This window comes from Corynebacterium sp. MSK008, from assembly GCF_030232585.1.
Taxonomy (GTDB): Bacteria; Actinomycetota; Actinomycetes; order Mycobacteriales; family Mycobacteriaceae; genus Corynebacterium.
In genome coordinates, this window is record NZ_JASPJX010000008.1 from 1 (window position 1) to 115,343 (window position 115,343).

98 protein-coding genes, 1 tRNA gene, 5 pseudogenes and 1 riboswitch (1 of these 105 running past the window's edge) are annotated in these 115,343 nt (G+C 64.8%); of the genes and pseudogenes, 58 read left to right on the forward strand and 46 right to left on the reverse strand.

Annotation, left to right across the window (positions count from 1 at the left end):
- Positions 1-333 precede the first annotated feature (333 nt).
- From QP996_RS07675 to QP996_RS07720, 10 genes are all read left to right on the forward strand, one after another.
- Positions 334-2,040 carry an ABC transporter ATP-binding protein gene (locus QP996_RS07675; RefSeq protein WP_284872050.1) on the forward strand — a complete coding sequence of 569 codons (1,707 nt, stop codon included), beginning with the start codon at positions 334-336 and terminating at the stop codon, positions 2,038-2,040.
- Entirely contained in the window at positions 2,037-3,989 is a 1,953-nt protein-coding gene (locus QP996_RS07680; RefSeq protein WP_284872051.1) for an ABC transporter ATP-binding protein, read from the forward strand. Before QP996_RS07675 ends, QP996_RS07680 begins: the two co-directional genes overlap by 4 nt.
- Before the next feature lie 112 nt (positions 3,990-4,101).
- Positions 4,102-5,385 carry a Na/Pi symporter gene (locus tag QP996_RS07685; RefSeq protein WP_284872052.1) on the forward strand — a complete coding sequence of 428 codons (1,284 nt, stop codon included), beginning with the start codon at positions 4,102-4,104 and terminating at the stop codon, positions 5,383-5,385.
- Between the two features lie 13 nt (positions 5,386-5,398).
- A complete protein-coding gene (locus QP996_RS07690) occupies positions 5,399-5,770 on the forward strand; it encodes a hypothetical protein (protein WP_284872053.1) in 372 nt (123 codons plus the stop codon).
- Positions 5,763-6,686, forward strand: coding sequence for a substrate-binding domain-containing protein (locus QP996_RS07695; protein WP_284872055.1), 924 nt, complete (start codon positions 5,763-5,765; stop codon positions 6,684-6,686). The genes QP996_RS07690 and QP996_RS07695 overlap by 8 nt, the downstream gene beginning before the upstream one ends.
- A gap of 14 nt (positions 6,687-6,700) precedes the next feature.
- On the forward strand, positions 6,701-6,934 hold the full coding sequence (locus QP996_RS07700) for a hypothetical protein (protein WP_284872057.1): 234 nt from the start codon (positions 6,701-6,703) through the stop codon (positions 6,932-6,934).
- 71 nt (positions 6,935-7,005) lie between these two features.
- The gene (locus tag QP996_RS07705) at positions 7,006-7,617 is read left to right on the forward strand and encodes a DUF1707 SHOCT-like domain-containing protein (RefSeq protein ID WP_284872058.1); all 612 of its coding nucleotides are present in this window, start codon (positions 7,006-7,008) and stop codon (positions 7,615-7,617) included.
- A gap of 21 nt (positions 7,618-7,638) precedes the next feature.
- A complete protein-coding gene (locus QP996_RS07710; RefSeq protein ID WP_284872059.1) occupies positions 7,639-8,880 on the forward strand; it encodes a pyridoxal phosphate-dependent aminotransferase in 1,242 nt (413 codons plus the stop codon).
- A 38-nt stretch (positions 8,881-8,918) separates the two neighbouring features.
- Entirely contained in the window at positions 8,919-9,146 is a 228-nt protein-coding gene (locus tag QP996_RS07715; protein ID WP_269511494.1) for a hypothetical protein, read from the forward strand.
- Between the two features lie 19 nt (positions 9,147-9,165).
- Positions 9,166-9,723 carry a PIN domain-containing protein gene (locus QP996_RS07720; RefSeq protein ID WP_269511498.1) on the forward strand — a complete coding sequence of 186 codons (558 nt, stop codon included), beginning with the start codon at positions 9,166-9,168 and terminating at the stop codon, positions 9,721-9,723.
- 3 nt (positions 9,724-9,726) lie between these two features.
- On the opposite strand, the gene QP996_RS07725 is transcribed toward QP996_RS07720, so the two are convergent.
- The 3 genes from QP996_RS07725 to QP996_RS07735 all read right to left on the reverse strand — a co-directional run bounded on the left by QP996_RS07725 (position 9,727) and on the right by QP996_RS07735 (position 14,602).
- Positions 9,727-11,256, reverse strand: a complete 1,530-nt coding sequence (locus QP996_RS07725; RefSeq protein WP_269511501.1) for an ABC-F family ATP-binding cassette domain-containing protein — start codon at positions 11,254-11,256, stop codon at positions 9,727-9,729.
- 398 nt (positions 11,257-11,654) lie between these two features.
- Positions 11,655-13,193 (reverse strand): FMN-binding glutamate synthase family protein, encoded by a 1,539-nt coding sequence (locus QP996_RS07730; protein ID WP_284872061.1) that lies wholly within the window; start codon positions 13,191-13,193, stop codon positions 11,655-11,657.
- A gap of 80 nt (positions 13,194-13,273) precedes the next feature.
- Positions 13,274-14,602 (reverse strand): UDP-glucose dehydrogenase family protein, encoded by a 1,329-nt coding sequence (locus QP996_RS07735; protein WP_284872062.1) that lies wholly within the window; start codon positions 14,600-14,602, stop codon positions 13,274-13,276.
- 190 nt (positions 14,603-14,792) lie between these two features.
- Here QP996_RS07735 and QP996_RS07740 point away from each other — a divergent pair, with 190 nt between their 5' ends.
- Positions 14,793-16,004 (forward strand): Fic family protein, encoded by a 1,212-nt coding sequence (locus tag QP996_RS07740; RefSeq protein ID WP_284872063.1) that lies wholly within the window; start codon positions 14,793-14,795, stop codon positions 16,002-16,004.
- 38 nt (positions 16,005-16,042) lie between these two features.
- Here the strand turns inward: QP996_RS07740 and dcd are convergent, their stop codons facing one another.
- Positions 16,043-16,606, reverse strand: coding sequence for a dCTP deaminase (dcd, locus tag QP996_RS07745; RefSeq protein WP_284872064.1), 564 nt, complete (start codon positions 16,604-16,606; stop codon positions 16,043-16,045).
- A 61-nt stretch (positions 16,607-16,667) separates the two neighbouring features.
- Between dcd and QP996_RS07750 the strand changes: the two genes are divergently transcribed.
- Positions 16,668-16,738: transfer RNA gene (locus QP996_RS07750), tRNA-Gly, on the forward strand.
- A 23-nt stretch (positions 16,739-16,761) separates the two neighbouring features.
- On the opposite strand, the gene QP996_RS07755 is transcribed toward QP996_RS07750, so the two are convergent.
- A complete protein-coding gene (locus tag QP996_RS07755) occupies positions 16,762-17,382 on the reverse strand; it encodes a hypothetical protein (RefSeq protein ID WP_284872065.1) in 621 nt (206 codons plus the stop codon).
- On the reverse strand, positions 17,367-17,945 hold the full coding sequence (locus QP996_RS07760) for a hypothetical protein (protein ID WP_284872066.1): 579 nt from the start codon (positions 17,943-17,945) through the stop codon (positions 17,367-17,369). Before QP996_RS07760 ends, QP996_RS07755 begins: the two co-directional genes overlap by 16 nt.
- A 16-nt stretch (positions 17,946-17,961) precedes the next feature.
- A riboswitch (SAM riboswitch) is annotated at positions 17,962-18,096 on the reverse strand.
- 79 nt (positions 18,097-18,175) lie between these two features.
- Between QP996_RS07760 and QP996_RS07765 the strand changes: the two genes are divergently transcribed.
- Together QP996_RS07765 and QP996_RS07770 are read left to right on the forward strand one after the other, a co-directional pair.
- Positions 18,176-18,997 carry an esterase/lipase family protein gene (locus tag QP996_RS07765; protein WP_284872067.1) on the forward strand — a complete coding sequence of 274 codons (822 nt, stop codon included), beginning with the start codon at positions 18,176-18,178 and terminating at the stop codon, positions 18,995-18,997.
- Positions 18,998-19,146: 149 nt separating this feature from the next.
- Entirely contained in the window at positions 19,147-20,670 is a 1,524-nt protein-coding gene (locus QP996_RS07770) for an HNH endonuclease signature motif containing protein (RefSeq protein WP_284872068.1), read from the forward strand.
- 65 nt (positions 20,671-20,735) lie between these two features.
- Here QP996_RS07770 and QP996_RS07775 read toward each other — a convergent pair whose 3' ends face one another.
- Together QP996_RS07775 and QP996_RS07780 are read right to left on the reverse strand one after the other, a co-directional pair.
- Positions 20,736-22,391 (reverse strand): VanW family protein, encoded by a 1,656-nt coding sequence (locus QP996_RS07775; RefSeq protein ID WP_284872170.1) that lies wholly within the window; start codon positions 22,389-22,391, stop codon positions 20,736-20,738.
- A 118-nt stretch (positions 22,392-22,509) separates the two neighbouring features.
- Positions 22,510-23,718 (reverse strand): glycoside hydrolase family 3 N-terminal domain-containing protein, encoded by a 1,209-nt coding sequence (locus tag QP996_RS07780; protein ID WP_284872069.1) that lies wholly within the window; start codon positions 23,716-23,718, stop codon positions 22,510-22,512.
- A 68-nt stretch (positions 23,719-23,786) separates the two neighbouring features.
- On the opposite strand from QP996_RS07780, the gene QP996_RS07785 reads away from it, so the two are divergent.
- Entirely contained in the window at positions 23,787-23,996 is a 210-nt protein-coding gene (locus QP996_RS07785; protein ID WP_070472021.1) for a DUF2613 domain-containing protein, read from the forward strand.
- A gap of 15 nt (positions 23,997-24,011) precedes the next feature.
- Positions 24,012-26,909 carry an alpha-(1->3)-arabinofuranosyltransferase domain-containing protein gene (locus QP996_RS07790; protein WP_284872171.1) on the forward strand — a complete coding sequence of 966 codons (2,898 nt, stop codon included), beginning with the start codon at positions 24,012-24,014 and terminating at the stop codon, positions 26,907-26,909.
- On the opposite strand, the gene QP996_RS07795 is transcribed toward QP996_RS07790, so the two are convergent.
- Positions 26,816-27,868: an acyltransferase family protein gene (locus QP996_RS07795; protein WP_284872071.1), complete on the reverse strand. Its 1,053-nt coding sequence runs from the start codon at positions 27,866-27,868 to the stop codon at positions 26,816-26,818. The genes QP996_RS07790 and QP996_RS07795 overlap by 94 nt on opposite strands.
- Before the next feature lie 37 nt (positions 27,869-27,905).
- Between QP996_RS07795 and QP996_RS07800 the strand changes: the two genes are divergently transcribed.
- The 4 genes from QP996_RS07800 to QP996_RS07815 all read left to right on the forward strand — a co-directional run bounded on the left by QP996_RS07800 (position 27,906) and on the right by QP996_RS07815 (position 31,153).
- Positions 27,906-28,559: a porin PorA family protein gene (locus tag QP996_RS07800; RefSeq protein WP_284872072.1), complete on the forward strand. Its 654-nt coding sequence runs from the start codon at positions 27,906-27,908 to the stop codon at positions 28,557-28,559.
- Positions 28,543-29,946 (forward strand): MmpA family trehalose lipid delivery protein, encoded by a 1,404-nt coding sequence (locus QP996_RS07805; RefSeq protein WP_284872073.1) that lies wholly within the window; start codon positions 28,543-28,545, stop codon positions 29,944-29,946. The genes QP996_RS07800 and QP996_RS07805 overlap by 17 nt, the downstream gene beginning before the upstream one ends.
- Positions 29,947-30,128: 182 nt before the next feature.
- Positions 30,129-30,365, forward strand: a complete 237-nt coding sequence (locus QP996_RS07810; protein WP_284872075.1) for a three-helix bundle dimerization domain-containing protein — start codon at positions 30,129-30,131, stop codon at positions 30,363-30,365.
- Positions 30,366-30,700: 335 nt separating this feature from the next.
- Positions 30,701-31,153: a DIP1984 family protein gene (locus QP996_RS07815; protein WP_284872077.1), complete on the forward strand. Its 453-nt coding sequence runs from the start codon at positions 30,701-30,703 to the stop codon at positions 31,151-31,153.
- On the opposite strand, the gene QP996_RS07820 is transcribed toward QP996_RS07815, so the two are convergent.
- From QP996_RS07820 to QP996_RS07830, 3 genes are read right to left on the reverse strand one after another with little or no spacing between them, the layout of a single operon-like run.
- Positions 31,145-32,203 carry a glycosyltransferase family 4 protein gene (locus QP996_RS07820; protein WP_284872078.1) on the reverse strand — a complete coding sequence of 353 codons (1,059 nt, stop codon included), beginning with the start codon at positions 32,201-32,203 and terminating at the stop codon, positions 31,145-31,147. The genes QP996_RS07815 and QP996_RS07820 overlap by 9 nt on opposite strands.
- On the reverse strand, positions 32,200-32,583 hold the full coding sequence (locus QP996_RS07825) for a type II toxin-antitoxin system VapC family toxin (RefSeq protein WP_284872080.1): 384 nt from the start codon (positions 32,581-32,583) through the stop codon (positions 32,200-32,202). Before QP996_RS07825 ends, QP996_RS07820 begins: the two co-directional genes overlap by 4 nt.
- Position 32,584: 1 nt before the next feature.
- A complete protein-coding gene (locus QP996_RS07830; protein WP_284872081.1) occupies positions 32,585-32,875 on the reverse strand; it encodes a type II toxin-antitoxin system Phd/YefM family antitoxin in 291 nt (96 codons plus the stop codon).
- Between the two features lie 35 nt (positions 32,876-32,910).
- Here QP996_RS07830 and QP996_RS07835 point away from each other — a divergent pair, with 35 nt between their 5' ends.
- The 4 genes from QP996_RS07835 to QP996_RS07850 all read left to right on the forward strand — a co-directional run bounded on the left by QP996_RS07835 (position 32,911) and on the right by QP996_RS07850 (position 37,152).
- Positions 32,911-33,660 (forward strand): class I SAM-dependent methyltransferase, encoded by a 750-nt coding sequence (locus QP996_RS07835; RefSeq protein WP_284872082.1) that lies wholly within the window; start codon positions 32,911-32,913, stop codon positions 33,658-33,660.
- A gap of 157 nt (positions 33,661-33,817) precedes the next feature.
- Positions 33,818-34,777, forward strand: a complete 960-nt coding sequence (locus tag QP996_RS07840) for a trypsin-like serine peptidase (protein WP_284872083.1) — start codon at positions 33,818-33,820, stop codon at positions 34,775-34,777.
- Between the two features lie 655 nt (positions 34,778-35,432).
- Complete coding sequence (locus QP996_RS07845; protein ID WP_284872085.1) at positions 35,433-36,356, forward strand: sensor histidine kinase; 924 nt, start codon at positions 35,433-35,435, stop codon at positions 36,354-36,356.
- 169 nt (positions 36,357-36,525) lie between these two features.
- The gene (locus QP996_RS07850) at positions 36,526-37,152 is read left to right on the forward strand and encodes a response regulator (protein ID WP_284872086.1); all 627 of its coding nucleotides are present in this window, start codon (positions 36,526-36,528) and stop codon (positions 37,150-37,152) included.
- A gap of 117 nt (positions 37,153-37,269) precedes the next feature.
- Here QP996_RS07850 and QP996_RS07855 read toward each other — a convergent pair whose 3' ends face one another.
- Entirely contained in the window at positions 37,270-39,096 is a 1,827-nt protein-coding gene (locus tag QP996_RS07855) for a phosphoenolpyruvate carboxykinase (GTP) (RefSeq protein WP_284872088.1), read from the reverse strand.
- A 272-nt stretch (positions 39,097-39,368) separates the two neighbouring features.
- Here QP996_RS07855 and trmB point away from each other — a divergent pair, with 272 nt between their 5' ends.
- From trmB to QP996_RS07890, 7 genes are read left to right on the forward strand one after another with little or no spacing between them, the layout of a single operon-like run.
- The gene (gene trmB / locus QP996_RS07860) at positions 39,369-40,139 is read left to right on the forward strand and encodes a tRNA (guanosine(46)-N7)-methyltransferase TrmB (protein WP_284872089.1); all 771 of its coding nucleotides are present in this window, start codon (positions 39,369-39,371) and stop codon (positions 40,137-40,139) included.
- Positions 40,136-40,813 carry an NYN domain-containing protein gene (locus QP996_RS07865; protein WP_502870165.1) on the forward strand — a complete coding sequence of 226 codons (678 nt, stop codon included), beginning with the start codon at positions 40,136-40,138 and terminating at the stop codon, positions 40,811-40,813. Before trmB ends, QP996_RS07865 begins: the two co-directional genes overlap by 4 nt.
- Before the next feature lie 10 nt (positions 40,814-40,823).
- The gene (locus QP996_RS07870) at positions 40,824-43,148 is read left to right on the forward strand and encodes an MMPL family transporter (protein ID WP_284872091.1); all 2,325 of its coding nucleotides are present in this window, start codon (positions 40,824-40,826) and stop codon (positions 43,146-43,148) included.
- Positions 43,138-44,133 carry a lysylphosphatidylglycerol synthase transmembrane domain-containing protein gene (locus QP996_RS07875; protein ID WP_284872092.1) on the forward strand — a complete coding sequence of 332 codons (996 nt, stop codon included), beginning with the start codon at positions 43,138-43,140 and terminating at the stop codon, positions 44,131-44,133. The genes QP996_RS07870 and QP996_RS07875 overlap by 11 nt, the downstream gene beginning before the upstream one ends.
- A 58-nt stretch (positions 44,134-44,191) precedes the next feature.
- The gene (locus QP996_RS07880) at positions 44,192-45,643 is read left to right on the forward strand and encodes an FAD-binding oxidoreductase (RefSeq protein WP_284872094.1); all 1,452 of its coding nucleotides are present in this window, start codon (positions 44,192-44,194) and stop codon (positions 45,641-45,643) included.
- 16 nt (positions 45,644-45,659) lie between these two features.
- Positions 45,660-46,946: an SAM-dependent methyltransferase gene (locus tag QP996_RS07885; RefSeq protein WP_284872173.1), complete on the forward strand. Its 1,287-nt coding sequence runs from the start codon at positions 45,660-45,662 to the stop codon at positions 46,944-46,946.
- 10 nt (positions 46,947-46,956) lie between these two features.
- Positions 46,957-47,307 (forward strand): DUF3054 domain-containing protein, encoded by a 351-nt coding sequence (locus QP996_RS07890; RefSeq protein WP_284872096.1) that lies wholly within the window; start codon positions 46,957-46,959, stop codon positions 47,305-47,307.
- 169 nt (positions 47,308-47,476) lie between these two features.
- Here the strand turns inward: QP996_RS07890 and QP996_RS07895 are convergent, their stop codons facing one another.
- From QP996_RS07895 to QP996_RS07950, 12 genes are all read right to left on the reverse strand, one after another.
- The gene (locus tag QP996_RS07895) at positions 47,477-49,018 is read right to left on the reverse strand and encodes an acyl-CoA carboxylase subunit beta (protein WP_284872097.1); all 1,542 of its coding nucleotides are present in this window, start codon (positions 49,016-49,018) and stop codon (positions 47,477-47,479) included.
- The gene (gene pks13 / locus QP996_RS07900) at positions 49,015-53,724 is read right to left on the reverse strand and encodes a polyketide synthase Pks13 (protein ID WP_284872099.1); all 4,710 of its coding nucleotides are present in this window, start codon (positions 53,722-53,724) and stop codon (positions 49,015-49,017) included. Before pks13 ends, QP996_RS07895 begins: the two co-directional genes overlap by 4 nt.
- Before the next feature lie 35 nt (positions 53,725-53,759).
- Positions 53,760-55,577, reverse strand: coding sequence for a FadD32-like long-chain-fatty-acid--AMP ligase (locus tag QP996_RS07905; protein WP_284872100.1), 1,818 nt, complete (start codon positions 55,575-55,577; stop codon positions 53,760-53,762).
- Positions 55,578-55,613: 36 nt separating this feature from the next.
- Positions 55,614-56,570: a cutinase family protein gene (locus tag QP996_RS07910; protein ID WP_284872102.1), complete on the reverse strand. Its 957-nt coding sequence runs from the start codon at positions 56,568-56,570 to the stop codon at positions 55,614-55,616.
- Positions 56,571-56,594: 24 nt separating this feature from the next.
- Complete coding sequence (locus tag QP996_RS07915) at positions 56,595-57,083, reverse strand: DUF732 domain-containing protein (protein WP_284872103.1); 489 nt, start codon at positions 57,081-57,083, stop codon at positions 56,595-56,597.
- Positions 57,083-59,026, reverse strand: a complete 1,944-nt coding sequence (locus QP996_RS07920; RefSeq protein ID WP_284872104.1) for an alpha/beta hydrolase-fold protein — start codon at positions 59,024-59,026, stop codon at positions 57,083-57,085. Before QP996_RS07920 ends, QP996_RS07915 begins: the two co-directional genes overlap by 1 nt.
- Before the next feature lie 259 nt (positions 59,027-59,285).
- Positions 59,286-60,299 carry an alpha/beta hydrolase gene (locus tag QP996_RS07925; RefSeq protein WP_284872106.1) on the reverse strand — a complete coding sequence of 338 codons (1,014 nt, stop codon included), beginning with the start codon at positions 60,297-60,299 and terminating at the stop codon, positions 59,286-59,288.
- A 66-nt stretch (positions 60,300-60,365) separates the two neighbouring features.
- Entirely contained in the window at positions 60,366-62,177 is a 1,812-nt protein-coding gene (locus QP996_RS07930) for an arabinofuranosyltransferase AftB family protein (protein WP_284872107.1), read from the reverse strand.
- Between the two features lie 25 nt (positions 62,178-62,202).
- Positions 62,203-63,198, reverse strand: a complete 996-nt coding sequence (locus QP996_RS07935; RefSeq protein WP_284872108.1) for a decaprenyl-phosphate phosphoribosyltransferase — start codon at positions 63,196-63,198, stop codon at positions 62,203-62,205.
- Positions 63,198-63,698 (reverse strand): phosphatase PAP2 family protein, encoded by a 501-nt coding sequence (locus QP996_RS07940; RefSeq protein ID WP_284872110.1) that lies wholly within the window; start codon positions 63,696-63,698, stop codon positions 63,198-63,200. Before QP996_RS07940 ends, QP996_RS07935 begins: the two co-directional genes overlap by 1 nt.
- A complete protein-coding gene (locus tag QP996_RS07945) occupies positions 63,688-65,637 on the reverse strand; it encodes a glycosyltransferase (RefSeq protein ID WP_284872112.1) in 1,950 nt (649 codons plus the stop codon). Before QP996_RS07945 ends, QP996_RS07940 begins: the two co-directional genes overlap by 11 nt.
- Before the next feature lie 88 nt (positions 65,638-65,725).
- Entirely contained in the window at positions 65,726-66,298 is a 573-nt protein-coding gene (locus QP996_RS07950; protein ID WP_284872114.1) for a TetR/AcrR family transcriptional regulator, read from the reverse strand.
- A 99-nt stretch (positions 66,299-66,397) separates the two neighbouring features.
- Here QP996_RS07950 and QP996_RS07955 point away from each other — a divergent pair, with 99 nt between their 5' ends.
- The 3 genes from QP996_RS07955 (at position 66,398) to QP996_RS07965 (ending at position 69,113) form a co-directional block, all read left to right on the forward strand.
- Positions 66,398-67,060, forward strand: a complete 663-nt coding sequence (locus QP996_RS07955; protein WP_284872116.1) for a GAP family protein — start codon at positions 66,398-66,400, stop codon at positions 67,058-67,060.
- Positions 67,061-67,184: 124 nt separating this feature from the next.
- Positions 67,185-68,723: a SulP family inorganic anion transporter gene (locus tag QP996_RS07960; RefSeq protein ID WP_284872117.1), complete on the forward strand. Its 1,539-nt coding sequence runs from the start codon at positions 67,185-67,187 to the stop codon at positions 68,721-68,723.
- A 27-nt stretch (positions 68,724-68,750) separates the two neighbouring features.
- Positions 68,751-69,113, forward strand: coding sequence for a hypothetical protein (locus QP996_RS07965; RefSeq protein WP_284872119.1), 363 nt, complete (start codon positions 68,751-68,753; stop codon positions 69,111-69,113).
- Between the two features lie 63 nt (positions 69,114-69,176).
- Here QP996_RS07965 and QP996_RS07970 read toward each other — a convergent pair whose 3' ends face one another.
- The 5 genes from QP996_RS07970 to glf form a co-directional block, all read right to left on the reverse strand.
- Entirely contained in the window at positions 69,177-70,397 is a 1,221-nt protein-coding gene (locus QP996_RS07970) for an ATP-binding protein (RefSeq protein ID WP_284872120.1), read from the reverse strand.
- Positions 70,398-70,551: 154 nt separating this feature from the next.
- Positions 70,552-72,141: a cation:proton antiporter gene (locus QP996_RS07975; RefSeq protein WP_284872121.1), complete on the reverse strand. Its 1,590-nt coding sequence runs from the start codon at positions 72,139-72,141 to the stop codon at positions 70,552-70,554.
- A gap of 230 nt (positions 72,142-72,371) precedes the next feature.
- Positions 72,372-74,084, reverse strand: coding sequence for an RNA-binding domain-containing protein (locus QP996_RS07980; RefSeq protein ID WP_284872122.1), 1,713 nt, complete (start codon positions 74,082-74,084; stop codon positions 72,372-72,374).
- Positions 74,085-74,361: 277 nt separating this feature from the next.
- Positions 74,362-74,613: a hypothetical protein gene (locus QP996_RS07985; RefSeq protein ID WP_284872123.1), complete on the reverse strand. Its 252-nt coding sequence runs from the start codon at positions 74,611-74,613 to the stop codon at positions 74,362-74,364.
- 10 nt (positions 74,614-74,623) lie between these two features.
- The gene (glf, locus tag QP996_RS07990) at positions 74,624-75,814 is read right to left on the reverse strand and encodes a UDP-galactopyranose mutase (protein ID WP_284872124.1); all 1,191 of its coding nucleotides are present in this window, start codon (positions 75,812-75,814) and stop codon (positions 74,624-74,626) included.
- Between the two features lie 159 nt (positions 75,815-75,973).
- Here glf and QP996_RS07995 point away from each other — a divergent pair, with 159 nt between their 5' ends.
- A complete protein-coding gene (locus QP996_RS07995) occupies positions 75,974-77,902 on the forward strand; it encodes an N-acetylmuramoyl-L-alanine amidase (RefSeq protein WP_284872125.1) in 1,929 nt (642 codons plus the stop codon).
- On the opposite strand, the pseudogene glpK reads toward QP996_RS07995, so the two are convergent.
- Positions 77,899-79,360 (reverse strand): annotated as a pseudogene (glpK, locus tag QP996_RS08000) (glycerol kinase GlpK). The gene QP996_RS07995 and the pseudogene glpK sit on opposite strands and share 4 nt — an antisense overlap.
- Before the next feature lie 813 nt (positions 79,361-80,173).
- Here glpK and QP996_RS08005 point away from each other — a divergent pair.
- Complete coding sequence (locus QP996_RS08005; protein WP_284872127.1) at positions 80,174-80,536, forward strand: hypothetical protein; 363 nt, start codon at positions 80,174-80,176, stop codon at positions 80,534-80,536.
- Here the strand turns inward: QP996_RS08005 and QP996_RS08010 are convergent.
- Genes QP996_RS08010 through serS form a run of 3 tightly spaced genes read right to left on the reverse strand, consistent with a single transcriptional unit; the run spans position 80,533 to position 83,465 of the window.
- Complete coding sequence (locus QP996_RS08010) at positions 80,533-81,372, reverse strand: HAD family hydrolase (protein ID WP_284872129.1); 840 nt, start codon at positions 81,370-81,372, stop codon at positions 80,533-80,535. The genes QP996_RS08005 and QP996_RS08010 overlap by 4 nt on opposite strands.
- Before the next feature lie 6 nt (positions 81,373-81,378).
- Positions 81,379-82,212, reverse strand: a complete 834-nt coding sequence (locus tag QP996_RS08015; RefSeq protein WP_284872130.1) for a lysophospholipid acyltransferase family protein — start codon at positions 82,210-82,212, stop codon at positions 81,379-81,381.
- On the reverse strand, positions 82,212-83,465 hold the full coding sequence (gene serS / locus QP996_RS08020; RefSeq protein WP_284872131.1) for a serine--tRNA ligase: 1,254 nt from the start codon (positions 83,463-83,465) through the stop codon (positions 82,212-82,214). Before serS ends, QP996_RS08015 begins: the two co-directional genes overlap by 1 nt.
- Positions 83,466-83,545: 80 nt before the next feature.
- Here serS and QP996_RS08025 point away from each other — a divergent pair, with 80 nt between their 5' ends.
- The 3 genes from QP996_RS08025 to QP996_RS08035 are packed head-to-tail and all read left to right on the forward strand — an operon-like array spanning position 83,546 to position 85,717.
- A complete protein-coding gene (locus QP996_RS08025; protein ID WP_284872133.1) occupies positions 83,546-84,274 on the forward strand; it encodes a GntR family transcriptional regulator in 729 nt (242 codons plus the stop codon).
- A 9-nt stretch (positions 84,275-84,283) separates the two neighbouring features.
- Positions 84,284-85,366 carry a septum formation family protein gene (locus QP996_RS08030; RefSeq protein ID WP_284872135.1) on the forward strand — a complete coding sequence of 361 codons (1,083 nt, stop codon included), beginning with the start codon at positions 84,284-84,286 and terminating at the stop codon, positions 85,364-85,366.
- Positions 85,367-85,369: 3 nt separating this feature from the next.
- Positions 85,370-85,717: a metallopeptidase family protein gene (locus tag QP996_RS08035; protein WP_284872136.1), complete on the forward strand. Its 348-nt coding sequence runs from the start codon at positions 85,370-85,372 to the stop codon at positions 85,715-85,717.
- A 15-nt stretch (positions 85,718-85,732) separates the two neighbouring features.
- On the opposite strand, the gene pheA is transcribed toward QP996_RS08035, so the two are convergent.
- Both pheA and QP996_RS08045 read right to left on the reverse strand, forming a co-directional pair.
- A complete protein-coding gene (pheA, locus tag QP996_RS08040) occupies positions 85,733-86,581 on the reverse strand; it encodes a prephenate dehydratase (protein ID WP_284872137.1) in 849 nt (282 codons plus the stop codon).
- Positions 86,582-86,602: 21 nt separating this feature from the next.
- A complete protein-coding gene (locus QP996_RS08045; RefSeq protein WP_284872138.1) occupies positions 86,603-87,517 on the reverse strand; it encodes a DUF2891 family protein in 915 nt (304 codons plus the stop codon).
- A 17-nt stretch (positions 87,518-87,534) separates the two neighbouring features.
- Between QP996_RS08045 and QP996_RS08050 the strand changes: the two genes are divergently transcribed.
- Together QP996_RS08050 and QP996_RS08055 are read left to right on the forward strand one after the other, a co-directional pair.
- A complete protein-coding gene (locus QP996_RS08050) occupies positions 87,535-88,233 on the forward strand; it encodes a CPBP family intramembrane glutamic endopeptidase (RefSeq protein ID WP_284872140.1) in 699 nt (232 codons plus the stop codon).
- A gap of 31 nt (positions 88,234-88,264) precedes the next feature.
- Entirely contained in the window at positions 88,265-89,554 is a 1,290-nt protein-coding gene (locus QP996_RS08055) for an LCP family protein (protein WP_284872141.1), read from the forward strand.
- Between the two features lie 157 nt (positions 89,555-89,711).
- Here the strand turns inward: QP996_RS08055 and QP996_RS08060 are convergent, their stop codons facing one another.
- Together QP996_RS08060 and QP996_RS08065 are read right to left on the reverse strand one after the other, a co-directional pair.
- Positions 89,712-91,184 (reverse strand): multicopper oxidase family protein, encoded by a 1,473-nt coding sequence (locus QP996_RS08060; protein WP_284872142.1) that lies wholly within the window; start codon positions 91,182-91,184, stop codon positions 89,712-89,714.
- 71 nt (positions 91,185-91,255) lie between these two features.
- Entirely contained in the window at positions 91,256-91,831 is a 576-nt protein-coding gene (locus QP996_RS08065; RefSeq protein ID WP_284872144.1) for a CueP family metal-binding protein, read from the reverse strand.
- A gap of 403 nt (positions 91,832-92,234) precedes the next feature.
- Here QP996_RS08065 and copR point away from each other — a divergent pair, with 403 nt between their 5' ends.
- From copR to QP996_RS08095, 6 genes and pseudogenes are all read left to right on the forward strand, one after another.
- Positions 92,235-92,957: a two-component system response regulator CopR gene (gene copR, locus QP996_RS08070; RefSeq protein ID WP_284872145.1), complete on the forward strand. Its 723-nt coding sequence runs from the start codon at positions 92,235-92,237 to the stop codon at positions 92,955-92,957.
- Positions 92,954-94,081 carry a two-component system sensor histidine kinase CopS gene (gene copS / locus QP996_RS08075; RefSeq protein ID WP_284872146.1) on the forward strand — a complete coding sequence of 376 codons (1,128 nt, stop codon included), beginning with the start codon at positions 92,954-92,956 and terminating at the stop codon, positions 94,079-94,081. The genes copR and copS overlap by 4 nt, the downstream gene beginning before the upstream one ends.
- A gap of 110 nt (positions 94,082-94,191) precedes the next feature.
- Positions 94,192-94,518 carry a heavy-metal-associated domain-containing protein gene (locus QP996_RS08080; protein ID WP_284872147.1) on the forward strand — a complete coding sequence of 109 codons (327 nt, stop codon included), beginning with the start codon at positions 94,192-94,194 and terminating at the stop codon, positions 94,516-94,518.
- Between the two features lie 38 nt (positions 94,519-94,556).
- A pseudogene (locus QP996_RS08085) lies at positions 94,557-95,333 on the forward strand (HAD-IC family P-type ATPase); the annotation flags it as partial.
- A gap of 52 nt (positions 95,334-95,385) precedes the next feature.
- Positions 95,386-96,048, forward strand: coding sequence for a DUF305 domain-containing protein (locus QP996_RS08090; RefSeq protein ID WP_284872148.1), 663 nt, complete (start codon positions 95,386-95,388; stop codon positions 96,046-96,048).
- Between the two features lie 87 nt (positions 96,049-96,135).
- A complete protein-coding gene (locus tag QP996_RS08095) occupies positions 96,136-97,188 on the forward strand; it encodes a type II glyceraldehyde-3-phosphate dehydrogenase (RefSeq protein WP_284872149.1) in 1,053 nt (350 codons plus the stop codon).
- 110 nt (positions 97,189-97,298) lie between these two features.
- Here the strand turns inward: QP996_RS08095 and QP996_RS08100 are convergent.
- The 3 genes and pseudogenes from QP996_RS08100 to QP996_RS08110 form a co-directional block, all read right to left on the reverse strand.
- Positions 97,299-98,172: pseudogene (locus QP996_RS08100) on the reverse strand (fructose bisphosphate aldolase).
- Positions 98,173-98,423: 251 nt separating this feature from the next.
- On the reverse strand, positions 98,424-99,149 hold the full coding sequence (locus tag QP996_RS08105) for a glycosyl hydrolase family 65 domain-containing protein (RefSeq protein ID WP_284872151.1): 726 nt from the start codon (positions 99,147-99,149) through the stop codon (positions 98,424-98,426).
- Positions 99,150-99,214: 65 nt separating this feature from the next.
- Complete coding sequence (locus tag QP996_RS08110) at positions 99,215-99,460, reverse strand: hypothetical protein (protein ID WP_284872174.1); 246 nt, start codon at positions 99,458-99,460, stop codon at positions 99,215-99,217.
- On the opposite strand from QP996_RS08110, the gene QP996_RS08115 reads away from it, so the two are divergent.
- The 3 genes and pseudogenes from QP996_RS08115 to QP996_RS08125 form a co-directional block, all read left to right on the forward strand.
- Complete coding sequence (locus QP996_RS08115; protein WP_253704894.1) at positions 99,347-99,628, forward strand: cupin domain-containing protein; 282 nt, start codon at positions 99,347-99,349, stop codon at positions 99,626-99,628. The genes QP996_RS08110 and QP996_RS08115 overlap by 114 nt on opposite strands.
- A gap of 271 nt (positions 99,629-99,899) precedes the next feature.
- Positions 99,900-100,223, forward strand: coding sequence for a ferredoxin (gene fdxA / locus QP996_RS08120; protein WP_085957615.1), 324 nt, complete (start codon positions 99,900-99,902; stop codon positions 100,221-100,223).
- A gap of 120 nt (positions 100,224-100,343) precedes the next feature.
- Positions 100,344-100,553 (forward strand): annotated as a pseudogene (locus QP996_RS08125) (aa3-type cytochrome oxidase subunit I); the annotation flags it as partial.
- Between the two features lie 615 nt (positions 100,554-101,168).
- Here QP996_RS08125 and QP996_RS08130 read toward each other — a convergent pair.
- From QP996_RS08130 to QP996_RS08140, 3 genes are all read right to left on the reverse strand, one after another.
- Positions 101,169-101,510: a metal-sensitive transcriptional regulator gene (locus tag QP996_RS08130; protein ID WP_269511641.1), complete on the reverse strand. Its 342-nt coding sequence runs from the start codon at positions 101,508-101,510 to the stop codon at positions 101,169-101,171.
- Between the two features lie 290 nt (positions 101,511-101,800).
- Positions 101,801-104,137, reverse strand: coding sequence for a heavy metal translocating P-type ATPase (locus QP996_RS08135; protein WP_284872153.1), 2,337 nt, complete (start codon positions 104,135-104,137; stop codon positions 101,801-101,803).
- Positions 104,138-104,307: 170 nt separating this feature from the next.
- Positions 104,308-104,517 carry a heavy-metal-associated domain-containing protein gene (locus QP996_RS08140; RefSeq protein ID WP_284872155.1) on the reverse strand — a complete coding sequence of 70 codons (210 nt, stop codon included), beginning with the start codon at positions 104,515-104,517 and terminating at the stop codon, positions 104,308-104,310.
- A gap of 284 nt (positions 104,518-104,801) precedes the next feature.
- On the opposite strand from QP996_RS08140, the gene QP996_RS08145 reads away from it, so the two are divergent.
- Positions 104,802-105,128, forward strand: coding sequence for a heavy-metal-associated domain-containing protein (locus QP996_RS08145; RefSeq protein ID WP_284872156.1), 327 nt, complete (start codon positions 104,802-104,804; stop codon positions 105,126-105,128).
- A gap of 70 nt (positions 105,129-105,198) precedes the next feature.
- Positions 105,199-105,621, forward strand: a pseudogene (locus QP996_RS08150) (heavy metal translocating P-type ATPase); the annotation flags it as partial.
- A gap of 91 nt (positions 105,622-105,712) precedes the next feature.
- On the opposite strand, the gene QP996_RS08155 reads toward QP996_RS08150, so the two are convergent.
- A complete protein-coding gene (locus QP996_RS08155) occupies positions 105,713-107,266 on the reverse strand; it encodes an alanine/glycine:cation symporter family protein (protein ID WP_284872158.1) in 1,554 nt (517 codons plus the stop codon).
- 192 nt (positions 107,267-107,458) lie between these two features.
- On the opposite strand from QP996_RS08155, the gene QP996_RS08160 reads away from it, so the two are divergent.
- Positions 107,459-108,958, forward strand: coding sequence for a YjiH family protein (locus QP996_RS08160; protein WP_284872160.1), 1,500 nt, complete (start codon positions 107,459-107,461; stop codon positions 108,956-108,958).
- A gap of 11 nt (positions 108,959-108,969) precedes the next feature.
- Here QP996_RS08160 and hutG read toward each other — a convergent pair whose 3' ends face one another.
- Positions 108,970-109,920 carry a formimidoylglutamase gene (gene hutG, locus QP996_RS08165; protein WP_284872162.1) on the reverse strand — a complete coding sequence of 317 codons (951 nt, stop codon included), beginning with the start codon at positions 109,918-109,920 and terminating at the stop codon, positions 108,970-108,972.
- A gap of 37 nt (positions 109,921-109,957) precedes the next feature.
- Between hutG and QP996_RS08170 the strand changes: the two genes are divergently transcribed.
- The 5 genes from QP996_RS08170 to QP996_RS08190 form a co-directional block, all read left to right on the forward strand.
- On the forward strand, positions 109,958-110,692 hold the full coding sequence (locus QP996_RS08170) for an IclR family transcriptional regulator (protein ID WP_284872164.1): 735 nt from the start codon (positions 109,958-109,960) through the stop codon (positions 110,690-110,692).
- 32 nt (positions 110,693-110,724) lie between these two features.
- Positions 110,725-112,266, forward strand: coding sequence for a histidine ammonia-lyase (hutH, locus tag QP996_RS08175; RefSeq protein ID WP_284872166.1), 1,542 nt, complete (start codon positions 110,725-110,727; stop codon positions 112,264-112,266).
- A 423-nt stretch (positions 112,267-112,689) separates the two neighbouring features.
- The gene (locus QP996_RS08180) at positions 112,690-113,856 is read left to right on the forward strand and encodes an acyl-CoA dehydrogenase family protein (protein ID WP_284872167.1); all 1,167 of its coding nucleotides are present in this window, start codon (positions 112,690-112,692) and stop codon (positions 113,854-113,856) included.
- A 20-nt stretch (positions 113,857-113,876) separates the two neighbouring features.
- Positions 113,877-115,007 carry a CaiB/BaiF CoA transferase family protein gene (locus QP996_RS08185; RefSeq protein ID WP_284872168.1) on the forward strand — a complete coding sequence of 377 codons (1,131 nt, stop codon included), beginning with the start codon at positions 113,877-113,879 and terminating at the stop codon, positions 115,005-115,007.
- Between the two features lie 21 nt (positions 115,008-115,028).
- A protein-coding gene (locus QP996_RS08190; RefSeq protein WP_284872169.1) for a YjiH family protein crosses the window boundary here: on the forward strand, positions 115,029-115,343 show its beginning. Its footprint extends 1,086 nt past the window's final position; the window shows 315 of its 1,401 coding nt (coding positions 1-315); the start codon lies at positions 115,029-115,031; its stop codon lies beyond the right edge, outside the window.

The following is a 115,343-nucleotide window of genomic DNA, read 5'->3' on the forward strand; positions in this document are numbered from 1 at the left end:
TGATGTCCAATAAGTGACCAGACTCCACGTCCAAAAACTCACCAGACTCCATGTCCAAAAAGTGTCAAGACATGACACTGCTAGTTGTTCGACCTGGCGAACTAGCAGATCACGCGTCCAAATTTGCGTTCCCACAGGTGATGTTGGAAACAGTTTCCAATACCGTTCTGGTCTGCTAGTTCGCGTGCGGCTTCGCGGCGGCCGAACTAGCAGATCCGAGATTTAATGGTGCCCAGGCACAGATAGCGCAAATATAGGACACCACGAGCGCACCGGCTCGCGGCCCAATCCCACCGGTCTAGGATTGCCCCGGACAAAAAGAGAGGGGCACTCATGGATCTCATCCGCCTCACCGCACGCTTCGGCAGGCGGTACAGCGGCAAGATCGCGCTGGTCATCGCGCTGCAGCTGGTCACCACCCTGGCCACGCTGTACCTGCCGGACCTGAACGCGGACATCATCAACAACGGCGTCGCCCAGGCGGACGTGCCGTACATCTGGCGCACCGGCCGCACCATGCTGGTGGTGGCGCTGGTGCAGATCGCGGCGGCGATCGCGGCGGTGTGGTTCGCCTCCCAGGTGGCCATGAACATCGGCCGCGACATCAGGGCAGCCGTGTACAACCGGGTGTCCGATTTCGATAGCGAGGAGATGGCGCACTTCGGCGCCGCCACGCTGGTCACGCGCGGCACGAACGACGTCCAGCAGGTGCAGATGACGTTCCTGTTGTTCATGAACTTCATGGTCGCAGCACCCATTATGGCCATCGGCGGCATCATCATGGCGCTGCGCCAGGACGCGGGCATGTCGTGGCTCGTGGTCACGGCGGTGCTCGTCCTGGCCGTCGTGGTGGGGATCACCGCCGCGATCCTGATGCCGCTGTTCAAGCGCATGCAGAAGAAGCTGGACGCGATCAACGGCCTGTTGCGCGAGCAGATCGCGGGCATCCGCGTGGTGCGCGCGTTCGGCCGCGAGGACTACGAGGCCGAGCGTTTCACCGAAGCGAACCACGACATCACCAGGCTGAGCCTGAACATCGGCCGGGTGTTCGTGACCATGTTCCCGGTGATCATGCTCATTCTGAACCTGGCCACGGCCGCGGTGCTGTGGTTCGGCGGGCACCGCGTGGACGAGGGCCTGGTGGAGGTCGGCTCGCTCACCGCGTTCATGCAATACCTGATGCAGATTCTCATGGCGGTGATGATGGGCGTGTTCATGCTGATGATACTGCCGCGCGCCATTGTCTGCGCGGATCGCATCGAGGAGGTGCTCGGGCATGAGGTGAAGGCGTCGGTGGCCGAAGGGGCGTCGATAGGCGAAGGCTCCGTGCGCTTCGAGGACGTCTCCTACACCTACCCGGGCGCGGAGAAGCCGGTGCTTGAGGGCATTTCGTTCGAGGCCCGCCCGGGGACCAAGACGGCGATCATCGGCTCGACGGGCAGCGGCAAGACCACACTCGCGGGGCTGCTGCCCCGGCTGTACTCGCCGACTTCGGGGCGCGTGCTTATCGACGGCCATCCGGTCACCCACATCCCGCGCCAAGACCTGGTCAAGGCCGTCGCGATGGTGCCGCAGAAGCCGTGGCTGTTCTCCGGCACCGTGGCGTCGAACCTGCGCATGGGCAACCCCGATGCCACAGACGAGCAGCTGTGGGCGGCGCTGCGCGTCGCGCAAGCCGGGTTCGTGGACGATCTGGACATGCCGATTGCCCAGGGCGGCACCAACGTCTCCGGCGGGCAGCGCCAGCGCCTGTGCATCGCGCGGATGTTCGTGGCGGATCCGAAGGTGTACGTCTTCGACGACTCGTTCAGCGCGCTGGACGCGACCACCGAGGCGAACCTGAACGCGGCGATGCGCGAGATCGTGCAGGACCGCACCGTGATCGTGGTAGCGCAGAAGGTGTCCTCGATCAGACACGCGGACCAAATTCTGGTGATGGAGGCTGGGCGCATCGTCGCGCGCGGCACGCACGACGAGCTGCTGGAGACCAGCGAGACGTACCGGGAGATCGCGGCGAGCCAGGCGGAGGTGGACGCATGAGCAACCAGCACGGATCCGAGCTGACAGACGACCAGCTCGCCGAGTACGAAGAGAAGATGGCCGGCGACGACTACTCCAACAAGGCGCCGCGCAAGGCCAAGCAGTTCTGGCCGTCCGCGAAGCGCCTGCTGGGGTTGCTCGCCCCGTACAAGCTGGCGCTGACGGCGGTGTTTGCCATGAATGCCGTGTCCGTGGTGCTGGCCGTGTACGCCCCGCGCGTGATGGGCCGGGCCATGGACGTGATCTTCTCCGGCGTGATGTCCAAGCACATGCCGCCGGGCACCACCAAGGAGCAGGCGGTGGAGGGGCTGCGCGCCGCGGGCCAGGACCGCTTCGCTGATATGGCCTCGGCGATGGAGCTCACCCCCGGTAGCGGCATCGACTTCGACCGGCTTGGCCAGCTCATCGTTGCGGTCCTGGTGCTCTACTTCGCGGCGTCGCTGCTGATGTGGGCGCAGGGCGCGATTTTGAACAGGCTGACCATGCGCGCGGTGTTCAACCTGCGCGAGCGGGTGGAGGCGAAGATCAACTCCCTGCCGCTGCGCTACTTTGACACCCGCCAGCGCGGCGACGTGATGAGCCGCACCACCAACGACGTGGACAACGTGCAGCAAGCCCTGCAGCAGTCCCTGTCCTCGCTGTTCAACGCGATCCTGACGGTGGTGGGCATCCTGGTGATGATGTTCGCCATCTCCTGGCAGCTGGCCCTGGTGGCGCTGCTGGCCATCCCGCTAACGGGCCTGGTCATGGGTTTGGTGGGCACCCGCAGCCAGAAACAGTTCACCACCCAGTGGAAGGCCACGGGCGACGTGAACGGGCACGTGGAGGAATCCTTCTCCGGCCACGACGTAGCCGTCATCTTCGGCCGCACCGACGAGCTGCGCCGCACCTTCGACGAGCGCAACAACGAGCTCGCGGGCGCGGCGCAAAAGGCACAGTTTTTAGCCAACTCGATGCACCCGACCATGCAGTTCATCTCGTACCTGTCGTACGTGGCCATCGCGGTGCTCGGCGGCGTGAAGGTCGCCTCCGGCAAGCTCACGCTCGGCGACGCCACCGCGTTTATCCAGTACTCCCGCCAGTTCAACCAGCCGCTCGGCGAGATCGCCGGCATGATGCAGATGCTCCAATCCGGTGTCGCTTCCGCGGAGCGAGTCTTCGAGCTTCTCGACGCTGAAGTAGAACCCGCAGACAGCTCCCAGGCCCGCATGGACGGCCGCGCCGAGGGCCTGGTGGAGTTCAGGGATGTGTCCTTCTCCTACACGGACGAGCCTTTGATTCAGGACCTGAACCTGCGGGTGGAGCCGGGCCAGACCGCCGCGATCGTCGGCCCCACCGGCGCCGGCAAGACCACGCTGGTGAACCTGATCATGCGCTTCTACGACGTCGATGCCGGCGCGATCACCCTCGACGGCACGGACATCCGGGAGTACTCCCGGGAGGACCTGCGCGGCCAGATCGGCATGGTGCTGCAAGACGCGGTGCTGTTCAAGGGCACGATCATGGACAACATCCGCTACGGGCGCTTGGACGCCACCGACGAGGAGGTCATCGAGGCGGCGAAGGCCACCTACGTGGACCGCTTCGTGCGCTCGCTGCCGGACGGCTACGACACCGAAGTGGACCAGGACGGCGGGTCCGTCTCCGCCGGCGAGCGCCAGCTGATCACCATCGCGCGCGCGTTTTTGTCGCAGCCGGCGCTTTTGATCCTGGACGAGGCGACCTCGTCGGTGGATACCCGCACCGAGGTCATGGTGCAGCAGGCCATGAACGCGCTGCGGTCCAACCGCACCTCCTTCGTCATTGCACACCGCCTGTCCACCATCCGCGACGCGGACGTGATCGTGGTGATGGAAAACGGGCAGATTGTGGAGCAAGGTTCGCATGCGGAGCTCGTCGCAAAGCAAGGTGCGTACTGGCGCCTGCACCAATCCCAGTTCAGCGAGTAACCCACAGCGAATTCACACGTTTCCCAAATGTTCACCTTGCGGACACCGTTCCATTAACGCGGCGGCCATACGCTGGCGGGCGAACCTATGTCAGCTGACTGATTGGGAAACCATGAAACGTGAAGAAACCGGCGGATCTACCGTCGCCACGGCCGACAACACCGGCCGCACCGAAGAAGACGAGAACAAGAACCTCGAGGACCTCGACGTCGACGACGACAGCGAGCGCAAGGACCCACTCGGCTTCCTCCCGCTCGACGGCAAGGCCAAGGAGATCGCCAACTGGATCGCCGTGATCATCGGCATCTGGATCCTGCTCAACGGCGTGGGCATGATCGGCGACGGCTTCAAGGGCATCGCCGGCGACCGCGCGGAGGAACTGTTTTCCTTCGCCGAGAACCCGTTTGTGGGCCTGGCCATCGGCATCGTGGCCACCGCGATCATCCAGTCCTCCTCCACCACCACCTCGATCGTGGTGGGCATGATCGCCGGCGGCCTGCCGCTGAACATCGCGATCCCGATGCTCTTCGGCGCGAACATGGGTACCTCCGTGACCTCCACCCTGGTGGCGCTCGGTCTGGCCGGCAACAAGAAGCAGTTCCAGCAGGGCTTCTCCATGGCCACCGTGCACGACTTCTTCAACCTCATCGCCATCCTGATCTTCTTCACGCTGGAAATGTTCACCGGTTTCTTGGGCAAGACCGCGACGGCGATTGCGCCGTCGCTGTCCGGCTCCGGCGAGGGCGTGGTCTCCGGCATCTTCGAGTCCATCGGCGACTTCATCGACATGATCACCGAGCCGCTGGTCGGCCTCGCCGGCAGCCTGGTCGAGCCGCTCGGCGACGTCTGGGGCGGCGTGGTCCTGGCCGTGCTCGGCATTGTGCTGATCCTGTTTTCCATCCAGTTCATCGGCAACATTCTCAACGCCCTGCTGGTGGGCAAGGCCCAGGACATCCTCTACGCCGCGCTGGGCAAGAACGCCTTTGTGGGCGTGCTCTCCGGTGCCGCCATCACCACCCTGGTGCAGTCCTCCTCCACCACCACCGCGCTGACCGTGCCGCTGGCCGCCTCCGGCAAGTTCAAGGTGCGCACGCTGTTCCCATTCGTGGTCGGCGCCAACATCGGCACCACCGTCACCGGCCTGATCGCCGCGTTCTCCGCCTCCGGTGCCGAAGCCGAAGCCGCGATGGCGGGTGCGCTGGTGCACACCCTGTTCAACACCTTCGCCGCAATCCTGATCCTGAGCGTGCCGTTCTTGCGCAAGCTCCCGCCGATGGGCTCCGACTGGCTCGCAGCCATGGCAACGAAGAACAAGCTCTACGTCTTCGCATGGATCGGCGGCGTGTTCTTCATCCTCCCGATTCTGGCCGTGTTCATCTCCAACGCACTCTCCTAAGGAGCCCCCCACAATGACTACTCCCGAGAACCCGACCAACCCTGGAAACACCCCGGGCGAGACCCCCGACCTGACCCCGCTGGCGCAGGACCTGATCAACCGCGAAGCCCCCGACGCCGAGTTGCACGCGCTGCTGCAAGAGCTGGAGGAAACCGCAGACGAGCTGCGCAACGAGCTTGAGGCCCGCATGGGCAACCGCGACAAGCTGGAGGGCGAACAGGCCCGCGCCCACCGCAAGAACAACCCGAACGTCACCCCGGAGCAGGAGGAAGAGCTGAAGAACTTCCCCGAGTACTGGGCAAACTCCAAGGGCTCCTGGAGCAACCTGTTCAAGCTGCTGCGAGAGCTGCGCTCCGAGATGCGGGAAGGCAAGGGTAATGCTTAAGCGACTCACTGCCACTGCTGCTTTGGCTGCCGTCGCTGCGCTGGCCGTCGGCTGCGGGTCCGAAAATACCCCGGACGGCGACGCCATCCGCGTCACCGGCTCCTCCACCGTCGAGCCGATCACCAGCTACATGGCCAACCGCTACGACTTCAACGCGGACATCGACGCGGTCGGCTCCACCGACGGCTTCGACGTGTTCTGCGCCGGGGACGCCGACATCAACGACGCATCTGTGTCCATCCCGGCTGACTACCAAAAGGCGTGCGCCGACGCCGGCGTGGACTTCATCGAGCTGCCCATCGCTTTGGACGCCATCACGCTGGTCAAGCACCGCGACAACGACTGGGCCCAGGACCTGACTGTCCAGCAGCTGCACGACATCTGGGCGAAGGACTCCGCCGTGACCAAGTGGTCCGACATCGACCCGTCCTGGCCGGACGAGGAGATCACGCTCTACGGCCGCCCGGAAGGCTCCGGCACCCTCGGCGTGTTCGAGCAGCTTGTGCTCGGCGGCGACGAGATCCGCGAGGACTACCAGGCCACCGACGACATCCAGGAGCTGTCCAAGTGGGTCTCCGAGGACGTCAACGGCCTGAGCTTCATGGGCATCGGCAACTACCTGGCCACCGAGGACCCAACCCGCAACCGCATCGACAACGTGCTTGTAGACGGCGTCGCACCGACAGCGGAGGAGACCAAAAACGGCAACTACCCGCTGTCGCGCCCGCTGTTCATCTACGTCAACGAGGACTCCACCAAGCGCGAGGACGTCAACGAGTTCGTCACCACCTACCTGGACAAGGTCGAGGCCGTGCTGCCGCGCGTGTACTTCTACCAGCTGCCGGAAGAAGAGTACGACAACTCCAAGCAACGCTACGAGGACCGCCAAACCGGTGCCGACGGGCGCTGGCAGTAAGTAGGATCAGACGCATGACTACCGAAAACGAAGGCCTGTACACCAACATCGAGACTGAGAAGACCGCCGCTGGCCAAGACGGCCAGGACGGCGCGAATGCTGCGAACCAGAACATGGACACCCTGCCGCTGGGCGAGGGCGTACGCACCGTCGAGGAAGCCGATAGCCACGAGGAAAACACCCGCTGGAACGACGGCAACCTGCCGCGCGAAGCGGACCGCGAGGAGGTCCGCGAGGACGAGCGCTAGCCTCCCAGCCCCAGCTTCCACCACCGCCCTGGACGTGCACGACAGCCGTCTGGGGCGTTACTATATGCGGCGTGAGCACCCCATACGGCAACTTCAGAATCGGCGACCAAGAGCGCATGGACGCCATGGACACCCTCGGTCGCGCGCTTGGCGAAGGCCGCCTGAACATGGCCGAGTTCGACGACCGGTGCCGGCAAGTTGCCGAGGCGCAGGTCCACTCCGACCTGGAGCCGATTCTGGGGGACCTGCCTCCGCAGCAGGCCGGGGGTGCCGTCGATAGGCAAGAAGTGCACCCAGGCGACGTGTTTTACAGCGGCCGCGAGATCATGCAGGCACGGCGCTCCGGCAAGCGCATGCGCGCGGGCGTGTTCTGGCTGGGCACGGTGGGCGCGTTCGGGCTGATTGGGCTTTCGCACCAACCAGTCTTCCTGCTGCTCATCCCCACCCTGTTCATCCTGCTGTACGTCATGAAGGTGGGCCCGGACTCCTGGTACACCCCCACCCTGCGGCAGCTGGAGCAGCAGCGCCGCCAGGAAATCAAACGCCGCCAGCTGGAGATCGAATCCGCCAAGGCGCACCAGCAGGCCATGATGCGGGTGCAGCGCAAAGACCAGATCAACCAGCTGACCTCCGACGCGCTCGATGTCGCACAAAACACGATAAACCGCTTCCGCAAACAGTAAAGAGGCCTACAGTGGAGTGGCATGAGTGAGCCACTGCAAAAGCACCGCCATTTCGACCAAGCGGACAAGCTGAAAAACGTCTTCTACGACATCCGCGGGCCCGTGACCGCGACCGCGGAGAAGATGGAGCGCGACGGCCACACCATTTTGAAGCTCAACACCGGCAACCCCGCCGTATTCGGCTTTGAGGCGCCGGACGTGATCATGCGCGACATGATCGCCAACCTGCCCACCTCACAGGGCTACACCACCTCCAAAGGCATCACCTCGGCGCGGCGCGCAGTGGTCACGCGCTACGAGATGATCGACGGCTTTCCGCCCTTCGACATCGACGACGTCTACCTGGGCAACGGCGTGTCCGAGCTGATCAGCATGACCACCCAGGCGCTGCTCAACGACGGCGACGAGATCCTCATCCCCGCCCCGGACTACCCGCTGTGGACCGCCGCGTCCACGCTCGCCGGCGGCAAGGTCGTGCACTACATGTGCGACGAAGAGGACGACTGGAACCCCTCGCTCGAGGACATCCGTTCCAAGGTCACCGACCGCACCAAAGCCATCGTGGTGATCAACCCCAACAACCCCACCGGCGCCGTGTACTCGCGCGAAGTGCTCGAAGGCATCGCCGACATCGCCCGCGAGCACGAGCTCATGGTGCTTGCCGACGAGATCTACGATCGCGTACTTTACGACGGCGCTTCGCACACCTCCATGGCAGAAATCGCCCCGGATCTTGTGTGCATCACCTTCAACGGCCTGTCCAAGGCCTACCGGGTGTGCGGCTACCGCGCCGGCTGGATGGTGATCACGGGCTCGAAGCGCCGCGCTGCCGGCTTCATCGAGGGCCTCGACCTGCTCTCGGGCACCCGGTTGTGCGCGAACGTGCCCGGACAGCACGCCATCCAGGTCGCGCTGGGCGGCCGACAGTCCATCTACGAACTCACCGCCGAGGGCGGGCGCCTACACAAGCAGCGCAACGTCGCAGTGCGGAAGCTCCGCGAGATCCCGGGTATCTCCGTGGTGGAACCGAAGGGTGCGCTGTACTGCTTCCCCAAGATTGACGCGGAGATGTACAACATCCACGACGACGAGAGGTTCATGCTGGACCTGCTCAAGTCCGAGAAGATCCTGATGGTCCAGGGCACCGGCTTCAACTACCCCACCCCGGACCACTTCCGCGTGGTCACCCTGCCGTGGGCGTCGCAGTTGGAAAACGCCATTGAGCGCCTGGGCAACTTCCTGGTGGACTACCACCAGCACTAGGGGTTCCAGCGGGGGCTTCGACCAGGTATCCTGCGCATATGACATCTGTGCCCGTCCCGAGGGAGGCGTTCCGCGATAACGCGCGAACCCTCCGTCAGGCGATGCGCGAAGCAGCGCAATCATCATCGGCGAAGGTTGTTCTTTCCCATCGCCAAGCGGAAACGATTCTGCGTGTGCTGGAGAGTGCGGATTCAGAATTCGAGCGTCGACAGCGTGTAGCTCGAAGGCTTGCGGATTTCTCCAATGAAATCGGGTTCACCGAGTAGCGGGATCCTGCGACGAAGCGTGCCGGTCACCTTCGTCGACGCCAACATTCTCTTCTCTCGTGTCCTCAGAGACTGCTTTCTCTACAGCGCACATACAGGTGCGCTGGAGATTCGCTGGAGCCAAGAAGTTCTGGATGAGATGTCACGTAACCTCCGTGCCTCCATCGGCCTCGATGAATTCTCCACTCGCCGTCTTGAAGAGCTCATGAACGAGTTTCTCCCAGACGCAAAACTCAAACTCCCCGTGTCAGAAGACGTGGTCCCCCGCAACGTGGATGTCCACCCGAAAGACCGCCACGTACTCGCAGCTGCGCTTTGCGCCGGAGCGGACATTTTGCTCACCGACAACACGAGGGATTTTCCTGCTGAATGGATGGGCCGCCAAGGCATCGATCTCGTTCAGCCCTCAGCGATGATCACCCGTCTTCTGACGGACTTCCCAAGCGAATTTCGTGAAGCACACTCTCTCTGCGTCGAACTCTCCGCTTCGAAAGATGAGGAGACAGTACTCAACCAACTTGAAAAAGCTACGGACCCTTTCACTGCAGCCAAGGTTCGAAGGTTCGTACGCCCATAACAGTCAACTGCACTGCAGGGTCTCGATGGCGACTTCGCGGGTGAGCCCTATTCGCGCACAGAAGTCCTCGTCATGGCTGACCAGGACGATCGAGCCGGCGTAGCTGTCCAGTGCGGAGACGAGCCAGTCCACTGTGGAAATGTCGATATTGTTGGTGGGCTCGTCGAGAAGCAATAACTTCGGAGCCGGGTGAGCGAGAAGAATCCGGGCAATCTCGACGCGGAATCGCTCCCCGCCGGACAGCGTGCCAACGGGGGCGTACACGGTGTCGTTCTGGAATAGCAGCTGCGCAAGCTGGTCGCGAATGTACTGCGGCTCTGCTTCGAGGTTGGTTTGTGTCACCAGCTCCAGCACCGTCAGCTCCGGTTTTAGCGTTATGCGCTGGCGAAGGTAGCCCACGTCGTCGATGACGTAGCCTGCCTGCCCACTCACGATGGAGTTGAGCAGCGTGGTCTTGCCGCTTCCGTTAGGACCGGTGATGCGCACCCGCTCGGGCCCTACAACTGTCAGTCCAGGAATGTCCAGGACCCGCGTACCATTTGGAAGCTCAGTGCCGGGCAAATCGATAAAGACAACTTGATCATTACGGACCTTTTCCTGGGCTTTGTTGTACGCGGCGAGCGCGCCCTCCACCGCTCCTGCGTGGGCCGACCCCCGTCTCGCCGCAGTCTTTTCAGACCTGTCCTTGTCCAAGCCCATCGCCATGCCGGGCTTGCGCTTCGAAGCGGCGAACTTCTTTCCACGGCGCGCATCGCGATCGATACGTGTCTGCATCGCTTCCCGCTCCTTGACCTGCTTGCGGTGATTCGCTTTTGCGTCCCTAACCCCGCGTATCGCTGATTCCTGCTCTTGCGCGAGCGTCTCCTTGTAGGCGGAAAAGTTCCCGGGGAACAAACGCAGCTGGCCGTCATGCAGCTCGGCAATTTCGGTGGCGCTCTGCAGCAAGTCGCGGTCATGACTAGCGACGAGCACAGGTACCGACGCCGCCTCCAGCTCCCGTATGAGCTGCTCTTTCGCGTGGTGGTCGAGGTTGTTGGTTGGCTCATCCAAGACGACGAAATCGGGGTTGCCGGAGAACAAAGCGGCCAACGCTACCCGGACTGTTTCACCGCCGGAAAGCGTATTCAGGGTTCTACCCAAAGGCAGGTCGAGGCCGTGCGCGGACAGGGTGGCGGTGATCTCTGCGGCGATATCCCAACGGTCACCGATAGTTTCGAAAAGCTGGGGGTCGAACTCTCCGGCCTCGACGGATGCAATTGCGTTGAGAGTCTCAGTAGCGCCGAAAACATCAGCCACGGTGTCGTCCGCCCGCAGCGTGAGGTCCTGCGGTAAGTACGCGATATTCGTGGGGCGTTCCACCGATCCACTCGTCGGTTCGAGCTGACCGAGGATGATCTTGATCAGAGAGGATTTACCGGATCCATTGTCGCCGATTAACCCGGTAAGCCGACTATCAAATACGGCGTTCAGGCCTTCAAAGCACGTGGTTCCATTGGGCCACTCGAGAGAAATGTTGTTCAGGGAAATAGGCATGCTCATACGTCTTTCTGGTTCGTGTTATGCGGAAACACGGAACGTGAGCACTGCCTACTCCTTCCCTCGGGGACGCAATCTTGTTAGAAACTACGCTGAGCCAGTGTGCGGGTCAAGCACTTTGCGTCCAGTAAGTGACCTGACAAGACGCTGATCTGCTAGTTCGGCGGTGGCTGTCTCCCGAGCAAACTAGCAGATCAAACGTCCAACTTTACGTTTCCCCAGGTGATATTGAAACGCGGTGTCGATATCAGGCTGATCTGCTAGTTGCGCTGTGAACTCTTAAATGGCGAACTAGCAGATCCGCGAGTTGGGGCTGAGTGGGGCCGGTTGAACCTGGTTGGAGCTGGGCCCTGGGAGCTGGCCAGCCAGCCCACCCCAGGCCCGCGAGACGGAAGCTACGCCACCGGGCGGAAGGTGTCCGGGGAGGCGGCTTTCCAGTCGGGGGCCCAGATCGAAGGGGCGTCTTCAAGCAGTTGCCCCGGGCGCAGCCACTCGTAGATGGAGGCGTAGGAGCGCGACTCGGTCGGCGAGACGCTGCGGCGCAGCATGTGCGGGGTGAGCTCGGACGGGTCAGAGACACCCATGGACGCCATGAGGCGCACAGCGGTGTTGACGGTGGTCTTCTGGAAGTTGTAGACCGCCTTGGACTTGTCCTCCACCACGATCGCGCGGTTGCGGCGCGGGTCCTGGGTGGCCACGCCAGTGGGGCACTCGCCGGTGTGGCAGCGCTGGGCCTGGATGCAGCCGGTGGCCATCATCATGGCGCGGGCGGAGTTGGTGTAGTCCGCGCCCTGGATCATGCGCATGACAATGTCGGAGCCGCCCGCGACTTTGCCGGAGGCGCCGATCTTGATCTGGTCGCGGAGCCCGGTGCCCACGAGCGCGTTGTGCATCAGCATCAGGCCGTGGGTCAGCGGCATGCCCATGTGGTCCTCGAAGTCGATGGGCGCGGCACCGGTGCCGCCTTCGGAGCCGTCCACCACGATGAAATCGGGCGCGGTGCCGACTGCGCGGATGGCCTTGCAGATGGCGAGCACTTCTCGACGGCTGCTGACGCACATCTTGAACCCCGCCGGCTTGCCACCGGAAAGCTCGCGCATCTCGGCAATGAACTCGATGAGCTCGACCGGGGTGCTGAACACGCGGTGCGCGGCCGGGCTAATGCAGTCCACGCCCATGGGCACGCCGCGGATCTCGGAGACTTCCTTGGTGATCTTGTCCGCCGGCAGCACGCCGCCGATGCCGGGCTTGGCACCCTGGCTGAGCTTCAGCTCCACCATCTTGACCTGGTCGTCCTGGGCCTTGTCGCGGAACTTCGCCGGGTCGAAGTCGCCGTCCTCGGTGCGGGCGCCGAAGTAGCCGGTGCCCATCTGCCAGACCAGATCGCCGCCGTTTTCCTGGTGGTACGGGGAGATGCCGCCCTCGCCGGTGTTGTGGGCGAACCCACCCATGGCTGCCCCCTTGTTCAGGGAGCGCACGGCGTTCTTGGACAGGGAGCCGAAGCTCATGGAGGACACGTTCAGCATGGAGATGGAGTACGGCTTAGTGCAGTCCTTGCCGCCCACGAGCGCGCGCGGCGGCTCGGCCGGCTCCTCCACTGGGGCGATGGAGTGCACGAGGTGCTCGTGGTTGGAGTCGTAGACGTCCTGGACGGTGCCGAACGACGTCTCGCTCTGCTTGCCCTTCGCGCGCTCGTAGATGGCGTTGCGCTGATCGCGGTTGAAGGGGCGGCCGTCCCAATCGCGCTCGATGAAGTACTGGCGCAGCTCCGGACCGATGTCCGTGAGCAGGTAGCGCATGTGCCCCAAAACGGGGTAGTTGCGCAGGATCGGGTACCTGGTTTGTGTGAGGTCGTGGATGGCGACGCCACCCAGCGCCGCGGCGGCAGCGCCCAGGGCGCCCTTGGCAAACTTTCCTGACTTCTCCTTGGACATGCGGACTATCATGCCCCACCCAGCCAGAAATACTAAGACGGGCACACCCTGCAGGTATGCCCGAATTAGGTACTACGAAACTAGAGGCTCCGCCCCAGGGCGCGAATCTGCCAGCCAGCGTTTTGCCAGTCGGTGACGTTGAGGACGTTTCTTCCGTCGATGAGCAGTTGCTTGTCGACGAGCTCCGCCGCCCACTGTGGATCCATCTCCTTGAACTCCTGCCATTCGGTGGCGAGGATGACCAGCTCGGCGCCGCGCAGTGCATCCTCGAGGCTGGTGGCGTAGTCGAGGGTGGGGAAGACCTTGCGGGCGTTGTCCATGCCCTGCGGGTCGTAGACACGCACGCTCGCGCCGGCGAGCGAGAGCTGGCCAGCCACGGCGAGTGCGGGCGAGTCGCGCACGTCGTCCGAGTTCGGCTTGAACGCCGCACCGAGCACGGTGATGTTGCGGCCGATCACACTGCCGAGCTCCTCGCGGGCCAGGTCGATCACGCGCTGGCGGCGACGCATGTTGATCGCATCCACCTCACGCAGGAAGGTCAGTGCCTGGTCGGCGCCGACCTCGCCGGCGCGGGCCATGAAGGCGCGGATGTCCTTGGGCAGGCACCCGCCGCCGAAGCCCAGGCCTGCGCCGAGGAATTTGCGGCCGATGCGGTCGTCGTAGCCGATGGCGTCCGCCAGCTGGGTCACGTCCGCGCCGACGTTCTCGCAGACCTCGGACACGGCGTTGATGAATGAGATCTTCGTGGCGAGGAAAGCGTTGGCGGAGACTTTCACCAGCTCCGCGGTCTGCAGATCCGTCACGATAAACGGGGTGTCGTTTTCCAGCGGGGTGGCGTAGACCTCGCGGGCGATCTCCTCCGCGCGGGAATTTTCGGCGCGGTGGCCCAACACGATCCGGTCCGGCTCGATGGTGTCCTTCACCGCGTAGCCTTCGCGGAGAAACTCCGGGTTCCAGGCGATTTCAACTTGGGCTTTGTTGCCGTGCTCGGCGGCGAGTTTGTCGGCGCGCTGCTGCAGGGCAGCGGCGGTGCCGACCGGGACGGTGGACTTGCCCAGGATCAGGTGCTCGCCCTCGAGCTGGGGCACCAGATCGTCGATGACGGCCTCGACGTAGCGGGTATCCGCCGCGTAGGAGCCGCGCTGCTGCGGGGTGCCCACCCCGATGAAGTGCACATTGCCGAAGGCGGCGGCCTCGGCGTAGCTCGTCGTAAAGCTCAGGCGCCCTGCCTCGATGTTGCGCTCCAGAACCTCGGGAAGGCCCGGCTCGTAAAACGGCACCTTGGAGTTCTTCAGCGCCTCGATTTTGGTTTCATCAACGTCTACGCCCAGCACCTCGTGGCCGAGTTCAGCCATGCACGCCGCGTGCGTCGCCCCGAGGTAACCAGTGCCAATCACAGTCATCCGCATAAGAGGCCATTATGCCGTGGAGTGGCGAGGTCGGCAGGGCGAGCAATGTGTGCATATTCGTAGCAGCGGAAATTCATATGCTCCTCGCGGGATCTATTTTTCAAAATCGTATTTTTTGCAAAATAGATAGATGGAGATTTCGCTAAAATTCCAGAATTGAAGATTCTGACCCGTAAAGGACGCTCTGGAAATGAACAACTACAAAAACCTGAAGACAGTGTTTCACAAATCCCCAGACGGCCAACGGGCTGCAGAGGCGGAGTACATCTCCCGATTTTCATCCCCAGCTGCGCTTCATTGGGACTTCACAGTAGGCAAACATCAACTTTTCGCGGTACTAACTGCGGAGATTCAGTCGCTTCTGGAGCAGGTCTGGAGGACGGAGCTCCGAATTTCCCACAAGTGGTCCACGCTCCCAGGCGTAGCAGGTAGCCACTACCTGACTGGCCTGCTCATTGAGGAAATCAAAGCGACCAATCAGATTGAGGGCGTGCATTCGACCCGTAAAGAAATTGCGGAAGCTCTAACCCGCCCCTCAACCGGACCGCATAAGCGTTTTCGCGAGATGGTTGCCTTCTACGAGTCGCTGCTTAACCCTAATGATCGACCAGAGTTCCCGCGGACTCCCGCATCCCTCCGCGCTGAATACGACAAGTTACTTGCGAAAGAAATCGATGAAGCGGATCGTCCCGACGGGCAATTGTTCCGAGCAGGAACAGTAGAGATTCACGATGGCATGAAGGGAGTTCACAAAGCTCCCCTCGGCGAAGACAACATTGAAGAGCGCATGCGGACGTTCCTAGACACCCAACAAGATGAAACCCATGTCCTCATCAACGCGCTCGTCGGCCACTTCATGTTTGAGTACACTCACCCGTTTTACGACGGTAACGGCCGTATGGGACGCTTTCTTCTCGCATTCAAGGCCCTCGAGGTCCTTTCTCCACCGACCTCGATGTCCCTCTCACACCAGTTCTCGCTCCAGAGGAAGAAGTACTACGCGGCTTTCGTAGAGACGGAAAACGCGATGAACTACGGGGAGGGAACTTTCTTCCTCAAAGCCATTCTCGAGATGCTGATCGATGCTCAGAATGACTTGGAGACATCACTGGATCAAAAGCATTCCCAGTTACGCAGTTTGCAGGAGGTTTTATCCTCGGTAAATCGAGACGAATACGAACGCGACTTACTTTTCTTAGCCGCGCAGGCATTTCTTTTTAGTCCGGATCTCCCCTTCCCCCTCAAAGAAGCAGTTTCAGCAATGGGGCGCTCTTGGAACACCGTCCGCCCCGTAGCAGAACGCCTGGAGGCGGAGGGCCTAATCCAATCCGCATCCAAGCGTCCGCTCACGCTTGAACTCACTTCTCAGGGCCGTGAATACTTGCGTTTGTCAGAGTACTGAGCGGGGCGGGCCTTTGGTTCGTCGATAAGCAAAAGCCCCTACTGGAAGTTCAGGTACGCCTTCGACGGGGTGGGGCCGCGCTGACCCTGGTACTTCGAGCCGAGCTTGCCGGAGCCGTACGGGGTGTCCGCGGGCGAGGTCATGTTGAACAGCGCGAGCTGGCCGACCTTCATACGCGGCCACAGCACGATGGGCAGGTTGGCCACGTTGGACAGCTCGAGCGTGATGTGACCGGAAAAGCCAGGGTCGATAAAACCTGCGGTGGAGTGCGTGAGCAGGCCCAGACGTCCCAGCGAAGACTTGCCCTCGAGGCGACCGGCCAGGTCCGCGGGAAGGGTGAAGCACTCCAGAGTGGAAGCGAGCACAAACTCGCCGGGGTGCAGGACAAACGCGTCGCCGTCCGGCACCTCGACCAGCGTGGTCAGATCCGGCATCTCCTGCTTCGGGTCGATGTGCGTGTACTTCGAGTTGTTGAAAACGCGGAAGTACTTGTCAATGCGCACATCGATCGAGCTCGGCTGGATGAGCTCGGCATCGAACGGCTCGATACCGAGGTGGCCGGAGTCAATGGCATCGCGGATGTCGTGATCTGAAAGCAACACGAATCAGAGTGTACTTCCCTGTTTTGGGCCGCGAATCCGTGGTGCTAAAGTTGTCAGAGCTGCCGGCGTAGTTTAGTGGTAGAACATCAGCTTCCCAAGCTGAGAGTGCGAGTTCGATTCTCGTCGCCGGCTCTCTTTTCTTTTTCGGGGCGCGGCTATAAGAAGTAGCGGATTTTCCACGGCACCTCGGGGCCGTACACCTGCCTCGAACACGGGCGCATGTCCGCGCGTGCGAGGGAGATGAACGGGTCCTTGATGCCGCTTTCTTCCGGAAAATTGCACTGCATGACGTTGTACCCCACGCAGTACTTCACGGCGAACTGCATTGCCCACGGGTCGTGGTGGAAAACCTCGTCAACGCCAAGTGGTGTGGCAATGACGGTACGCAAACCGGTCTGCTGCACGACCTCCACGGGCTGCCAGTCCTCGTCGGTGTGCATGGTGGCGTCCCATATCTCGCCGCCGAGCACATGGTGGCCGTTCCCCTCCACCTCGCACTCGTCCGCTTCGACATAACGCCGCGCCACCCACACCGGCGGTGCGGAAATCAGCTCGCCGGAGGAGTTGCGAAACGCGTTGCGCCCCGGCGAATACTCGAAAAGGAACCCGAGGCGGCGGATGCACTGCAGCGCCTCCTTCGAATTCGGGAACCGAAACGCGAGCAAGAGCTGCCCCACGTTCACAGTGAAGTAACGGCCGTTTTGGAAATTGCGGGTTGCGGTGAGGAAGACGGTGGGGTCCGGGAGGTCGTCGAAAAGCATTATGCGTGGCTGCAAGGCCCGATCGGCTTCGAGGACACCACGCTCACCGGGTAGCTGCGGCCGTTAGGTGCGCCGCGCAGCACGGGCCACTCGCGGTTGTAGTCAACCGCGTTGGCAAGGCGCTCCGGGTCGTGGTGGTAGCAGGTGTACACGCCGTCTTCGGTGGAAAAGATCAGCTTGTTGCCGTCGTGTTCGATGATGGTGATGGGCAGCCAGTCTTCTTTGGGGCCGTTGGCGGCGCGCAGCACCGGGATCCAGTGCCCTTTGTGGCCGTCGGCGACCAGGTCGCACTGGTCGTGTCCGCACGGGATGCGCTCAGCGGGCGGCTCCGGCAGCGGGACTACGGTGCCGTTTTGGTCGCGGATTGCACCTTCGATGGCGGAGTACTCGAACTTTGGCCCGGTGCGGCCGACAAAGTCGAAGGCCTCCATTGCCGACGGGAATTCCGCGGTGACAGTGTCATCGGTGCCGTCGACAGTGAAGGTGACGGTGCTGATGTTGACGTTGCCCAGGGTTGCGGGCGCCCAGTCGTCGGCGAAGATGGACTGGTTGGACATGTCGGGCATGTCAGCAGACATGGTTGATCTCCTTTGAGAATCGCACTTCCGGCGCGGCGGTTGCGCGTGCCGGCGGATCTTCCCCCGGGGGCACCGTGCGCGATATGCGCGGTTGCCAGCCGACGAGCCGGGAGGCTTTTCCCTTCAGCAGGGTGCGTCGGACTTCGTGATCCAATCCAGGACAATAACAGACCGCTTGGTCTACTGCAAGTGGGGACCGGAGGACGTCGATAAGCAATATGCTCAAAGAGATGAAACTGAGCAGCGCGATGATGACATTGGCGGCCGGATACGGGGCGGTGCGCGGGCTGCAAAACCGCCCGCCGATGCCGTTCAACGACCGGAATTTTCAACCCCGATACCCCACGCCGGTGATGTACGTGCACGGGATTAACTCGCGCACCGCGGCGTTTGAATCGAACGCACAAAGACTGAAAGAGCAGGGGTTTTGGGTCTGGGGCTACGACTACGGCGACATGATCGCGCCCGGGTTTTTCGGCGCAGGCGACCTAAATTCGATCGTGGAGGATGTGGAGGAACATGTGGACCGCGTGCTGCGGAAAACCGGCGCGGAACAGGTGGACATTGTGGCCCACTCGCAGGGCGCGCTCATGACCAAGCTGTTCATCTCGCGCGGGGGCGCGGCGAAAGTACGGCGCGTGGTAGCAATGGGCGGCAACTTCCACGGCACCGACTTCCGAGGACTGGCCGGACGGATGGGCGAGATCGCCTCGAACCATCCGCATTTCACCGCACTGTTTGCCCCGGGGGCGGCGCAGCAGCTCGCGGGTTCCGCCTGGTTGCGCAAGTTTTCGAGGGGACCCGACACCGTGCCGGGGATCGTGTACACCTCCATCTACTCGCCGGCGGACACTGTGGTTACGCCGACGTCCACATCGATGCTCGAGGCCGTGCCGGGCGCGGATGTGGCGAACATCGACTCCGGGCAGTGGTACGATGGCTACGCGCCCTACCACGCACTCATGCCGCGCGACCCGCTCTACGCGGACCTCACTGTGTGGGGGTTGCTGCGCGAGGTGGGCGACCATGTGCCGCCCACAAGTTTCGACTGAGCATGATGCTTATCGACGGGCTAAAGTTGCTGGCCATCCCGTATTATTCGCACATGTGTTCGTGTTTTATGGCGGTCGTGTCGGAGCGTGTCGTAGCGTGTGCATTGTTCATTCGTTGACAGTGCGTTTCCGAAGGGAGGGATGCGGCCATGACCACGGTGATTGACCACCACGTGGATCAGCTCGTCGATAGCCTGAAAGCTCTCGAGGAACTCATGATGCAGCCCGAATCCCTCCACCTTTTGTCCACGCACCAGGCGATGGAGCGGCTGCACGCGGCGCTTCCGCTGCTGTCCAACGCGAACATCGCGTTTGCGCACCTGTGCGAGCGCGACGGAGCGGGCAAGCTGGTCGGCGCGAACCACCCTGTGGAGTATTTGACCAAGCAGCTCGGGCTCCCGCGGGCCGACGCCTTTAGCCTGCTCAACCAGGCGAAGACGATGTTCGGCGAGGTCGAGGTGCCGACGCCGCCGTCGGATCCGCTGATGGGCGAGGAAGAACGCAAGAAGCAGGCCGAGGAAGAGGAGCGCCGCAGGGAGGAAGCGCGCAAGGCCAAGGAGCGCGCCAGGAAGGCCGCGGCGAAGGCCAACGCGGAGAAGAAGCGCATCATTGAACGGGCGCTGATGCAGCTCAACGAACACTCGGATCCGGGCCGCGACGAAATCTACGCGCAGGCGCTCGAGGCGGCGGAGACCATGTCCGCGGAGGAGCTGCGGAAGCACGTGACCACACTGGTCAAGCGCGCCAACCGCAAGGGCCGGGACTACGAAGGCAAGAAGGACCCGCTCGCTGCGTTTAAAAAGCGCACCATGACCTTCAGCGAGGAGGACTCCGACGGCGGTTCCTGGGGGCAGATCTACTTCGACAAAGCCAGCCGCGCCGCGTTCGAGGCCGCGCTGGCCGCAGGCGAGTCACCCGGGGCGAACCTGCCTCCCGGCGCCGAGGACAAGCGCACCCGCGGGCAGCGGCGGTTCGACCAACTCATGGACATTGTTGGCACCCACGCGAACTCATCGGCTGTGGCGCGCAAGGGCATCGGCACCGTGGTGATGACACTGACGTTGGAAGACCTCATGGGCGCGGACGCCTACACCGAGTTCGCCACCAACACTTCCGTGTCTTTGACCGCTCTGGACATGGTCCGGCTCGGACTGGCGGGCGACTCGTTTGTCCTCCAGCTGGACTCTTGCACCGGGGTACCACTGTCCCTCGGGCGGGCGCGGTTGGCCAGCGTGGAACAGAAACTGGTGCTCCTTGCCATGCAACAGGTGTGCGCCTGGACCGGATGCACCAAACCAGGCGTGCAACTGGAAGCCCACCACATCCAGTCGTACCTGCACGGTGGGTTCACAGACCTGGAAAACCTGATCCTCCTGTGTCGCGAGCACCACATGTGCAACAACGACAACAGGGACGGCGCAGGCGGCAAAGGACACTTCGAGAAAGACCCCTCCACCTGGGACGTCACCCATCACCCCGCCGACGGCGGGCCACCGACGCCGACCACGACACATCAGTACCAGGAATCGCCTGGTCAGAGGACTATCAGGCGGGTGCGGAAGAAATACCCAGCGTTCGACGACCCGCCAAACCAGACAACCACCGACCCGCCGCTATTCGATCTCGGCGATGGTTCCAGGGCTGGCCCCGACCGGGGCGGCAACACAGCGTGACAGTTTTGACGCGCGGCATTCGGTGCCGCGCGGGTGTGGGGTGCGTGGCTGCTAACCGCTAACCGCTAACCGCAGCGCACGATCGGCTGCGGGTCGTACACCGTGGTCTGGGTCTCCCGGCTGAGCTCGTTGCCGGCGAGGTCGTAGATGATGCGGGTGTCAGACGTGGTGAAACCAGGCGCGCCCGAAGACGGCGCACAGTTGGAGCCGGAGACGTTCACCGGCTGTGGCTGCGTCTGCGCCCACCGGCCACCGTTGACGGACTCGACGGTCACCGTCTTCACACCCATCAGGCTCACCGTGACCTCCCCGCCGCCGACGCTGGTGGCGATGCGCACAGGGTACGGGCTGTCGTTGCGGAACTGCAGGTCGATGGCCCCCTCGTACACGGTTGCTTCGCGGCCAGCCGGGTAACGGGAGATGTAGTAGGAGTGCGGCATGTGCGCCACATCCGTCATGCCGGCGAAGTAGGAGGCGTTGTACAAGGTGGTGGCGAACTGGGAGATGCCGCCGCCGACCGCGGTGTCCGCGCGCCCGTTGAGGATGATGCCGGACTCCACGTACCCCTGCGCGGGGCCGCGCGGGCCGGTGTAGCCGTTCAGGGAGAAGGTCTCGCCCGGGTTCACAATCGCACCGTTGACGGTCTGGGCCACCAGCGCAATGTTGGTGCCGGACGCGCCCGAGTAGCCGCTGGTGGTGAACGAGCCGACCACGTCGTTGAAGGTGGCGTTCTGCGCCTGCTCGGTGGTGAACTGCGCGGGCACGTCCTTGTACACCGCGTCCCACGTGCGGGGCTCGCCGCCGGTCAGGCGTTTTTCAAAGCCGGCTAGGGTGGCGTCCCAGTCCACCACGGATCCATCCACGGACGGCTCGACGCCACCACCGGCCAACACGCGGGCGTTTTTGCCCTCTACCTCGGTCGCGGCGAGCTGGTCGCCCAAGATGGTGCGCGCCGCGTCCATGTTCACCTCGGGTGCGATGCGGCCTTCCACCGCGGGGAACTTCACGATTTCGCCGAGGCGCTCCTGCGGCACCGCGGCAGCGACACCGTCCTTGCCGGTGACGGTGATCGGGCCGTCCAAGGCGGCACGCACGGGGCCGCCGAGCGCGGCCTTGATGGCGTCGTCATTGATGGCGGGCTGCACCTCGGTCGGCTCCACCTCCACCCCATCCGGGTTGAGCCAGCCGGTGGTGACCTCTTCGCGGAGCGTGGCGCGGTCCACGTCCTGTCCCAGCTTCGGGTCGGTCGTCTCAGCCTTGCCGCCCTGCACACGGATGGTGCCGTCGACGGGGTCCACGTGGAGCTCCTCGGTCATGCGGTCGAGTTGGCCGCCCAGGGCTGTGTCGTCGATAGTCGGCACGACGTCCACCTCGCGGGTGGTGAACAGTCCGCGGAGGCGCTCGACGGGGTTAGCGGTCTCGATGCCGGCGGCGTCCACAGTGGCGCCGAAATCGATGCCGAGGCCGGATTTCGCGGGGACGAATTCGGTGGTTTTCTCCCCAGCCTTGACTGGAACGGCTTTGTCAGCGACGCCGCCGAGCTCCGCCTGGAGCTTATTGCGCGCCTCGTCCGGCGCCATTGCACCGATGTCCACACCGCCGACCTGGGTGCCGCGGGGGACGTTGCCGCGGTGGGTAGCCAGGTCCGCCAGGTAAATCGCGAGCGCCACAGCAAGGATGCCTAGGAGCACTCCGAGCGTGATTTTGGCGCCGCGGCCCATCACGCCAGACCCGCCCTTGGCGGTTCCTGCGCGTCCCTTCCTGTGCGAGGTCGCCTTTACCGTAGTCACGCGCCCCACAATAATGCAGATCTTTGATCCCTCATAGCCGGGGAGACGCTCACAAGCCCCCGTCGATGAGCTGCTGCTGCACCCTCGTTGCGGCCTCGTCCACGCGAGCTTCTGGGATGTAGCCGTTGTGCACGCACCACACGATGTGGTCGATGATGCCGGGCAGGTCCGCGCCCGAGGACCACAGCGCCTGGTCCGCCCCCGAGCCGATTGCCCTCGCGACGGCGTCGCGGGTCGGGGCGTAGTCCAGGATGCCGCGCATGCCGGACAGGTCGTCGGTGACTACTACGCCTTCGAAGGGCACGCCGCCTGGGTAGTCGCCGGTTCGCAGGAGCCGGTAGGTGTCCGGGTTCATGGAGCTTGGCACGCCGTCGGGGCCCAGGCCTGGCACGATCATGTGGCCCATCATCACACTGGCGCGCGGGAACTGTTCCAGCAGCGGGCCGTAGGGGCGCAGGTCCAGCTCGCGCATCTGGTCCAGCGGCGGGGTGACGGCCAGGTGGTGGTGCGTGTCCCCGGAGGCGCGCCCGTGGCCGGGGAAGTGCTTGAACGTCGGGGTCACCCCGGCGTCGATAAGCCCCTGCGAAAACAGCGCAGCGACGCGCACGACCTCGTCGGGGTTGCCGTGGAAAGAGCGGTCGCCCACGATGTCCAGGTCGGTCACATCCAGGTCCAGCAGTGGCGCATAGTCGACGTTGATGCCGTGGGCACGAAGCGCACGGCCGATGTCGTAGCCGGTGCCGCGGATCACCTCGGGCGGCTGCCCGGCGAGTGCGCGCGGCGGCATGAACTCGCCGAGCACCTGCGTGTGGCGTTGCACGCGGCCGCCTTCGAAGTCGATGGCGACGCTGAACGGGCGGTGGTACTGGGCGCGCAGTGCGTTGATGTCGCGGCCCACCTCTGTGAGCAGCGCCGGGTCCGCCCAACTGGGGATGATCAGCCCGCCGACGCCCTGGTCCAGTGCGAACCGCGCCTGGTCGTAGTTGGCCACGCCGACCACCATGAGCGAGGCGACCTTTTGCCGCAGGTCGTCCGGCACGCGCTGCTGCGCGGGCGACAAGGGCGCGGGCGCGGCCGGGGGCGAAGTAGGCGGCGCTACCTCGGGGACTTCTTGCTTCTCGACGTCCTCCCGGCCCACCTCCGTAGTCTCCAGGGCAGCCTCAGCAGCGTTGTCCTCTGGCTGTTCGGCGCATCCGGCGAAGCTGAACGTCGCTAGGCACACAAGTGCGAGCAATGCCACACCTGTCCGAGCCCGCATGTACCTGTCCCCTTGTCAGCTGTTTCAAACCACAGCCACTGTACCCGCTGCTGGTAGGCTTCTCCGACATGTCCCATCGAGTATTTGCCCTGCCGGCGTCGCTTGCCCGGCGCGCCACCGCGCCCGTTTTGGCCAGCACTGTCGTTGGTGTGGTGCTCGGTGCGGTGGGGGTGCTCGGCATCGCGTCCGTGTCCGGGCAATCCACGGTGCCGCAGGGTACGGCGGTGCCAGCGGATGAGGCGGTGCTGGGCGGGCCGGAGTACGGCTCGAGGAAGTAGGCGCCGGTGCGGGGGATGCGCGCGCACCTCGCGGGTTGGCTGGCCCTGCTGGTAGTTGTGCTTGCACAGCCGCCGGGGCAGGTCGCGGCGGACACGAAGTTCGACCTGATTGCTGCCCCGGGGCGGTTTTTGCGCCGGGCGACCCACGCTTACACGGACGAGTTTCCGCTGGGCCAGGTGCAAAACCAGGCGTACGGGTACCTGTTCCCGCAGGGTCCGTTTTTCTTGGCGGGGGATCTGCTGCAGGTGCCGGATTGGTTAATCCAGCGCGCGTGGTGGTGGCTGTTGTTGTGTTTGGCGTACTCCGGTGCGCTCGCGTTGGCGCGACGCGTAGGTGTCAAGGGCACGTTCCCGCAGGTTCTCGCGGCGGGGTTGTACGCGCTGAGTCCACGTATCCTGACCACGCTCACCGCGATTTCTTCGGAGGCGTGGCCGGTGGCGCTGGTGCCGTGGACACTCATCCCGCTCACTCGGCGCACCCCGCAGGTGGCGCCGGCGGTGGTGGCGGTGGCGTGCATGGGCGCGGTCAACGCCACTGCCACTATCGCCGCGTGCCTGCCGGCGTTCGTGCTGCTTATCGCCCGCCGCTCCTACGCTGCGGCGGGCAAGTTCGCCCTCGGCGCGGCGGCGGTGTCGGCGTGGTGGATCGGGCCGCTTTTGGTGCTGGGCCGCTACTCCCCGCCGTTTACAGACTTCATCGAGTCCGCCCACGTGACCACCGCGTGGCTCAACCCGGTGGAGATCCTGCGCGGCACCACCAGCTGGACCCCGTACGTGGACACGGAGCGCGCCGCCGGCCACCTGCTGGTGGCGGAGCCGACCTTCGTCATCGCCACATGCCTCGTCGCCGCGTTCGGGCTCGCGGGCCTGGCGCGCCGCGACATGCCGTGGCGCGGGCCGCTGCTTGCGGTGTTCGCGGTGGGCTTCTGGGTGCTCGGCTCGGCGCACATGAGCACTTCGCTTTACGACGGTGCTCTCGCCCCCTTCCGCAACCTGCACAAATTCGACCCCCTGGTCCACCTGCCGCTCGCGCTCGGCGCCGGGCACCTGGCTGCCACGGTGAACCGCCCCAAGGCCGTCGGCATCACCCTTGCCGCCGTGGTGGCGGTGGCGCCGGCGTGGTCGCTGCGCCTGCTGCCGGAGGGCACCTGGCACGAGGTATCCGAGGACTGGGTCGCCGCGGGCCAGTGGCTGGACGAGCACGCCGCCGGCACCCGCACGCTTGTGGTCCCGCCGGCGTCGTTTGCGCGGCAGACGTGGGGGTGGACGCGCGACGAGCCGATCCAAGCGCTGACCCAGGCGCGTTTCGCGTTCCGCGACGCGGTGCCGCTGGTGGACCCGGAGGCGATTCGGGGGTTGGAGGGGCAGGCGGAGCTCGTCGATAGGCAATCGCTGCGTTCCATCGGTGTGGGCGCGGTGGTGGTGCGCCGCGACTTGGAGCGCCAACCGCGCACGCCGAATTTGGGCGAGCCGGATGCGAGCTTCGGCGAGGTGGACATCTTCCTGCTGGACCCGCACGCGGACATGATGGAGTCAGACCGCGAGCCGGTCGCGGTGGACGGCGGCGGCGAGGTGCTGGCGCTTATGTGGCGCGAGCTCGGCTACTTCCCGGCGCTGCTGACCAGCGGGGACGCCGACATTGTCACCGACACCCCGGCGCTTGCTGTGCGCAATTACGGCACCATCGACGGCCAGTCCGGCTACCTCGCCGCCGAGTGGGAGGACGCCACGGTGCGCAACCGGGTGAAGGACTACCCGTCCGCCGGCACGCGCACTGCTGTGACAATGGACGGCTTCGCCCGCGCGTCTTCGTCGGCCGCCGACGCCGGCGCATTCGGCGGCCCCGACGCGTCGAAGTCGTTGACCTCCGCCTTCGACGGCTTGAGTGAAACAGCCTGGTGGCCCGCGCCCGGCGACCGCGACGCCTGGATCGAATTCCAATCGCAGCAGGAGCACGTCACCATCACCGCCACCGCGGACACGACGGTGCAACTCTGCGACGGGCACAGCAACTGCCGCAGCGTCACCCTGGTCAAGGACCAGCCGCGCAGGCTCACCCGCGGCGACGCCACAATCCTGCAGCTGACCGAACCGGTGGGCATCCGCGAGCTCGACGTGGGCGTCACGCGCATCGTCGAGGTGGAAGGCACAGCGGATCGCTACTTCTTCCAGCGCCACTTCCCCGAGCACACGGTGATCCAGCGCCGCTTCACCACCGCCGAGGACGCCACGTGGCAGCTCAGCGCGCCCGCCACCATCGACGGCGAGCGCCGCGTGGGCAGCGTGTTCCTCAAAGCCGGCACCCACGAGCTGTTCACCCGCGCCGACACGGTCATGCTCTCCCGTGCACCGCTACCCGACCAGACCGGCGACCGGCTGATCCTGACCACGCGCGCGTTCAACGACGGGCTCCGCGCCACCCTCGGCGGCACCGAGTTAGAGCCCGTGCGTATCGACGCCGGCGCCCAGGCCTTCCGCGTCCCTCCAGGAGCCGACGGCGAGTTCGAGATGCGCTTCGCCGGCGAGGGTGCCTACCGCTACTCGCTGATCTTCGGCGGTGCGTTCAGCCTGCTCGTGCTGGCGCTGTGTCTGTGGGTGCCGTGGCGCCGCGGGGACGACACCCCGTACGAGCCGGAAGCCAACGCCAACTGGGCACCCACCGTCGCCGTGATCGCCGCGTTCCCGTTCCAGGGTCTGGCAGCGGCGGCACTCGCGTGGGTGGTGCGCCGGCTCACCGTCCTGCCGATGCACCGTGTCGCGGCAGCCACCATGGCCATCTGCGGGTTGGTGCTGGCGCGCGCGGCGTGGCCGGCGGCGAACTACGCCGGTTCCTCCACCTTCTTGGTCGTGGCCGGCCTGTTCGCCGTGGCGTGTCTGACCAACCGCGCGCCCGGCACCTCCACCAGTTCGTAGGAGATGTAGGCCACGGCGGTGCTCGCCAGCGCGGTGGCCGCGTAGACCAGCACAAAGTGGCCCGAAAACATCGGCACCCCCAGCACGGGGAAGACGAAGTAGAGCACCGCCATGTGCCACAAGAACACCGAGTAGGACCAGTGGCCCAGGGTGCGCATGACCTTCGACGACAGCACCGTGCCACGCTGCCGCTGCCCCAGCGCGAACGGCGCCACAATAAGCGCCGCGAACACCGCCCCCAGCAATACCCGCACGGTGAACTCGGCGGGCGTCGGGTGCTCCAGCCCGCGCGGCCCCACCACCCCGGCGATCCACGCGACCGGCAGCGCCAGCGCCACAACCGGCCAGCGCGGGCCGGCGTAGCGCACCCCAGCGCGCTCCAGCTCGGCCAGCACGAGACCAACGGCGAACCAGGGTGCGTAGGACGGCGGCCAGATCTGCATGTTCACCACCGCCGGATCCGTCACGCCCGAGACTGCCCACGGCCACGCCAAGCCCAGCACAACCGAACCCGCCAGCGTCGCGTAACGGCCCCGCGATCCGAGGCGAAGATACAGCGGCAGGACCAGGTAGAAGGCGGCTTCGACACATAACGACCACATCTGCGTGAGCCCGTCGATAAGCGAATGCGGCACGTAGATCTGCACAAGCAGCACATTCGCCGCGACCTGGCCCCACGTCACCCCGGCGAGCGGCGGCAGCGCGAGCAGCACCACAACCACACACACCAGGTACGCGGGTACCAAGCGCGCCACGCGGCGCGAATAGTAGCCCTCCCGGGCCCCGCCGCGCGCCAGCAGGAACGCCGAAAGCGCGAAAAACACAGCCACGAAGTAGTCGAAGCGCTCCAGCACCGCGGAGCCGGTGGCGGTTTGGAACGCGACGTGCGTGGCCACGATGCCGTAGGCGGCCACGGCGCGCAGCCCGTCGAGCTCGGGCAAAATGGCGGGTCTGTTCACGATGGCGCAAGTCTAGCCACCCGGTAGGGTGACACGGGTGAACCTGCGACGCCGACTTGCCGCCTGCTTGGGCATCATCGTCGCCTGCGGCGCGCTCAACCTCGCCTCCCCCATCGTGATTGCGCAGCAGCGCACCCTTGATCCGGGCGAGTACACCATGCTTTTCGACGGCACTTCGCCCCGCACCCGCACCGTTGCACTCTCCAAGGCCCCGAAGAGCCTGGACGCGGTGGTGACGCTGGATGGTGAAGAAGTGGACGCGTTTCCCATCGACCCATCCACCGCCTTCCCCGCGAAGGGGCGCGCCGGGTTGGGGCCGCTGTTGCCCTACCGCCCGGAGCGGCGTACCTATCCCCTGTTCGATCCTGCTTCTGACGAGGATGTCGGGTTGGACTATTTGGGACCGGGGTCGGTGCGGGGATTGGACACGTACAAGTACTCGGCGACGCTTTCGGACGGCTGCGTGCGCACCGTGGATGCGGAGCGGCGCACCGGCCGCATCGTCGACGAAGTCTGGGACTGCGGCGCCGACCAGTGGGTGCTGGCTGAGGAGACCAAGGCTGCGCAGGTGTCGGCGGCGGGACGCGACGTGGCGTGGTTGCGGGGGCTGCAGGTGATGTCGGTGGTCACCCGCGTGATCGCCGCCGCGGCGTTTGTGGTGGGCCTGGTGCTGTATGCGCGCCGCCGTTAGCCGCTGGTGGGCGCCGGTGTACGGCGCGCTGCTGGTGTTGGCGCTGACCTGGCCGTTTCTTATGCCCGGCGAGGCATTCGCGCTGCGCGACATGATGGTGTTTGACCAGATGGCGCTTACCCGGGCGTCGCTGGGCTGGGGCGATTTGGCCGCGCGCAACGTGCCGCAGGACGCGCTGTTGGGGATCCTGCCGTGGCCGGTGGCATTCGTGCGGGTGTTCATGGTCGCCGCCGCGGGGTGCGCGGCGTGGGCGGGGTTCCGGCTCGGGCGCTCCCCGTTTGGACGGGCGGCGGCGATGACGGTGGCGGTGTGGAACCCGTTCGTGGTGGAACGTCTGCTGCAGGGGCAGTGGTCTCTGGCCGCGGCGGCGTGGCTGCTGCCGCTGGTGGCGCTCGGTGTGCACCCCGCGTCCGGCCTGGCGCACTGGGCAGCGTCGCTCACCCCCACCGGTGCGCTGGCGGCGGCGTGTTTCGCCCGCGGCTGGCCGGGGGTTGCGGTCAGCGTGTGCACCTGCCTGCCGTGGGTGGTGGCGGGCGTGTTCGCTGACGCACCCGGCACGTCCTCGGCCGCCTCGGCTGCGGCGTTTGCGCCCCGCGCGGAGGCGCACGTGGGCACCCTCGGCTCCTTGCTGGGCTTAGGCGGGATCTGGAACGGGCAGGCGGTGCCGGCCTCGCGCGAGCTCGGGTTCGCGCTGTTCGGGGTGGCGCTTTCTGCTCTGCTCGCGTTGTCCTGGCGCGCGGTGCCCCGCCGGTTTCTGCTGTTGGCGGCAGTCGGGTTCGCGGTGGCTTTTGGTTCCTGGGCCGGCCTGACTGCGCCGCTGATCCAACACCTTCCCGGCGGCGGCCTTCTCCGCGACGGGCAGAAGTGGCTCATCCTCGCCATCCCCGCCTTCGTTGCGGCCGCTGGCGCGCTCGAGCCCCGGCGCGCGCTCGCCGCTGCCGCGTTCGCGTTGCTGCAGGTCCCGGACGCGCCGGTAGCCCTCGCGGCGCTTGCCCCCACCACCGTCGAGGTTCCTGCCGTCGACCATCGCGGCCGGGACGTCCTTTTCGAATCGCGCCCCGCGCTTGTGCCTATCGACGGCCATCCGGTCGTCGACCCCGCCCCCAAAGCCATGAACGTTGTCGAATCTGGTGCGCTGACGGTGGACGGGGTGGCGGTGGACCCGCCGTCGCTGCGCTGGTCGGCGGCGCAGGCAGCCTTGGACAATCAAGCGCGGCTGCGCGAGCTCGGCGTCGGCGTGGTAGTGCGCGCCGACGGCTCCGTGACCGATACCGGCGCGCCCGCGCGGCCACTGCCTCCTGCCGGTGTCGCGTTGTTTGCCCTGTGGTGCATGGTACCCCTGATACAGTGTGTCCAGGATCACACCACGCGCAAGAAACGCTCCTAGCTGGGACTTTGACGGATTTAATTGGTGATTACCAATTGATGGACAATTCCAATCGTTGACCCCCTTGCACTATTCGCCCCATATGACCTAAAGTGAACGGCAAGTTAACAACAGGTTACGTACACGCGTAACCCTGAGCCTAGAGAAGGAGCAGATACCGCTTCTGCAAGGAGGAACACACCATGGCTAACAAAATCGACTTCAGCATCATCCGCGAGCGCGCCCTGCGCAACATCCGTGAGGACCTGCTCGCCGAGTACGCCGGCCAGTTCGACGCGCTCGAGATCAACGACGCATTCGATGCTGTCCTGCGCACCCACCGCAACTCCGCTGTGATCGAGGACTTCATCCCCGTCCTCGTCGAGGCCGAGATGCGCGACCGTCTCCGCGACGGCGAGCTGTTCCCCTCCGCGGCGTAACACCGCATAACTTCCAACGCCCAGCCCTTTTCAGCGGCTGGGCGTTTTGCTATATTCGGATGACACTGTCGGTAGCGGAAACACCTTCCGTCACCCAGCGAACGTCAACCCCACGCGCCCGGGGAAAAGGGAGCACTCCTGGCGCCTTGTGGCCGTATCAGGGCTGAAGCGGTTCGATTCCGCTCACACGCACAACGCATGCGGCCTGCACGACGCACACGGGCACAACCCCCACCACAGGGTTGCACCGAGCACGATTTACTACCACGACGTTGGGGGTTTCGGAAGCGGCCGCGAGGGTCGGGAACGGGGACAGCAACTTCAAGGAGGCACACATGCTGCTCGCAGAGGCACTGGCGCGACGCGCCGAGGCGCAGGACCGCCTAAACAAGCTGCAGGAACGTCTGATGCAGGGCGCGCTGATGCAGGAGGGCGACACCCCGCCGGAGGACCCGGCGGACATGCTAGAGGAAGTCGCCGCGCTGCTGCAGGAGATCGAAACGCTGGTGCGCCGCATCAACCACACCAACGCCAAGACCGCCTTCAAAGGCGCGACGCTTACCGACGCCATCGCGCGCCGCGATGCCCTACTGCGCTCCCGCCGCCTCTACGCCGCGGTCGCCGACGCTGCAACGATGTCAAACGCCCGCTACTCGCGCTCCGAAGTACGCTTCGTGCCCACCGTGGACGTCAAGGCGCTTCGCGACATGGCCGATAGCGCCTCCAAGGCCTACCGCGAGCTGGACACGAAGATCCAGCAGCTCAACTGGACGACTGAGCTAATTTAGGGCTCCAATAATCCGCTCGAACCTCCGGCCAGTCTCATCCCAGGAGAACCGCGCCGCCCACTCGCGCGCCGCAGGAGCCATTGCTTCTCGACGCCCAAGGGTCTCCCCCACAACCTGCTCAAACTCCTCCCCAGGTTGCACCAGCCGACCAGTCTCGCCGTCGCGGATGGAGTCGGCGACCCCGCCGGCGGACGCGTACGCCACGGTGGGCACGCCGTGCTGCGCCGCCTCAATCACGGCGATCCCCCAGCCCTCCTTGCGCGAGGGCAGCAGGTGCACCGCGGCCCGCTCAAGCAGCGCGTGCTTGTACGGCTCGGACACATGCCCGTGGAAGACCACCTTGTCGCCGTGTGGGGCGGCGTACTCGCGCAGCTGGTCCTCCCACCAGCCGGAACCGATCACGTCCAGCACGGCGCCATCCATCCCCGCCACCGTGTCGATCGCCTCCTCGATGCGCTTGTGCGGAACCAGGCGGGAGAGGGTGACCAGGTGCAACCTTTGGTCGTCGTGAAGCACAGGCGTGTGCGCCGGAACCGGGTCCACACCGTTTTCCACGATTTCGATATCCGCCTCGCGCACCCCGAGCGCCACCAGGTCGTGCTTCGAGGCCTGCGACACCGTCACGTACCGCGCGCCCCGGTACACCCTCGGCGCCACGCGCGACTCCAAAAACCACCCCAGGCGGCGGATCAGCGGGCCCGCCACCGGCCACTGCTCCTTGTGGCAGTGGTGCGTCAGCAGCACCACGGGCTTTCTCGTGAACAGCCGCGCGAAAAACGGGATGCCATTTTGCGTGTCCACCACCACGTCCGGCCGGTTGCGCCAAATAGATAGCGGCGCCGCAAGGTACACACCAAACTTTCCCCCGGCGCGCTCGTAGCGCACCCCGTTCCTGCGAGAGCGTCTCGGCGCGTCCGTGTGCTTCGCCGTCCGGTAGACCACCTCGTGGCCCTGCGCCGCCAAGTACTCCCCGACGCGCTCGAGGTAACGCTCCGACCCGCCGCCCTGCGGGTGGGTGGTATCGCGCCAACACAGAAGCAGTATCTTCACGGCGCGATGACCTCGAACCCAACTTCGCGCGCCGCATCCGCCAGCCGCTTGTCGTAGGTGAGTACCGCATCCGACTCCAAGTCCAGCGCGGCCTGCAGGTGGATCGCATCCAGCGTTCGGAGGTAAGGCATGGGCAGCATGCTCGCGCTGCGCAGCGTCGCCCGGTGAAGTTCCGCAAGCGAAATTCCGCGCAAGATGAGCGTGACCTCCCCCTGGGGCCTGCCCAAGCGCACCGCCAGCCGCCGCAGCTCAATCTCGAGCAGGTCCGACGAAACCACCTCGCACTCCCCCGCCTCGAGCCAGAGCCGTACCGCGTTGGTGTGCGGCTCCGCTTTGATCAAGCAAGCGATGGCCGACGTATCCGCATACACCCGCCGCATCCTAGAAGCGGTCCTCGCGCATGTCATCGAGCATCTCGTCCAACGTCGCACCTTCAACCGGCTTCACCGGGAGGTCCAGCCATCCGCCGACACGGGTGGCCGGACGGGTGATGGTTAGTCGCGGTTTCGGCTCGTCGAGGGGCACCAGTCGCCCCACCGGTTCGCCGTTGTTGGTGACCACGAAGCTGCGACCCGCCCGCACCTCGCGCAGGATCCGCGCAGAGTCGTTACGCAACTCGCGCTGCGATATCCTGCGCTCAACTAGCGATTCGTCGTATTCCGGCGTGGCCATGCACCGCACTGTAGCACGGTTGCTACGGTATGCATATGCACCGTACCCGCCGGATGGCCACCTTTTCCCGCTCGCTCCGGCTGTTGCGCGCGTTTTCTTACGAGCAGTTCCGCCCGCGCATCTTCTACTCCATGCTCGCCCGCGACACGCGTTCGCTTCTCGACGCCCTCTCGCACGACCTCTCCTTCTCCCCTGCGCCGAGCTTGCGAGGTGCATCGGTACTGGACGTCGGCGGCGGGCCCGGCTACTTCGCCGACGCGTTCTCCGACTGCTTCTACGTGGGCCTGGAACCGGACGTCACCGAGATGTCCGCCGCGGGCTTATCGGGCTTCGGCTCCGTGCGCGGCGACGGCACCGCCCTGCCCTTCGCCGACGATTCCTTCGACGTGGTGTACTCCTCCAACGTCGCCGAGCACATCCCGAACTGGCAAGCCATGGGCGACGAGATGCTGCGTGTGGCCAAACCCGGCGGGCTGGTGGTGCTCAGCTACACGGTGTGGCTCGGGCCGTTCGGCGGGCACGAAACGGGGCTGTGGCAGCACTACGTGGGCGGGGAGTACGCGCGCCGTCGATACGCGAAAGTGCACGGCCGCGACCCGAAGAATATCTTCGGCGAGAGCTTGTTCGCCGCCTCCGCGCGCGAGGGCCTCGCCTGGGCGGAGGCCACCGGCCAGCTCGCCGCCGCATTCCCCCGCTACCACCCGTGGTGGGCGTGGTGGGTCACCCGCGTGCCGGTGCTGCGCGAGTTCGCCGTGTCCAACCTCGTGCTTGTGCTGCGGGCATAGCGCGCGCGAATCGCAACAATCAAGAGCTGACGCAACTTCATATACCTAGGTATACGACCATCAAAACTTCCTCTCCCAACGAGCACAACGATCTGACAATTGAACTGACCAGCCAATAACGGCTGGGAAATATCAACTGGCACAGAGAGGGGTCATGATGAGACCACCATCGAGAATTCTGACTGCGGTCGTCACCTCCCTTATTATAGGAACTAGTGTTCCAGCTCAAGCGGACGAACACTTCGACCTGAAAGATGACCTACATGACAACGTCATCGGGATTTCGGAAAGTGGCGAGGAGCTGGGGCTTCCTTTAAGAACCACGAACAACGACCTCAACGCCGGAACGGCACCGTCGTTCGAACTCCCCGCCGAGGAGCCGCTAACCCCCACCATCAATGATCCGCGATTCGTTGGACCATACTCGGTTATTGGGACAGACGACCGGAGAAAAGTCACAGCCAATCCTGCAATTGTTCAAATTCAGCGAAATGGGTACAACCACTGCACCGGCTGGATGATTGCCGATGACACACTAGTTACAGCTGCCCACTGTCTTTATGACTGGAGCAGGGACGATTGGGTGCCCAAACTTACCTTCCGCCCCTCGGATTGGAACCAGTGGTCTTACGAATTCGCTTCACAGACATGGATTTCCTCGGAGTACGCTCGCTCGGGTTCTGCAGATAGCGATTGGGGAGTAGTGAAATTCCCTCGCCCCATATCGGCAAGCTGGTTCGGCATGAAGCCAAGCACGAATCCAAGTGAGCTAACTGGTGAGAGGGCTACAATCACAGGTTTTCCGGGAGAAAAGGGCCGAGGTCTAATTCGCGATTACGCCCAGTTGTGGTCTGCGGACGGCATCCTACAAGCGGGAACTGAAGCGCGGGTGTGTTACTCCATCGACACAACCGGGGGTCAAAGCGGTTCGCCCGTATACCTCGAAGATAGAACTGCGGTCGCCATCCACTCTCATGGAGCCGGCAACGGTGCCTGCTCAGGCAACAGCGGCGTACGAATCACCCCAAGAATGATAGATACTTTTAACGATCTAAAAGAAAGGAGTAACAATGCCACCCCAATTCCAGGTTCCCGGATCGGTTCAAGCCGTTCTTAGAAAACTCCAGCTTTCTCCGGAGATTGTGGCTACTGCCTTGACTGCTCTGGGGGTCATAGTTGCCTCCGCACTCTTGGCCAACTCCTTAACTCCAGCTCCCGAGGCGCGACCCGAAGGTGAATTTTCCGCAATTCAAGTGGTCAAGAATAACGGAAGGTCCGCGGGAGTCTGTTCCATCAGCGGGCTGGAGGAAGAAAAGGTACATTACACGAACAAGGATTCGGTGTATTATTGGAAGCTTCAACCCAACACAAATACGATTCAGGCTTCGTGCCCTAGCCTCACGGGGCTTTCGTCGGGACGTACCTACCTTGAAGGGAAAGCCACTGTCGTCGTAACCGACGAACCACAAATGGTTCGTATCGTTGTTCGGTAGGGTCCAGACCGTTCGAAGTGGCATACCATCAGAGTTCAACTGGTAAGGAGCCCCGTGCGAAGCAAATCTAGGAGCCGCGCTTTTCCGGCTCTGGGGGCAATAGGAGAAGAATTCCGAAGGGGCCCTAACCTGCCCGTAAAATTTCCGATATCTATAGCATTCGGATGCGCGTCGGCTGCCCTTTTCGTTGCACGTTGCCTTCTCTCCCCGCCTGGAATCATTGTCGGGTTTTTCCTCGCTTGCCTAGCAGCGACTCTACCCATTTCTGTCTGGTTCCCAGTGCTTGCGACCACAGCATTTCTGATTTTGCTGACACTTCTCGAGACCGCTGGGACGTATGCCGAGTTACTGGTGCTGCTGGGTTATCCCCTGATGGGTAGCCTGGCAGCTCAACGGAACCTTGGGTGGTGTGTTACTTACGGCGTGGTTTTCTCAGTGCTGGGCTTCTACTCTATAGATGAACAAAGGTTTTCTACGGATCCCTACGCAATTGCGACCCACGTGGTTCTTTTGGGCATCGCATTCTCTTGCGGCTGGTGGTCGAAGACGGAGCTCCAACGACGCTACGTCAAACGAGCAAAAGTTCGGCGCGAGCGTGATGAGCTAGCGATCCTCACCCACAACACAGTGGCAGCCGAACTTACCTCTCTTGTGGTCAGGTTGGAGGTACTCGCAATGGAGAATCCGCAGCTGAAGAAACAGTTGGAAGAAAGCGCGGACTCAGCGCGGCGCACAATTTCCGATGTGCGCGTCTTGATTGAATCGATGCGATCGGCTACCTTTTCCAATCCGAAGTCGGCGGCAACACAACCTGACATCGCTTTAAAGACCATTGATCTGACTCTCCGGGCGCATGGATTTCACACAAAGTTCGACGCTGAACTTGCTCCGGTGATGATGGGTGACGAATTCTGTCAAGTACTAAATGACTGCCTGTCAGAAATTTCGACAAACATTCTGAAATACGGTGACCGGTCGTACGCCATACGTATTCAATCTGGAGTGGAAGGGAATTGGCTGAGAGTTCGCATCGAGAATGAGGTTTCCTCCACACCACAACGTTCCCAATCGAGTCGCATGGGGTTAGAGATCATGGGCCGACGCCTTAATGCACTGAACGGTTCACTATTGATAAGGGATTCAGACAACACGTGGGAGACGGAGATATCCATCCCCCTAAGCGAAAGAGGCGAGCGATTATGACAACTTGGCTGGGGGGCATTCTCATAGTGCAGGCATGCTCTCGAATGATTAGAGGCCTACCGCTGGAAAGCCACAACGGCATCTCGTTGAAAAGTGCAAGTCTCGAAGCGGTTGATCGGTTGTTGGGTTGTCGTGGAGGACGAAAGCTTCCGTGGTGCAAAGCATCCCCATGAGAATTTTGCTGGTCGACGATGATCCGGTTATCAGAAACTGCTTTCCTGCCTACTTTGCAACAGCCTCCGATCTCACGGTAGCTGGTATCGCCGATGGTGGTCTCTCCGCTCAGGAATGGCTACAAAAACACCGTTGCGAGATCGTGCTGTCAGATATTCAGATGCCTCATGTTGACGGGATCGCGCTCCTACATTGGACCAAGCAACTTCCCCAGCCGCCGCTTTTTATCGCAATGACTGCATTCGATACCGATCGAAATCTGATTGCTGCTCTCACCGAAGGCGCGGCGGGGTACGTGGTGAAAAGTCAGAAGCCCCACGAAATCATCGAGGCGACTCGAGCTGCGGCACACGGCAATTTGAGCATCTTCGCTCCTAGTGGGAGACGGCTGCTGGAAACCCTCAGGATCCCCGAAGCGAAGCCGGGGGAGGTAAGCACGATCGTTTCCGATGAGGAACGTCAGCTTCTCCGAATGATCAGCCGCGGCTACACTAACCGAAGGATTGGTAGAGAGTTGAATTACGCAGAGGTAACGGTAAAGAAGAAGGTCTCGGCTCTCTTACGAAAATTTGGTGCGCAAAGCCGGGCTGAGCTTGTTGCCCTTGCAAGCGACCTGCTCTAGGCAGATGGAAAGCGAAAGGCCCGCCAACCGGCAGGCCTTAAGCTTTATTAACAACAGATCCTGTCTGAAGTTTTCCAGCAGCGACGTTACAGCATCACTGCCGTGCTACACAAGCGATTACTTCGCTGCAGCCTGGACGCGCTCGTCCAGCTTCTTCAGCTGGTCGAAGATCTCCTGCGGCACGCGGGAGCCGAGGCCCTCGAGGTAGCGGCGGGAGTCAGCGACGTCTTCCTTCCACAGCTCCGGGTCGGCGGTGAGCGCCTCGCGCACGTCCTCGATCGGGGTATCCAGGCCGGTCAGGTCCAGGTCCTCGGCGCGGGCGGTGTAGCCGACCACGGTCTCTTCGGCGTCGACGTTGCCCTCGATGCGGTCGATGACCCACTTGAGCACGCGGGAGTTGTCGCCGAAGCCCGGCCACAGGAAGCGGTCGTCGTCGCCGCGGCGGAACCAGTTGACCAGGAAGATCTCCGGCATGCGGTCGCCGCCCTTTTCGCCCATGTCCAGCCAGTGCTGGAAGTAGTCGCCCACGTTGTAGCCCATGAACGGCAGCATGGCCATCGGGTCGTGGCGCAGGGAGCCGACCTTGGCTTCCGCGGAGGCGGCGGTCTGGCCGGAGGAGAGCATCGCACCGATCATGGTGCCGTGCTCCCAGCTGTGGGCCTGGGTCACCAGCGGCACGGTGTCCGGGCGGCGGCCGCCGAAGAGGATGGCGTCGATCTTGACACCCTGCCAGTCGTTGAACTCCGGTGCGGCGGCCGGGCACTGCTCGATGGCCACGCAGTAGCGGGAGTTCGGGTGGGCGGCCTTGGAGGAGGACTCAGGCGTCCAGTCCTCGCCGCGCCAGTCGATGAGGTGGGCCGGTGCCTCGCCGTCCATGCCTTCCCACCAGACGTCGCCGTCGTCGGTAAGTGCGACGTTGGTGAACAGGATGTTGCCCGGCTCCATGCTCTTCATGGCGATCGGGTTCGAGGCGTAGTTGGTGCCGGGGGCGACGCCGAAGAAGCCGTTTTCCGGGTTGACGGCGTACAGGCCGTCCTCACGCAGGTGCATCCAGGCGATGTCATCGCCGACAACCTCGGCCTTCCAGCCGTCCAGCGTCGGAGTGATCATGGCCAGGTTGGTCTTGCCGCAGGCCGACGGGAAGGCGGCGGCGACGTGGTAGGCCTTGCCCTCCGGGGAGGTGAGCTTGAGGATGAGCATGTGCTCGGCCATCCAGCCCTCCTCTTTCGCCATCACGGATGCGATGCGCAGTGCGTAGCACTTCTTGGCCAGGATGGCGTTGCCGCCGTAGCCGGAGCCGTAGGACCAGATCTCCTTGGTCTCGGGGAACTGGGAGATGTACTTGGTGTCGTTGCACGGCCACGCCACGTCTTCCTGGCCCGGCTCGAGCGGGGCGCCGACGGAGTGAAGGCAGTGCACGAAGTTGTCGCCCTCGATCTTTTCCAGCGCCTGGGCGCCCATGCGGGTCATGATGCGCATGGAGAGCACGACGTAGGCCGAGTCTGTCAGCTGGACGCCGAGCTTCGGGTCCGGGTCGGAGATGGGGCCCATGCAGAACGGCACGACGTACATGGTGCGGCCGCGCATGGCGCCGGTGAAGTGCTCCAGCATCTCTTCCTTGAGTGCTGTCGGCTTCATCCAGTTGTTGGTCGGGCCTGCGTCTTCTTCGTTCTCGGTGGAGATGAAGGTGCGGGACTCCACGCGTGCGACGTCGGACGGGTTGGAGCGGGCGAGGAAGGAGTTGGGGCGCTTTTCCTCGTTGAGCTTGATCAGGGTGCCTGCGTCGACGAGTTCGGCGGTGAGGCGGTCCCACTCTTCCTGGGAGCCGTCGGCGAAGACGACCTTGTCGGGTTGGAAAAGTTCGACCGCCTCGTTGATCCAAGCAATAAGCTTGTCGTTGGCGGTGGGGTTGGTCCCCTCCAGGCGCTTGATTTCGGCGGTCATTTACGTACTCCTTGTGTAACTGGTTATGGCCAGTGCGCGTGCGAAATTCATCGTTGTTGCGCCCCAAGAGTATCGAAACGGGCGTTCATCTGGCCAAAAGTTCTGACCTTTTCACGCCGACTGGATATAACCAGCTGTTCCGAGCACGTCCTTTGCCGGAAACGGGGGTGACCCTCTACCCCCGCGGCCCGTTCTTGAGCCTTTACTTTACGACGCCTCCGGGGGTGCCCGTGGAGCTTGCGTTTGCCCAGTTCATGTGGACAATAAACGTGATGAATAATACTGAAAATTTCCGCCCCGGAACGGGCGAATTGCCGGCGGGCCGCCCGCTGCAAACCGAGTTCGACACCGGCCTGGACTACCCGCGCCTGGGGTCGGTGACCTTCCGTCGCGGCACCCTCACCGAGAATCAGGAGGCCCTGTTCGACGAGCATTGGCCGCGCCTGGGCCGCGTACTGGCGGAGGGCTCGGACGATCCCATCGACGTCGACGAGTGGTTCGGCCGCTCCGGCCACCCCACCATCGTCGAGATCGGCTCCGGCACCGGCACCTCCACCGCCGCGATGGCGCCGCTGGAGGCGGACACGAATGTCATCGCCGTGGAGCTGTACAAGCCGGGCCTGGCCAAACTGCTCGGCTCGGTGGTGCGCGGCGGCATCGACAACATCCGCATGGTGCGCGGCGACGGCGTGGAGGTCCTTGCCCGCATGTTCGGCGAGGAATCCCTCGACGGCGTGCGCATCTTCTTCCCGGATCCGTGGCCGAAGGCGCGCCACCACAAGCGCCGCATTATTCAGTCCGGCACCCTGAACTTGATTGCCACCCGCTTGAAGCCGGGCGGCGTGCTGCACGTAGCCACAGACCACGCGGATTACGCCGAGTGGATCGACGAGCTGGTGAACGTCGAACCCACCCTCGAGTACAAGGGGTGGCCGTGGGAGGATGCGCCGCTGCTCACGGACCGGCAGGTGATCACTAAATTCGAAGGCAAAGGCCTGGACAAGGATCACGTGATCCGCGAGTACCTGTGGGAGAAGAAGTGATGGATCTGCAAGCGCTGTCGCACCCGTACACCCCAGGCGCGCCCGCCGGCCCGGAGAGCCTGCTGCTGGTGTGGGACGCGCCGAACCTGGACATGGGCCTCGGCGCGATCCTGGGCGGGCGCCCAACTGCGGCGCACCGCCCCCGCTTCGACGCGATCGGGCGCTGGCTTATCAGCGAAGCCGAGGCCCGCGCCGATGATCTCGGCCGCGACATTGAGCCGGAGGCGACGGTGTTCACCAACGTCTCTGCCGGCGGCGCTGACTCCATCCGTCCGTGGGTAGAGGCGCTGCGCAACGTCGGTTTCGCCGTGTTTGCCAAGCCGAAGAGCGACGAGGATTCGGATGTGGACCAGGACATGCTGGCCCACATTGAGCGCCGCCGCGAGGAGGGCGTGCTCCAGGGCGTCGTGGTCGCCTCGGCAGACGGGCAGAATTTCCAGGAGCCGCTGCTCGAGCTCATCGACGCCGGCATCCCCGTCACCGTTCTCGGCTTCCACGAGCACGCCTCCTGGGCGGTGAACTCCCCCGACGTGGACTTCGTGGACTTGGAGGACATCCCGGGCGTGTTCCAGAACCCGCTGCCGCGCGTGAACCTGGACCGGCTGCCGGACGGCGGCGCGTGGCTGCAGCCGTTCCGCCCGCTGCGCTCGCTGCTGCACAACACCCGCGACTAGGAGGCCGGAGATGTTTTACAACTGGGGCCGTTTCGCGTTCCGTCACCGCCGGATCATTCCGCTGGTGGTCATCGTGCTCATCCTGGCCATGCAGGTGCTGTTTGGCTCGAAGCTGGGCGAGCGCCTCTCCCAGGAGGGCTGGGAGGACCCGGGCGCGGACTCGACCACCGCTGCCGCGATCGAGCAGGAGACGTTCGGCCGCGACAACTCGGGCGATGTGATTGTGCTGGTGAGCGCTCCCGACGACGCGGCAACTCCGGTCAGCATCGACGATCCACTGCTCGTGGACACGATGAACACCCAGATCAACAGTCTGCGGGATCAGTTCCCCAACGAGATCGACCACATCACCAGCTACTTCGAGCGCCCGAACCCGCAGCTGGTAAACGCGGAGCACACGAAGGCGTTCGCGGTGATCGGGCTCAAGGGCGACGGCGAGCAGACGCTGAAGGATTTCCGCACCATCAAGCCCGCGCTCGAGGCCATGGAGTCGCCGTACGGGACCGTGCAGATCGCCGGCGCGACCGCCGTGGCCGACGCGCTGGACGAGGGCATGGCCGCCGACATCGCACGCGCCGAGAAGATCGGCCTGGTGTTCGTGGCCGTCATCCTGTTGTTCGTTTTCGGCGGCGTGGTCGCGGCGGCGATGCCGCTGATCGTGGGCATTTTGTCCATCATCGGCTCGCTGTCGCTGCTTGCGGTGCTCGCGCAGTACCAGCAGGTGAACATCTTCTCCCAGTCCATCATCACACTGCTTGGTCTGGGCCTGGCCATCGACTACGGCCTGTTCATGGTCTCGCGCTTCCGCGAGGAGCTGGACCGCGGCGCCGAGGTGGAAGAGGCGGTGGCGGTGACCACCAACACCGCCGGCAAGACCGTGTTCTTCTCCGCACTCATGGTCGGCGTGGCGCTGTCCGGGCTACTTATGTTCCCGCAGGCCTTCCTCAAATCTGTGGCCTACGGCGCGATGAGCGCGGTGCTGCTCGCCGCCGTGATCTCTGTGGCGGTGCTGCCGGCGCTGTTCGGCATGCTTGGCCCCAAGATCGACATGTGGTCGGTGCGTAAAGCTTCTCGACGTGCACGCCGCCTCGAAGACACCGTCTGGTACAAGATTCCGGCGTGGGCGATGCGTCACGCCAAGGCCGTCGTGGTCGGCTGTGCGGCGCTGCTGCTCCTGCTCACCGTGCCGATCGTGGGCATCACCTTCGGCGGCATCAACGAGACCTACCTGCCGCCGAGCCAGGCCACCCGCCAGGCCCAGGACGAGTTCAACGAGGAGTTCCCCGCCTTCCGCACCGACCCGGTCAAGCTCGTGGTCACCGGCGCGGACAACCAGCAGCTCGTGGACATCGTGATGCAGACCCGCCAGGTCGAGGGCCTGGCCGCGCCGCTCAAACCCGCGCACGCAACGCAGGACGGCACCACGGTGCTTTCTGCCCCGCTGGAGGATCGGGCCGGGGGCGCGGACGTCGTGAAGCAATTGCGAAACATCAACGCGCCCGAAGGCGTGGAGACCTACGTCGCCGGCACCCCGGCGATGGAAACCGAGTCCATCGAGGCGCTGCTGAAACGCCTGCCGTGGATGGCGCTGTACATGGTCATCGCCACGTTCCTGCTGATGGCGCTGGTGTTCGGCTCCGTGATCCTGCCGGCGAAAGCCGTGATCATGAACGTGCTCGGCATCGGCGCCACGCTCGGCTTCCTCACCGCCGTCTTCGTCGACGGCCTCGGCGCGGGCGCGCTGAACTTCACCCCGGGCCCGCTGATGAGCCCGATCCTGGTGCTGATCATCTCCATCCTCTACGGCCTGTCCACGGACTACGAGGTCTTCCTGGTCTCGCGCATGGTGGAGGCCCGACAGAACGGGCTGAGCACCGACGAGGCGATCAAGCGCGGCACCGCGCACACCGGCGGCATCATCACCGCCGCGGCGCTCATCATGATCGTGGTCGCCGCCGCCTTCGCGCTCAGCGAGATTGTGATGATGAAGTACATCGCCTATGGCATGATCTTCTCGCTTGCCCTCGACGCCACCCTGATCCGCCTGCTGTTCGTGCCCGCGGTGATGCACATGCTGCGCGAGGACAGCTGGTGGGCGCCGCGCTGGGTGAAGCGTTTGGCCGGTGCGTTCGGCGAGGGCTCAAGCCTATCGACGCCACCGCGCACCGAAACCCCCATCACCGAAATGGTGCCCGACACTCAACCCGGCCGCGCGGGAGTGTCGGTGTCCGAGGACGCCTCTCTGGTACCGTTTACCCAGCTCATGCGCGACCTGGAGGAACGCCGCGCACGCCAGGCTCTGGAACAGCTGAAGAAGAAGGAACTTGAGCGCTAACACGTGGCGCCAGTGGCTGCGCTGGCTCGCGCCCGTGGCCATCTTGGCGGTCGTGCTGGTGGTGCTGCGCGACCAGCTGCCGTTTTTCGGGGAGGCGTGGAGGGCCGTCGGCGCGGCGTCGACAGGCCCGCTGCTGCTCACGGTGGCCACGGCGGTGCTGTCGCTGGCGGCGATGTCCGGGGTGATGCAGATCCTGCTCAACGTGGAAGGGCGGATTACGGGGGTGGCGCGCACCAACGCGATCGTGTTCGCCTCCAACGCCTGGTCCACCACGGTGCCGGGCGGGCCCGCTCTGTCGGCGTGGCTGACGTTTAGGGTGCACCGGTCCTGGGGCGCGTCGGTGGGGCTGTGCAGCTGGTTCTTCGTGGTCTCAGGCGCGCTGTCGACGGTGTGGATGGTGCTCATCGGCGTCGTCGCCGTGGCGCTTTTGGGCGCGGAGCTGTCCGTGTGGTCGCTGGTGGCGTCGCTGGCAGTGGCGCTGGCGACGATCGGCACGGTGTTCTGGGCGACCCTCCACCCTGCAGTGCTGAAGCGCTGGGTGCGGTTTCTGCCGGAGAAGGTGCGCGGGCGGGTCGTGGACGTGATCGACCAGGTCTCCGCGATCCGCATTTCCGCACCGGCGTTTTTCGCAGCGGCGGGGCTCTCGCTCGCGAACCGGCTTTTGGACCTGGCCACGATGGTCTTCGCCGTGTGGGCCGTGGCCGGCCGGGGCGCGCCACTTGCCGGGGTGTGCCTGGCGTTCATCATGACCAAGCTGGCCGGCTCGGCCCAGGTCACGCCCGGCGGGCTCGGCACGGTGGAGCCCGTGGCAGTGGGCATGCTGGTCGCCGCCGGGTTGCCGCTGGCCCACGCGACCGCCGCGACGGTGGTGTACCGGGCGGTGTCGTTCCTGCTCATCACGGCTATCGGGTGGGTGGTCTACGCCGCGGTGTACGCGGGTCGTGGCTTCATGGTCGGGCGACCGTCCGCCGGCGACGCTGTTTGAGCTGGCGTGACGTTTTCACTTGCGCGCCGTGGGCAAAATGGGTCTAAGGTGGCCCTACATGAGCGTTTCCAGCATGCTTTACGGTCGCAGCGTGGATTTCGAACGCGTCTTGCCGGTCGGCTGGCACGCGCACGAGGAGGGGGTCGCCGCGCTCCTCGAAAGCTTCCAGCGGGTACCGGACGTCCAGCGGGTGCGCTTGGCGAAGAAGACGTCGAACCTCTTCCGCTCCCGTAGCGCCGGCGGCGCCGGACTCGATGTAGAGGGCCTGCGCGGCGTCATCGCCGTCGACCCTGTGACGAAAACAGCTGACGTGCAGGGTATGTGCACCTATGAGGACCTCGTCGACGCCACCCTGCCGTACGGCCTCGCGCCATTGGTGGTGCCGCAGCTAAAAACTATTACTCTCGGCGGCGCAGTTTCCGGCATGGGCGTCGAGTCCACCTCCTTCCGCAACGGTCTGCCGCACGAGTCCGTGCTCGAGATGGACGTGCTCGTGGGCACCGGCGACATCGTCACCTGTTCGCGCGACGAAAACGTCGCGCTCTTCCGCTCGTTCCCGAATTCCTACGGCTCACTCGGCTACGCGGTGCGCCTCACCATCGAGCTCGAGGAGGTCGAGCCGTTTGTCGAGCTCCAGCACATTCGCTACAACGACCTCACGGCCTTCCAGGACGCCCTCGCCGACGCTGCCGCCGCCGGCGAATGGGCCGGGCGCGCCCTGCACGGCCTCGACGCCGTCGCGTTCTCCCCCACCGAGCAGTACCTAGTCTGCGCCTTCCAGGTGGGCCAAGCGCCGGGAACGTCCGACTACACGCGCGACGCCGTGTACTACCGCTCGCTGCAGCACCCGTCGGGCGTGCACCACGACTTCCTCACTATCCGCGATTACATCTGGCGCTGGGACACCGACTGGTTCTGGTGCTCCCGCGCCTTCGGCACCCAGAACCCCAAGGTGCGCAAGTTCTGGCCGCGCGAGCTGCGTCGCAGCGCGTTCTATTGGAAGCTCGTGGGCCTGGACAAGAAGTACGACCTTGAGTATCGGTTCCTGAAGAAGCCGAAGGGCCTGCCGCGCACCGAGCGCGTCGTGCAAGACATCGAGGTGCGTGACACACAGATCGCCGAGTTCCTCGACTGGTTCTTCAACGCCAGCGATATCCAGCCGGTTTGGCTGTGTCCGATCCGGCTGCGGGACGGCGTCGATACGCTCGCTGGCGTCGGCCTCGACGATGAGGCGCCGTGGCCGCTCTACCCCCTCGAGCCGGCGACGACGTGGGTGAACGTCGGCTTCTGGTCCGGCGTCCCGGAGGTGGAGCCGGGGGCCTTCAACAAGGTCATCGAGCGGAAGGTCTCAGACCTCGGCGGGCACAAGTCGCTGTACTCCGAGGCGTTCTACGACCGCGCCGAGTTCGAGCGCCTCTACGGCGGGGACCTGCCGGAGCGGATGAAAGCCCAGTACGACCCGGACCGGCGCTTCCCGGGCCTCTACGAAAAGACAGTGGAAAACGCGTAGGAGAATGACAATGCAGATGACCGTGGCGGATATCGTCGACACCCTCTTCCCTTCTGGCACCCCGTTCAAGTGGGAAGCTTTCGACGGCTCATCAACGGGACCGGCGGACGCCAAGCACACAGTGAAGGTGAACAGCCCCGGGGGTCTGTCCTACATAGTCACCCACCCCGGCGACGTCGGCCTCGCCCGCGCCTGGGTCACCGATGGCCTGACGGTTGAAGGCGCGCACCTCGCGCACCCGTACGACGTCTTCGATGACATGCGCACCCTCTACAACAACTACAAGCGCCCGAACCCGCGCGAGCTCGTCCGCATCGCACGCTCCCTGCGCTCCATGGGCGCACTGCAGATCCAGCCAATTCCGGAGGCGGAGCAAGCGTCCTGGCTCGAGCGCACCATCCGCCAGGGCCTCGCCCCGCACTCGAAGGAACGCGACGCCCAGGTTATTTCGACCCACTACGACGTGGGCAACGACTTCTACGAACTGTTTCTCGGCGACTCCATGGCCTACACCTGCGCTTACTACCCCACCCCGGACGCCACGCTCGACGAGGCGCAGGAAAACAAGTTCCGCCTCGTCTTTGAGAAGATGAACCTTAAGCCTGGTGACAAGCACCTCGACGTCGGCTGCGGCTGGGGCTCCATGGTGCGTTACGCAGCCCGCCAGGGCGTGAAGTCCCTCGGCGTCACCCTCTCGAAGGAGCAGGCCGAGTGGGCGCAGGCGAAGATCATAGAGGAGGGCCTCGAGGACCTCGCGGAGGTGCGCTTCCTGGACTACCGCGACGTCACCGAGACCGGCTTCGACGGCATCTCCTCGATCGGTCTGCTGGAACACATCGGGGTGAAGAATTTCGCCTCGTACTTTGAATTTCTCGCCGACAAGCTGCGCCCGGGTGGCGTGATGGTCAACCACTGCATCACCTACCCGGACAACCACAAGACGCCGCAGGGCGACTTCATCAACCGCTACATCTTCCCGGACGGCGAGCTCACCGGCTCCGGCACGATCATCTACGAGATGCAGGACCACGGCTTCGAAGTCTTCCACGAGGAGAACATCCGCTTCGACTACATGCGCACGCTGCACGACTGGTGTGAGAACCTCAAGGCCAATTGGGACGAGGCAGTCGCGCTCGTCGGCGAGAACACCGCCAAGCTGTGGGGCATGTACATGGCGGGCTCCGAATGGGGTTTCGAGCACGACGTCGTGGAGCTGCACCAGGTCGTGGGCATCAAGCTTGCTAGCGACGGCTCCCGCGCCGGCACACCTGAGCGCCGGTGGTGGAACGACTCGGTGTTCTAGAGTGGCTGGCATGAGCAACACCATCTCCAAGCCCTACGCCATCGCCGCCGACTATGTCGCCATCGCTGCCTTCGCCCTCTTGGCGCGCGCGGCGCACCAGTCCGACGACATGCCCTTCAACTTCTCCGGCTGGCTGTCCACCCTGTGGCCGTTCGCCCTGGGTGTGACGCTGGGCTGGCTGATCACGCGCAAGAATAACGGCGGGGTCATCTGGATCATCACCGTGGTCACCGGGCTCGTGATCTGGGGCATCCGCAACGGCGACGTCCCCCATTGGTCTTTCATCGTCGTCGCCACCACCATGAGTGCGCTGCTCATGCTCGGCTGGCGCGGTATAGCCAAGCTCGTGCGCAAAAACTAAAACGCACCCGCCGGAAAGGCGGGTGCGCGGGGCTTCGGCGCGGATTAGAAGCCGATGCCGAAGTTCCAGGCCGGGTTTCCGGTCTGAATACCATTGATGAACCAGATCAGCATGCTGATCAGGTCGCCGACGATGTCAAGAGTGGAAGAAAGCATAGGGTGAAACCTTACTAGAGGGGACTAATGGTGTGCTTCTTAGGCAGGTCGAATTCCTGCTTGGAGGCTAGCTGCCGCAGGGCTCGTCGTAAAGCGATGCGGGTCTGGTTAGGCTCAATCATCTGGTCGATGTAGCCGCGCTCCGCCGCGACATACGGCGAGGTCATTTCCTGGTCGTAGAAGTCCATGAACATCTTCTTCATGGCCTCGCGCTGCGCCGGGTCCTCGATGGCGGCGAGCTGCTTGCCCTGCAGCATCACCACGGCCGCCGCCGAACCCATCACCGCGATCTGCGCGGTGGGCCACGCCAGGTTGATGTCTCCGTTGAGGTTCTTTGACCCCATGACCGCGTACGCGCCGCCGTAGGCCTTGCGCACCACGAGCGTGACCTTCGGCACGGTGGCCTCCACGCCCGCAAACGCGAACTTCGCGCCGCGGTGGATCAGGCCCTCGCGCTCCTGCTCCACGCCCGGCAGGTAGCCGGGGGTGTCCACGACGTAGACGATGGGGATGTTGTAGGCATCGCAGGTGCGGATGAAGCGCGCGCCTTTGTCGGCGGCGTCCGCGTCGATGCAGCCCGCGGCGTACATGGGGTTGTTGGCGACGAAGCCGACGGCGCGGCCGTCGATACGCCCGAATGCGCAGATGAGGTTCTCGGCGTACCCGGACTGGACCTCGACGAGGTCCTCGTCGTCGCCAAGCTGCACGAGCAGGTCCATCATGTCGTAGCCGGCGTTGGTGTCGTCGGGCATGAAGGTGTCCAGTGCGGAGTCGTCGAGCTCCTCGTCCGGCTGTGCGGCGACGACGGGCGCGGCATCGAACGTGGACGTCGGCAGGTGCGCGAGCAAGTCCTTGACGTAGTCGAAGGCGTCCTCCTCCGTCGCTACGACCGCCTGGATGTTGCCGGCTTGCTCCTGCACGCGCGCGCCGCCGAGCTCGGCAGAGGTGATGTCCTCGCCGGTGACCTCGCGGATCACGTTCGGGCCGGTGACGTACATCTCGGACTCGCCGTCTACCGCCACCACGAAGTCCGTGGTCACGGGCGCGTAGACGGCGCCGCCGGCGGATTTGCCCAGCATGATGGAGATCTGAGGCACTCGCCCGCTCAGGGGCAGCTGGCGCTTCGCGATCTCGGAGTACATGGCCAGCGACGTCACCGCGTCCTGGATGCGGGCGCCGCCGGAGTCCTGGATGCCGATCACCGGGCACGAGATCTTGATGGCGAACTCCATGACCTCGGTGACCTTGCGCCCGAACGTCACGCCGACAGACCCGCCGTAGACGGTTTTGTCGTGGGCGTACACGGCGACGGGGCGGCCGTCGATCCGCCCGTAGCCGGTGACCACGCCGTCGGAGTACACCGCGTCCGGGTCGCCCGGGGTGCGGGCCAGCGCGCCGATTTCGACGAAGGACCCCTCGTCCAACAGCGCGTCGATGCGCTGGCGCGGGGTGGTGCGCCCGGCGTCATCGCGGCGCTTCCGGGAGCGTTCGGAGCCCGGGTCCTGCGCCTTGTCCAGGCGCTCGCGCAGGTCTTGGAGCTTCTCGGCGGTTGTCATCGCTTCCCCTCAATCCATGCGTTCATATGCTTGCCGACGATCCCCACCGCCGGCTCGTCCACCACCGCGAGGTGGTCGCCGGGCAGGTGGACGATGGTCAGATCGTCCACGATAGCGCCCCAGCCGCCGTCCTCGTCGATGTGCGCGTAGTTCGGCTCCAGCTGGATCGCGCCGTCGTGCATGCGCTCGGCGCGGAACAGCAGCACCGGCACCTGCACATCGCGCCAGCGGGTGAAGTCCAGGTGGTTGAGGATCTGGTTGTCCACGAACGACGCGCGCTGGTGCTCCAGCACGCCCGCGGCCAAGCCGTGTTCGGAGGCATCGGTGGTGGCCAAGAACTCGGTGAGCATGTGCAACAGCGCGTCTTCGCCAGCGGTTTCCAGCAGCTCGTACGGCACGTCGAACTCGAGGCCGTAGGTCTCCTTGGCAAAGGCGGCGTAGCGGCCCCAGCGCGCCTTCGTCTCCTCGAGCGTGTCCGGGATCGGCTCGGACGGCTGGGTGGTGTCCAGCAGCGCGATGTATTCGATCTTGTCGTTGCCCAGCTGGTGCGCCACCTCGTAGGCCAGCGCGCCGCCGAACGACCAGCCGGCGAGCACGACCTTGCGTCCGTCGGCGATGCGCTCGATGTCCTTGACGTACTCCGCGGCGCGCTCCTCCAGGGAGCCCTCAAGCCTCTCCACGCCGTAGACGGGCACGTCGTCGCCAAGCCTCCGCGCAAGCGGCGCGTACACCGACGACGACCCGCCCGCCGGGTGGAACACGAACACAGGCGTCCCAGTGCCATCGCGGAAGACGCGGATGTTGCCGTCCACCGGGGTCTCCAGCCCCTCGCGCACGAGGTTCGCCAGCGGCTCGAGCGTCTCAGCGCCCAGCACGTCGTCCGCGGTGACCTCGATGCCGGAGCGTTCGGTGAGGTGGGCGGCGATCTCGCTCGCCTGCTCCTTGCTAATCGACGGCAACTCCGACGTCACACCAGCCGCCGCCGCACCCGCGTACTTGGCCCAGGCGCCGAAGACCATGCGCTCGGAGGCGTCGCGCGGGGCAACGCCCACGCCCTGGGTCTTCTCGGCGGCCGCGGCCGGGTCGCGCGCCTCATCGTTGTACGCCAGCGGTTGCGGCTCGTCGGTGCGGCCAGCCACGGCGTCTTCGACGATGCGGATCACGTCGGCGACGGAGGCGTCGCGAAGCGTCTGCACCTGCAGCGGCGGGATCTGGAAGTCGTTTTCCACGCGGTTTTTGATGCGCATGCCCATCAGGGAGTCGAGGCCGAGGTCGATCAGCGGCAGCTCGTCGGGCAGGTCCGCGGCGTCGTAGCCCATGGACTCGGAGACGATGTCGCGCAGGCGGTCCGCCACCGTTTCGCCGGAGTTGGGGTCCCAGCGCACGGCATCTTCGGTGTCTTCCTCTGGGGCGTTGTCCTCCAATTCTCTATCGGCTGCGCCAGCGGCCGGTTGCTCCATGACGCCCTGCACCGGCGCGCGGTCGATGGTGGAGGCGAAGCCCTCCGCGAGAAGTGTCGCGCCGTCGAAGACCTTGATGGACACCCCGCCGAGCGAGGAGGCGACGATGGTGGTCACCTCGCCGTCCGCGGGCAGGTAACTGTGCTCCTCGGTGGCGACCACGCGCGCGTCGGGCGAGACCTCGGCGGCGGCGGACTCGATGAGCTGGTGCGGGCTGAAGATCTGGTCGGCGGCGGTGGAAAACGCCACCTCGCCGCCCGGCAGGCGCACGCGCGAGCCCAGCAGCGACGCACGCGAGGACGACGGGCGCGCCGGCGTCCAGTGGTCCACCTGCTTGAACACGGTCTTCGGCGCCTGCACCACGTCGCCCGCACCGTAGAAGGCGCCGAAGTCCACGCCCATGCCGTTCACGTACAGCTTCGCGGCCAGATCCAGCAGCGATTCGAGCTCGTCCAACTTGCGCTTGGTGGTGTAGAGCAGCTGCGCATCCGGCTTGCCGGCGGCGAACGCGGTGTTCATCATCCCCATCAGCGCCACCGGGTTCGGGGTGACCTCCACGAGCGTGGAGTGCCCGGCCGCGAACGCGGCCTCGGTGGCGTCCTGGAAGTACACCGGCTGGCGGGTCATGCGCAGGAAGTACTCATCGTCGTGGACGGTCTGGCCGGGCTGGTACACCTCGCCGCGGTCCACGGAGGAAAACAGCGGCACGCGCAACGGCAGCGCATTAAGACCGGCGATTTCGCCGGCGAGGTCGCCCATGATCGGGTCGAGTGCGCTGGTGTGGCCGGCGCCGCGCACGTTGAGTTTACGCGCGAACTTCTCCTCGGCTTCGAGCGCAGCCACGACGTAGTCGACGGCCTTGCCCGGCCCGCCGACGGTGGTCATGCCGGGCCCCGCGTACACGGCGGGTTCCACGCCACGAGCCTGCTCATGCTTCTCGACGAACTCCGCCAACTCCTCGCGCGAGAGCTCCACCACCGCCATCGCACCTTCCTGCTCGGTGCCGGCGATCATGGCCTCGCCCTCGCCCATGAGGCGGGCACGCGCGGTGGCGACTAGGATGCAGTCCTCGGCGGAGAGACCGCCTGCGCCGTAGGCCGCGGCGATTTCGCCCATGGACATGCCCATCGTGGCGGCCGGGGTGATGCCGGCGGCGGCCAGCAGGTCGGTCTGGGCGATCTGGATGGCGGTGATGGTGACCTGGCCGTTTTCGGTGTCGTAGGTCAGCTCGTCGTTTTCGATGATCTCGAGCATGGACCAGCCGGCTTGGAACTGCACCATCTCGTCCAGCTCGCGCATGCGGCGCGCGAACAGCGGCGAGCGCGCAATGAGCTCCTTGGCCATCTTGCGGTGCTGGGAGCCGAAGCCGGAGTAGACGAAGACCGGGCCCATCGGGGTGGGTGCGTCGGCGGCGGCGATGCCGGGGCCGATCTTACCGTCGGCGACCTGGCGCAGGCGGCGCACGGCCTCCTCGACGCCGGTCGCCTGCACGACGGCAGCGGAGCGGCCGTGGTTGCGCTTGGCCAGCGAGCGCGCGACCGGGATCAGGTCGGCGTCCGCGCGGCCCTCGAGGTAGTCCGCCAGCACGCCGGCGGCTTCCTTGCGTCGCGACGGCAACAGCCCCGACACCGGCAGCGCCGCCACGGAAACGCCCTCGAACGCGGGCTCGGCGTCCCCGGTTTCGACGTCGTAGTCTGCCGGGTCGAAGTCTGCGACCACGACGTGCGCGTTCGTGCCGCCGAAGCCGAAGCCGGAGATGCCGGCCACGCGGCGGCCGGAGTAGCGCGGCCACTCGCGCGGGTCCTGGACGACCTCGATGCGCTCGGCGTCGAAGTCCACGTAGTGGTTCGGGCCGGCGAAGTTGATGGACTCCGGGATGGTGTCGTGTTTGAGCGCCTGCAGCACCTTGATCAGCGCCACCACGCCGGCGGCGGATTCGGAGTGGCCGATGTTGGACTTCGCCGAGCCCAGCAGCAGCGGCGCGGAAGCCTCGCGCCCCCGGCCGAGCACCTCGCCCAGCGCGGTGGCCTCGATCGGGTCGCCCAGGATGGTGCCGGTGCCGTGGGCCTCGACCAGGTCCACCTGGCGCGGGTCCACACCGGCGTCGGCGTAGGCGCGGCGCAGCACGTCCACCTGCGCCTCCGGGTTCGGGGCGGTCAGGCCGTTGGAGTGGCCGTCGGAGTTCGTCGCCGAGCCCTTGATCACGGCCAACACGTTGTCGCCGTCGCGCACGGCGTCCTCGACGCGCTTGAGCACCACAAAGCCCGCGGCATCGGCGCGGACGATGCCGTCGGCGTCGTCGGAGAATGCGTGGATGCGTCCGGTCGGCGAGATCACGCCGAGCTCAGAAAACGCAAGCGAAGCGAACGGGTTGGCCAGGATGTTCACGCCGCCGGCCAGGGCGACGTCGGCCTCGCCGTCGCGAAGCGCGCGCACCGCGTGGTGCACCGACACCAGCGACGACGAGCACGCGGTGTCCACGTTCATCGAGGGGCCCCGGAAGTCGAACGCGTACGAGATCCGGTTCGGGATCACGGCGGAGGACGCGCCGGTCAGCGCGTACGGGTGCGCTTCGTTCGGGTCGGCGGCGATGAGCATGCCGTAGTCGTTGTTGGACGAGCCGACGAACACGCCCACGGGCTCCCCGCGCAGCTCGCTGGGCGCCAGGCCGGCGTCCTCGAGCGCTTCCCACGCCACCTCGAGCATGATGCGCTGCTGCGGGTCCATATTCTGCGCCTCGAGCGGGGAGATGCCGAAGAACTCGTGGTCGAAGGACGCGATGCCGTCCATGTACCCGCCGTCGGTGTTCTCCTCCGCCATCTTTGTGCGCACCACCGGGTCGCCCAGGTACTCGTCCCAGCGGAGCGGGGGAAGCGGGCCGGTGGCGGAGCGGCCGTCGATAAGCATCTGCCAGAACTCGTCGTTGTTTTTCGCGCCCGGGAAGCGCCCAGCGGAGCCCACGATCGCGATGTCGTGGGAGCTCGTTGCCTCTCGACGTTCAACCTTCGGCGCTTCCTGCCTCTGCGCGAGGAGCGCCTGTGCCAGCGCCGTGATGGTCGGGTACTGGTAGGCGATGGTGGGGTCGACCCGGCGGCCGAGCAGCTTTTCCAGCTCGCCGGAGAGGATCACTGCATCGCGGGATGCGAGGCCGTAGGTTTCGAGCGGCGTGGTCGGGTCCACCGAGTCGACGCCGGTGGCGCCCTCGACCCAACTGGTGAGCCACTGGATCAGTTGATGCTCGTTCATAACAGTTCAGAGTATCGGCCCGTCCGGGCTTTTCGTTACTCTGCTGCAGCGTGTTCACGTTCGGTGAACTGCTTCGCGTTGACGCGGCGGGCGATCTTGCCTGCGGTGGAGCGGGCCACCCCGCCCGGCGCGCGGAATTCCACGACCTCGGGCGAGATGCCGTGGTTGGTGGTGATGGCGGAGCGGATGGCGTCCTCGGCGGCGGCGTCGCCGTCCTCGGTGGCGCCGTCGGCGCGCTCGGCGAGGATGATCAGGCGCTCCACGTCGTCGCCCGGCACGGCGAAGGCGGCGACGGAGTCCTTGCGCACGTGGTCGGAGGCCTCCATCGCGGTGGCTTCGATGTCCTGCGGGTAGTGGTTGCGGCCCGCCACGACGACGAGGTCTTTGACGCGGCCGGTGATGTAGAGGTGGTTGTCCAGCACGGTGCCCAAGTCGCCGGTGGCGCACCAGTTGTCCTTCGGCAGACCGTCTTGGAGGGTGGCGCCGATGGTGTTGCGGAACGTCGCCTCGGTTTCCTCCGGGTGGTCCAGGTAACCGGCGGCGACGTTGTTGCCGTTGATCCAGATCTCGCCGATCTCGCCTTCGGGCAGCTCGTTTTTGGTCTCGGTGTCCACGATGGCGAAGTGCATCCACTTCGCCGGCTGGCCGACGGACGCCATGGGCACGCCGCCCTCGGCGGGCACGGCCTTGCCGTCGGCGAGTGCTTCGCGGTCGAATTCAATGAACTTCGGGCGCTCCTCGGTGCGGTCCGTGGACACCAGCAGTGTGGCCTCCGCCAGGCCGTAGGAGGGGCGCAGCACCGTGAGGTCCAGGCCGGACTCGCCGAACGCGCCGACGAAGGCCTCCACGCCCGGCTTGGTCACGGACTCGGAGCCGATGAGGATGCAGTGCACGCCGGAGAAGTCGTACTGGTCCGGGGTCTCCGGCGCCGCGTAGCGGGCGGCCAGATCCAGCGCGAAGTTGGGGATGCAGGAGTAAATGTGCACGTCGGCCGGGTCGTCGTCGCGCCGCGAAAGCATGTCCACCCAGCGCTTCGGGTTCTGCAGGAAGTCGCGCGGGCTCATAATCTCCAGCACCTGGCCCAGCACGAGGCTGACCACGGCGACGATGACGCCCATGTCGTGGTGCTGCGGCAGCCAGGTGGGCACGCGCATGGGGGCTTCGAAGCGCAGCGCCTCGTTGATCTGGAGTACGTTGGTGACCAGCGCTTCGTTGGTGATCATCACGCCAGCCGGATTGCGGGTGGAGCCGGAGGTGTACTGCAAAAAGCAGATGGCGTCCGCGGTGTTTTCGCCCTCAACGGGGGCGACGGGCTGCCAGGAATCGGCGAGCGTGTCGGGCAGGGAATCCGCGGCGAGGATGCGGGGGCGCTCCGCGGCCGGACGGTCGGCGAAGAAGGCGCGCACGGCCGGGGCGCCGGCGGAGTTGGTCACTACGAGGCGCACGTTGGCGTCGCTCAGCACGGCGCGCAGGTGGGCCTCATGGCCGGGTTCGTTCGGGTCGTACAGCGGCACCGGCACGAGGCCGGCGTAGAGCGCACCCATGAACGCGAAGAGATACTCGGCGGAGTTCGGGGCCATGATGGCCACGCGCTCCCCCGGCTCGCCCACCTGTGCCAGACGCGCGGCGACGGCCTTGATGCGGGTGTTGACCTGGGTGCGGGTGAACTCGCGGGCCTCGCCGTCGGGGTTGGAGGTGAAGTCCCAGTCTCGGATGTTCACCGCGTCGCCGCCGCCGGTGGCGAGGTGGGCCTGGTAGATCGTCTCGCTCAGGCGCGGGAGGGTGAAGTGCTCTGGGAGCGCGATTTGGCCGTTATCGTCGAAAAATTGCGCGATGAGCTGCTGAAGATCCATACCCGTAACTCCTTTGCGGGGCAAAACTATTTCGGACTACAAACTTTCTACCACGTTCTGGACCCAACCTACAGTCCATTCCGGCACAGTGGTCCCAGGAATTACGGCCGGATTGGTCGCGTACATGGCGTGATTGCCGTTCGCCGCAATCAGTGCATGCGCACGGTCGATGGCGTTGCCCACGCCCTTCGGCGCGTCGCAGACCGTGTCGTCCGGCGCGCAGATCTCAAACGCGCGGTCCTCCACCAGGCCGAAGCCGCCGGGGCGCGGGCCGGTCATGGTCGCGCCCGGGGTGACCCGGTCCACCAGCCCCTGCAGCGGCTGCATGACAATCTCCGCGCCCACGCCGCCGACCTCGGCGCCGGGGTTGACGCCCACGCCGTTTTCACGCCGGCCGTCCGCGATCATCACCGCGCCCAGCAGCCGCTCCGGGTCGATGGGCCCCGCGCTGTTGCCGATCTTCGACGCCACGTCGCCCACGATCACCGCCCCCTGGGAGAACCCGGCGATGATGAACTTCGTCGACGGGCACGTCTCCGCCACAAACCGCAGCTCGCCCGACAGCTTGGCGGTGCCCTCGGCGCGCGAGTCGTCGTAGGTCATCTCGGCGCGCCCGTGCGCCGTCTGGATGTTCCGGAACTGCGCGGTGTACGGCACCGTGAACACGCGCACGTGGTTGATGTCGTACATCTGCTGCAGCGGCTGGGTAATGGAGAGCATGAAGCTCGCCGGGTTGGCAGCCGGCGCGAACGGGTCGTCGTCCGCCGCTGACTCCCAGGTGCCGGGCACGGAGACGAACTCGACCGCGGGGCACCAGTCCGGCTCCGCCGCCTGCGACTCCGAGGGCTCCTCGGGCGTCTCGGAGGTTGCTAGCGGCCCGTCCGCGGACGGCAGCCCGGTCTCGCCGGAACGCCACTGGTAGATCCCCAGACCGATCAAAGACAACACCACAATCACTGCGGCGACGACAAAAACGTTGCGCGAAGTGCGCATGAGCCCAGGCTCCCTTCTGTACTGCTAGGAGCAGAGGTTGGCGCGGGCGGTGTCGCTGATCAGCGCCGCCACGCTCGCCGCATCCATGTCGGTGCGGCGTTGCTCCACAAGCTGGCCTGCCACCGCGTCGCGGGTGATCAGGTTGTCAGCGCACACGGTAGCGCCGGTGGCTGTGAGCTGGTCTTCAATCCCGTCGATGTTGACTCCGCTTTCCCTTAAGGTGGCCAGGTAGGCCTCTTCCTGCGGGGAGAAGGCGCTAGCCTGCTGCGGCACGTCGGTCACTTCGCGGGCCGGCTGGTCGTCGGCGCGTTTGCTTTGCGACAACACAGCCGACGACGACGCAGCCGCCGACGTTTCCTTAGTTTCGGTTTCGGATTCAGTTTCCGTCTCAGTGGCCTCGCTGACCACCGTCGGGGTCTCCGTCACGTCCTCGGAGTCCACGGTGGCGCCTCCGCAGGCGGCCACGGCGACGGCGGCGGCGGCCGTCGCAAAGCAGAATGCAACCTTGCGCACTACTTCTTCCTCACGTTGACGTTACCGTTGACCTGCTCGATCGTGCCGCGCTGGAAGTCGATGGTCAGGCCGCCGGCCGGGATCTTCTTCATGTCCGTCACCGGCCAGCCCAGCTCGCCCTGCTCGTAGCCGCGCTTGCCCCACTCGTCGAAGATGTCGCCGGTGAGGATGGTGTGCGCGCCCGTGGCCGCGGACCAGTAGATGTTGCCGTGCTCGAACGGCTGGAAGAACCCGCCCTTGACCGCAATCTCGTTGCCGGTCGGGTACCCCAACTCAGAGGTAGCGGTGCCGATCTCGCCGTACTTCTCCGCGATCGCGCCGTGGACGATGAAGTGCTTGCCGTCCGGGTTGCGGGTGAGGAAGCCGCCCTGGAACTTCTGCACGTAACCCTCGCCCACCTGGTTCGCCTCGGCCACCGGGTACTTCAGGTCGCCGCCCTCGTAGCCGTTTTCGCCCCATGCGGCGAACATGTCGCCCGGGATGGCGTACGCGCCGGTCTGCGGGGTCCAGTACACCGAGCCGTGCTGGAAGTGCACGAAGCGGCCCACGCCGTCCGGCGTCGGCGTCTCGCCCGTGGTGGGGAAGCCCAGCCAGCCGGCCGGGCCGCCGAGCGCGTTGTACTTGGCCAGGATCGCTCCGTAGAGCGCGTGCGCGCCGGTGTCCGGGGACCAGAAGGCGGTGCCGCCGCGGAAGTCCTGCGCCTTGCCCTTGGTGTCCTTGCCCGCGTCATACTCGTCGTTGACGCAGGAGCCGATCGTGCCGGCCTTGGTGGCCTCGGCGATCGCGCCGACCGGGGTGCACTTGGAGCCGCGGTCCGCCTCCGGCACCTCCAGCGCGTTGGCGATGTAGGGCCACGCCTGCGCCATCTCGAACTGCCAGTACTCCCAGGAGTGCACACCAGACGGGCGGAAGCGCACGATGGGCTTGACCGGGGTGCGCGAGGCATAGTCCACGAACGTCTGGGTGGACAGGCGCGAGAGCACCTCCAGTCCGATGCCGGCCGGGTTTGCCTGCCCCTTCGCCACCGATTCCGGGTTGCCAAAGTCGTCACGGCCCGAACCAGCGGAGACGTAGACCGTCATGTCCTTCAGGTTCTCGATGCCCAGCTTCGGGTCGTGGTCGATCCAGTCCTGCGAGCCCAGCGGGCCCCACATCGCCTCGGCGTTGTAGCCGCCGGCGTCCAGCTGCGCCGCCTTGATGGCGGTGGGCATGCCGGTCGTGGTGGTGTCCAAGTAGCCGGAGAAGGAGCCGACGAACTTGAACAGGTGCGGGTTGCGTTCAGCCAGGTTGACCGCCGCGGTGCCGCCCATGGACAGGCCCACCACGGCGCGGGAGCCGTTGGAACGGAACTCGTTGTTCAGCACCGGGATGAGCTCCTTGGTCAGGAACGTCTCCCACATGTAGTGCTTGCCGTTGTTCTCGCGCTGCCAGTCGGAGTAGAAGGAGGACTCGCCGCCGACCGGCAGGATCACGTTGACGTTCTTGTCGGCGTAGAACTGCTCGATGTTCGTCTCGATAGTCCAGCCGTTTTCGTCGTCACGCGCGCGCAGGCCGTCCAGCGCCCACACCTCGGGGAACTTCGCGGTCGGGTTGGAGTGCCAGTCGCGCGCCAGCAGGATCTGCACCTGGATCGGGTGGTCTGGCATCGACGGGGAGTTGATGAACACCGCCACGCGACGGTTGGTGATCCACTCGATACGGTCTACCTTCACGCCCTCCGGCAGGCCCGGGATCTGCGGGTCCTTCTCCACCTCGATCGGGGTGCGCTTCGGCGGGTCGTGCGGGCGCAGGCCGTCGGAGATGCCGCGGTTGGAGGACAACTGCGATGACAGGTCGCCCGGCAGGCTCGACTGTGCGTTGGCGGCGGGCGCCAGCGTGAGGGCAAGGGCGGCGGGCAGCAGCGCGGCGGCGATCCGCGTTGGGGTGGTTCGGTTGTCTCGCATGAGTCTCCTACCTCGTCTGGCTACTGGTGTCACAAGAGTATCGACCAAAAGCTTAAGTTTCACTTGAAGGTTTAGTCGTGTGCGACACGCGATGCGTTACGACGAGCCCAGAAACGGCGAAAACCGGCTACCTACATCCGGTTACCCGCTGGGAAATCAGCTGGTAGCCGGATGTAGGTAACCGGTTTCGTCGGAATACCCCCAGCGAGTCCCACACCGCAACCCGGCGCGCGCCCTCATCGACCCCCAGTCGGGCGCCCTACCAGGCGTTCATCACGTTGAGGATGCGCGGCTTCGTGGCCTCGAGCTGGCTGCCAAACTGGTCCCAGTTGTGCAGGCCGGTCGGGGTGAACACGGCGGTGTGCTTCACGCCGGTCACGGTGGCCTTTGCGGACCAGGCGCGGGTGGTCACGCTGGCCACCTGCTCCAGCGCGATGCCGGCGGCGCGGTGCTGCGGCAGGTACTTCTCGTCGGCCGGGCCTGGCACGCCGGAACCGGCGGAGACGTAGACGTCGCGGCCGCGGAGGTTGCCCATGTTCAAGAACGGGTCGTTTTCAAAACGGCGGGGGTTCAGCGAGGAGCCCCACATGGCGTTGACGTTGTACAGGCCGCCGTCGAGAAGCGCGGCTCGCAGTGCGGTCTGGCCGCCCGGCACCGTGGTGGTCAGGTATCCGGAGTAGGACAGCACCTGGCGGAACTGGTTGGGGTGCAGCGCCGCGAGGTTGATCGCGGCGGTGCCGCCCATGGACAGGCCGAGGATGGAGTTGTTCGTCGGCGAAACACCGAAGTGCTGCTGCAGGTAGGGCGGCAGCTCCTTGGTCAGGAAGGTGTCCCACTTGTAGGTCACCGGGTGGTTGAAGTCGTAGGTCGCCGGGGCGTTCCAGTCGGTGTAGAAGGAGGACTGGCCGCCGACGGGCATCACCAGGGTGATGTTGTTGTCCTTGAACGTTCGGGCGGCGTTGACATCGTTGACCCAGGCATTGGTGATCTCGGTGGCGCGCAGGCCGTCGAGCATGTACAGGCCAGCGTTGCCGCCGCGCTGCGCGGGCTGAATCTGGACAGTGATGTGGCGGTTCATCGCGGGGGACCACACCGTGCAGCGCTGCACCCAGAACCCGACGCGGTCCCACTCGCAGTGGCCGGTGGAGTCGGGCCGCAGCCAGTCACGGTGCGCCGCCGACGCCTGCGGGGCGCCGATCACCGCCGCCAGGCCGGTGACTAGGGCCATGAGCAGCGCAGTGAGCTTGCGGCGCACAGAATTTTTGGAGTTCATAGATCCCCTCAAAACGTGTTTTCAGGCAAAAGACACGTTCACGTTACCAATTCGAAACGTGACCCGCTATTCCCCAGTGTGCGCTTGCACCGGCCAGGCGATCTGTGCGCCCTCGATCCCTGGGTTCGCCCCGTGCCGGATCGCGCGGCGGGTATCGGCGTCGATGTAGAGGCCGGGGTCGCTGGAAAGCTGCAGCGTGCGGCCGTCGGTAAGCGAATAGCGCACGTTTTTCCAGAACCGCCCCCAGCTCATGGGTTCGCGCGAGGTGGCCAGCAGTTCGGCGATTTCGGGGCTGCGCAGCGCCGCGCGCGCCTGCTTCGCGCGCATGGAGCTGATAAACGGCGGGAGCCCGTCCAGGTAGGTGTCGGTGTCGGCGGCTTGCCAGGCGGGGTCGAGGAATTTGTCGTGGCCGACGCGGCCTTCCGGGTCACGCGGCATGCGCGCGGCGATGGGGGTTGCCAGGCCGACGGTGTCCAGGATGCGCACGTCGAGCGGCGCGTTCATACTGGTCATGCCCAGGTTGATCAGGTACGCCGTCAGCGGCAGGTTGCTTAAGTCCGACTCCGCGTCTTCGCGGTCGCGGTAGTACCAGCTGTACATCTCTGGGTCGGCGGAGACGTAGGCGAGGTTGAGCTGCGCGGCGTCTGCGGCGATGCCTTTGTCCAGCGCGTCTTCCCAGTTCTGCATGAGCTTGGAGCCGAGGAAGTCTTCGGCGTAGCGCGGCGGGTCGGTCAGCTCGCGGCCGACGGCAAGGGTCCAGAATTCCCGCTCGTCCACGATGCCGAGTTCTTTTTCGCCGGTCTGGTACGCCTCCCAGTCGATGGGGTGGGCGCGCACGATGGTCACGCCGGCCCACACGGCCACGGCGGTCGCCAAAGCAATGCTCACGCGTGTGAGCGGCACCGCCATCGCGGGCAGCAGCAGCGCGAACAGCGGCAACAGCCACATGCGCCCGTGCATGAAGTCGCCGCCGACGCGCAGCACGTAGAGGATGTGGGCGAGCGCGCAGCCGGTGACAAGCAAAACAATTGCTAATCGACGTCCTCCGGTCCCCCGCATCATCCACCCCACCAACGCGGCGGCAGCCAGCACCGGCAGCCAGAGCCAGTAGTAGCCCACGAAGTCCGCGAAGTACTCGAACCCGCGCGCCCACTCGGCGCCGGAGGCAGATTTGGCCACGGCCGTGTGGGGAGTGAGCAGCCCGTAGTAGCCCATGCGGAAGAGCTGGTAGGCGGCCGGCACGGGCAGCGCCGCAGCAAGGATGCCGGGGGTCTTGCGCGGGGAGAACGCGATGAGCAGGATGCCGGTCACGCCGCCGTAGAGCGCGAGCTCGGGGCGCACCAGCCAGGACATGCCGCACCAAAAGGCGAGGAAGTAGCCGGCTTCCGGCACGCGGCGGCGCAGCGGCTCGGCCCACGCGACCAGCGCAGCCCACCACACGGCGATCCACAGCAGCGACAAGCCCCATTCCAGCCCGGAGGTGGCGAAGTCTCGGGCGGGCGGCAGCGCCAGGTAGATCACGATGCCCAGGGGCACGACGGGGCCCACTTTGCCCCAGAACCGGCCCGTGGCGAAGGTGGCCAGCGCGGCCGCCGCGACGGTGAAGATCAGCGCGAGCCACATAGCCACATCTTCGAGCCGGGCACCGGTGAGCCAGCCAAACGCGGTGATCAGGTACTGCCATAGCGTGGAGGTGTTGGCCTCCACTCGCTCGCCGGCGTTGAACACGGGCCCGTTTCCGGCGAGCAGGTTGCGCACGGTGCGCAGGACGATCAAGCCGTCGTCGGACATCCAGCGGCGGGTCCATCCGCCCCAGAACGCGAAGATGCCCGCGACTACGGCTGCGGCGAGCGCGGAGAGGCGGGCATGTTTGGTCATTGCGACGATGTTAGTGGGTGTAGCGCTACCAGCCTAAGTTCGGCACAACGTAGACGGCCATGGCGATGCAGAACAGCCACGCCAAGGCGAGCAGCTGCAGGACACGGTCCTCCAGCGCGATCTCGTCGGGCGCGCCGCCCTGGCCGCCGTCCACCACGGAGGCGTAGCGCAGAATCGCGATGACAAACGGCACCATGGACACCTGGTACCAGATGGCGGCGGTGCCCTCGACGGAGTTGGACAGCTGGAAGCCCCACAGCGCGTACGACATGACCACCGCGGTGGCGGACAGCGTCCACACGAACCGCAGGTAGGTCTCGGTGTAGCCCTGCAGCGCGCGGCGGATCTCCGCGCCGGTCTCCTTGACCAGCAGCAGCTCGGCATAGCGCTTGCCGGATGCCATGAACAGGGAGCCGAACGCGGCCACCAGCAGGAACCACTGGGACAGGTCGATGCCTGCGGCCACGCCGCCGGCCATGGTGCGCAGCATGAAGCCGGAGGACACCAGGGCAATGTCGATCACCGGGATGTGCTTCCAGCCGAAGCAGTAGCCCAGCTGCAGCGCGATGTAGATGCCGATGACCCAGGCCAGCGACGTGCCGTCGGTAGCCAGAAGGGAAAGCCCAAGCGAGAGCGCAATGAGCACCGCCGCCATGACGTACGCCAGGTTGATCGGCAGCATGCCGGACGCGATCGGGCGGAACCGCTTGGTGGGGTGACGGCGGTCGGATTCGACGTCGCGCGCGTCGTTGATCAGGTAGATCGAGGACGCGCCGAAGCAGAACACCACAAACGCCAGGAGGATGTCCATGGCGGTGCGGGAGTTAAAGGCGTCCGTACCGGCGGCCAAGGGAGCTGCCAGCACGAGGACGTTTTTCACCCACTGCTTCGGCCGCAGGCCCTTGAGCATCGCGTCCGGGAGGTTCTTCGGCGGCGTCTTTTTCATCACCTGGTCAACGCCGGAGGTGTGCGGCTCCGACTTGATCAGGGGCTCGTCCACGGGTTCACGGGTGTTTGCCACTAGATCCTCTTCTCAGCCTCGATTGCCACCTTCGCCGTTGCCGCGCCCAAGGCGGCACCTGCGAGGGTGTCGGTTGGGTAATGCACGCCGAGCACGTTACGCGACAGCATCATCACCGGCACGAGCAGCCACGGCCACTTCCTTCCGGTGATGTCCGCCAGGTGCGCGGCCGCGGCGCCGGTGTTCGCGGCGTGCGAGGATGGAAACGACAGCTGCGAGGGCGTTTTCACGCCGATTGTCACGCGCGGGTCGTTCGGCCGCGGGCGGCGCACGACGCGCTTGAGCACCACGGTCGCGGCGTGCGCGGCGAAGGTGCCGGCGCCGAGCGCGAACCACTTGGAGCGGTTTCGCCCATCAAAGATAGCTCCGCCCGCGGCCACCGCCAGCCAGCCCAAGTCATGCTCGCCGAAATGGCTCAACGCACGGGCGGCCTTCGCAGTTTCTGGGGTGTACAGCTGGTCCTGGATGGCGACGAGCAGGTCGACCTCTTTATTGCGCATCGAAGATCTTCCCCCAGTTCTCGTGGCTGGTCAGCTCGCCGCGCGCGTCGCGGTAGGTGCGCTTGAGCTCCGGCCAGCGTTCCTTGATCTGGGCGCGCAGTTCCTTCTGTTCGCGCATCAGCTCGTCGGCAAGCTGCTTGTCGCGCTTGCGGAAGGCCACGCCGGTGCCGCCGGCGGTGGACACGGTCGCCGAGTCCACGCGGGCGAGCGTGTACCAGCGCGCCTCTTCGGCGGTGAGGTTGAGCTGCGGCGCGTCCCAGTGCGCGCGATCCTCGTCCTTGCGCAGGTGCATCAGCGCCTTGACGGCCCACGGGATCTTCTTCACCTTGGCCAGGCGCCCGCCGACCTTGTTGGTGGGCACGCCCGGCGCGCCGGTCGGCGCGGGCAGGTCGGTCGCGGACGGCAGCACCTGCGCGTCCGAGTACTCCTTGCGGATCCCCTGAATCCGCGGCAGCGAGGATTCGAGGATGTCGAAGAGCTGGTCCGGGCCCGCGAGGAAGTCGCGCATCGCCTCGTTCTGGATGGCGATGGTGGAGTACTCCATGCAGAAGTAGTGCTTCGCTGTGGATTTCTGCATGTTCTTCAGCATCGCCTCCGGGTTGTCCGGGCCGTAGATGCTGGCCACGATGAGGCGGTTGCGCATGTGGAAGTACGCCTGCCAGTCAATCGCGTCGTCCTTGTCCGCCCACGCCATGTGCCAGATGGCCACGCCGGGCCAGGTGACCGTCGGGAAGCCCGCTTCTTTGGCGCGCAGCGCGTATTCGTTGTCGTCCCACTTGATAAACAGCGGCAGCGGCAGGCCCATCTTCTCCGCCACCACGCGCGGGAAGAGGTTCATCCACCAGCCGTTGTAGTCCACGTCGATGCGGCGGTGCAGCGGGCGCGAGGTGGTCTTTTTCGGATCCAGGTCCTCTTCGTCCGTGCCGACGTAGCCGAGCGGGTACTTGGCAAAGTCGTGGTCGTAGACGGCGTGCTTGGCAGCGGAGAACATGAAGATCTCCGAGTCCACCGTCTCACCCGTGGTGCGCAGCTGGCTTCGGTCCTGCAGGTTGAGCATCTGCCCGCCCACCAGGATCGGCTTCGCTGCGTAGCGCGCGGCCTGCACGGCGCGGACGATGGAGTCCGGCTCGATGGCGATGTCGTCGTCCATGTACAGGATGAACGGTGCGTCGGTGCGGTTCAGCGCCTCGTACATGATGCGGGAGTAGCCGCCGGAGCCGCCCAGGTTGCCCTGCTGGAAAATCTCCAGTTTGCCATTCAAGTTCTTCTCGGCCTCGGCGAAGTCCGGCTCGTCCGCCGGGTGCTGGTTGCCCTGGTCCGGCATGAGCACGTTGCTGATGCAGGCTTCCACGTACGGGTCCTCCGCCAGCGCGTGCAGCGCGTTGACGGCGTCGCGGGGGCGGTTGAACGTGGGGATGCCCACGGCGACCTGTTTGGGCTGGGGCGGGACCACGGTGCCGTCGTCAAGCACTTGCTCCTTGGGCTCCTGCGGGGAGCACCACGCGGCGTCCGCGATGCGCGTGTCGTCCTCGGCGGTGATGTCGAACCACAGCCAGCCGCCGTCCTCGAAGTTGCTGAGTTTCAGCGGGATCTCGGTGCGCCCGGTTGCCTCGACGTTGGTGACGCTCACGCGCGTGCCGTCGTGCTTGGACCGGTAGACGGAGATGGTCGCGCGCCCCTCGACGTCCATGGCCAGGACCACGGTGTCCAGCTGCGACCAGCGGCGCCAGTAGCTCGCCGGGAACGCGTTGAAGTACGTCTCGAAGCTGACCTCGTTGCCCGCGGGGACCTCGAAGCTCGTGCGGTCGGACCAGCGCAGACGCTGTTTGTTGTGCTCCTGCTCGATCAGGTACAGCATGCGCACGTCGTGCGGCTCGCCCTTTTTGGGCATGAGGACGCGCTGCAGCGTGTCCACGGCGAGGGTCTTGCTCGTCTCCACAGCTCTCACTTTCTGTTGTGGGCAGTTGGAGCCAAGCGTAATCGCTTCAATGGTGATTCCTTGGTGTGGCTCGCGGTTCGGTGCGGGGCTAGCTGGAGAAGAGGAGGCGCAGGCCTTCGCGGAGGTCGGCCACGATGCGGTCGGACTCCGATTCGGGAACCCGCAGGTTGTCCAGCGTGAGACCGTTGATCAGCGCGGTAACTAGGCGCGCTTTGGGCTTTGCGTCCTCCTCACCGCCCAGTGCAGCGACAACGCTGCCCTGAAAGTCTTCGAGGACCTCGGTGTAGAGATTCGCAATCCAGTCCCGGGTTGCAGAGGCGGATCCGTACGTGACCCAGATTGCGGCATCTTCGGAACGCACGCCGCCGATCGGCAGGAGCTCGGCAAGCCTGGCCACCCAGGTTTCGAGCTCGTCTCCTTTTTCAGGAACTGCCGCTACCCGCTCGCTCTGGCGCTGGATGGAGCGGATGAACGCGTGCGCTAGCAGGGCGTCCCTATTCGGGGCGTGATACTGCACCGAGCCAGCGGCGAACCCGGATTCCTTCGCCACCTCCCGCACGCTCACGGCATCGAGGCCGCGCGACGCGATGATGCGGATAGTCGCGTCGGCGATGGTCGCGGCCGATTCTGAAAACTGATGGTCCAGGGAAAAGTCGTTCATGGTTGCGCACCATTCTAGATTCTCGTACGTTCGTAAGGCGTAATACGTTCGTACGAGAGATCCAGAGATCCCATGGGTTCAGTCATCCCCGTTGTTGGCTTGGCGCTGCTTGACAGCCTGAGCCTGGGCACTCTTGTCATCCCCCTTGCGCTCATCGTCCACTGGCGCGCCGTCCGCGTTCCGGCGCTGACCACCTACCTGCTTACCGTCGCGGCGGTCTACTTCCTCCTCGGGCTAGGGATACTCCTCGGATTCGCCGGTCTGGGCTCGGTCGCCGAACGGATCACGCAGACCGATGCCTTCCCCTGGATCACGTTGACGCTGGGCGCGGCCCTCGCGCTCTTCGGCATCTTCGCGCCCAACCCCAAGAAGCCCGAACCCGGGCAGTTGCCGAAACGCGCAGCCGGAGCCACAAGCAGCGTGCCGAGCATGGTCGCATTAGGCCTCGGCGCATCTCTCACCGAGGCGGCGACGATGCTGCCGTACATCGCAGCGATGGGCATCATCGGCAGCTGGGATATCCCCTCCGCGGCAAAGGCCGGGGCCGTGGGCGTCTACTGTCTCGTCATGATCTTACCGACGGTCATCCTCGCCACCTTGGCGCTGCTCTTCGGCCAGAAGTTCTTCCCGCGGCTCGAACGCCTTATCCCCCGCCTCGAGTACGAGGCAAAAGTGACGCTTCTCTGGATCGCCGCCATCGTCGGCATCTACATGGTGGCGTACAGCGTTGCGACGATCCGCGGCGACCTCCCCGCCTCGTGACCAAGACCGTTTTCGCGCGGCGGCTGCATTGGCGCTCGCCTCCCTGGGGCCGTTACGGTAGCTACGGTTTCCACCCCTCACCTGCTCGAGGGGAATCATCTAACACATTGAAAACGGTATACCTATGGCTTTCTCTCGCACCGAGATTTCTCACGAACCGCCCGCTCCGACGGGGGTTGTAGAGTCCTTCCGCTACGCATTTTCGTCGTCTACTCGCCTGCGCAAGGAAGTCCTCGCGGGGCTCACGGTGGCGCTCGCGCTCATCCCCGAAGCCATTGCGTTTTCCATTCTCGCCGGGGTTGATCCGGCGCTCGGGCTGTTCGCGTCAGTGGTCATGGCGATCACCATCGCGTTCACCGGCGGGCGACCCGCGATGATCACGGCTGCCACGGGCGCTGTCGCCCTGGTCATCGCCCCAGTCGCCCGAGAACACGGCGTGGACTACTTCATTGCCACCGTCCTGCTGGCGGGCGTGCTGCAAATCGTGCTCGCGGCGCTCGGGGTGGCGAAACTGCAGCGGTTCATCCCGCGGTCGGTGATGATCGGCTTCGTCAACGCCCTGGGAATTTTGATCTTTACCGCGCAGCTGGAGCATCTTATCGACGTCCCAAAGGTCGTCTACGTCCTCGTCGCCGCCGGTATCGCGATCATGATCGGGTGGCCGAAGCTTACGGGAGCCATCCCTGCGCCGTTGATCACCATCGTCGTCATCAGCGCCGTCGTGGGGCTTTTCGGGATGCACGTCCCCACCGTGTCGGACATGGGTGAGCTGCCGGAGTCCCTACCGCGACTGTTCGTCCCAGACGTGCCGCTGACGCTGGAGACGCTGCGGATCATCGCGCCGTACGCGCTCGGCATGGCCCTTGTCGGCCTGCTGGAATCGTTGATGACGGCCAAACTTGTCGACGACATCACCGACACCCACTCCGACAAAACCCGCGAATCCTGGGGCCAAGGCGTGGCGAACATCGCCTCCGGCCTGTTCGGCGGCATGGGCGGCTGCGCCATGATCGGGCAGACCATGATCAACGTCAAAGAATCCGGGGCGCGCACCCGCCTATCGACGCTTCTTGCCGGCGTGTTCCTGCTCATCCTGATTCTCGTGCTCGGCGACGTGGTGGGCCAGATCCCGATGGCGGCACTCGTGGCGATCATGATCATGGTGTCTGTGGGCACCATCGACTGGCACTCGGTGCACCCGCGCACCCTGAAATTCATGCCGCTGTCGGAGACCGTGGTGATGCTCGTGACCGTCGTTGCCACCCTCGCCACCAGCAACCTCGCCGTCGGCGTGGTGCTCGGCGTGATCACCGCGATGATCACCTTCGCCCGCCGCGTCGCACACCTCGCCTCCGTCGAGCAGGTTTCCGCCGAGGACACCACCAACGACGGGCTCGTGGACACCCGCACCTACCGCATCCACGGCCAGCTGTTCTGGGCCTCCAGCAACGACCTGGTGTACGCCTTCGACTACACCGACCCGGCAGACAACATCGTCCTCGACTTGAGCGCGGCCGAAGTGTGGGACGCCTCCACCGTGGCGACGCTGGACTCCATCACCAGAAAATTCGAGAGCAAGGGCAAATCTGTCACCATCGTCGGCCTCGCCGGGCCAAGCAAGGACCGCCTAGACCGCCTGTCCGGCAAGCTCGACGGCCAGTAACGGCACTTCTCCCGTAGGCTGCGCATCATGCAGTTCCAGGGATACAACGCAGACGGCCTCCCCCACGACCCCGCAGATCGGCAGCGCTCCGGCTCGCCGGCGCGCAACTACGCCATCGGCGCAGTGTGCGTCGTGGTGGCTGTGTTGTCGTTCGCGTTCCTGTCCGGCTCGACCGCCGTGTTCATCGGCATCGCCGCCGCCATTGCGGGCGCGGTGTTCATGCTCATGGGCATCCAGGGCAGCATCTACCAGCAGCCGGACCCCCTCGAGCCCGGCAACTACGGTGTGCAGGACCCTGTCCAGAATCCGGTGCAGGACCTGGGCGGGGACTACGACTGGGACGGCAACTTCCGCCGCGAGTTCGGCGACGGCACTCCGGGCGGGCGCTAGAGCGTAAACGTATGTACCCAAACACGCCCCTAACCCCACCACCCATCCGAAACGAGCAATTAGCTACGGACCCAAAGCCCCGATAGGAATCACTGCCACACCGTCGTTGCGGCGTAACGCGGGTCCTCCCGAGGTGATCACCACCAAGGCTGGGTCATCATCAAGGTGCCCTGCGAACCGCTTGAGTGTGTCGGCCGCATGCTCAATCACCTCTGGGGTGTAGCCCAACTTCACTTCAACTAGCACGTCCCGGCCACCGACATTCGCAACAGCGTCGACCTCCAGCTTCGTATTCAGCCGGGCGTGGTACACCGTTCTTCCCGTTAACGCACGCAATTCGTGCACCACCAAGGACTCAAAGAGCTGGCCGAAGTATGCGGGGTCTCGGAGAAGCTGTTCCGGCCCCCGATCCAGCGCTGCCATGGCAAAGGAGGGATCAGCGAGATGACGCTTCGGTGCTTTCCTCAGCGTCGCTTTAGAGCGCAGATGCGTGAACCACGCAGGCTGGTCCACAGAGACGAAAATGCTCGCGAGAGCATCGAGATAGCCCCGAGTTGTTTCCCGGGAGGTATCGGCATCGGTCGCGATGGTTTGCAGCTCCAGCTCGGTACCCACGCCACGAGCTAACGAACGGATCATCCGCCGCACCCGCTCTGAATCGCGATTCACCCCACCAGGGGCATGGATATCCACGTCCGCAACGGTTTGTACGTAGTCGCGGACGTTTTCCAGCGCGTCTTCAAATGGAAGACCGACGTTGTACGGAAGGCCACCCCGGCACACGCGTTCCGCCAGATGCGGCAGTGTTAAGTCCGGTGTCGCAAACGGCAATGGGTCACCTGCAACCGCAGCAGCAAGTGAAACCGTCCCATCCGAGTCCCCAGTTTCAAAGAGGGTCATTGTCGACATCGTCATTCGTGCGAACCGGCCGGCACCCGAGTGGCTCGTCGCGTCCGCCCCAGGGGCCGTGGACCCGGTGAAGATGAACTGCCCCTTCGCCTGACGCTCGTCAATGGCGTGCCGCGCGAAATCCCACAGTCTCGGCTGCAGCTGCCATTCGTCGATAAGCCGCGGTGTGGCTCCTTCGAGCAGCAGCCGCGGGTCATTATCCATAGCGAGGGTGACGCCAGGATCGGTCTCAACGTTCAGAAAACTTGCGGCTTGCTGTTTCGCCGTCTCTGTCTTTCCACAACCTTTTGGTCCCTGAATAAGGACACCGCCCTGCCTGCGGAGCGATCGCTCCAATTCAGCATCCGCCAGCCGTGGAATATATCCGTTCGCCATACAGCCGCATAGTAGCAGCTAAACGAGCCAGGTTGGCATTTTGAAAACGACTTGCTTGGCGTTTTGAAAACGGCTTGCTTGGCGTTTTGAAAGCGATCCGCTTGGCATTTTGAAAACGGGGCGGGGCGGAGGCTCGTCGATAGGCAAAGGCCCCCTACTTCTGCTCCCACAACGTGCTCGGGCCGGTGAGGGCCTTGCGGTCGCGCGCGAGGATGAGGCGGTCCAGGTCAGCGAGCACCGCATCGACGTCCGCGGGGTTGTACTTGCGCTCGCGGCGCGCCTGCTGCAGCTCGCGGCTGGCGGCGCGAAGTGCGACCTCCTGCAGCTGCGCAGCGCCCGTACGCGCACGGTCGAAGGCAGCCTTGCGCTCCTCGGAGCCCTCGGGGTCCTGCAGGCGCTTCTCCGCGATCGAGTCGAGGCGCTCCTGCATCATCGCGTACGCCTCCGGCGCGTACTCCTCGCCGTGCTCGCGCACCGCCTTGCGCGCCGCGTCGAAGGCGCGCTGGTTCAGCTCCTCGAGCGCCTTGTCGCCGGCGGGGCCATTTTGCAGGTCAAGCTTATCGACGAGCCACGGCAGCAACAGCCCCGGCAGCACCATCGTGCAGGTGAGCACGGTCAACGCGATGACAGAGAGTTCGTGGTGGTAGTTCGTCGCCGACGCCGGGATCGCCAGCACCAGCGCCAGCGTGACCAACCCGCGCATGCCCGCCCACGCCATGAGCAGAACCTCCTGCAGGCGCAGCGGGGAGACGTTGGTGTGGTGCTTTTTCTGGTTGATCTTGTACAGCACCCACATCCAGATGAAGCGCACCGCAAACGCGACGACGGACAGGACCACACCCACCTGCACCGCCTGCCAGATGTGCGTGCCAGCGGTGTCGATAGCGTCGCGCACGCTCATGCCAATCAGGCCGAACGCCACGCCGGTGAACAGCAGTTCCACCGTCTCCCAGAAGGAGTGGCCGGTGAGGCGGTCCTCGGCGGTCATGGTCGAGCGCGAGGACATCTCCACCGCGGCGATGACGATCGCGATGACGCCGGAGGCTCCGATGGCCTCGCAGCCGGCGTAGATGGCGAACGGGAGCACCCAGGTAAACGCGGTGCGGATCACGGAATCGGGCACCGAGTTGGCGAAAGCGGCGGCCAACCTACCCACGACCAAGCCGATCAACACCGCGGCGATAGCGGCGTAGAGGAACTGCAGCGCGCCTTTACCGAAGTCGACCTCACCGTGGGCGACTGCGGCCGCCATGGCGACGTTGAAGGTGACGATGGAGGCTGCGTCGTTAAATAGCCCCTCCGTCTGCAGCGTGCCAGTGATGCGCTTCGGGATGCCGGCCGGGCCCGCCACGGCGTCCACGGCCACCGGGTCCGGCGGGGCGATCGCGGCGGCGAGCACCATCGCCGCAGCCAAGCTCAGCCCCGGCAGCATCCACATCGCCGTGGCCGTGAGCGCCGCGATGGTGAGGAACACCAGGATGATCGACATGGTCAGCACCACGTTGAGCTGCGAGCCGATTTGCCCCCAGCTCGTGCGCCGGGCCAGCGACCACAACAGCGGGGGCAGGAAGATCGGCAGGATCAGGTGCGGATCGATGGACACCGTGTCGATGCCGGGGATAAAGATCACCGGCGCGACCACCACAGTCAGAAGCGCCGGCCACGGCAGGCCGGTGCGCTCACCTACCGCGGCGACGAGGACGGTGGCGAGCAGCAGGCCGATTAGTGCTATGAAAGTTCCCACGAGGGGTGAGTTTACGGCGTACCGCGGGCTGCAGCAGGTGTCGGCACGGGCGCGGGCATCATCAACCACTCCGACATCAACCGGTACCTCGTTTCTACCTTCGTCGCCCCGGCCCTGAGCGCCTAACCAACCCTTTTCGGAGTTGTTTGAAACAACTCCGAAACAACTCGCAGTAAAACTGACCCGAAATCAACCCATCTGAGTAGGTCAGGATAGTTGTTTGGAGTTGTTTAGAGGGAAACCCACCGAACACTCGGACCTCGAGTCGGGCTACCGTCGGCAATCTTCGCTTTACCCAAATCTCGAAGGTGGCGAAGGATTCGGCTCACTGATTCACGCTCTACGCCGAGTTCATTCGCAACCTCACGAGCGTTCAGGGACTGCCCCTCGCGCAACTGAGCAATGATCCAGTCCTCGGTAGTCACGGATGCAATCGCAGTAGATTCGTTCCCCTCAAAGGCCGCCCGAGCTCGAGCGGACAGTATCCACTCAGGAGCATCCCGCAAAGGTTCTAGGAAGCCCTGACTTGCGTACCACCCCAAGGTTTCTTGGGCCTGCGCTTCCGGGACTTGCATGAGTCGAGCTGCCGTGGACGTCATCAAAATCTGGTTGTTCGCTAGATGACGCGCAACCAAAAGCCCATCCACACTCTTGAAGATCGCTTCACCAAACTCAGTACGCAACAGGTACAGCGTCTTAATAAACGCCGAATCGACATTTCCGGCGGGCAACGTGACCTCAACAAACGGCCCATCGGCATTCAGACTGGGGGCTTGCCTACCACTAGCAAGCATGGAGACCCACATGCGATCGAAGCCTCGCGAAGATTCTTCAGCAAGTCCTAACTGTCGCAGTGCACCCATCAGAATCGGGTTACGCGGAATCGATTGGGTGCTCAGAATCCTCTCCTCGGGCACGCCTACGGGGAGGCCACCAGGAGACCATACGGTCAGACTGGTCGGAGACTGATCAACGACGATTGCAGTGGTCGCTCCCCAGTCGCGGTGCGCGAATGCGTTAGAAACAATTTCATCTACAGCAGCCGCAGGAAACGCCGGAATGGGAAACTCTTGCCCGTTCGGGAGCTGCACTCGCGCAACCTCCTGCGACGTGTGAGCCTTAATCAACGCACGTAGCTGTTCTGACGCAGTAATCAACGGTGCGGAGATCTCGGTTACTTTCGGATCGCCACTGGGCACGTCGCGAAGCAAATGTCTCACGACCGTCCGGTTGTGCAGTGGCTGCATGAAGAGAATTTCTGCCGCAAATGTCAGCGCGCCATCGGCCGTAAGCAATCCCAACTCACTGCAGAGTTGAAGACTCGTCTGGGGTACAGGCGAGTCATCACCCAAGGCATGCTTCCGGTTGGCCAGGAGTGCTTTAGCCTGCTCGATTGCCTTAGGGTCGAGATCTTTAGGGCTTCGTCGAGACACAGTAGCGCTCAGGTCAGGGTTCGAACGGGACAGGTGAATACTGCGACGCTCATCCTCCCCCAAAGGAACACAGTTTTTCCCGACGCGTTTACTGGCCTGGCCTTTGGAACGCTGATACAACGCCATCCCCCGCGGGATGCGCAACGCAATCAAACGCTTGCCACAGCGCTCGATTTCAGAAGCTTCGACCTGAATATGAGGCTGCGTCTTGCTGTAAATCTTTTCCACCAACCAATCGCATGAGCGATCAGTACCAGTGAACGCAGCAGGGCCTGCCTTCTTGTCATTGACACCAAGGACAATGTAGGCGACTCCGCCGTCGGCGTTGGAGAAACAAATAACTTCGTCGATGAGAAACTCCACAAGACCCGCATCGGGGTTCTTGTTCATCGGGTGGACGGCAGGATCCTCCTTGAAATCCAGTACCTGGGATTCCCAGATATCGGCGCTATCTCCGGCCTCAATTGCCGACAGTGCTTCCTCCACACCCTCAAAACCCGAATCGAGCATGAGCTCAGAATAACAAAAGTTGTTTCAAAGTTGTTTGAAACAACTCCGAAACAACTTACCGCAAAAATCGCCTAGAATCATTCCATCGACGCAGGTCAGAATAGTTGTTTGGAGTTGTTTCGAGTTGTCTATAACTCGACCGGAGCTACCATTCTCGTTATAATCAGGTCCATCAGCTGGCCAGGAGGCGTGGTTATTTTCCACAACCTGGTCGGCGTTTTAATTGGTCGGCCGGGCAGCGGTGCCGGGCGACCCCGGCACCGCGCCGCCGTGGCCGCTACACCGCGTCGAAGAACTCCACCGTGGTGCCGTCGAGCACCTTCGAGGGCACCCCGATCTTGCCGGCGTCCCGAGCGGCGGCGTAACCGGACAGCCGGTCGCGGTAGTGCAGGAAGCGTTTGAGGCTGCCCAGCTCGGTGATGTCGAGAAGCTCAGCGTCGCCGAAGCTGTGCGCGTTGTCATTGTATTCGGCGATGACGCCCGCGCAGTCCGGGCAGTCGGGGTGAACGAAAATCTCTTGCGTTGCCATGCCTCCGACCCTAGTGGCCGCGGGGCTGCGACAAAGGCTCGCCGTGTTCGAAGAACGGGCGCAGCTGGTTGTCAAACAGGGTCAGCGCCGAGGCGATGGCCATGTGCATGTCCAGGTACTGGTAGGTGCCCAACCGGCCGCCGAACAGGACGTTGTTCTGCTCGGATTCTTCGGCCGCGAGGCGTCGATAGGCCTCCAGCTTCTCGCGATCCTCCGGCGTGTTGATCGGGTAGTACACCTCATCGTCATCCTCGGCGAAGCGGGAGTACTCCTTCACAATCACCGTCTTATCGGACGGGTACTCGGAGCGCTCCGGGTGGAAGTGGCGGAACTCGTGGATGCGGGTGTACGGCACATCGGCGTCGTTGTAGTTCATCACCGGGGTGCCTTGGAAGTCGCCGACCTCGAGCACTTCCTGCTCGAAGTCGAGGGTGCGCCAGCCTAGGCGGCCCTCGGTGTAGTCGAAGTACTGGTCCAGCGGGCCGGTGTAGACCACGGGCGCGTCCGGGTTCTCGGCGCGCACCTCGGAGGCGACGGCGAACCAGTCGGTGTCCGTGCGGACGTCGATAAGCTCATGCTCCGCCATCTTCTCCAGCCAGGCGGCGTAGCCGTCGACGGGCAGGCCTTCGTAGGTATCGTTGAAGTAGCGGTTGTTGAAAGTGTAGCGCACCGGCAGGCGGGAGATGATCTCCGGCGGCAGGTCGGTGGGGTCGGTCTGCCACTGCTTGGCGGTGTAGTGCTTCACAAACGCGTCGTAGAGCGGCTTGCCAATGAGCGCGATGCCGCGCTCCTCCAGGTTCGTCGCGGCCGCGGGGTCGAGGCCTTCGCGCTGCTCCTCGATGAGCTTCTTCGCCTCTTCCGGCGAGTAGTAGCGGCCGAAGAACTGGTTGATCAGGCCGAGCCCCATTGGGAACTGGTAGGCGGTGCCGTCGTGCATCGCGAAAACGCGGTGCTGGTAGTCCGTGAAGTCGGTGAAGCGGTTGACGTATTCCCACACCCGCTCGTTCGAGGTGTGGAAGAGGTGCGCACCGTATTTGTGCACCTCAATGCCGGTTTCCGACTCGTTTTCGCTGTACGCATTGCCGCCGATGTGGCTGCGTTTTTCCACTACCAGCACGCGTTTGCCCAGCTCACTCGCCGCCTGCTCGGCCACGGTGAGGCCGAAGAAACCCGATCCAACAACAATGAGGTCGTATGCCATGCGACCTATTTTCGCACAGTTGCCTATCGACGGAGCTCCGCCGCGACACGCCCCAGAAGTCTCAAGTCTTTCTTGAGACTTGAACTTGCACTACACTTCGTTTCTGTCACATTTGCCACTGCTTTCGCAGTGACCCCATAGAACCTCAGGAGTATTACTGTGCAGCAACGTCGCAGCATTCAGGGCGGCGCGGCCCGACCCGCCCGGGCCGCGATCATGCCCGTGATCGTGTCCGTCCTCCTCGTCACAGCACTCGTTGCCGCCAACGCGTTCAGCGGCAACCGCATCCTGCAGGTGCAGTCGCAAGGCGTGGGCGCACCGGAGGTCTACACCACCTCCTCATCGTTTGCGTCCGGCGACAACATCACCGTCGACGACGCCGCCATCCGCACCCAGGGCGGCGAAGAAGAGCAGGTCCGCCGCGTGGTCAAGGAGTTCGCCAACGACCGCGAATTCTCCATCGTGGGCCTGACCTGGACCGGCGAGCGCGACATCGCCGCGTACGTGCGCTCCCAGAAAGCCGACGGCACCTGGTCCGAATGGTTCGAGATGGACCCGGCAGCCCCGCAGGCGGGCTCCGAGAAATCCGGCACCGAGCCGATCTACGTGGGCCGCACGAAGCGTATTCAGGTTTCCACCGGCAACGTGGACCTGCTCGAAGGCGGCCGCACCGTCTCCGACGCCCCCACCACCGCCAACGACATCGAGGCGGTCTTCCTCGACGGCGGCACCGGCACCGCGGAAGGCGGTATCCAGCCCGTCGTCGACTCCTACACGCGTGGCATGCCCAAGGTGGTCACCCGCGCGCAATGGGGCGCCGGTCGCAGCAGCACCCCGCACTACACCGAGCCCACCACCGCCGCGACCGTGCACCACACGGCGGGCTCCAACAACTACTCCGAGGCCGAGGCACCGGGCATCGTGCGCGGCATCTGGAACTACCACGCGAGGAACCTGGGCTGGGGCGACATCGGCTACCACGCGCTCGTCGATAAGTACGGCAACATCTACGAAGGTCGCGCCGGCGGCATGGACCGCGGCCCGCAGGGCGCCCACGTCGGTTCCTTCAACCAGAACACCTGGGGCGTGTCCATGCTTGGCGACTACCAGTCCGCCGAGCCCACCCCGGCCGCCCTGCGCGCCATGGGCGAGATCATCGGCTGGAAGGCCGCCGTCGCAGGCTTCGACCCCACCGGCTCCAGCTACCACTTCGCCGAGGGCAACTTCCGCGGTTCCAAGTACGCCGCTGGCCAAGGCGCGATGTTTAACAACATCAACGCCCACCGCGACTTCCACTACAACACCTGCCCGGGCGACAACCTGTACTCCAAGCTGCCCGCGATCCGCGCCACCGCAGCCACGAAGTACCGCTCCTTGGGCGGCAGCCGCTCCGGCATCGGCTCCATCCTCGACCGCTTGAGCGGCAACGAGACCACGTCCACCCCGACCAGCCCGGTCGCCCCGGCGGACCCGGACGCGCGCGACACCGGGGCCGCACCGACACCGACCCCGAAGCACCAGGGCAGCCCGAGCAACGGCACTGCCGACGGCACCCTCGCCGCGCTGTCCTCCGGCGACCCGAACGCCATCGCCTCCGTGGCAGGCGCCTCCATCGGCCTAGTCCTGCTATTCCTGGCCGCCCAGGACAAGCTGCCCACCGTCTCCACCGCCGGAGACACCGAGGTCTTCGAGGGGTTGACGCTGGCGCAGGCAGCCGGTGTGGCCAAGCAGATCAGCCCAGCCGTAGCGCCTACCCTCAACGCCTTCGGCTCCAGCGAAGCCGCCCAGGTCTGGACGGCGCTCGAGCCGACCCTGGGCAAGCTCGTCGCCGGCGTCGGCGGCCCCACCGGCCCGGCTGTGGCGCTGTACGCCAACGGCATCGGCGCACGCAACAACGAAGGCGAGATCATCGCCCTGGTGGGCAAGATCGCCGAGGCCTGGCTGCAGCAGGGCCTGGACGCTGGCCCGCTGGGCATGCCGGTGACGCAGCAGTTCAACCCCACCGCCGACACCGTGCGCGTGGACTTCGAAGGCGGCTTCATCACCTACAACCCGTCCACCAACGCGGTCGATATCAACACGAACTAGGCCAAATTCAGGCAGCGCGACACCGCGTCCTCCCACGCGGCGACAAGCCGGTCCCTTTCGGGGCCGGCCATTTCGTTTTCCCAGGTGGTTGTGGGGCCGAGCGTCAGCGGTTCGTCGATAAGCGAAATGCCCATGCCCGCCGCCGACGCCGCCCCCATCACCGTGGTCTCCGTGTTCGCGGGGCGCTCGACGGTCAGGCCCAAAATGTCCGCCTGCATCTGCATCAGCAGGTCGTTCGTGGTCATCCCGCCGTCGACCTTCAGCGCCTTCGGCTCCCCTCCCATCGCGCACACCACCTCGCGCGCCTGCAAACAGGTCACCTCAAGAGCAGCCCGAGCAATATGCCGTCTATCGACGAACCGGGTCAACCCCACGATCACCCCACGCGCATCAGGGCGCCACCGCGGCGCGAACAGCCCGGAAAACGCCGGCACAATCACCACTCCCCCGCTGTCCTCGACCTGGCTCGCCAGGGTTTCGGACTCCGCGGCGGTGTCCAGGATTCCCAGCTGGTCACGCAGCCACTGAATCAGCGAACCGCCCACCGCCACTGACCCCCTCCTGCGCGAACACCGGCGGCTGGCCCTGGATCTGGTACGCCACGGTGGTGAGCAGTCCGTTCTCGCTGAACTTCGGCGTGCCACCCGTGTTGAGCAGCATGAACAGCCCCGTGCCGTAGGTCATCTTCGCGTCGTTTTCGCGGATGCCGCCCTGACCGAACAGCGCCGCCTGCTGGTCGCCCAGCACGCCGGTAATGGGCACGCCCGCCAGCGGGCCACGGGGGCGGATCTTGCCAAAGTTGCCCACCGACGGGCGGATCTCCGGGAGGATTTGCGGCGGGATGCGGAGCTCGTCGCAAAGCTGCATGTCCCACTGAAGCGTCTCCAGATCCATGAGCAGGGTGCGCGACGCGTTAGTCACATCCGTCAGGTGCAGCGCGCGGTCCAAGTCCTTCGCACCGCCGGTGAGGTTCCAGATCAGCCACGTATCGATCGTGCCCGCGAGCAGCTCGCCCTTTTCCGCGCGCTCGCGGGCGTTTGGCACGTTGTCCAGGATCCACGCCCACTTCGGCGCCGCCGGGTACGAGTTGTGCAAAAGCCCGGTTTTGCGCAGGTACTTCGCGGCGTCGCCCTCGTGGTTCGTGCGGGTATCCTGCCACACGATGGCGTTGTAAATCGGCTTTCCGGTCTTCTTTTCCCAGATCACGGCGGTTTCGCGCTGGTTGGTCAGGCCGAGCGCGTCGATGTCCTGCTCGCTGATGTCCTCGTCCGCGAGCGCCTCGCTCAACGCCCGGCGCGTGTTGCGCCAGATCTCCATCGGGTCGTGCTCCACCCAGCCCTTTTGCGGCATGTGCTGGGTGTGCTCGAACTGCGACTGGGCGACAACCTTGCCGTCGGTGCGTGTGATGCACACGCGCGTCGACGTCGTGCCCTGGTCAATCGCCGCAATCAAAGCCATGAGCGCGATTCTACGGGTGGGCTTGGGGCGCGCCGGCTGTGGTCGACAGCGCGACGGCACGTTTGCACCAAAAGACCTGCTCGAATCGTCTAGCAGGGCGAATCGTCTAGCAACGGACGCGAGCTGCTAGACGATCAAGCCACTATTGGCATTGACATTCATCACGACCTGGGAAAACTCGAGTGCCACCCCTTGATCGTCTAGCACCAGCTTCCACCCTGCTAGACGGTCCATACACCCGCCCCACGGCGCTCGCGTGGACGAGCAGTACAACCCATGCAATACTTCCGGCTATGGGGGGAATTCAAAAGAAACGTCAGGCTGAGCTGGATTTGATTAAGAAAGTCGCAGCACAGTGCAAAACCGCAGTAATCACGGGCCCGGCCGCTGCACGGTGGCTTGACCTTTCCACACACAAATGGGTGACCACGGTAGATCTTGCGATGCCCGGGTCGTCCCGGGCTTGGGGCAAGAAGTACCCGGACAGGATCTACCGCAGTGGCCTCCTCCGCGCGGCCGAGTTCGTGGAGCACAACGGCATCCGCACCGCGACAGCGATACGAGCCATGTTCGACTCGTTCCGCTACTACAGCCCGATCGAGGCGCTGGTGCAGATCGAGTCCGCACGCTTCAAGCACGAACACCTCACCGTCGAGTACCTGCTGGAAAAGACCGAAACGCTCACTCAGGCCCGCGGCATCAAGGCCTTCCGTGAGCTGATCTGCTACTCCGCCGACACGTCCGCGAGCGCGTTGGAGACCATTGTGCGCGATGCGATTTTGCGCGCGATCGCGGAGGGCCGCCTCACGGGGGGTGGAGACCATCGAGTTCCAGGTGGGGTTCCGCATCACCGAAGCGGATGGTTGGCCCACTGTCGCCTGGGCGGACGTGCTCATCAACGGGTTTGTTGTGCTCGAGGCGGACGGGCTGGAGAAGAACAGCGGGGTGTTCGGGGATGCAGCAGAAGCTTTACGACGGGAACGCCACCGCGAAACCCAACTCCAGAATCAAGGCGCCGTGGTGCGCAGGGTGGGGTGGGATAACGCGCGCACCGACGGGTTCATCGCGGAAATCCAGACCGCCATTGACCAGCGCCCGGGGGCGCACCAGCTACCCAGCCGGATTGAGACGCCGTACCGAACGTGGCTCGCGGACCTAGAGAAGCAGGCGAGCTAGAACCAGCGCTCGAGTACGCGTGCGACGCCGTATTCGTTGTTGGTGGCGGTGACGTGGTCGGCGGCGTCGTGAAGCATGGGCGTGGCGTTGGCCATGGCCACCCCGCGGCCAGCCCAGCGCAGAAGCTCGAGGTCGTTGGGCATGTCGCCGAACGCGATGGCGTCGGCGGCGGTGACGCCGTAGCGCTCGGCGAGGTAGCGCGCGCCGGCGGCCTTGTTCACGCCGGGGCGGGAGACCTCGATCAGCCCTTCATCCATGGAGTAGGTCACGTGCGCCAGCTCCGGGTCTACCTCGGGCGCGATGAGCTCGTACATCTGCGCCGAGGTCATGGATGAGCAGCGCACCAGCAGTTTCGCGGCAGGCTGGCTGATCAACGTCTGGGTGTCGGTGATGCCGAATTGGCTGTCCCACGCGTCCCGGTTGTACTCGGGGGTGATGATGAAGCATTCCTCTTCCGGGTCGAGCGCGGACGAGCCGACGCGCTCGACGCCGTAACCGTGCGGCACCCCGTCGAGGACGCGCTCTGTCACCTCGACGACCTCTGCCATCGCGGACGGTGCGAGCTCGAAGGCGTGCAGCACGCGGTCTGAAGCGGGGTCGTAGACCACCGCCCCGTTGGCGCACACGCACACCGGCGAAAGCGGGAGCTGCTCCAGCACGGGGAGGAGCCAACGGTGCGGGCGGCCCGTGGCCAGGCCGAAGTGGGCGCCGGATTCGACTGCCCGCACGATCACTGTGCGCAGCCTGTCGGTGACTCGGCCGGCGGAGGTGATGAAAGTGCCGTCGATGTCGGAGATGATTAGGCGGGGGGCGTCACCGGAGGCGTCGACAGGCATTGAGCATCAACCCTTCCTGCGCTGCTTCTTCGCTTCGCGCTCGGCGCGCTCCTTCGCGTAGAGCTCCTCTGCCTCTTCCAGCGTGGGCGCGGTGCCGCCCAAGGCCCTCGGCATCCATGCCTCGCCCGTGCCGTCAGAGAAGCGGGTGGAGTATTCGGACCGTGATGCGTCGAGAAGCAACTGCATCTGGCGCTTCAGCTCGGCAGTGTCCGCCTCGGCGTCGCCGGTGAGGGCGACGGGCTCGCCGTAGCGCACGATAACCGGAACGTTGCGGAAGTGTTTCGGCAGGTCCTTGGTCCAAATGCGCTGCGAACCCCAGATCGCGCACGGCACCAGAGGCACGCCGGCCTGGTGGGCGATGCGGGCGGCGCCGGTTTTGAAGTTGGCCAGCTCGAACGACCTCGAGATGGTGGCCTCGGGGAAGATGCCCACGAGGTTGCCTTCGCGCAGCATCTCCACCGCCGGTGCGATGGAGGCACCGCCGCGGGCCCGGTCCACCGGCACATGCTTCATCAGCTTGAGCAGCCACCCCAGCACGGGCACGTCGAAAACGGATTTTTTGGCCATGAACCGCACGAGCCGCTCGCCGTGCAGGTAGGGGCCGGTGCCGAGCATGATGAAGTCGGCGTAGCCGGTGTGGTTGCCAGCCAGTATCGCGCCGCCGTTCGCCGGGATGTTTTCCGCGCCGATGACCGTGACCTCGATTTTCGCTGCGCGCATGAGGCGCCGGGCGAAGCCGACGAGGCCCTGGTAGAACTTCTCCACGGCTTCGTCGCGGTTGGCGGCGATGCCTTCGTAGAGCCGCGGGACCGTAAAGCCGCGGTATCGGCGCATATCCATTACGGCGTGAGCACTTCCTTGCCCACCCACGGGCGCAGCGCTTCGGGCACGCGCACGGAACCGTCTGCCTGCTGGTTGTTTTCCAGGATGGCAACCAGCCAGCGGGTGGTTGCCAGGGTGCCGTTGAGGGTGGCGGCGATCTGGGTCTTTCCGTCGGCGTCGCGGTAGCGGGTGTGCAGGCGGCGAGCCTGGAAGGTGGTGCAGTTGGAGGTTGAGGTCAGCTCGCGGTACGTGCCTTGCGACGGCACCCACGCCTCCGTGTCGAACTTACGGGCGGCGGAGGAGCCGAGGTCGCCTGCCGCGACATCGATGATGCGGTAGGGCACCTCCACGGCGGCGAGCATGTCGCGCTCCAGGCCGAGCAGCTTCTGGTGCATCTCCTCGGCGTCCTCGGGCTTGCAATAGGCGAACATTTCCAGCTTGTCGAACTGGTGGACGCGCAGGATGCCCTTGGTGTCCTTGCCATAGGAGCCGGCCTCGCGGCGGAAGCAGGAAGACCAGCCGGCGTAGAGCAGCGGGCCGTCCGACAGGTCGATGATCTCGTCCTGGTGCAGGCCGGCAAGCGCGACCTCGGAGGTGCCCACCAGGTACATGTCGTCGCGCTCGAGGTAGTAGATCTCCTCGTCGTGCGCGTCCAAGAAGCCGGTGCCCTGCATGACGTCGGGGCGCACCAGCACCGGCGGGACCATGAGCGTGAAGCCGGCCTCACGCGCCTTCTGGGCGGCGAGCATGAGCATGCCCAGCTGCAGCCAGGCACCGTCGCCCGCCAGGTAGTAGAAGCGCGCGCCGCCGACCTTGGTGCCGCGCTTCATGTCGATGATGCCGAGCGGCTCGGCCAAGTCCAGGTGGTCTTTGACCTCGAAGTCGAACTCGGGCACCTCGCCGACGTGCTCGAGGACCACGAAGTCCTCCTCGCCGCCGGCCGGGGCGCCCTCGATGATGTTGGCGATGGAGTACTGCAGCTTCTCCAGTTTCTCCTGCGCCGCAGCCTCCGCCGCTTGGGCCTCCTTGACGCGGGCCTTGAGCTCGTTGGAGCCTTCCAGCAGCGCCGGGCGGTCCTCGGGGGCGGCCTGGCCGATCTTCTTGCCAAACGCCTTCTGTTCCGAGCGCAGCTCGTCGGCGGTCTGGATGGCGGAGCGGCGGGCTTCGTCGGCGGCCAGCAGCTCGTCTACAAGCGCAGGGTCTTCGCCGCGGGCTCGCTGGGACTCGCGGACGGCCTCGGGGTTTTCGCGCACACGCTTCAGATCAATCACGCTTGTTCACCTTACATTGTCTACCGGCGCAACAACGGCACAACGACGTCCGGTCATAACCAGTGCGCTAGGGTGGGCATATGACTCTCCCGATCGCAGACGGCCCTGTGCCCAAGCACGAGCAGCTCCGCTCGCTTCTAGAGTCCCGCATTGCCGCGGAGTTCTCCCCCGGCGACCCGCTGCCGGGCGAGCGCGCGCTGGAGGAGGAGTACGGCGTCTCCCGCATCACGGTGCGCCGCGCGATCGGGGATTTGGTGGCGGCGGGCCGGTTGCGCCGCGTGCGCGGCAAGGGCACGTTCGTCGCCCCGGCGCCGTTGGTGTCGCGCCTGCACTTGGCGAGTTTCTCGGATGAGATGCGGGCGCAGCGCGTGGAGGCGTCGTCACGCATCTTGCTGTGCGAACGCACCACCCCGCCGGAAGAGGTCGCGCAGTTTTTCGGCACCGCCCCCACTGCCACGCACATCCGTTTGCGCAGGCTGAGGCTTGGCGACGGCGAACCGTACGCCGTCGACGACGCCTGGTACAACGCCACGCTGGTGCCGGACTTGTTGGAAAACGACGTGTACCACTCCGTGTACACCCTGTTGGACAAGCATTACGGCCTGGGGGTCACAGAAGCGGAGCAGACCGTCACCGCGGTCACAGCCGGGCCGGACAACGCCCCGCTGTTGGACGTACAGCCGGACACGGCCTTGCTGCACATCGTGCGTTATGCCCGGTCAGGGACGCACAACGTGGAGTTTTGTTCCTCGGTGTACCGCACGGACCGCTACCGGCTGACTACTCGGGTAGCGCGAGAAGTGGAATAATGGGCCGCCATGGCTTCGAAACAGAGCGCGCTGCGTTCCTTTATCATCGCCGCGCTGGCGGGCGCCGTCGGCGCGGGCACGTACACGCTCGCCGCAGGCACCTCGGAGACTGAACCCGGGGACCAGGCCTCCTCCACCACCGCCAGTTCCACCGCCTCGCCGGATCAGGCCGCGTCGTTTACCACCGCCGACGCCGGAGCCTGCCTGACGTGGCAGGTGGCCGAGGACGGCACGATCACCGGCTTCGAGCAGGCGGACTGCGAGGGCGAGCACCGCTTCGAGGTGTCCCTGCGCCAAGACCTGGCCACCTACCCCACCTCCGAGTTCGGCCCGGAGGCACCGATGCCGAACCCGACGCGCCAGGCCCAGCTGCGCGAGGAGCTGTGCGGCGCCGGCACGCTGCGCTACCTGGGTGGCAAGTACGACCCAAACGGCCGCTACTCCATCGCCCCGATCCTGCCGCCGGCGGACGCGTGGGCCCGCGGGGACCGCACAATGCTGTGCGGCCTGCAGGAGACCAACCGCGCCGGCGAGCCGCTTTTGACCTCGGGGCGCGTGGAGGACCAGGATCAGGCCCGCGTGTTTGAGGCGGGCGAGTGCGTGGCCATCGACGCGTCCAACACGTTGACCGCGGTGAAGTGCGCGGACCCGCACCAGCTGGAGATCACCAGCCAGGTTTCGCTGGAGGAAGTCTTCCCGGAGCACACCCCTGCTGTTGAGGAGCAGGACAAGTACCTCCAGGACGTGTGCACCCAGGCCGCGCAGGATTACATGGGCAGCGAGGAAAACCTCTACCAGATCGCGCTGCGCCCGTTCTGGACCACCCAGACCCCCGCCGCGTGGGAAGGCGGCTCCCGCAGCGTGAACTGCGCACTGATGTTCTCGCGCCCGGAGGGCGGTTTTGCCAACCTCACGGGTTCCGCGACGCAGGGCCGTGAGCATTTGCGTATCGACGACGCTCCGCCCCCCGAGCGCCCTCAGCGCCGCCCCCTGCGGGAACAGCAGGCCCCGGCGGCGCCCGCCCCCGCCGCAGGCGCGCAGGACCCCGCAGCTGGCGCAGTACAGGCTCCAGCCCAGGCACCGGTGCAGTAGCCCATGCTCCCGGTCAGCGATGAGGCGTTCGAGGAGATGATCAACGACGCGTTGGACACCATCCCGGACAACTTCGCCCAGCACATGACAAACATGGTGATCCTGGCGCGGGATTACAACCCGGACAATCCGACCCTGCTGGGCCTGTTCGAGGGTGTGCCGCTGACGGAGCAGCACTCGAACCATTCCGGGTTCTTACCGGACGCGGTGTTCGTGTACAAAAACGCCCTCGAGGCGATCTGCGCGGATGAGGAGCAACTACGCCACGAGGTGAAGGTGACCGTGCTGCACGAGGTGGGCCACTACTTCGGGTTGGAGGAGCACGAGCTCCACGCCCTCGGCTGGGGCTAGAGCCCGCTCACCGGACTAGCGCACCGCGCGAGGCCACGTGCCCAGCTGCCGCATCGCGGTGGTGTGCGCGGCGCAGGCTTCCAGCGCCGCCGCCACCGCCGCGTCGCTGGCGTGTCCTGCCAGGTCCACGAAGAAGTCGTAGGTGTTCGGCTCCTCGCGCGTGGGCCGCGACTCGATGCGCGTCATGTCCACCCCGCGCGCGGCGAACTCCTGCAGTACGCGTACAAGGGAGCCGGGCTCGTTCTTGATGCGGAAGACAATTGCGGTGCGGTCGTTGCCGGTGGGTTCCGGCAGGGCAGGTCGCTTTGCGACGAGCACGAACCTCGTCCGCGCCGTCTCCGCGTCAGCGACACCGCGGGCGTGCACTTTCAGCCCGTGCAGCGTCGCCGCACGCTCCGGGGCGACGGCCACGTCGGCGTCGCCGTCGGCCACCATCTTCGCCGCGGCGGCATTGGAGGGGGCGGGGATGAACTCCGCGCGCGGCGCGTGTGTTGCCACCCAGCGCTTGACTTGTTGGTGGGCGACGGGGTGGGTGGCGAGCCGGAGGGCGTCGCCAAGCGTGTGCCCCTGCCTGGTCATCACGGCGAACGCGATGGCGAGCTCGGTCTCCCCCACGATGCGCGCGTTTTCAGCGGCGGCGAGCGCGTCCATGGTGGTGGTCACCGCGCCGTCGATGGAGTTCTCGATGGCGCACACCGCGTACTCCGCCTCGCCCGCGTCTAAGGCGGCCAGCGCCGCGGCCGGCGACTCCACGGGCACGTACTGCGCGCCCTCGATGCCGAAGCGCAGCGCTGCTTCTTCTGTGAACGTGCCGGCAGGCCCCAGGTAGGCGACGCGGGTCATTGGACTCTCACCGGATCGCATAGCCACGTTTGTACACGAATGTCAGCTGGCAGGTCCGTTTGCCGCCGCGTCCTCCGCGAGGACCGCGTAGGTGATCAGCCAGTGCGTGGCCATAAAGTTCTGGCCGGTCAGGTGGGGCGAAGCGGCGTCGATAAGCTGCTGTGTGCCCTCCGGCCTATCAATTTCGCGCAGCAACCACGCGCGCGTGAGCATGAGGCCGATGAGGTGGGCCTGCTGGCCGTCTTCGGGGTCGACGACCCGGATCGGCGCGGTATAGAACTCGAACGCCTCGGGCGAGAGGAAGCCGTCCAGCCAGGCGGCGTACTCGCCGGGCGGCAGCACGCGGCGCATCAGCGCAGCCTCTGCCAGGCCGTTGGAGACGAAGTCGTGGCCCGAAACTTCCCACGCGTGTGGGTAGCCGCGGTCCTGGCCGAACCAGGCGCGGGCGGTGCGCTCCACCTGCTCGCGCAGCATCGACGACGCGTCGTGGATGAGCAGCAGCGCCAGCGCCGAGTTCGAGTGCACGCCGTGGCGCACCGGCCACTGCTGCGTGCCCAGCCACACGGCGATGTTGCGCTCCAGCTGGGCCTCAAGCGGCCCAAGCGCGCTCTCCCACCTGGTGCCGCGGCACACCTTGACCAGCTGCATCGCCCACGCCCAGCCGTACGGGCGCTCGTAAAGCGGGTGGGCGCGCAGGTACTCGGCCTCAGTGGCGATGTTCTCTTTGGTCAGGCGCTCATCGAGAAGGTCGGCGAGCCGGAGGTCGTCGTGAAGCTTGTGCATCTTCACCGCGGTGCAGAGCATGTGCACGCACGAATGCCAGTCGTAGGAGCCCCAGAACGCTGGGTGCAGCACCCGCGGGTCGGGGTGGCCGGGGCCTGCCTGCTCATGGTGCATGGCGGCGGGGTACTCCTGGCCAACAACCTGCTCGATAGTGCGCGCCCACGAATCCTGCATGGCGTTAAAGTTAGCGCATGACTCGGCGCCTGAAGCTCGAAATCGTGTTAGTCCTCGCGGTCACCTTCGGTACCTCGGGGTTGCGGGCGGCGCTTCGACTTGTGGACTCGCTGCTGAAAGCCCCGCTGAACCAGCAGAGCACCACCATCCACGACGCGGCCTCGTCGATTCCCTGGCTGGACCTGGCGCTGCAGGCGACCTCCGCGCTGACACTTCTCGCGTGGGGCGGGCTGGCGTGGTTCCTTTTGGAGGAGCGTTGGCGCTGGCCCCGCTGGTCCGACGCCGCACGCGGGGCCGGGTTCGCGGCGCTGATCGGGCTGCCCGGCCTGGCGTTTTACGTCGCCGCGGTGCACCTGGGCCTGTCCAAGGTGGTGGTGCCGACCACCGCCGCTGTGCAGATTCCGACCTCGCTTCTATGGTCGTTCGCCAACGGCTTCGGCGAGGAGATCGTGGTGGTGATGTATTTGGTCACGCGCCTGAAGCAGTTGGGGTGGAAACCCTGGCAGTTCATCGTGGCCTCGGCGGTGCTGCGGGGGTCCTACCACCTGTACCAGGGGGTCTCCGCGGGGTTCGGCAACATTGTCATGGGCGTAATTTTTGCCTGGTACTTCCATAAAACTGGCCGGGTGTGGCCGCTGATCCTGGCGCACTTTTTCATCGATGCCGTGGCGTTTATCGCCTATCCGCTGCTGGATCTGTCGTGGCTCGGAATCTAAACACTTCCGTCACACTGGTTACACTAAGCGCATGTCTACTACGCCCCATTCCAACGACCCCCGCGACAACGCGGGCGAGTTCGTGCTGGGCAAAGACGGCAAGCCCCTCGTGGACCGCTACGGCCGCCCCATTCGCCGTCGCACAACTGCTTCTCGACGCGATCCCGCCGCCCGCCACCCCGACGAATTCACGCGCGTAGAACCCCGCACGCGCAGGGTGTCACCGCCGGTTTCTCCGCGGGTTGAGCCGGGCCACACCGTCTACGAACCCCCCGCCGCCTACGAGCCGCGCTGCGCGCCGGAGCATCCGCGCAGCCGGCCAGCACAGCAGCGGCCGGCGCCGCGTCAGGCGCAGCAGCGCCCCGCCCCGGAGGAAGTCCCGCTGCAGGTGTCGAGGAGGAGGCAGAGGGGACCGAAGGAACGTCGCAAAGTAAAGCTCCCCGGCTGCGGCGCAGTACTTGCCCTGGTCATCGCCTTGCTCATCGGCTCGGTGCTGATCGCGGACGCGCGCCTCAACCGCACCGCCGCCATGCCTGACCAGCAAATCTCGAACACCTCGGGGACCAACTGGCTGCTTGTCGGCTCCGACTCGCGCACGGGCTTAAGCGAAAAGGACGTCGAACGCCTCGGCACCGGCGGCGACCTGGGCACCGTACGCACCGACACGATCATGCTCATGCACCTGCCGCTGCGCGGAAAACCGACGCTGGTGTCCATCCCGCGCGACTCCTACGTCCCCGTGCCCGGGTACGGCTACGACAAAATCAACGCGGCATTCTCCATCGGCGGTCCGCAGCTGCTGGTAGAAACCGTGGAGCACAACACCGGGCTGCACGTGGACCGCTACGCGGAGATCGGCATGGGCGGCCTCGCCGGTGTGGTCGACGCGGCGGGCGGCGTGGAGATTTGCGTCGCCGAGCCCATCGACGACCCGCTGGCCAACATCAACCTCCAACCCGGCTGCCAGACCATGGACGGCCCTACCGCGCTGGGCTACGTGCGCACCCGCGCCACCGCCCAGGGCGACCTGGACCGCGTGGCGCGCCAGCGGGAGTTCATGACCACGCTGGTCACGCGCGTGCTATCGCCGTCCGTGTACCTCAACCCCTTCCGCATGGCGCGGCTGCTGTGGGTCACCCCCAGCCTGCTGACGGTCAACTCCGACGACCACGCCTGGAACCTCGCCCGCATCGTCATCGCGCTGCGCGGCGGCCTAGAGACGGAGACCGTGCCCATCGGCGGCTTCACCGACACCGAGGTGGGCAACGTGGTGCTTTGGGACGACGCGGAGGCCGCGGCCCTGTTCGACTCCCTGCGTTAGGGCGCCGGACGGGGCGGTTGGCGCAACAAGCGGCCACAGGCGGAAAACGGTGTTCTGGTTGTCCCGGAAGACCACAACACCGAGGAAGGTCATCGTGCTGCCCGGTGGGTGGTCTGCAGCGACCCAGCTCACCCCAGCGACCGACCATGCTGTGGGGTTAGGCGTACCGCAGGGAACTCATCATCCCGGTTTCCATGTGATAGGCGTTATGGCAGTGAAATGCCCACTCACCGGGGTTGTCAGCGATCAGGTCGGCGATCATGGTTTCACCGTGGCGGAGAAGGACAGTGTCCTTGCGTAGCCCGTCGCTGCCGGGTAGCGCCCACGTGTGGCCGTGGATATGCATGGGATGGGGCATCATGGTCCTGTTGCGCATGACCATCCGCAGGTGCTGGCCCTCCTGCACGGTCGCGGAGGAGGATTGGCCGTCGGTGAGAATGCTCCATTCATACGGCATCATCTGCCCGCCCAGGTCGATGCTGACTTCTCGATCTGGTGTGCCCTCGGGCAGGAGTGCACGGTCTGCTGGCTTCAGGGAGGACAGAAGCAGTCCGGTAGACGACAACTCGGGGAAGTCGACATCGGGGCGGGGGGCCTGGCCGCCGGCGGTGCGGATGACGGCGAAGGCGCGGTCGTCCTTACCCACCGCCAAAGCCGTGAGCGGGAAGATGCCGTCGCCGAGGATGACCTCGACGTCGACACGCTCGCCCATCGACAGGTAGATCGATTCGGTCTCCCAGGGCTGGACAGGGAAGCCGTCGGTGTGGGTGACGGTCATGCGGTGACCACCGAGGGCCACCTTGAAGATGGTGTCACCGCCGGAGTTGATAAACCGCAGGCGGGCCTTGTCGCCCGGGCGAGCCTCGAAGGTCCGGTGAGCACGGGGGATACGTCCGTTGATGAGGTAGTGCGGATACATCACATCGCCGGCATCCCCGCCCAGTACCCGGTCCGGGGTGCCGTGCATCATCTGGCCGTGACCTCCCATTCCGTTATGGTCGCCCGAACCCATTCCGGTGAGTTTGTCGAGCTCATCGTCGGGAGTGCCCTGAATGCCATCGACCCAGTCGTCGAGCACGATGGTCCACTCGACGTCCTGGTCCTCAGCGTCTTGCGGGTCACGGACGATCAGTGGGGCGTGGAGGCCGCGATCAAGCTGCAGGCCAGTGTGGGAATGGTAGAAGTAGGTGCCGCCGTGGGGGACTTCAAAAACATAGGAGAAAGATTCGCCAGGTTCAATGGGGTCCTGGGTCATGCCGGGCACACCGTCGGCTGCGTTGTGGAGTGCGATGCCATGCCAGTGGATGGAGGTACTCTCAGGCAGTTCATTGGTGATATCGACCTGGAGGACGTCGCCGACGGTGGCCTCAATGGCCGCATCCCCGGTGTCAGAGACGTATCCCCACGTCTTGGCTTCGATGCCTCCGATATCCAGGGAGAGGGGCCGGGCGGTCAATGTCCGGCGCACCGTCGGCTCACCGAGCGCAGTGGGAGTGGGAGTGGGGCGAAGGGAGGGACCTGGTGCCGAGGCAGCGGGTCCAGGGTCGCTGGTGCAGGCGGCCACGGCCCCGGTGCCGGCGAGGACGAGCCCGCCGAGCAGCAACTGTCGTCGGGAAAACGCGTTCATCATGATTTAACCTTCCATGGTGCTAGATTTCAGTGACACGGGAGACAGGCGCAGGTGGGGACCCTGCTGAGCCATCACGTCAGGCGCAGGTCTGTGACACAGGTGGCACCGTCGTCGGCGGTGGAAAACTCCGTGGTGCCGGTACGCCCCTGGTAGCTGACCTCAATCAGGCCGCTGGCATCATCGGGAAGCCAGAAGCCAATAAACCCGTTGTCGAAGGTGGTTGTCGCCTCGTCCACCAGCACCTCACCGGTCGCCTCATCGGTGATCGTGACCTGGATATCCTCATTGTCGAGTTCCCCCTGGCAGGTCGTGAGGCTGTGGTAGAAGCAGTCGTGGGTGGAGGTGAGATAGGGTGCGATCGAGACATACGTCTGATTGTCGGGAAGATCGAGCGCGACTTCCTGGTCATCGCTCGAGAGCAGCAGTTCATCGTTACGCACTGAGGCGATCAGATCCGTGGGACGCTCAGTGACCTTCTGCCGGTCGAGGTGATCAATGATCTCCACCGCGTCCATGTCGGCCAGGCCATGGGTAGTCAGGAATGCATCCTGGGACACCGTCCCATCGGCGGTGGGTTCCGGGTCGGCGGCCGAACACCCCGTGAGGGCGAGGGCAAGGGCGGCGGCTGCGATCGCTGCTCGTTTCACGTCAATCTCCTTGGATCGTGGTAGGGCCATGAGAAGACACCGCCTCAAGGTCGATGCCATACCTTTATCTAGCACGGGTGCCTGACGGACTAGAATTCAAAAACCCTGCTCAAAGCCTTATAACAGGGCGAAAAGGGGGTGAATTCGGTGGGCTGGGTCACCACCGGAACACCACCCCACAGCCGTGGGCGATGTCCTTCCACCCGCCCCGGGTATGCGGTGCAGGCAGTGAAATCCCTGGTGGCGCCTGCTGAACCGACCAGGGGAGGCGATGCCGCCGGCCCGGGGCGGGGCACAGGGGTGACGACGGTCGAAGGGTGATGTTTGAAGATTTGATGAAGATTTCCCCGCCGGGCACTGAGCGAAGGTGGTATTCCCCCTGCCCGGAGCGATACTGGGGTCTATGGCTGACCACACACCGACCACCGCCACGCCCCCGGAGCGGGTGCTGATCGTCGATGACGAACAACCCCTGGCTCAGATGGTGGCCTCCTACCTCATCCGGGCCGGCTTCGATACCCGCCAGGCGCACACCGGCACCCAGGCCGTGGACGAGACCCGTCACTTTTCCCCCGATGTTGTGGTGCTGGATCTGGGGCTGCCCGAACTCGACGGCCTGGAGGTATGCCGACGGATCCGCACCTTCTCGGACTGCTACATCCTCATGCTCACCGCGCGTGGCAGCGAGGATGACAAGATCAGCGGTTTGACCCTGGGGGCGGATGACTACATCACCAAACCTTTTAGCATCCGGGAACTGGTGACCCGGGTGCATGCGGTGCTGCGCCGCCCGCGCACCAGCACCACCCCACCGCAGGTGACCACCCCCTTGATCGTTGGTGACCTCATCCTTGACCCCGTCGCCCATCAGGTGCGGGTGGGGGAGACGACCGTCGAGCTCACCCGCACGGAGTTCGAGCTGCTGGTTGCCCTGGCCCTGCGCCCCGGCCAGGTGCTGACCCGCCACGACCTGGTCGCCGAGGTCTGGGACACCACCTGGGTCGGTGATGAACGCATCGTCGATGTCCACATCGGCAACTTGCGTCGCAAGCTCGGCACCGACACCCGGGGCCGGGGGTTTATCGACACCGTGCGTGGCGTGGGCTACCGGGTGGGGCAGCCATGAATCACGGACCCGGCCTGACCTTTCGCTTCCTGGCCGCCCAGGTGTTGGTCGTGGTGATTAGCCTGCTGGTGGCCGCGACCATGGCCACGATGGTGGGCCCGACCCTGTTCCAGGATCATATGTTGATGACCGGCCGGGAGTACCCCTCGCTGGAGCTGTTCCATGCCGAGCAGGCCTACCGGGACGCCAACCTGATCACCCTGGCCGTCGCCCTGCCCACCGCCTTGATCAGCGCCCTGCTGGCCAGCCTGTGGTTATCGCGTCGCCTGCGCACCCCCCTGCAGGATCTCACCCGCGCCGCTACCAGCCTGACGGCCGGCAACTATCGTATCCGCGTGCCCGCCGGTGAAGCAGGCCCCGAGGTCACCACCCTGGCGCATGCCTTCAACACCATGGCCGACCGGCTGGAACACACCGAGCAGGTCCGCCGCCAGATGCTCTCTGATCTGGCCCACGAAATGGGCACCCCCTTATCGGTGCTCACGGTCTACCTCGATGGTCTCCAGGACGGGGCCGTGGACTGGAATAGTGCCACCCACACGATCATGGCTGACCAACTCACCCGCCTGACCCGGTTGATGGAAGACATCGACGATGTCTCCCGGGCCCAGGAACACCGGATCGATTTGGACCTGGCGGAGGAAGGGCTCGGGGATCTGCTCCATACCGCCGCTGCTGCCGCGGGGGAAGCTTATGCTGACAAAGGCGTCGATTTACAGGTCGAGACCATTACGGACACCGCCCGGGTGCTCGTGGACCGGCAACGCTTCGGCCAGGTGATGAGCAATCTCCTGTCGAACGCGCTACGGCACACCCCGGCCGGCGGGCAGGTCCGGATCAGCGTCTACCGACAGGGGGCGTCCACCGCACTCATCCACGTCGCCGATGACGGCGAGGGCATCCCACCTAGCCAGCTCGGACACATCTTCGAACGCTTCTACCGGGGGGATGCCGCACGCAGCCGGGACAACGGCGGGGCCGGTATCGGTCTGACCATCTCCAAGGCATTGATCGAGGCCCACGGCGGCACTCTCACCGCCACCTCCCCCGGACCCGGTCGCGGAGCGGTGTTTGCTCTCCGCCTCCCGCTGTCCCCTCCCGACAGTGAGGATGCTGCTCGGTGACCACACCCTGCCCCGCGTAAGGGCCGTGCCCTCCACCCCTTGAAAATGTACCCCGGGGGGGTATATGCTAACGAGCGTTACCGTACCCACCGACCCGTAGGAGCTTTCCCATGACCACCTCCCCGCCCCGCCTCTTGCCGATGGCCTCCCACGGCTGCAGCTGTTGCGGACCTGCCTCACATGTCGACACCGCCTCCATCCCTGCCGCCAGCGACTCGTCAGCAGGAGGGTCCTCCCCTAGCTACCAGGCCACCGGCCTGACCTGCGGGCACTGCGCGAAAAGCGTGACCCAGGCCCTTCAGGCCCTCCCCCAGGTCGACGACGTCCAGATTGATCTCGTCGCTGGTGGTGTTTCCACCGTCACGGTCACCGGTGCCGTACCTCCGGAGATGGTTCGCCGGGCCATCGAAGAGGCCGGCTACACCGTCTTATCCTGATCAGTTTTACCCATCATCTCGACCCCGACCGGGTCACTGAGATCCTCGTGGGCGGGCCGAACATGCTGCGCGAGCTCAACCTCACCGCCCCGGCCGAGCTCACCGACACCACCAGCGCCTGGACCGGGCGTGGGGCCGGTGTGCTCCATATTGTCCGCGACGGTCAGATCATCGGTGCGGTGGCCGTCGAGGACAAGATTCGCCCCGAATCCCACGCCGCCGTGAAAGCCCTGCAAGACCGCGGGGTGAAGGTCGCGATGATCACCGGTGACGCGCAGCAGGTGGCCCAGGCGGTTGGCAAGGACCTGGGGATCGATGAGGTCTTCGCCGAGGTCCTGCCCCAAGACAAGGACACCAAGGTCACCCAGTTACAGGAGCGTGGCCTGAGCGTGGCCATGGTCGGCGACGGTGTCAACGACGCCCCCGCTCTGACCCGCGCGGAGGTCGGTATCGCCATCGGGGCCGGCACGGATGTGGCCATGGAATCCGCCGGAGTGGTCCTGGCCAGTGATGACCCGCGGGCAGTGCTGTCGATGATTGAGCTCTCGCAGGCCAGCTACCGCAAGATGATCCAGAACCTCATCTGGGCCTCTGGCTACAACATCCTCGCCGTGCCGCTGGCCGCCGGCGTGCTCGCCCCGATCGGGTTCGTGCTGTCCCCGGCCATGGGCGCGATCTTGATGTCTGCCTCGACCATCGTGGTGGCCCTGAACGCCCAGCTGCTACGCCGCATTGATTTGGATCCGGCCCACCTGGCTCCGACCGACGGGAAGGAGGAGAAGGCTGCTGTGAGCTCTGCAGCCCCCGTCCGCTGACTTTCAATCCTTCATCGACTCCCCCATACACAACCTCCGAAAGGGAACCCCCATGAAGCGCACCATCACCATCGCCGCTCTCGCCTTGACCTCCACCCTGGTTTTGTCCGCCTGCGCAGATAACACTGAGGGAGAAAACACCGACACCACGACCATCGCCACTACGTCCGCCCCCGACACCACCGAAACGATCGGGGCCACCACGGATCCTGAGACAGAGACGGGGGCGGCCGGAGAGGTCTCCGCCGAGCACAATGACGCGGACATCATGTTCTCGCAGATGATGATCCCGCATCACCAACAGGCCGTGGAGATGAGTGAAATCCTCCTGGCCAAGGACGATATCCCGGCCGAGGTCATCGAGTTCGCCCAGGGTGTTATCGATGCCCAGGGGCCGGAGATCGACCGGATGAATACCATGCTCGAGACCTGGGAAGAAGATCCGGTCACCGGTGATATGGGTGAGATGGACCATGGCGGGATGAGTGGAATGATGAGCGAGGAGGACATGACAGCCCTCGAGGACGCCAAGGGCACCGAGGCTGCCCGGCTCTACCTTGAGCAGATGACCGCCCACCATGAGGGCGCGGTCGATATGGCCCGCGAAGAGGTCACTGATGGCCAGAACCCGCAGGCCATCGCTCTGGCTGAGCAGGTCATTGAAGATCAGGAGGCCGAGATCGCCGAGATGGAGCAGATGCTCAACGAGCTCTGAACAAGGACATTCCCCGACCACCCCAGATGAGAAACACGACCATACGGCCATCGGGCCAAACGAGGATTTCCGGGAAGGACAATCAGCATGCCGAATAAAATCAAGGTTGCAGTAAACGGGTACGGTGTCATCGGTAAACGTGTAGCCGACGCGGTGAGAGCCCAGGAAGACATGGAACTCCTCGGGGTCAGCGACGTCACCACCGATTACCGGGTCGCCACCGCCATCACGCAGGGCATCCCGGTCTATGCCTCCACCGAAGAAGCCCACCAAGAGATGAGCGCTGCCGGATATCCCATCGCCGGGAAACTACCGGACCTGCTCGACAACGCGGATGTCGTGGTGGACTGCACCCCGTCCACCATCGGGGCCTGCAACCTCGACCTCTATCGCACCCATGGAGTCAAGTCCGTGTTCCAGGGCGGGGAGAAGCACAGTCTCACCGGCCACTCCTTCGTTGCCCACGCCAACTACAGTTCCACGCTTGGACGCGACACCACCCGCGTGGTTTCCTGCAACACCACCGGCACTGTCCGCACCCTTATCGCACTCCAGGACGCTGGATTGCTGTCCAAAGCGCGGGGAGTGCTTGTCCGCCGGGCCACCGATCCGTGGGAATCCGACCACTCGGGGATCATGAACACCATAGTTCCCGAAGGTCGTATTCCCAGCCATCAAGGCCCAGACGCCCAGTCGGTGGTCCCCGACCTGGATGTGGTGACCATGGCGGCCAAGGGAGCGCACACCCACAACCACCTGCATTTCTGGACCATCGAGCTAACCCGCCCGGCAGACACAGAAGAGGTTCTCGAAGCGTTGAAGGCGATGCCGCGGATCGCTTTCGTGCGGCGCTCCGATGGAATCGTGGCGGTCAACAGCACCGTCGAATTGATGCGAGATCTAGGCCGGCCACGGGGCGATATGTATGAGGTCGCCATCTGGGAAGATATCCTGACCGTGCAGGGCAATGAGTTGTTCTGGACGTACACGGTCGACAACCAGGCCATCGTCATCCCAGAGAACATCGACGCAATCCGTGCCCTGGCTGGCACCGTGGAAGACGGTGATGAGTCCATCCAGCGCACCGACCGTGCCCTGGGGGTGCGCGCGGACTTTTTCTCACCTCTGTCCAACGGCTGATTCCAGCAGGAGACACCCACGGCGGTGCCCGACCCAGATCGCTCATGTCCGGGTCGGGCACCGCTGTATAAGCAGTTGATCAGGCGCACCGGCCTTTTCGGAAGGCGTAGTCAGGTGCGTGAGGCTTCCGCGATAGTGCCGATTGTTTCATCCAGGACAGCGTCGAATTCGCGGTCGTCCTGGGTGACGGTGAGCCCTTCGGTCAGGGCGCGGGAGAAACTGGCGACTATTCCGGGGTTGCGTGCCAGGCGAGCGTTAGCTTCCGCGCGAGTAGCCGCCTGATAGTGCCAGCACCCGCGGATGTTCCACGAGCTCGCGGTAGAAGTCATCAGTTTCGGGAAGCGTCAGTTTGAGGATGACCGCCTGGTCCTCCTTCAGCTGGTCGAGCTCTTTGCGCAGGGTCACCCGGAGCTGGTCTTCTACCTCGATCTTCCGGGGGCTGTGGATGTCGACCTCAGGCTCGACAATGGGTACCAGCCCGAACCGGAGGATCTGCTGAGCGATCGCGAACTGCTGCGCAACGACAGCGTCCACCCCCTCCCCGGGAAGCCTGATGAACGAGCGCATTTTGGTGCCGAACATGTGCTTGCTTACCGCACGCTCGAGCAGGTTGTCCAGATCAGGGAGGGGCTTCATGACCTGAGCCCCGTGGGTTTCTTCCGCCAGGCCCTTGTCAATCTTGAGGAACGGCACAATGTCTTTGACTTTCCACAGATAATCCCCTGTAGGCATTCCCCCGATGTCGCGGTCCATTGTGTCCTCGAACAAAATCGCCCCGAGGATCCGGTCACCGTCGAAACTGGGGCTGGTAATGATGCGCGTGCGCATCTTATGCACCAGACCAAACATCTCCTCCCCACTGGAGTAGGCGTCCTCGTTGATCCCATAAAGTTTCAGCGCTTTCGGGGTACTGCCCCCGCTTTGATCCAACGCCGCGATGAAGCCGGTACCGGCCCTGACCTTGTCGTATTTTCCTACGTCCATGAAACGTCCTTCCGCCTAGCGAGTTGTGACCATGTCGTGGAGCCCACTGTGCCCCGGTCCCAGGCAACTGTGCTCGTTGTCGTATCCCGGTACGGTTCCAGTCCAGTTAGGTAAATACCGAGGATCTGCGTCATGACGGTTCTTCCCCGGTGGTGCCCGGCCAGCGTGGGTCTTCGGCAGCTGTGCTCTCCGCCGAAGGGAACCGGTCATGCTCCTGGCTTCGGCCTGCTTGGCAGACATCATGGGTTTTCTCACCTGGTTAGGTCCGGGGTAGATTTGTTCTGCAGGCCGCGTCGTGCCTCGAATAGGTCCGTTGACTCCCCACCGGCGAGTTCCACATACGCTCCCGCGCTCCCCAAGTAGATGGGTGGCGCAGTACTGGGGTGTAGTCGGATCAGGAGACTATCGATGCTCAGGGCAACATCGATCAGGTGCCCGCGGTACTGGATCTGGAATTCCACTTTTTCCAGGTGGGTACGCAGTCGGGGATCGAAGGTAAGGGCGTTGGCTTCGGTCTGAAGACCGGCAAAAGAGCGGGTTAGGATATCCACCGTGCCCGCCATCGCACCCAGATGAATTCCTGCGCGGGTGGTTCCCTCCTGGGTGTCATCCAGGTCCGCGACCACGGCTTCGCGGAAAAGGGCCCAGGCCCGGTCCTCGTTGAAGCGGGAGAGCACCGAGGAATGGACCACCCGGCTGAGTGTGGATCCTTCTGAGCTGCGGGACACGTAGTACTCTACGGTGCGTTTCAGGTCAGTTTCGGAGAAGGAATAACCAAGCCTGCCGAGTTGGTTGATGACACCGGTTGGTCCCAACAGATAGATGAGCATCAGTACGTCGGCCTGTTTGGCCAGTTTATACCGATTGGTGGTGTCGTTTTCGGCTTCCAGGATCAGGTCGAGCCGACCGATATTGCCGTACGATGTCAGTAACCGAAACCAAGCGCTGACCGCTATCCTGCGCATCGGCCCGCCCACGGAGGATCCCTACCACTGACACGTCAGAGTCCACTTTTTACGTACTGCGTTAACTTCTTGGGCCATCAGGGAAAGCGCATGAACAAAAACATGGTCTCCTCACCATTCGATGCTTCCCAGACCGGCTCCGAAACGTTGTTTATATGCACAAAATATCGATCGAGGCCCTCGCCCGCAAGCAACTTAAAGAGGCCGTCATCGCCCCTAGTGCTCGTGCCGCCGATACCGTCTTCGGCGGACACGAAAAAGTTCTGCGGCAGACCGTCGTCGGGATACGTCAGGGTGCCGAGCTCGGAGAGCGCGACAATCACGATGAATCCACGATTTATGTCCTACAAGGGCGTGTCCAACTCAGGACGGGCGATGAGACCTGGATAGGTCGCAGCGGTGATCTGTTGATCGTGCCGCGATCTCGGCACAGCCTCGAGGCAATCGAGGACTCCGCTGTTTTGATCACCATTGCCAAACTGAAGCAATAAGAAAGATAGGGACTTCCCCTGGGGTGTTTGAGCCCGCCGAGGGCCCGTTTTTCGCGGCGAGACCATGGACCGGCACCGTTCGATCACCGGCCTCCTGTCCCTGATGTTTGTACCAGCATGCGACGGTGACCAGCTGACCGGTTCCACTATCCTTACCGCTACTGGCGGCGGGGGTAATCGAAGATATGTGCCCATTGGTGAAGGATCGGGGAGCTAGTAGGATGACAGTGAACCTATTTTCCACGTCTTTATCCGTAGTATCGGAGATCCGATGACCTACACAATCGCCCAGCCCTGCGTTGATGTCCTGGATCGAGCCTGCGTCGAAGAATGTCCCGTGGACTGCATTTACGAGGGCAAACGGATGCTCTACATCCACCCCGACGAGTGCGTCGACTGCGGTGCCTGCGAGCCCGTTTGCCCGGTTGAGGCCATCTTCTACGAAGACGATGTCCCAGACAAGTGGGTGGACTACATCGACGCTAACGCCGCCTTTTTCGACGACCTCGGTTCGCCAGGCGGTGCCGCCAGCCTGGGTCCGCAGGACTTCGACGTCCAGCTCGTCGCGGCGCTGCCGCCACAGAACCAGAACTAGGACCTGATAGGTGCTGTTGCAAACTCGCGTTTTCGACGAAAACGGCGGATCCGGTACCAGCGTTGTGCTGCACACTAACAAATAGTGAGTTATTTGGAATTCCTGTTTGCAACAGCACCCAACTCGCTGGAGTGGGCGACTAGTTGCCCGCCGCCGCGCCACAACTTCACCTCGCTACCGCGTATCTGCTCCGAGCGGCCTGCGTTCGAACTGCACTACCCGCACATGGTTGAACGCATGCGACGCGAGGGGCATGTCACCGCACACGACGAATGTGCCGACACCACGCAGACCGGCGCCCCGGAGGACGACCATGCTGGCGTGAGGTAACGTGCGCTGAACGCACGAATGCAGAGACGGCCCCCACGGGGCAGGGGAGGCGCGCCTTTTGTCGGCGCAGTCTCGGAGGTCTGTGAGTGTCACTCCACTGGCTTCCTGAGCAGCGGCGCCGGCGGGGCCGATGGTGTTTCGTCGTCGGCTGCTGGGAGGGCGTCGCCGCGGTGATGTGCTTGTACGAGTGGTGGATCTTCCACAACGCCCACAGGGTTCATTAACCCCGCTATCGTCGGACAAACTCCGGACTTGCGTGCACACAGAGGGCTAGAGATACATCTAACCGCAGCGGTGCTGTTGTCCCTGATCCCGAAAACCCTGAAGTGCGCGCAGATCGTGGTTAGGATAGCGCTCGAGGTCATTGACCGTCGGCTGCCTTCAGGGCTGCGGCTCTCCCCCCAACTTTGCAACAGCACCGGTTGATGTTGCAGGTGGGGATGTGGTCAAGGTTGTTCAGTGGCGCGATCTTTTCGACCAGCAGCAACAGTGGCCATCAACCCGATAATGTCGCCGCCAGCAGCAGGACTCCGAAGCCTCCAGCCGGCAACAGGGGCGGTCAGAGTGGCCTGGCCGCCGTTCTCGACGGGGGTGTGGTGGCCGGGTCCCGGCCTGTCACCGGGCGAAACGGGCGATAGCGTCGGTGACTTCCTGGAACTTGGCGTCGGCCTCCTCTCCTCCTAACTTGGCGGCGTCACGGACGCAGTGTTTCATGTGGTCATCGAGTAGTCCCAGGGCAACGCTGCGTAGGGCAGCATTGACCGCGGAGATCTGGGTAAGGATGTCGATGCAGTACTGTTCCTCGTCGACCATGCTGTGCAGGCCCCGGGCCTGTCCCTCGATGCGCTTGAGGCGGGCGAGATAGCGATCCTTGTCGTTGATGTAGCCATGGGTGGTGTGACAGGTGTCGGCCCCACCCGAGGAAGAAGCGGCCTGATCAGGGGTGCGAGTATCCACAATGGTCTCCTTGCTGAAAAAAGGGGGCAGGTATGTCCTGAGTCAGTTGCGGGTCGATCAGGATGGAAAGCCCGAGGGTATGGAATGAGGCGTGAGGACCTCATGGTCCCCACGCCCTGTGGCGTTATTCGGATAAGTAGTCGGCAGATTGTCGGCCCGGAGGGGCCTGCCGGGTGGGGCCGGGGAGAGGTCAGGAGCAGGTACTTGGGGACGGAGGTCTGAGTGTGATTGGAGGGACTCAGCCACAGGAGGAGGACACGGGGTTCCTTATCGCTAGCAAAGGATGCGGATTAGGCGGTGACCGGCTGCCGCACGGAGGGGCGAGCGGGCTGCGGTGAGGAACTTGTGTTGTCGTGGGAGGACTTGAATCTACGCAGCGTGAGGGAGTTAGAGACCACGAACACCGAGGAGAAGCCCATCGCAATGCCCGCCAACCCCGGGTTGAGGAAACCGATCGCGGCGACCGGGATCAGCACGACGTTGTAGGCGAACGCCCAGAACAGGTTGCCCTTGATGGTGCCCAGCGTGCGACGTGACAGACGGATGGCATCGCCCGCGGAGCGCAGGTCGTTGTTCATTAAGGTGATATCGGAGGCCTCGATGGCCACATCCGTGCCCGCCCCCATGGCCAGACCCAGATCGGCCTGGGCCAGGGCGGCCGCGTCATTGACGCCGTCGCCGACCATGGCGACCTTCTTGCCCTCATGTTGTAGCTTCTCGATGACCGCGACCTTGTCCTGCGGCATAACCTCGGCACTCACGTTGGCCGCATCGATGCCCACCTCTTGGGCGACGGCGGCCGCGGCCTTCGCGTTATCGCCGGTGAGCAGGTACGGCCTCAACCCCAGCCTGCGGAACTGGGCGACCGCTTCCGCTGAGGAGTCTTTGATGACATCGCGCACCACGACCACACCGGCGGGCTGGTCATCGACGTAGACGGCCACCGGGGTCGCGCCCTGCGACTGTGCGTGGTCGAAGGCGGTGGTGAGGTCACGGGGCAGCTGGCCGGAGGGACGGCCGACGGTGACGACGTGACCCTTGACGGTGGCCGTGACGCCCCGGCCGGCGGTGCTGTCGAAGTCGGTGGCCTCCTGGATGTTCCCGGAGCGCTCGGCCTCGGTGACAATCGCCTTGGCGATGGGGTGCTCGGAGCCTGCTTCGACGGCCGCCGACAAAGAGAGGACCTCGTTGTTGGTGTAGCCGTCGGCGGCGTGGACGCCGGTGACCGACATGACCCCGGAGGTGACGGTGCCGGTCTTGTCCATGACGATGGTGTCGACCTGGCGGGTGGATTCGAGGACCTCCGGGCCCCTGATCAACAATCCCAGCTGCGCGCCCCGGGAGGTGCCCACCAGCAGGGCGGTAGGGGTGGCCAGTCCCAGGGCGCATGGGCAAGCGATGATCAGCACCGCGACTGCGGCGGAAAAGGCCCAGTTCGCCCCGCTGCCGAGGGCGAGGTGGACGATCAGGGTGATGATGGAGACGACAATGACCGTCGGGACGAAGACCGAGGAAATCTTATCCACCAGGCGCTGGACCGGGGCTTTTTTCGCCTGGGCGTCAGTGACCAGCTTGGCCATCTGGGACAGCGTGGTCTCCGAACCTGTGCGGGTGACTTCGACCAGCAGTCGACCGGAGGTGTTGATCGTCGCGCCCGTGACCGGGGTGCCGGGGGCGGCCTCGACGGGAACGGACTCGCCGGTCAGCATCGACTCGTCGATGGCCGAGGTGCCCTCGATGACACGACCGTCGGTGGCGATCTTCTCACCCGGGCGGACGACGAAGACGTCACCGACTGTCAGCTGGGAGACCGGGACGCGGACTTCCTCACCGTCGCGGATCACCGCGGCGTCTTTCGCACCCATGTCCAGCAGGGACTTCAGCGCCGCGGAGGACTGGCCCTTGGCGCGGACCTCAAACCACCGGCCGAGCAACAGGAAGGTGATGACTACGGCGATGGTCTCGAGGTAGATGTGGTCCATGCCGTCATCGCGGGGCAGCAGGCTCATCTCCATGACCATGCCGGGGTGCCCGGCGTTGCCGAAAAACAAGGCCCACAGCGACCACAGATACGCAGCGGTAGTGCCCAGAGACACGAGTGTGTCCATCGTGGTCGAGCCGTGACGAAGGTTGGTTAAGGTCGCCCGGTGGAACGGGGCGCCACCGTAGAAGTAGATCAGGGTGGACATGACGAGCAGGGCCCACTGCCAATTCATGAACTGCAGGGACGGGATCATCGAGATCGCGACCACCGGAACGGAGAGGATCGTCGACCCGATCAGACGCGACTTCAGGTCTGTGGCCTCGGCCTCGCGGGCCTGTTCGTGGCGGTCACCGACCACCTCGGTGTCCTCCTCCGGGCCGCTATCCACGGCGGAGGCATGTTGATCCCCCATGGTGAACGCGTCGTACCCGGCACCCCGCACGGTTTCGATCAGCCGATCGGCGTCGACTTTGGTGGGGTCGTAACTGACGGAGGCGGATTCGGTGGCGAAGTTGACGGTGGCCTCCACGCCATCGAGCTTGTTGAGCTTGCGCTCCACCCGCCCTGAGCACGACGTACAGGTCATGCCGGTGACGCCCAGATCGACCTGGAGTAGGTCAACCGACGGTTGAGTTTGAATCATCAGTGATCAGTCCTTCAGCAAACAGTGGTGAGGTGCATCTCCGAGGTCCCAAAAGGCCCGCCCACAGATGCACCGTCGGGGATATCGAACCGGCATGGCTGGGCCTGATGGGCATATCCAGCAGGGTTGGCCCGGCCGTGTCTACGTGAGGCGGGGACCGGGCCCAGGGATTAGGGCTTGACGGTGTAGCCGGCTGTCGTGACAGCGGCGACAACATCGTCGTCGGTGAAGTTTTCACCCGTGACGGTCACCTGCCCGGTATCCACGGTGGCCTCCACCATGGTCACACCGGCGACCGCGCCGATCTCCTCCTCCACGGAGGACTTGCAGTGTCCACAGGTCATGCCTTCGATGATGTACTTCTTTGTTACGGCGCTCATCAGATGATCCTTTCCTTGATGTCCTGAGGGGCAGAAGTGGAGATGCCCCAACAACCTTCAACCTATACCCATGGGGGGTATCAGTCAAGGAGGTGCCCGGACCCGGTCGCGGAGCGGTGTTTGCCCTCCGCCTCCCACTGTCCCCTCCCGACAGCGAGGAGGCTGCTCGGTGACCACACCCTGCCCCGCGTAAGGGCCGTGCCCTCCACCCCTTGAAAATGTACCCCCGGGGGGTATATGCTAACGAGCGTTACCGCATCCCAACGACCCATAGGAGCTTTCCCATGACCACCTCCCCGCCCCACCTCTTGCCGATGGCCTCCCACGGCTGCAGCTGTTGCGGACCCGCCTCACATGCCGACACCGCCTCCACCCCTGCCGCCAGCGACTCGTCAGCAGGAGGATCCTCCCCTAGCTACCAGGCCACCGGCCTGACCTGCGGGCACTGCGTGAAAAGCGTGACCCAGGCCCTTCAGGCCCTCCCCCAGGTCGACGACGTCCAGATTGATCTCGCTGCTGGTGGTGTTTCCACCGTCACGGTCACCGGTGCCATACCTCCGGAGATGGTTCGCCGGGCCATCGAAGAGGCCGGCTACACCGTCTTATCCTGATCAGTTTTACCCATCATCTCGACCCCGACCGGGTTGAACGGAAGGAACCCGCACCGTGACCATCTCCGAGCTGGTCGTCGACGGTGTCAACGACGCCCCCGCTCTGACCCGCGCGGAGGTCGGTATCGCCATCGGGGCCGGCACGGATGTGGCCATGGAATCCGCCGGAGTGGTCCTGGCCAGTGATGACCCGCGGGCAGTGCTGTCGATGATTGAGCTCTCGCAGGCCAGCTACCGCAAGATGATCCAGAACCTCATCTGGGCCTCTGGCTACAACATCCTCGCCGTACCGCTGGCCGCCGGCGTGCTCGCCCCGATCGGGTTCGTGCTGTCCCCGGCCATGGGCGCGATCTTGATGTCTGCCTCGACCATCGTGGTGGCCCTGAACGCCCAGCTGCTACGCCGCATTGATTTGGATCCGGCCCACCTGGCTCCGACCGACGGGAAGGAGGAACACACCACGCCTACTCCGGCATCCACCGCCGTCCGCTGATAGTGTCTCTGCTTTCGTCGGTCCAGTCTGGACCAGTTCCAGCGAGTCCACTAAATGGGAGCCAGGCCCTAGGTAGCCGGTTTGATTACGGCTAGTTGTTGCGGGTCGTAGTGACCACCTTGCCCTCAACGCCCGGCCAGGTGCCGGCCTCGATCATGCGGTTTTTGCGCTCGACCCAGAAGTCGGCGTTCTTAATACCCAGCGCCTCGGGGTCGAAGTGCGGGTCGATGCCGGCCTTCTTCTGGCGGCGGTAGTCCCACAGGCACTTCAGTGCCGGGACCTGCAGGAAGATGATCGCCACGATGTTGAGCCACGCGGTCGCGCCGACACCGATGTCGCCGAGCGCCCAGGCGGTGCCCGGGGTGGTGGTCGCGCCGATGAACACGGCCACGAGGATCAGGGCGCGCAGGATCCAGATGATGGCCTTGCGGGTGCCTTCGTTCTTCACCCAGCGGTTCAGGTAGGTGAAGTTGGTCTCTGCCATGTAGTAGTACGCCAGCACGGTGGTGAAGGCGAAGAACATGATCGCCAGGGCGATAAACGACGGGCCGAGGCCGGCGGAGAAGGAGTTCAGGCCTTCTTGGACGAAGCCGGGGCCGACAGGAATGCCGTCGGCAAGCGAGCCCTCGTAGATCAACGCACCGTCCTCGGACTGGCCCTCGAAGACCTTGTACATGTCGGTGGAGATGATGATGAAGGCGGTGGCGGAGCAGACGAACAGGGTGTCGATGTAAACAGCGAACGCCTGGACGAAGCCCTGCTTGGCCGGGTGGGAGACCTCGGCGGCCGCCGCGGACTGCGGGCCGGTGCCCTGGCCGGCCTCGTTGGAGTAGATGCCGCGCTTGACGCCCCACATGATGGCGGCGCCGAGCATGCCGGAGAATGCGGCCTCCTTGTCAAAGGCGGAGCGGACGATGGTGCCGAACACCTCCGGGATCTGGGAAGCGTTCGCGAACAGCACCACGATGGCGATGATGATGTAGATGCCGGCCATGAACGGCACCACCATGGAGGCAAAGTTCGCGATGCGCTTGACGCCGCCGATGATGATGAACGCGAGAAGCACGGTCATGATCGTCGCGGAGACCCAGACGTTAACGCCCCATGCATTATCGACGGCTGCAGCCACGCCGTTGGCCTGGATGCCCGGCAGGAAGTACGAGGTGGCCAGCAGCATGCACACCGAGAAGATGATTGCGTAGACCAGCATGAACGGCGCGGCCGCGGTGTGCTTGTAGGTCTTTTCGATGTAATAGGCCGGGCCGCCGCGGTACTCGCCGGTGTCGCGGTCCGTCTCCTTGTAGATCTGGGCCAGGCAGCACTCGATGAAGGAGGTGGCGGAGCCGAGCAAGGCCACCAGCCACATCCAGAACACCGCGCCCGGACCGCCGAACGCGATGGCGGTGGCCACGCCGGCGATGTTGCCCACGCCGACGCGGCCGGCCAGCGAGATCATCAGGGATTGGAACGAGGAAATGCCCTGCTCAGAGCTTTCGCCGGACTTGAGCTGCCTGATCATGTCCGGCAGGCAGCGGATCTGCAGAAACAGGGTGACGAGCGTGAAGTACGCGCCCGCACCAAGACAGAGATAGACGAGAGCGTTGGACCAAATCACACCGTTGAGGGTGTCGATAAAACCTTCCACGGGACCCTCCTAAAGGGGTATGTGCTGGGAGTATTTTTCGGGAAACCTTGCAGGTATCTAGAAAACATAGGCCATCCGGTTGTGCTTTGGGTCACTTTCGGTGTAAAAATTATGCGCCGACACCGAAAACATTCCGTTCTGCGCGACATCCGCAGGGTTTGCGGTGCTGAACGCAACAGATGGAAGGACACAATGAACGAGACTGCGAAGCCGGTGCACTCCCGGCGCAGGTTCTCCCCCGCCTGGCCGGTGAAGAACTTGCCGGCGGGGGCGGAGGCACTCATCCCCGAGCTGGACAACCCCAGCTTCGAAGGTATTGAGGATCCCACAGACAACACCGAAACTATCGCCCGCGCCGAAAACCAGGGCCAGCCGCACACCGCGCCCGAGTCCGACCCGAAGCCGAAGGCGGTGTGGCGCTTCTTCCTCTACAGCGCCATCGGCATCTTCGCGTTCTTCGTGCCGTTTACCATCGGCGATTCCAAGTCCACGATTTTGTTGGACCACATCGTCAGCTGGATCACCACCACGCTCGGGGAAGGCACCCGCTACCTGGCTCTGTTCGCCATCATCGCGGGCACGGTCTACCAGTTCGTCTCCGGGCGCTGGAAAGAGGATTACCCGCGAATGGCCTTCGCGGGGCTGTCCGTGCTGGCGATTGTGCTGTGCGCGATGCTCACGTTCGGGTTCGGCCCGGCGTGGCTGTTCAACCCGGATATCGGCCCGTTCATCCTGGACAAGCTGGTTATCTCGGTGGGCCTGCTCATCCCGGTTGGCGCGATCTTCCTCGGTCTGCTGGTCGGCTTCGGCCTGATGGAGTTCATCGGCGTGATGGTCCAGCCGATCATGCGCCCGGTGTTTCGCACCCCGGGCAAGTCCGCGGTGGACGCGGTGGCGTCATTTTTGGGCTCCTACTCGCTGGGCCTGCTCATCACCGACCGCATGTATAAAAACGGCAGCTACAACGGCCGCGAGGCGTCGATTGTCGCGTCGGGTTTTTCCACCGTCTCCGCCACGTTCATGGTCATCGTGGCCAAGACGCTGGACATGATGGAGCACTGGACGGCGTACTTCTTCATCACTTTCATCATCACCTTCATCGTCACCGCGATCGTGGTGCGCATCCCACCTATCACCCGGATTCCGGAGGACTACTACCCGGGCGCCACCCCGCACCCGGAGAAAGAGATCGAGGGTAACCGTTTCAAGGCGGCGTGGCGCGAGGCGAAGATTGAGCTCAACCGCGCCGAGTCTTTGGGCAAGGTGCTGTGGGCGAACTTCCGCGACGGGTTGATCATGGCCGTGCAGGTCACCCCGGGCATCATGGCGGTGGGCACGATCGGCCTGGTGCTGGCCACCTACACGCCAGTGTTCAAGATTCTTGGCGTGGCGTTCTTCCCGGTGGTGTGGCTGCTGCGCCTGCCGGACCCATTAGCGACCTCGGGCGCGCTGGCGTCGGGCCTGGCGGAGATGTTCCTGCCGGCCACGCTGTCCGCAGGTTCGGACGACATGGTGCTGAAGTTCACCATGGCTGTGGTGTGCGTGAGCCAGATCTTCTTCTTCTCGGCGATGGTGCCGGCGGTGCTGGCCACCGACATCCCGCTGAGCATTTGGAAGATGGTGCAGATCTGGTTCATCCGCGTGGTGCTCACCGTGCTGATCACGGTGCCGGTGGCGCACCTGATCTTCTAAGAAGCAGCTGCTTATCGACGCAGCTTCGCCCCCACAACCGCATCGTCAATCAACCGCGCGGCGGCCTTGGCGGTGCGGTTGTCCACGTCGAAGTCAGGGTTGAGCTCGACAACGTCGAGAAGCGCAACGCGCCCTGTGGACGCCACAGCCGCGACCATCGCGCGCAGCGTCGCGTACTCCACGCCGAAGCCAGCCGGGGCGGAAACACCCGGCGCGACCGCCGCCGGCAGCACGTCCAGGTCGATGGACAGGTGGATGGGCCGGTCACCTTCCACCGCTGCGAGGGCGCGCTCGGCGGCCTCGCGCACGGTCATTGCCGCCAGTTCGGTGTCCAGCACGGTGGTCACGCCGAGTTCGTCGGCGGTGTCGAAGAGCACCTTGGTGTTGTTGGGCTTGGAGATGCCGAAGACGCTGTAGTCGAAGTCCTCGCCCACCAGGCCGGCGATCTGCTTGAACGGGGTGCCGGAGGTGGGGCGGGTTTCGGTGCGCAGGTCGAAGTGGGCGTCGAAGTTGATCACCTGCATCGGCCCGATAGCTTCGTAGGCGCCGCGGTGGGTGGCAAACGAGGTTTCGTGGCCGCCGCCGAGCACGACAGTCATCCCGTCTGCGCCCTGCGCCGCCACGAGGTCGCGCACCCGGTCGGACAGCTCGCGTTGGGAGCCTTCGAGGTCGGTGTCTTGGGTGGTCACGGTGCCGGCGTCGAGAAGCGATGTGCTCTCGTGAACCGCGAGCGAGCCGAGGGCCGCGCGCAACGCCTCCGGGCCTTTCGCCGCGCCCTGGCGGCCGCCGTTGCGTTCGACGCCTTCGTCGGAGGCGTAGCCGATCAGGTGCACGGCACCCTCGGTGGGCTGGGCAGTTGTGTCGATGACGCTGTGCCAACGGGCGTGCTCAGGGCCGGGGCCGTCGTTGCGGCCGGTCCAGTTGGAAGCGGGGGTGAAAAGCGGTGCAGTTACAGTGTTCATGCCCTCCGAGGGTAGCGCCGTGGGCATACTATGTGCGATGACTAAGCCGCAGGTTCCCGCCGCGCACAACGTGTTGCGCATCCTGGCGCTGTTGTCCACCACGGACGCGCCGATTTCCGCCACCCGCATCCAGCGCGAGCTGGACCTGCCGCGTTCCACCACCTACCACCTGCTGCGGGAGCTGGAGGATTCCGGGTTTGTGGTGCACCTGCGCAAGCCCGGCACGTACGGGCTGGGGCTGGCGTCGTACCGCATGGCGCAGGCTTACACCACGCAGCAGCCGCTGGTGCGACTGGCCACGAAGCCGCTGGCGCGGATCGCGCAGCTCGCGGGCGGTTCGGCGCACTTGACGCGCCTCGCCGGCCCGGAGATTGTGTACCTGCACGAGGTGCGCGCCCCCGGTGCGGTGTCGCTGGTCACGGAGGTGGGCGTGCGTTTGCCGTCGCTGAAGACCGCCTCGGGGCGCATCATGCTTGCGCAGCTGCCGGAGGCGGAGCTGCGCGCCGCGTACAACTTTTCGGGCGAGCGCCGCCGCTACAGCGAGGTCAAAGAGGAGCTTTCTGCTTATCGACGCCAAGGGTTCGCCACCGAACACGAAGCCATCTCGCGCGGCCAAGAGTCCGTGGCGGTGGCGGTGCTGGACCACCTTTCGCGCCCAGCGGCGGCGCTTGCGGTGACCTTCGCCGTGGGCAGCGCGGACACGCAACAGCTGGTCAGCGCGCTGCACACCGCCGCGGAGGGGCTGCGGGCCCAGTTCTTTGGAAACGTGTGATTAGACGCACTTTTTGGTCTACTATCACGTCCATGACGCACACAGTTTCAGTTGGAATTGGGGCCCTGTCCATCGAGGATGTTGTGGCCGTCGCCCGTCACGGAGCCGAGGTAGCCATCGACCCGGCGGCCCTGGATGAGATCGCCGCGACCCGCAAGCGCATCGAAGAGCTCGCCGCGGATCCCACCCCGGTCTACGGTGTCTCCACCGGTTTCGGCGCGTTGGCCACCAAGCACATCCCGGAGGACATGCGCGCCCAGCTGCAGGTCTCGTTGGTCCGTTCCCACGCCGCAGGTACTGGCCCTGAGGTGGAAGAAGAGGTCATCCGCGCGCTGATGCTACTGCGTCTGTCCACGCTGTGCACCGGCCGCACCGGCGTGCGCCCCGTGGTCGCCGAAGCCTACGCCGCCGCGCTCAACGCCGGCATCACCCCGGTGGTGCGCGAGTACGGCTCACTCGGCTGCTCCGGCGACCTGGCGCCGCTGGCGCACTGCGCGCTGGCGCTGCTCGGCGAGGGCGACGTCCGCGTCCGCGGCGGCGAGATCGTCCCGGCGGCTGAGGCGCTTTCGGCTGCCGGCATCGAGCCGCTGGTGCTGAGCGAAAAGGAGGGCCTGGCGCTGATCAACGGCACCGACGGCATGCTCGGCATGCTGTGCCTGGCCATCGCTGATCTGCGCGAGGCCGCCAAGGTCTCCGACATCGCCACCGCCATGAGCGTCGAGGGCCTGACAGGCACCCTGTCCGTCTTCGACGAGGACTTGCAGGAGCTGCGCCCCCACCCTGGCCAGGCGGATTCCGCCTACAACATCCGCACCGTCGCCGCTGGCTCGCCGATCCTCGACGCAGCCCTGGACGGCTTCAAGGCCAACGAGGTCCAGGACGCCTACTCCATCCGCTGCACCCCGCAGGTCGCCGGCGGCTTCCGTGACACGCTGGCCCACGTCACCACCGTGGCCAACCGCGAGCTCGCCGCCGCCAACGACAACCCCGTGGTGGCCAAGGACGGCCGCGTGGCCTCCAACGGCAACTTCCACGGCGCGCCCGTGGCTTACGTGCTGGACTTTTTGGCGATTGTGGTGGCGGACTTGGCGTCGATTAGCGAACGGCGCACCGACCGCTTCCTCGACCCCGCCCGCAACCGCGGCCTCAACGCCTTCCTCGCCGGCGACCCCGGTGTGGACTCCGGCCACATGATCGCGCAGTACGCGCAGGCCGGCATCGTCGGCGAGCTCAAGCGCAACGCTGTGCCGGCCTCCGCCGACTCGATCCCGTCCTCGGCGATGCAAGAAGACCACGTTTCTTTGGGCTGGTCCGCCGGCCGCAAGCTGCGCCGGAGCATCGACGGCCTGCAGCGCGTGCTCGCCGTGGAGATCCTCACCGCCGCCCGCGCTCTGGACATGCGCGACGGCGAGCCCTCCGCAGGCACCGGTGCGGCCGTGTCTGCGCTGCGCAAGCTTGTCGACGGCCCCGGCACCGACCGCTACCTCTCCCCCGAAATCGAGCACTCCGTGCAGCTGGTCAAGGGCGGCGACTACGTCGAGGCCGTCGAGTCCGTGGTGGGCAAGCTGCGGTAGGTAGTTTGGGGGTCTGGGCGCCTGGGCACCTGGTGGCTTGCCCGACACGCCCGGTCGCAGGCCCCGGAGCAATGTATTCACTCACCCGTGAATACATTCGGCGATCGGCTTTACTCACCTGGGCAAAGTGAATTAATTGCCTGTCCAATGGGGATTTGTTCACCGCTCGGGCCCCGGCGAGTGAACAAATCCCCACAGCACCGACACTTCGCGGCGGAATCTGTCAGGCGGCCCCGATCGCCCCAGGTCGGTGCAAGCCGCCCTCGCAATCTGTCAGGAACCCGCGCGCCACCCCACCGAACCCCCGCCCCGCAGTCTCGGATCCAAGACAACTCGCTGCGCAAGCCAGATGTGACCTGCAAAGTTCTCCATACACTGTCGCCCACACCATAGTTTCGCGTCGATTGTGATTGGAGTCTCATCATGGCTGGTCGGTACCCGAACGGCGATTTCTACGATTTTGAGTCCGAGCTGCCCGCGGAGGAGAAAGAGATCCTCCACAACGTCCGCGACTGGGCGAAGGAGAAGGTGCTGCCCATCGCCGTGGACTATTGGAACCGCTCGGAGTTCCCGCACGAGCTGTTGCCGTCGATAGGCGAGCTGAACATCATCAGTCTCGTGCGCGGCCAGGGCCGCTCCCGCCTACTGGCCGGCCTGGTCGCGGCGGAGATCCACCGCGCGGACGGTTCCGTGGGCACGTTCTTCTCCGGTCAGGACGGCCTGTTCACCGGCAGCATCGAGCTGCTCGGCTCCGAGGAGCAGAAGGAGCGCTGGCTGCCGGACCTGTACGCGGTGCGCAAGACCGGCGTGTTGGCCATCACCGAGCCGGAGGCCGGTTCCGATGTCGCCCAGGGCATGCGCACCACCGCCACCAAGGTCGACGGCGGCTGGATCCTCAACGGCGCCAAGCGCTGGATCGGCAACGCCACCTTCTCCGACTACGTCGCCGTCTACGCCCGCGACCCGGAGGACGAGCAGGTCAAGGGCTTCATCGTGGACACCACGGCAGAGGGCTACACCGCCACGCTGATGGAAAACCGCATCGCCATCCGCGCGGTGCAAAACGCAGACATCACCCTGGACAACGTTTTCGTCCCAGACAGCGACAAGCTCGAGGGCGCGAACTCGTTCAAGGACATCAACAAGGTGTTCAAGAGTGCGCGTTCCACGGTCGGCTGGCAGGCCGTCGGCACGCAGATGGGCGCCCTCGATGTGGCGCTCGGCTACGCGGACGAGCGCATCCAGTTTGGCAAGAAGATCTCCTCATTCCAGCTCAACCAGAACAAACTGGCCACCATGCAGGGCAACCTGGTCGCATCTGAATCCATGATGGCGCAGCTGGCGCGCATGGAAGACCGCGGCTCCGCCAACAACGAGCAGTCCGCGCTGGCCAAGGCGTTCACCTCGAAGCTCATGCGTGAAACCGTCGCGCTCGGCCGCGAGATCCTGGGCGGCAACGGCCTGATCTCGGACTACCGCATGGCCAAGATCTTCAACGACGCGGAGGCCATCTACTCCTACGAGGGCACGTACGACATCAACCAGCTCATCGTCGGCCGTTCCATCACGGGCGAGTCGGCGTTCGTCTAAAACACGCAGGAGGAAACACCATGAATGCACCACTTTCCGGCATCCGCGTCCTCGACCTTTCCCGCGTACTCGCGGGCCCGTTCTGCTCCATGATCCTGGCGGATTTGGGCGCCGAGGTGATCAAGGTGGAGTCGCCGTGGGGCGATGATTCGCGCCAGTTCGGCCCGTTCGTGGACGGCACGTCCGCCTACTACCGCCTGTTCAACCGTTCGAAGATGGGCATCACGCTCGACTTCAAGGACGATAACGATAAGGAGGTCCTGCGCGACCTGGTCCGCCGCGCCGATGTGGTGGTGGAGAACTTCCGCCCGGGCGTGTTGGAGAAGCTCGGTTTGGGCCCGGAGGAACTGCTGGAGGTCAACCCTCGGCTCGTCGTCACGAGTATTTCGGGCTTCGGCCAAACCGGGTCTTTGGCCAAGGAGCCCGCATACGACCTGGTCGCGCAGGCGATGAGCGGCCTGATGTCTATCACCGGCTGGCCCAACAGCAAGCCGACGCGCGTGGGCATCTCGCTCGGCGACCTCATCCCGGGCCTCTACGCCGCCATCGGCACCGTCTCCGCGCTCTACCAGCGCGAATCCACGGGCAAGGGTCAGCATTTGGACCTTGCTATGTACGACTCGCTCATCTCCGTCATGGAGTCCGTAGGCATGCGTGCGCTTTACGACGACACCCCGCCCACCCGCATCGGCAACGACCACGGCCTGTCAGCGCCGTTTTCCACGTATGCGACCAAGGACGGCGACGTAGTCATCGCGATCACCACGAACCGGCTGTTCGAGCGCCTGGCCAACGCGCTGGGCATCCCGGAGATGGCCACCGACCATCGCTTTGCAGAGCCGGTGGCCCGCTCCGAGAACCGCGTCGCGCTACGCGAGCTGATCGAAGAAGCGCTGAGCACCAAAACCCGCGCCGAGACGATCGCACTATTTGAAGAGCACGGCGTGCCCACCGCCCGCGTCTACGACTTAGATGAGGCGCTGCGCAGCCCGTTCGCTGAAGAACGCGGCGTGATTGCCGAAGAAACGGATGGGTTCCGCACCCTCGCCTCCCCGCTCAAGCTGGCCGGCATGGAAGCACCAAAGCCGGCGCCGGAGCTGGGGCAACACAACGACCGCATCGAGTCTTGGCTGAGCGAAGACCCGCGCTAAGTTCCGCAAAGGAGCAGCACCATGGAGGACACCCTCAACCCCCGCCGCCGCGGCGGGAGCACCCGTTGGATCAAAGGCGAGGGCATCGCCCCTGTGCCCTCAATGCCCGACCCGCACGAAGTAGAAAGCCCAGATCCGAAGCAGAAGTGGCGCTTCTTCGTCTACAGCGCCGTCGGTTCGTTTGCCTTCTTCGTCCCCTTCACGGTGGGCGAGAAGAACACGATTCTGCTGGACCACATCGTCGGCTGGCTGCAAGAAGGGCTGAGCGCCGCGCTGCCGTACATCACGCTGGTGATGATCACCGCCGGCGCTGTCTACCAGTTCGCCACCGGCAAG

What these genes read in the sequence shown, in the direction of transcription:
- QP996_RS07870 (WP_284872091.1), top strand. Translation starts at nt 40,824, where the DNA reads ATGTTTTACAACTGGGGCCGTTTCGCGTTCCGTCACCGCCGGATCATT.
- pheA (WP_284872137.1), bottom strand. Translation starts at nt 86,581, where the DNA reads ATGCGATCCGGTGAGAGTCCAATGACCCGCGTCGCCTACCTGGGGCCT.
- pks13 (WP_284872099.1), bottom strand. Translation starts at nt 53,724, where the DNA reads ATGAACGAGCATCAACTGATCCAGTGGCTCACCAGTTGGGTCGAGGGC.
- QP996_RS07680 (WP_284872051.1), top strand. Translation starts at nt 2,037, where the DNA reads ATGAGCAACCAGCACGGATCCGAGCTGACAGACGACCAGCTCGCCGAG.
- QP996_RS08180 (WP_284872167.1), top strand. Translation starts at nt 112,690, where the DNA reads ATGGCTGGTCGGTACCCGAACGGCGATTTCTACGATTTTGAGTCCGAG.
- QP996_RS08025 (WP_284872133.1), top strand. Translation starts at nt 83,546, where the DNA reads ATGACTCTCCCGATCGCAGACGGCCCTGTGCCCAAGCACGAGCAGCTC.
- QP996_RS07850 (WP_284872086.1), top strand. Translation starts at nt 36,526, where the DNA reads ATGAGAATTTTGCTGGTCGACGATGATCCGGTTATCAGAAACTGCTTT.
- QP996_RS07880 (WP_284872094.1), top strand. Translation starts at nt 44,192, where the DNA reads ATGAGCGTTTCCAGCATGCTTTACGGTCGCAGCGTGGATTTCGAACGC.
- trmB (WP_284872089.1), top strand. Translation starts at nt 39,369, where the DNA reads ATGAATAATACTGAAAATTTCCGCCCCGGAACGGGCGAATTGCCGGCG.
- QP996_RS07895 (WP_284872097.1), bottom strand. Translation starts at nt 49,018, where the DNA reads ATGACAACCGCCGAGAAGCTCCAAGACCTGCGCGAGCGCCTGGACAAG.
- QP996_RS07930 (WP_284872107.1), bottom strand. Translation starts at nt 62,177, where the DNA reads ATGACCAAACATGCCCGCCTCTCCGCGCTCGCCGCAGCCGTAGTCGCG.
- QP996_RS07925 (WP_284872106.1), bottom strand. Translation starts at nt 60,299, where the DNA reads ATGAACTCCAAAAATTCTGTGCGCCGCAAGCTCACTGCGCTGCTCATG.
- QP996_RS08185 (WP_284872168.1), top strand. Translation starts at nt 113,877, where the DNA reads ATGAATGCACCACTTTCCGGCATCCGCGTCCTCGACCTTTCCCGCGTA.
- QP996_RS07710 (WP_284872059.1), top strand. Translation starts at nt 7,639, where the DNA reads ATGAGTGAGCCACTGCAAAAGCACCGCCATTTCGACCAAGCGGACAAG.
- QP996_RS07835 (WP_284872082.1), top strand. Translation starts at nt 32,911, where the DNA reads ATGCACCGTACCCGCCGGATGGCCACCTTTTCCCGCTCGCTCCGGCTG.
- QP996_RS07960 (WP_284872117.1), top strand. Translation starts at nt 67,185, where the DNA reads ATGGCTTTCTCTCGCACCGAGATTTCTCACGAACCGCCCGCTCCGACG.
- QP996_RS08160 (WP_284872160.1), top strand. Translation starts at nt 107,459, where the DNA reads ATGAACGAGACTGCGAAGCCGGTGCACTCCCGGCGCAGGTTCTCCCCC.
- QP996_RS07970 (WP_284872120.1), bottom strand. Translation starts at nt 70,397, where the DNA reads ATGGCGAACGGATATATTCCACGGCTGGCGGATGCTGAATTGGAGCGA.
- QP996_RS07765 (WP_284872067.1), top strand. Translation starts at nt 18,176, where the DNA reads ATGAAACTGAGCAGCGCGATGATGACATTGGCGGCCGGATACGGGGCG.
- QP996_RS07790 (WP_284872171.1), top strand. Translation starts at nt 24,012, where the DNA reads ATGCGCGCGCACCTCGCGGGTTGGCTGGCCCTGCTGGTAGTTGTGCTT.
- QP996_RS07890 (WP_284872096.1), top strand. Translation starts at nt 46,957, where the DNA reads ATGAGCAACACCATCTCCAAGCCCTACGCCATCGCCGCCGACTATGTC.
- QP996_RS07905 (WP_284872100.1), bottom strand. Translation starts at nt 55,577, where the DNA reads ATGGATCTTCAGCAGCTCATCGCGCAATTTTTCGACGATAACGGCCAA.
- QP996_RS08170 (WP_284872164.1), top strand. Translation starts at nt 109,958, where the DNA reads ATGACTAAGCCGCAGGTTCCCGCCGCGCACAACGTGTTGCGCATCCTG.
- QP996_RS07685 (WP_284872052.1), top strand. Translation starts at nt 4,102, where the DNA reads ATGAAACGTGAAGAAACCGGCGGATCTACCGTCGCCACGGCCGACAAC.
- QP996_RS07980 (WP_284872122.1), bottom strand. Translation starts at nt 74,084, where the DNA reads ATGCTCGATTCGGGTTTTGAGGGTGTGGAGGAAGCACTGTCGGCAATT.
- QP996_RS07825 (WP_284872080.1), bottom strand. Translation starts at nt 32,583, where the DNA reads ATGCGGCGGGTGTATGCGGATACGTCGGCCATCGCTTGCTTGATCAAA.
- QP996_RS08140 (WP_284872155.1), bottom strand. Translation starts at nt 104,517, where the DNA reads ATGAGCGCCGTAACAAAGAAGTACATCATCGAAGGCATGACCTGTGGA.
- QP996_RS08055 (WP_284872141.1), top strand. Translation starts at nt 88,265, where the DNA reads ATGTCTACTACGCCCCATTCCAACGACCCCCGCGACAACGCGGGCGAG.
- fdxA (WP_085957615.1), top strand. Translation starts at nt 99,900, where the DNA reads ATGACCTACACAATCGCCCAGCCCTGCGTTGATGTCCTGGATCGAGCC.
- QP996_RS07770 (WP_284872068.1), top strand. Translation starts at nt 19,147, where the DNA reads ATGACCACGGTGATTGACCACCACGTGGATCAGCTCGTCGATAGCCTG.
- QP996_RS07910 (WP_284872102.1), bottom strand. Translation starts at nt 56,570, where the DNA reads ATGCGCACTTCGCGCAACGTTTTTGTCGTCGCCGCAGTGATTGTGGTG.
- QP996_RS07985 (WP_284872123.1), bottom strand. Translation starts at nt 74,613, where the DNA reads ATGGCAACGCAAGAGATTTTCGTTCACCCCGACTGCCCGGACTGCGCG.
- QP996_RS07715 (WP_269511494.1), top strand. Translation starts at nt 8,919, where the DNA reads ATGACATCTGTGCCCGTCCCGAGGGAGGCGTTCCGCGATAACGCGCGA.
- copR (WP_284872145.1), top strand. Translation starts at nt 92,235, where the DNA reads ATGGCTGACCACACACCGACCACCGCCACGCCCCCGGAGCGGGTGCTG.
- QP996_RS08080 (WP_284872147.1), top strand. Translation starts at nt 94,192, where the DNA reads ATGACCACCTCCCCGCCCCGCCTCTTGCCGATGGCCTCCCACGGCTGC.
- QP996_RS07830 (WP_284872081.1), bottom strand. Translation starts at nt 32,875, where the DNA reads ATGGCCACGCCGGAATACGACGAATCGCTAGTTGAGCGCAGGATATCG.
- QP996_RS07805 (WP_284872073.1), top strand. Translation starts at nt 28,543, where the DNA reads ATGCGCGCCGCCGTTAGCCGCTGGTGGGCGCCGGTGTACGGCGCGCTG.
- QP996_RS08090 (WP_284872148.1), top strand. Translation starts at nt 95,386, where the DNA reads ATGAAGCGCACCATCACCATCGCCGCTCTCGCCTTGACCTCCACCCTG.
- QP996_RS08095 (WP_284872149.1), top strand. Translation starts at nt 96,136, where the DNA reads ATGCCGAATAAAATCAAGGTTGCAGTAAACGGGTACGGTGTCATCGGT.
- QP996_RS07695 (WP_284872055.1), top strand. Translation starts at nt 5,763, where the DNA reads ATGCTTAAGCGACTCACTGCCACTGCTGCTTTGGCTGCCGTCGCTGCG.
- QP996_RS08060 (WP_284872142.1), bottom strand. Translation starts at nt 91,184, where the DNA reads ATGATGAACGCGTTTTCCCGACGACAGTTGCTGCTCGGCGGGCTCGTC.
- QP996_RS08015 (WP_284872130.1), bottom strand. Translation starts at nt 82,212, where the DNA reads ATGGATATGCGCCGATACCGCGGCTTTACGGTCCCGCGGCTCTACGAA.
- hutH (WP_284872166.1), top strand. Translation starts at nt 110,725, where the DNA reads ATGACGCACACAGTTTCAGTTGGAATTGGGGCCCTGTCCATCGAGGAT.
- QP996_RS07675 (WP_284872050.1), top strand. Translation starts at nt 334, where the DNA reads ATGGATCTCATCCGCCTCACCGCACGCTTCGGCAGGCGGTACAGCGGC.
- QP996_RS07965 (WP_284872119.1), top strand. Translation starts at nt 68,751, where the DNA reads ATGCAGTTCCAGGGATACAACGCAGACGGCCTCCCCCACGACCCCGCA.
- QP996_RS07725 (WP_269511501.1), bottom strand. Translation starts at nt 11,256, where the DNA reads ATGCCTATTTCCCTGAACAACATTTCTCTCGAGTGGCCCAATGGAACC.
- QP996_RS07700 (WP_284872057.1), top strand. Translation starts at nt 6,701, where the DNA reads ATGACTACCGAAAACGAAGGCCTGTACACCAACATCGAGACTGAGAAG.
- QP996_RS07920 (WP_284872104.1), bottom strand. Translation starts at nt 59,026, where the DNA reads ATGCGAGACAACCGAACCACCCCAACGCGGATCGCCGCCGCGCTGCTG.
- QP996_RS08010 (WP_284872129.1), bottom strand. Translation starts at nt 81,372, where the DNA reads ATGCCTGTCGACGCCTCCGGTGACGCCCCCCGCCTAATCATCTCCGAC.
- copS (WP_284872146.1), top strand. Translation starts at nt 92,954, where the DNA reads ATGAATCACGGACCCGGCCTGACCTTTCGCTTCCTGGCCGCCCAGGTG.
- QP996_RS08050 (WP_284872140.1), top strand. Translation starts at nt 87,535, where the DNA reads ATGACTCGGCGCCTGAAGCTCGAAATCGTGTTAGTCCTCGCGGTCACC.
- QP996_RS08045 (WP_284872138.1), bottom strand. Translation starts at nt 87,517, where the DNA reads ATGCAGGATTCGTGGGCGCGCACTATCGAGCAGGTTGTTGGCCAGGAG.
- QP996_RS07730 (WP_284872061.1), bottom strand. Translation starts at nt 13,193, where the DNA reads ATGTCCAAGGAGAAGTCAGGAAAGTTTGCCAAGGGCGCCCTGGGCGCT.
- QP996_RS07855 (WP_284872088.1), bottom strand. Translation starts at nt 39,096, where the DNA reads ATGACCGCCGAAATCAAGCGCCTGGAGGGGACCAACCCCACCGCCAAC.
- QP996_RS07760 (WP_284872066.1), bottom strand. Translation starts at nt 17,945, where the DNA reads ATGTCTGCTGACATGCCCGACATGTCCAACCAGTCCATCTTCGCCGAC.
- QP996_RS07840 (WP_284872083.1), top strand. Translation starts at nt 33,818, where the DNA reads ATGAGACCACCATCGAGAATTCTGACTGCGGTCGTCACCTCCCTTATT.
- QP996_RS07735 (WP_284872062.1), bottom strand. Translation starts at nt 14,602, where the DNA reads ATGCGGATGACTGTGATTGGCACTGGTTACCTCGGGGCGACGCACGCG.
- QP996_RS08030 (WP_284872135.1), top strand. Translation starts at nt 84,284, where the DNA reads ATGGCTTCGAAACAGAGCGCGCTGCGTTCCTTTATCATCGCCGCGCTG.
- QP996_RS07780 (WP_284872069.1), bottom strand. Translation starts at nt 23,718, where the DNA reads ATGCGGGCTCGGACAGGTGTGGCATTGCTCGCACTTGTGTGCCTAGCG.
- QP996_RS07740 (WP_284872063.1), top strand. Translation starts at nt 14,793, where the DNA reads ATGAACAACTACAAAAACCTGAAGACAGTGTTTCACAAATCCCCAGAC.
- QP996_RS07885 (WP_284872173.1), top strand. Translation starts at nt 45,660, where the DNA reads ATGACCGTGGCGGATATCGTCGACACCCTCTTCCCTTCTGGCACCCCG.
- glf (WP_284872124.1), bottom strand. Translation starts at nt 75,814, where the DNA reads ATGGCATACGACCTCATTGTTGTTGGATCGGGTTTCTTCGGCCTCACC.
- QP996_RS07950 (WP_284872114.1), bottom strand. Translation starts at nt 66,298, where the DNA reads ATGAACGACTTTTCCCTGGACCATCAGTTTTCAGAATCGGCCGCGACC.
- QP996_RS08145 (WP_284872156.1), top strand. Translation starts at nt 104,802, where the DNA reads ATGACCACCTCCCCGCCCCACCTCTTGCCGATGGCCTCCCACGGCTGC.
- QP996_RS07690 (WP_284872053.1), top strand. Translation starts at nt 5,399, where the DNA reads ATGACTACTCCCGAGAACCCGACCAACCCTGGAAACACCCCGGGCGAG.
- QP996_RS08035 (WP_284872136.1), top strand. Translation starts at nt 85,370, where the DNA reads ATGCTCCCGGTCAGCGATGAGGCGTTCGAGGAGATGATCAACGACGCG.
- QP996_RS07940 (WP_284872110.1), bottom strand. Translation starts at nt 63,698, where the DNA reads ATGCGCAATAAAGAGGTCGACCTGCTCGTCGCCATCCAGGACCAGCTG.
- QP996_RS07785 (WP_070472021.1), top strand. Translation starts at nt 23,787, where the DNA reads ATGTCCCATCGAGTATTTGCCCTGCCGGCGTCGCTTGCCCGGCGCGCC.
- hutG (WP_284872162.1), bottom strand. Translation starts at nt 109,920, where the DNA reads ATGAACACTGTAACTGCACCGCTTTTCACCCCCGCTTCCAACTGGACC.
- QP996_RS08135 (WP_284872153.1), bottom strand. Translation starts at nt 104,137, where the DNA reads ATGATTCAAACTCAACCGTCGGTTGACCTACTCCAGGTCGATCTGGGC.
- QP996_RS07775 (WP_284872170.1), bottom strand. Translation starts at nt 22,391, where the DNA reads ATGGGCCGCGGCGCCAAAATCACGCTCGGAGTGCTCCTAGGCATCCTT.
- QP996_RS07810 (WP_284872075.1), top strand. Translation starts at nt 30,129, where the DNA reads ATGGCTAACAAAATCGACTTCAGCATCATCCGCGAGCGCGCCCTGCGC.
- QP996_RS07815 (WP_284872077.1), top strand. Translation starts at nt 30,701, where the DNA reads ATGCTGCTCGCAGAGGCACTGGCGCGACGCGCCGAGGCGCAGGACCGC.